We start from the raw sequence: 115,343 nt of genomic DNA, 5'->3' as shown, positions 1-115,343 counted from the left end.
ATTAGGTTTTACGTGAATAAATTATTTTAAATTTATCTGTTTTAGTTATTTGATGAAATATATAAATAAATTACAATTTGTAAAGAAAAAGGAGCAGAAAAACTATTAAAATACGAATAAAACCCTTCTAAAAATTCTAACGCTATGATGTATAGATTAATGCCCCTTAGATATTAATAACAGCTCGCAAAAATATAGCTTATTATCCTAAATTTTAACATTTTTGACACTGCTTTAATACTACAAAATGTTTTTTGAAACTAAAAAAACATTTTTTATTTACTGATATTCCGTTGTTTGTTTTGAAAAAAAAGTTAATTAACCAAATTGATTAATAGTATTTTAAATTCAAATCAATTGTCTTTGTATTTTGTCCGGTACAAAAGTATATTTATTTCATATACCATGAATTTATTTCTAATAATTTAACCTTATACAGGTATAGGTAGTTGTAATTTAAATCTGTTTATTAACTATTAAGATAGCTTATGAGGTTATATTAAAATGATCTTATCTTTCGAATAAGAGAAAAAATGAATTATAATTTTTGATCAAATTAACTGTAATCTGTTCGAATATTCCTTATTTACCTATTAATTGATTACCGATATGCATAAAGTATTATTCTAAATAAATTAAACGGTTTAGATTTACCATTCTAAATAATTATAATTAATGAAAAAAAAACAGCACATTTATATTTTTATAGCATACATAAGTTTTTTATCCATTTTTGTTAGCTGTATAAATAAAAAAGCAAAAATTGAAAGTTCGTTTTCTGATGAGTCTTTTTGGTCTTCTAAGTTATTAAATAGTGAGAGAATAAAATTAAAATTTGGAAATTATCAGATAAAAGCATTTAATAAAAGTAGTACTCTGCGAGTATCTGATTTATATACAATAAACGGAAATAAGAAAATAACAAGAACATTAGCGATTGTTAGCTATCCGGAAGAAATTGATAGTATTCTTGTTAAAGAGCATACAAAAATTATTGAAGGAGGATCAATGGGTAAAGTTTTCAAAGACGCAGGCTGGAATATTAAAAAGGAAAGTTATTTTATAGGAACGATTAATCAATCATTTGAAAATGATGATATTTATAAAATAATGGGAGGGATTGAACCTTGTGATTTAGCCATTTATGTATATGGGTTTAACTTAGAAAAGTATGGTGAAATATATAATTATGCATTAATCTCTGAAATATATCATCCTGACTACCTAAAACGAAAGGATCTTGACAAAATTTATAAAAATACGGACAAACATCCAAATAAAATAAATTATGAAAGTGTGTTAAATCAAGTAAAAAAAGAATTAAATCTTATTGATTATAAGTCTATTAAGTATGATAAAGGACGTTGTTCTAAGGAAAATTATTTAAATGCAGTTCCTTTAAAATAACAAAAAATGAAAGGAGTAAAAGTTCTCCTTTCATTTTAAAATACGAGTAAACCCCTTCTTAAATTTAATCGCTTCCTTAATTAATTCAAATCATTATTAGGTTTCTACAAAAACTGTTCAGTTTCTACCTACTAAAACCAAAAACGATGCCACAAAATTGACTAAATTAAATTTAATGGTAAATAAGTAATTCTACTAAATGTTTATAGGGGTAACCATTAATTTAAAGTAATGAAATATACAATGATTTAGATAACTTGAGATCAATGTTTCATTCGAAGGATAAATGCTAATTAAAAATAGATTGTTAATATTTGTTAAATAAGGTGTGTAAAGTTGGTAAATTGGTACTTTTACTTAATTATATTTAAAACATCTATTATTATAATTTTAAGAGTTGTATTTATAGTCTAGGTGGAGTTGTTTTTAGTTTACAGTATTATTACGATTTAAAAAAGGCAATTTTCCTATCAGAATAACATAAAAAATAAATAGAAAACTTCATTATAAAATGATTTAAAATAAAAAAATTGGATTAAACCTAGAGAACTTAGAAGTTCGTTTAATAGGATTCCTATTTTTAGATAGAAAGCTCTAATTTTCTGATAAAGATTTTAATTTATTTAAACAATAAATTAATAAGTTTTTTTTAATCACTTTTACAAGTAGTTATTCTAATTAGTTAATAGCTTTACTTTAAAATAGAACTTGCGTGCTTAGGTGTTATTTATTTTGTACAAACAATTATGAGTAATTCATAAATATGCAATTATGTCAAACAAATACTCTTATATAGACGTGTTATGTGGTATGACTTCTTATTTGTTAGTTGTTATATGTGTTTCTGGTTATTTTAATTTTGATGCTATCTACCAAAATTTAATAGACCTAAATGGAAGAGGTTTTTTTCGAATTATATTTTGTGATATTAGTTTTTTAGTACCTTTACTGGCCCTATTTTTTTTAATAATTACGTTTAGTTTAGTTAATTTTAATTTAGCTATTGGAAACGATTTGCTTACTAAAAGCGAATTTTTATTCGGGATAACAGTCTTTTTATTTACTTTGGCTTTTTTTGAATATTTTAAGTTTTCGTTTTTAATTTTTGAAAATAATTATCGGATTGATCTTTTACATACAGAAAAAAAAATATTTTGGTGTTTAAAAGAATTTTCTTTTAAACAATATGTAAGTGTTTTAAATTACGTATCTTACTTAATAGGTGTTACGGCATTTACTTTAGCCATAGGGGGAAAAAGTAAAAATATAAGTCCTAGTCTACGGGGTTCAGCAATGTCACTCCTTATACTTTTAATAATTTTAAACACCTATATAATAGGTGTTTAAATTGTTGTTAAACTTTTAAAAAGTAAATAAGTCTTATTTAGTGATTTTTTAATTCTGAGCACCAAAATGTTTTTTAGGTATTACATAATTTTTACTTTGATGAAGCTTAAAAAAGAGTTGATTCATAAGGTTTTACTAATAAAATTTAAGAATGGTTAAATCTAAACTAGGAGAAATAATAGCGGAGAGAAAGTTGGAGTTGTCTTCTGCGATTGGAGAAGAATATTTTGTTATCAGGTTGGGAAAGCCAAGACCTTGTCAAGATTCAGAGAAAAATTGGGAATGTCCAGTTGAGTTAAATGGAAGGGTGGTATTAGCATTTGGTATCGATTCCTATCAAGCATTGTTAATGGCTTTCCAAATCATTTCTATTGAAAAGGATAGTTTAAAGGCCGAAAAAAAGCATATATTCAAATGGTTAGGCATGGACGACTTAGGGCTTGACATATAAAATGTTTAAGAAGAGTTGAAGAGTCACAGCTAAATTTTAAATTCAAAAACGATTTTATTCTAGTGGCTTCGTTGATTACTTATATTGTGTTTGTTTAATTTAGACGGAGCAAGGGCGACATTTAGAATTTTAATTTATTAAAATTCCTGTTCAAAAAAGAAAGGAGCAAAAGCTCCTTTCAATATAACGATAAAACCCTTCTAAAAATTCAATCGCTTTTTTTTAGCATTATTATTTAATATTTATTTCTAATAAGATTATTTTATTAATTGTTGCATATGATATTTTAAAGTTAATATCTATTTAAAAAACAAATAGGGGAAGGGTAATATATATATAAGACTGTTTTTCGAAAAATATACCCTAAATAAATTAAATAAATAAAAAATGTTTTTATTTTAATTGTATAATACTAAAAAATAGCTAGATATAGGTTAATTAAACTAAGTGTAAAATGAATTTAAAACTGCGCATTAACTCCTTTCGTGGAGTGTCGGATATAGATAGTTAGAAAGTTTGGTTAATACGCAGAGTATTTATGGATAACAACTTATAACTTGCCCCTTATAACAAGAAAAAGTTGCTACAGCAAAAATACATAAATAATTGAATTAAAAAAGAAATATTAGTGATGAATTTTATGTTTTGAATAGTTGATTATAACAAGTTGGGAGAAGAGAAAGCTGTAATATTGAAAGTATGAAATAATAAGAAATTAGCTAGAGAGAATAGTTAAGTTCTTTAGTATTTCTGATAATAAACTGCGTATTAATTTACTCAATAGCATAGTTTAAAGTTTGGTTAATACGCAGTAACTACAAGCATACAGGCGCAAGATAATTAATTAACATTATTTAAAACAGGTTTGTTTTATCAAATATCAGGTATTAGTAGGTTTGTATCTGAATTTGAAGAGTATAATTCTAATTTATGGAGTTGATAAAATTAATGAAAGATTAAAGAGTTTAAAGGAGATAACGCTTAAGTTAAGATAGAGCTTTAACTAAAAAATCCCGTTCAAGTTAAGAACGGGAAAAACTCATATGATTAGAAAGAACTGCACACTATATTTTAGTAACGTAATGTTTGATTAGTGCGCAGTTGACAATCTATTAGAAAGCAAAAGTATTGATATTAAAAGCAAATAAAAATAGAGAGTTTCCCTCGAAATATACTAGGGAAAATAAGGTGCTTTAATATGGGGGGATTTAAGAAGTAGGTTCTGTTTCTGAGCTAAAGCTGTTTATTTTTAATAAAAGTCAAGTTCAAGAATTGTTGTGAATAAAAGAAATTCTTATTGTTATAATTTTTCTTATTAAGAAAAATAAATGTCTAGTAAATGAAAAAATTTAGTAAGAAAAAAATAGATTGATATAATTCACTCCTGTTAATATATTAGTACGGTATACTTATAAATAAGTATTATTGTAAATACCCGCGATTAAATTAAAATGAAGATCCCGTTCAAGAGATGAACGGGATCGTTTACATAAAAAAAAATAAAATAAAAAATAAATATCTTAGATCTTATCTAAGCATGGTCAAAGAAATTACTATTTATTATAATCTGAAATAGATACCATAACTGATTTCACACTCGGGAATACCATTATAAAAAATACGAGTATTACTGATAAGAGATTGTTTGTTTAATTTAACAATTGAATTAATAACAACTTAATGAAGTGATTAAGGATATTTTATTTAATAAAATTTTAATTTAAAAATTGTAATTCTAACTGGACCCTTTCTTGTCGTTATTAAATTTACGCCTACTGCGACTTATTAATAAAGTAGAAAAGATATCAAAATTAGAAACAGTAGGGATTTATTATAGAACTTATAGAATATAGTATGATTATTTTTATTGATGATTTAAGTGAAATGAGGAGGTAAATGATATTTTTAGAAAATCGTGATTCAAAAAATTAAAGAATACTAATTGATATCATTCTAACTAAGAAAGAGAATTAAGTTTTTTTAAAAAATAGGTTAAAGGATTATTTTTCAATTTTTAATATATATATATCTTAAAAATAAGATTAATTTATGTAAGTTTTTAACTTAATAGCAAAAACTTATTGAAACAGATCAAATGAAAAAATTGCTTTTAAACAAGGTTTATATTAAGAAAAATACACATTGGGTTTACTTTAAGAAATATAGAGCACAAAAGAATATTTTGTTGATATCACTGAAAAAGGTATTTAGTAACTAATTATTAGTCATTTTATTGAATTAGTAGCTTTTAATATTAAATTCTTTGTATGATAAATTTCTGATGCAATTATTATATTGTGAAGTTTGTTTTTATGATTAAGTGCCAAATACTATTAGTTAAAACTGCGCATTAATTCCTTCTATGAAGTTTGTCGGATATGTAAGTTAGAAAGTTTGGTTAATACGCAGTACCCTTAAATTATTAGTACAAATTTAAAAAGATAAAAATTAATTAGAAATAAGTATTTTTACTAAAATAATACTAGTATTAACCATTATTAGGTTAGGTTATTTTATTTTTAAATAAGTTATATTTGATAGTTTTATGGAGGGTTAAATGTTTTTGGTTCGAAGAGTATTGCAACAAGTAATATGATTATCATCTAAAAGAAATTAGTGTAATTTTGAAAACTCACGCTTTTGTTTCTTTGTATTTCTAAGTAAAAATAAATTATTAAGTTAACTCTTAGTTTATCTAAATTTGAAATGTTGTAATTTTTCTGATGCAAAAGTAAATTTGAATAAGGTATTAATTAATATACTTTGCTATTTATAAATGTCTCAGTACTCTCGTTTCTTAAATTACGTTTTAGTTAAAGTTGAATATATATTTAAGGTATTATATATTTTTATTTGAGTGTGAATGAGGTATTTAAATAATTACAATACAGGAGGTTGCTGAAAATCCCTTGAAAAGAGTAAGTAATAACAAATTAAATTTAAAATATTTTGGGTATTAATATTAAAATTATAGCTGGAGCAGACGTATCTTCATCCTCTGTGCAAGCGAGTGGAACAGTTCAACATATAATTACAGATGAAGAGAGAACATCTTTTAAGCTAGGAGATCAGCACTTAAAAGATGCTATTAATAAATACTTTGGTAAAGCACCAGACGATGCATTTTTACATAGTCCTACTCCTTGGGAAGATCTTTATAAAAGGTATAGTTGGCCTGAAGTTCAAGTGGTTTTAGTTGTAGAAAGTGCTGAAATAATAGGAGTTACATCAGAGCCAGTTGTAGTTAAAACACAAGAATTTAAAAATAGTAGTAATCAAAAAGGTTCTTTTAATGCGTCTATTACAGAGACTGTTAACAACACAACATCATCTAATTGGAATACAGGAGGGAATCTATCTGTGGGGCAAAGTCTCAGTTATGGTGTTGAGTTTGCAGGAACAGGTGCGAAGGGAGAAACTTCTATATCATATAGCCAGTCATGGGGAGTTGGTTCACAGGAATCGAAATCAATTACAGTAGGATCAACATCAGGAGTTAGTGTTGATTTGGCTCCAGGAGAGTCTGTTATTGCGGAGCTTTCTGCAAGCCGTGGAGTAATGAAGGTCAGAGTAAAGTACAAAGCATATTTAACAGGTGTTTCAGCGGTTAACTATGATGAATCTTTTAAAGATCATCATTTTTGGAGTATGGATATAAATGCGATAATGAATTCAGCCGGGTTATTAAATTCAATAAAATCAACAGAGGAAATAGAGATAGGGTATTATTCAAACTCCAAAATAGAATTAAAATAAAATATTAAAAAAGAATAAATAGATTTCACTTCATAAAAAATAACTGACTTAGTTGATTTTTTGATCAACTTTCAGAAAATTCTTCTTTAGATAAAAGGAAGTATTACTGACTAATAAAGGAAATATTTAGCATGGTTCTATGTATTATCCATAATCTTATTTTCAAAATAATACCTAGATGTATTAAAAAGCAATCCTTGAAATGAGATGTAGGAATTCCAATAATCTATAGTCAGGTTTTTAACTTTAAAAGGTTGCTTTGTCTTAAATTAATAAAGGCTGTCAATATTGACAGCCTTTATCCCCTTCTAAATTAAACCCTTAGTTAGTTTAATATCAGACAAATATATATATAAATTGCTATAGGTGTCTGGTTTTCAGTGTTAAAAAAAGTTAATGTTTGTGTAGTGGTAATTTTGTAATATATTATCTGATCGAGTTGAGATTGATTAGATTAAAAAATGTTTTTATTTATTTTTTTTGGTTGATAATATTAAAATAGAATTAAAAACTGCGTATTAAACAAAATTATCTTGTAACCTTATAATTGATTAATACGCAGACCACATAATATACTAAATGCAATTTAAATATTTTGATTTAAAAAATAGGTAAGAGAAAATACTGAAGTTTTATTAGTAATAATACTATATTTTGTAATAAAAAAAGAATGCTCCCGAAGGAGCAATCATCCCAATAAATGGTAACAAGCCAATAGAACATTTCAAAAAGGGGAAATTTTGTAGCGAAAAAAACTGTTCTATTTAACTTTAATGAATGCTAATTATTTAAAGGGGTTGTAAATAAAACTATGGGGAGTTTTATTTATTTTTTAAATCTATGGTTTAGTTGAATGAATTCTGCTACATGTAGTATATTTGGTGTGATTTTAGCTTAAAAAAAGAAAAAATATGTCGAAAATGAGAATAGTATTGCTTATAAAGTAAAGGGTTTAATGGTATTTGGCAGTTAATTATAACGGTCTATAGATTAGAATTTAAGCCGATATAGTTGACAGAAATTGTTATCTTTATGAAAAGGAACTGTGCATTAATCTTATTATGGAAGACTATAACTATTAAATTTAGTTAATTAATGCACAGAAATTTAAACGCAACAACAAATATCAACAAATAATCAGTTTTTCTAAATAGGTAATTATCCTTAAAAGTAGATGAGTGTTAACCATTAGCTTGGTAACTTGGAAGTAAATTTTAATAAAGCAAACTTATGATCACATTTTCTTAAATTAAAGAATTATTATACCATGTATGAGATAAGTGTAAGAATAGCTAAAACATTTAATGAAACAGTTAAGGTTAGATAATAGATGCGCTTTTTTTTAAAATTTTCGAAGTGAGATATACTCGAGAAGTATATGCCACCCCAGTCTTGTTTTTTATAGATAATTACACAGTTAATAATAAATAAATGGCTTGCAGTTAATATTCTTGCATGGAAAAATTCGTTAGAATTGTATGCGATAATGAAAGAAGCTATATGTACAATAGCCACTGTTAATTTGGGTAATAAAGACCTGTGTTCTACAAATAAAATGTTTAATAGCCAAAGTAAGTATATAATTTGTAAAAATTCTGGAGCATTTCCGCCCCAGAATTGTATTTCATTATTGTTAGTTATTCTTACACCACTACCATTTAATCTCCATAGAATAATTGCAATCGATAATGCCAGTGAAATAGGTATGCTAAACCAAGCTTTTTTTTTAATTTGAGAGGTTATAAATCCTGTTATTTGTAAGAAGAAAAAAAAACAAAAACAATAATCGATAGTTTTAGACCAAATTGGGATTTCAATGGGAGATAGCTTTGTAATCAAGCATAAGATATTGAAGTAGGTTTCTAAAACTATTAATCTCATTATTTCTGAAAAGTTCTCTGTCTTTTTAAATAAAGGAATACTAACTATCAATATCAATACTGATATTGATAGCTCAAACCATATACTTCTTTGTGCCAATGAAACAATTCCTTGACAATATATTAAAGCCAAAGAGAAAAATAAAATTGATGTTATTATCTGATAATAAACATTTTTATTCTTATTTACGTTTGTTCTTAAATATGGCATAAACACGATTTTTTGGTCTTTTCTATTTCTGTTAAAATATCATTTACACATAATTCTGCATTTTCCATACTCCTCTCCATGGTTGATGGAACGGTCCATTTTTGTTGGCGGTGATTTAGCCATTCCCCAGTAATAAAAATATTAGAGGCTGAGCACGAGTTTGTGAAAATTTTATTGGAATAGGTTGGGTTTTCTAACTGATTTTGAATTAACCAATGAGCAGGTACTCCTTTTGAATTTATGATTTCAGGTCCTTTGAACCAATTTTTATATTTGTGATTATTTATTTTTTCTTTATTCATTATTAAGGCTCCAGGTCCAGATTTTATTGAAGTTAAGAAAAAGGGTTGTAATTCAGGTGAAGATAATCCCATTTGTGCAAGTATTTCTTTATGAATTTCTTGTTCATTACATTCTAATAACGGTTTATTAAATAAAATACCTTTTGACTTTTCCATTTTGGTAGCAGTTATAGAAACGGTTGCCTTTATATTTTTTGAAAAAATAGTGTTATTGTATTTTCCACTATAATATATTTTATAACTAAGTCCCCATGGAGAGTCAATTATGATTCCGATTGATTTATTTTTAAGTTTTGGTGGGATTTCTTTTAAATGTAGTTGAAAACCGTGACTTTTTATACTTTCAACTTTTACTAAGGGTTTTAATTCAGGGAGAATATCTAATGTTTGATTTGGAGGGGTTGCAATAATAAAAAAGTCGGCATTAATAACATCTTGATTTTCTAGAACTGCATATTTGCATTCGGAATTTTGATAGTCAATATCTTTTAAAGAAGAATTAAAATGAAAGTTAACTCCTTTACTTTTTAGATATCGATACCAAGGATTAATCAAAGATTCGTTTATTGGACCATTGAGAGTTATGCTATATGAATTAGGAGATAAAGGGGTAGGGGTTATTTTTTTATTCATCAATAATTGTATAATATCTCCTGTTCTTGTGTTGTCAGTTGCAGCAATCCAAGAGGAGAGAACCCTTCTCAAGAAAGAAGCAAGTAAGGGGCGATAATCATATTCTAAATAGCGTGATATTGGAGAGTCCAAATCTCTTTTTTTTATTTTCTTTTGAGTCAGTCTATTTCTGAACCAATAGATGTCGCTAACAGGTACACCGTCTATAAACATTGACCAAGCAGATTTTAGATTGTACACTGATTCGGTTAGAAAATTAAAGTGTTTTTGTGAAAAGTTTACTGTTCTGCCGCTTTGTGCCCAAACAAATTGAGCTTTTGGAAGCGGTTCTATTTGATAAATTAAATTACTCCCTTTGTATGTAGAAATTTCTTTTAGGGTGTTAAGGAATATTGGGTTTGAAGAGAACATTTGTCTATGCGTCAATTCGTAAGGAAGGCCAGAGTTCATAAAGCCTATACATTTACCTCCAGGTTGACTCCTTGCTTCAAATAAAGAAACTCTTAATCCCTTTTTAATGCATTCATGAGCTGCCTTTAGTCCAGAAATTCCTGCTCCGAAAATAGCAACATGAGACTTATCATCGTAATCTGTCTTTTGTTTAGTTAGTTTTGATAACATATAGTTGATTTATAATGAATACTATTGAAAGTATTTTAATTGATATTCTAACTGTAACTTATGTGGTAACTTAGTCATAAGAACTTACTTTTTGTATGTTGTTGTGACAATCTATTAAGAGGGCAAAGGGAAATATTTATGTTGAGTTAACATAGAGGTTTTTATACATCACTAATTTAGTTTGGTTTATATTACTAATAAATATATATGTTTTTTGATTTTAATTCAATTTGTTTAAAAGATTAGAGGAACAAAAAATATAATTGAAACTTATTTAAGAAATTTAAAACAACTGCTCATCAACATTTTAACTATTTTTTAACGAGTGATAAACAACTTAAATTTTAACAATAAATTAACAATAAATTAACTTATAGTTATCATTAGCTATAAATTTTTATTGAGTTAATTTAGATGTCGACTAAATTAATTATGATATATCTCTTAATTTAATGTTAAAAGTCTTATTTTGTATTGTGATATTCATCATATAATGTTTGTCACATAAAAAAAGAAACTGCTTAAATAGAGTGGTTTTTATTACTAACCAACTTTCAAAAAACGTATATAAACTATGATAGGTATACTTAATGTCATTTTTAGACATAAAGAAATAAACTACGAAACAGCAGAAATTCTGAAGTGTCAATGGAAAGTATTAAATAGAATTTTATCATTATCAGATAAAACAGAATTTGGAAAAAAATATGATTTGGGATCTATTGATTCAATTAAAGAGTATCAAAAACGTATTCCGATAATGCATTATGAAGACATTGCTCCTTTCTGGAATTTAGAGGCTTCTGGTGAAAAAAAAGTTATTTTTAATAGTTCTCCAGAATATTTTGTTGAGTCGTCTGGAACCACAGGAATCAAAAAGCTTATACCTGTGACTAAATATATGTTGAAGTCTATTCAGGCATGCAAAAATAGAATGTTAAGTGTAGCTATGAAAAAAGATAAAAGCTATAATTTTTTATCAAAAAAACATTTAATTATTTGTTCTCGAATTGAAACGGGAAAAACATCAGGCGGTATTCCTGTAGGGATGATTTCAGGTTTGATAGCTAGAAAAAAAACACCAAAATTTGTTCAATCTCTTTTAATTCCTTCTGAGGAAACAATAAATTGTATTAGCTTGAAAGAAAAGTTTTTAAGATATAAAGAAGAGGTTGTAGGTCACAAGTTTGGTACAATTGCTGGTATACCTGCTTCCGTAGTAGATTTACTAACTTATTTAAAAGACAATCTTTCAGAAGAAGAATATGCTTATTGTTTTGATGAAGTGAAAATTTTATTAACATCAGGTGTTAATTATCGTCCATATAAGAATAAACTGGAGGAATTATTGGGAAAAAACTTTTCTTTTATAGATTCTTATGTCAGTAGTGAAGGGTTCTATGGAGGTGAGGCGCAAGAGAATCCAGATGTATTTCAATTCTTTCCAAAATCAGTCTTTTTTGAATTTATTCCGATTGAGAATTACTGGAGTAGTGATTATAATACAAGACTTCTTTTAAGTGAGATTGAGGTTGATCAAAAGTATGCTATAGCTGTTACGACTGGAAATGGAACCTTTAGTTATATTTTAGGAGATGTTATAAAGGTGTGTTCAAAAAAACCACTTCGATTCACAATTGCAGGACGTACTTTATTGACACTAAATCTTGTTGCCGAAAAAACTTCAATTACACAAGTGGAAAACGCTATTACACAATTCAGTGAGCAGAAAGGAGTGATTATTAAGGAATTTTTCTTGGCAAAAAACTATGAAAGTAATAAGCCTTCATATTGTTGGTATTTTGAAGAAACTGATTTTTTTATGAATCTTGATGAGTCATCTAAAATAGAAATATGCAAAGCTCTTGATAAGTCGCTTTGCGAGGCAAACCCTCTTTATGACTATTTTTTAAATGAAGTTCAAACAATGGAAGCAAGTACAATTCATATTATTTCGAGTAGAGGTATAAATAATTGGTTTAAAAGAAAAAATAGTGATCCAATTCATAAGAAATTACCAAGAATTATTTTAAATAAAGAAGCTGTAAATACAATTGTGAAGAGCGATACAATTTTGGTTTAAATGAAGTTTTAAGAAAATTTGAAAAAGAGGTAAAATATTTTTAAATCATCTTTCTATTGGAATAAAATTACATTTGCATCAAAACTTTTCTCACTTATTGTTTGTAAAAAAAGTGTTGATAATTTGCTTTAAAAATTAAAAAGAGAAGAAATACACCTTCTAAAATATTTCTTCTCTTGAATAACATAAATTAACTAAAGATGAATTATCAACTTTTGATTAAATGTAAAATATATAAGGTGTTTCTTATTGTTTATTTAGTTGAGGTAGTGTTATCTGACGACGAATAATATGCAGCGTATGGGTGACTTGAGATACTATGAAAACTAATTTTTTTGTATGTGTAAAAATAGTTTATGATTTAAGTACTGATAATTAATTGAATTATATTTAATACTTTAAAAGAATTCACTTCTGAATTTTTTATGTTAAAAAGAAAGGAGCTTTAAGCTCCTTTCACTTTAAAATACGAATAAAAACCCTTCTAAAATTTAATCGCTTTTTAATTAATTCAGAATTATTAATTAGCTAATTCTAGCTAATGTCGTAATAAGAGTTTACTGTAGCCTTTTTAAAGAGTGAAAAGTATGAAGTTATAATTTCGGCTAACAAGTAAAACTTCTTTAACGACTTTACAAAGATGATAAAATAAAATAGTTGAGAAAATAGATAAAAGTACCATTTCGATAACAGTACTAACCATTAGGTTAGTGCACAAAAGTACTAGTCTATTTTGAAGCAATTGACCAAAACTAGGTTGTTAGAATAATTGAATTTTCGATTATTTTAAAATTCGAATAGTGTTTAAATACTTGAATATGATTTTTTTATTTAGTGTAGGGATATTTCTAAAGTATTAAAAACTTCCTTTTTTAAAAGTAATTACTAAGCCTAAGCATTATACACTTTTTTTAGGTTAAGCTAGCTGCTTGTCTAATAGTAATGGGATAACATTCCCTTTAAAGAGTCAAAGAACTTGATGTTTTTTTACTTCTCCTCTGGTGTGCATGATTTCAGAAACATGAGATGATGCCATTGAAATATCATATCATGTATCATGGCTGTATATAAATATTTATTGTATACATTTTGGATGACAGTAGAATTTTAACAAAAAGATTGTCCTATATCTTTTTCAATATTGAGATCTTGTGTGGCTAAGTCAAAACCAGAATCGATAATTCAGATAAAAATTTAGTGATTTTCTAAGATGTTTTTTTAGTCTATCTTCTTAGAATAAGGTAGTTTTTGTCGGTAATAAAAAGAGCTAGAAATTTATGTTTTCCATTTAATAATAATAGCCATTTATTTGATGGAAGTAATCTCTAATATCAGGAAAAGTAGATTCTTTGATTTCAAAGCTTGTGTATAGAGTACTAGCAATATTTTTTAAATAAATAAACTAAAAAACCACTTCGAAAAAAGTGAAGTGGTTTTAAAATTATTATCTGCGAATGATTTTTTACCTAACTGCAATAGGGTATCTTTCGCCTCTACTGTACACATAGCCAGAAGTTCTTGGAGCACCGCCTCTGGCATGCATGATACCTGCAACATGAGGAGCAGCCATAGAAGTACCACCTAATGTAGCATATCCGCCATTTAAGTATGTACTGTATACATCACTACCTGTTGCTATAAGGTCAACAGGGTTCATGTTATAGTTTGAGAACCAAGAAAAACTACGATTACAGGTCATTGAAGCAACAGTATATATTCTATTACCGTTTATACAGGCAGGCCCATATTTAGAAGCGTCATCAGAGGAGTTTCCAGCTGCTATAGCTACATAAGCTCCACTGTTTGCTAAGGTTGTCACTGCGCTCTTGTAAGGAGTTCTTGTTGAACAGTTAGATCCAGTATAACCTCCTAGGCTCAAATTAACAACATCTCCTGGTCTGGCATATCTTCCAACATAATTAATTCCTGCTAATATTGAAGAAACGCTTCCTATTCCATTACAGTTTAAAACTTTGATTGGAACAACACGAGCACCAGCAGAAACACCTACTACACCAAATCCATTATTCTTTGCAGCAGCTGTTCCAGCAACATGAGTACCATGACCATTACAATCGTCAGGGCTTCTGTCAATAAAAGATCTACCTAGGTTTACAGCTACGTTTAAATCAGGATGGTCTAGATCAATACCTGTATCAATGATCCATATTAATGATCTTTTTGAAGATCCGTCAGTAGAGCCTCCAGCATTATTAATTCCACAAGGCGTTGTTTGTCTCGCTCTTTGGCTAACATTAGCTTTGGTAATGTTTTCTATATCAACTTTAGGAAGTTCTATCTTTCTATCAAATTCAATATAGTCAACATTTTCATTTTTAGAGAGTTGTTTGTACTCCTTGTCATTAAGTTTAATAGCTACACCAGAGATTTCTGTGGTGTAATAATTTAAAACATTAGATTTATCAACGTTACTTTTATCAAGAATAGCGTTGATTTTTTTAATAACATTTTTTGAAACTTTTTCAATAGCTTCGGCTTTTGCATTTCTGCTTGAAAAATTTGATTTACTTTTTAATTTTAATGCAGGGGTAATTTTCGTTTCTTTAAAAACAACAATATACTGACCGGAAATAATATTGCTGTCGTTAATTACAGCAACAGGTTCAGTTTCTTGGATGTTTTCATTTGAACTTTCATTTTGACAAGAAGTCATAAATAGCGCCATTATTGAAGCGCAAAAAATGGGTCTTAATACATTTTTCATTTTTAGAAGGATTTTTAATTCCTTACAAAGATTATAAATTTTTTGAGACTAAAAACATGAATTGAGATCTTGACTTATTAGTAGTATTTTTGTTTTAATAATTTTCTGTTTGATTTTTTATAAAAATAATTTTAGTTAGTTTTCAGATAACTAGTATTTTATGTTTTATTTGATTTGCTCTTTTTAGCAGTGAAATCTGGTGTTGCAACAAGGTTGCTTTTAACTTTTGTTTATGAATATTTTAGCTTTTTTTTAAGTTAAATTTTAAGGTTTTCTGAGGTTTTTACCCTTTGTGATTGCTCAAATAAAACTAAAATATTAAAAAGATGATATTTTAAATTGTTTATGTACGAGTGTATTCAAAAACTATTGGACTGGTATTAGTCGATTAATTAACTCTATTAATTAATATGTTTTTCTACATTAGAATTGGATAGTGTTATTCACATATACAAAGTAAATATAAGTATACTTATAGTAACTTATAATGTTTTGATAAAATGAGTAGCATTATAAAAAATTAAAACTACCTTTTATAAAGATGGCTTTAATTTTTTGTTTGACGAAGTTTTTATCTGATAGCATTATGATCTCTCTCCTTTAATTAGTAGTAAATACTTTTATTTAAGTGTTTAATTTATGTAGGTGTTTTTTTGTTAGGTGTCAACCAAATGTGTCAATTTTTGTTTTTTCGAGATTTTCAAATTCATTGGGCAAGTTATCAGAAAAAATAAAGGGATAAACTTTTCTTCAATTAATTATGTAGGCTTTTTGATTTAATAAAAGCTTTGGAGTTTAAAATGATCTTGAATATTTTCTTTACCTCTTCATATGTAAATGATATTTATAGAACTTATAAACTGTTAGCCTCTTAGTTATTTTGATAATTCTCATTAATGTTATATTTGTAGCGGAAATATACACAATTGTGTATATCCGCTAGTTGTAGTGCATTGATGAAACCTAAACACATGAGAATAATATATTGCGATAGTGTATTCGATAATAAAATAATCGAGCCTGATTATGAAGAAGAAAAGAAATCTGCTATTAGAGCTGGATTTGACTTTTCTCTAATCAGTTTCGAAGAATTAACGGATGGTAATATTGCAACAGCTCTGAGGTTCGTAAAAGAAACTGAAAGCAAAGAATTTGGAATATATAGAGGATGGATGCTTACTCCAACTCAATATCAAAACTTATACGATGGTCTTCTAAAAAAGAATATCGAATTAATCAATTCTCCAACTGAGTATAAGCATTGTCACTACTTGCCTAACTCATACAACAAAATAGAATCGAAAACACCAAAATCCAATTGGACAAAAGAATTGAATGATGATTCTATATTTAAACTTACAGGAGAATTTGGAGACAGTTCAATAATCGTGAAAGACTTTGTGAAATCTGAAAAACATAATTGGGAAGAAGCTTGTTTCATTCCAAACGCATCCAATTCTGATAAAGTAAAATCTGTTGTTGACAAATTCATAGAATTGAGAGGAAATTCCTTAAATGAAGGATTAGTATTTAGACAATTCGAAGAACTCGAGTATTTAACCGAACATTCAAAAAGTGGAATGCCCTTAACCAAAGAGTTTAGAATCTTCTTTGCAAATAAGAAAATAGTTAAAGTATTTGACTATTGGGATGAAGGTGAATATGGAGAAACAAAACCTGAACTTGATGATTTTATCGAGATAGCACAACATATTGATAGCAATTTTTTCACAATGGACGTGGCTAAAAAGAAAGATGGAGATTGGATTATTATGGAACTTGGAGACGGACAAGTCGCAGGATTGCCTGATAATGCTAATAGAAACGAGTTTTACGAAAACCTAAAAGAAAACGCACTACAACAATTTGTATAGTTCATTTGCTCCCTTTGGGAAGCAAACGCACCATACAATAGACGTTGTACACAAGTAAAAAAACTGAAGTGATAAAAAGAATATTAATTAGAATTGCATATTTTGTTATCGGATTTGGAATCGCGGTTTATGCTGATTCATTTTTCCGTCAACTAATTCAAGGTTTATTTCAATGGACAACAAATAATGGTATTCAATTTGGAGGAAAGGACTTTTATCTTTTTGGGAATCCTATTTATTTCACAAGTTCCGGATTAGTGTTTCTGATATTTAGTATCGCCAATAAGAAAGAGAAAATCCAAAAAGTAGTGTTGAATGGAATAGTACTGATTATAATATTTGGAATACTATTAATTGGAATTAGTGCACTGAACGCAAATCTTAAAATAATTGAATGTACTGCTTGTGATAACGGAATTAGAAGATTAGGATATAACGAAATAAATTATGGAGTAATTTTAGCAACAAGCGCTCTATTATCTATAATTCCGAGTCTGATAATGATATTTAAAAACCGAAAAAAAGCCAGTGTACAACACAGTGTATAAAACATAGCTAATAAGTACCTAACCAAAAAGTTTGTGCTTATTTTCGAAGACCGCCAAATTTTTAAATTTGGCTTTTAAAATAGAAAAATTAAAAACAAAACATAAAAATTCGGCTCTGTATTTATCCGAAAAGTTAGTATCTTTTATACGCTACGTTTCATACACAAGACCGTTACTTGCAAGCCAAAAATGAAAAAATATATTTTAATGGCTTTAACACTTCTATTAATCTTTTGTTCTAAGAATAGTAAAAGACAAAATACTCAGTTAAATGCTAACATTAATATTGAAAAATTGAATTCAAAAAAATGGATTATAATACTTTTTTAAACAAACTAGATTCTATACTTTCAGGAGAATATAATTATACTTCTGAAGAAGAATATTTTAGAAGATTATTGTTTCAAGTTGAGATAAATAGTAACAAAAAAGTCACATCTCTCCTTTTATTGAATATTTTTAAAGAATCTCTTACTTCTTCGAAAGTTATTAATTTTAATAACGATTGGAATAATCTTAACGAGCCTGAACTTTTTCCAGATTTCAAAAGTATGTCTACCAAAGAGAATTTAGAGTTTACAAAAGAAACAATACGGTTTTTTATTGCTGACTTAAGAAGACTTGGAGATAAAGTGTTAAAAGACCCACATAGAGGATTGGGTGTAACATCTTCATCTGGTCGCAGATGGTATAATTACGATATCTCTACAATTTTTAATGGCTGGTATTCTTTTTATTATGATGTCGCAGAAATTGCTACTGAAATTGATAGTGAAACTGTATATTCATGGAGTGATATATCTGATATACTCATGTTTGGAAAGGGATATGAGTAATTTAACAACTTTCTAATATAAATATGTCAACAGATAACACGATATAATAAATAGGGCATTCGATGATTCGTGAAAAGTTGGTACTATTTACCAACACCTCCAAATTGTTAGATTACCCGTAAGAGAAGTAATTAAAAATTTGGCTTTTAAGAATGAATAAATTAAAAACAAAATACAACGTTTTGCCTCAGTGTAAACTTGATACTTTATCTGTATCTTGTTCTCTACTTGCTATATACTAAACGTTGCCTTTAATTTACTCAACCTGATGCGAATTAAATGAATAAAATAAGTTTACCTTACCATTTAATAATACCAAGTCTGATTTCAATTCTAGTTTTAGGAATAACTATTCTGAAAAGAGGAAAGTTATTCGTGAATGGAAAACGGAAATGGCTTTGGATAGGAATAACAGTTTTTTTCGTAATTTATCTTCTAATTGTTGGGGGAGCAACTTATTTTGATATTTCATCAAAGTTTATTTTACAAAAATTTGACTTGAATGAAGACGGATTTTTTAGCGGAAAAGAAATTACACCTGAACAGAAAGAAGCAATACGAAAAGTGATTTCAGATGCTGGAAGAAATTGTTCATTTATAATTGGTATTATATTCTCTAGTGTTATTGCTTTTTTTGTTTTTATTGGAGGAAAATTAATAGAATATAGAAACGTTAAAAGGATAAAAACTTCACACAATATCAATTAACTTTCGTTAAAGCATTGTTAATTAAATCGTTAAAAGTACACGCGCCAAAAAGCACCTTTTAAGGTGTTTTTTTATACCTAAAATTTAGCGAAATTGGTGATCAAAATATTACTAGATGTAAATATTTGTAAACGTTTAGTTTAATAAAAAAGTTCTTCTAAAGCCTATAAAAGCTACAAATAATTCCTTTTTTGGTTTGAGTTTTTATTTGTTTATTAATAGATTTAGAGTAGGGAATATGCGCAATTTTGTACATACGTTGGTTAGCTGTAATTAAAACCCAATCGTATAAATGGTTCACGATAGTTATTATTGGAGAAAGGAATTAATAAAGATTTCAAAAAGTTTAAAAAAGCGAATCCAGTATAAAAAAGAATGGAATGATTCAAAGTATGCGAAATTTTAGAAAGAAATTATGTTTGGATTTTATATAGTCCGAAAACTTTTAGAAGCAAATAAACTGACTAGCGATTTTAGCTCTTTGAAATTAGAATGCAAAGTTTACCCAAGTAAAGGAAAACCAATAACTCTAATGAATAATCATCGATTTAACGAAAACTACGATTTAGAAAACCCAACAATAGAAAAACGTGAATTAAGATTTTTCATTAATCAGTTTGTACATAGTTATATATTTTCCCCAATAATATCAGTTGTGGATAAAGATATCGAGACAAAAATAGACGATGGTAGTTTAATGGAAGATGAGATTATTGAAATTTATGATAATGCAGATAAAGAGTTGTTAGGAGTATTTTTCAACTCGGACAATAATAAATATGATTCCCTTTTTGAAATGCAAATTGGAACAATCCGAAAATTGTTTAAAAAAGTGGGGAAGTGTAACGTTACTCGAATAGAAATGAAATATGACGAACAAAAAGAGGATTATAAATCAGTTCGTTTTTGAGGAAAACAGAAAATATCTGAAGAAACAGAAGAATTGATTAAAAAAATAGAAAAAAAATAACTACCGCTAACAATTGTAACAGTTACAAACGCTTACAATTTTATAAAAATAGATATAAAAAACAAGCCCTTTTTGGGGCTTTTGTTTTTTTTGTGTTTACAATTCTTAAAACTAACAACAAATAAAAATACTTGTACACAAAACCTTTTAACCCTATTTGTCGCATAGGGATAACACTGAAGTCTAATTTGAAGATGTTAAAAGCTATGAAATGTAAAAATAAATCTGTTAAAATTGTTCGTGTGTTCTTATTAAAAAATTGCAACTCAAAGAAATTTGAGTCATTTAACCCATGTTAAAAAATATTAGATTAATAGTTTAAACTCTTTGAAAATTAGTGTGTTTGGGTTTAGTTTTGTTGAAAAATGAATTAACATTTTAAACTTAACGGGAAATGAAATATAGGTTTTGGAGTTTTATTTTTTAACTCATGCACAGATAACATAGAAGAAATAGAGAACAGTAATGAAATATAAACAACAGTTCATCGGCAAAGATGGTCTCGAAATCTCTGGTGATGGGGGGAGTAAAAAATAGTTTGAAATTTACAGTAGGTGCGATTATAATCCTATTTGTTATCGCGTCCTATCTACATATTGTTTGATGGTACTCTTTTAAATGAGTTAAAGCAAAAGAAACGGTGTAATATTAAATATACTGTAGAAGTTTCCGAGAAAGATAAGAAGTATAAATTAAGTTTCTTGAATTTTGATGTAAAGTCAAAAGATAACAGTCTTTTTGTTCTAAATACATTTAATTAATCAAAAAGTGCCAAGGGATTCGGATATTTATATGAATAGTTTAAAATAGATTTACTTTTAGTATTAGAGATTTTTTTGAACTTTGATAGCTCTGATATTTTGAATTCAGGAGGAGTTAGATTTGCATGCTTAGCTGCTTTCGTATAGAAAATTTCTTTAGAAGGATGTTCGTCAGCACAACCATTAATAATTTCACCCCAACATTTTTTTTGAATGATTGCACAGATTAAACCTATACAGTCATCTTGATGAATAATATTAACAGGAGCTTTTCCGTTAGAAACTTCTTTTTTGTTTGCCAAGAATTTCCCTGGAATCCTATCATAACCAACAAGCCCTGATAGCCTTAAGATTGTTAAGTTTTGTTTTAGTTTTGATTTTAAAAGTTCTTCAACAGCTAAAATAGCTTTTCCAGAATCTTTTTCAGGCTTAGTTTCAATAGATTCAGTTACCCAGTCGTTTGTATCTTGGTAAACAGAAGTCGAACTGATAAAAATAACTTTCTGAGAGGGGGTAATGTGCGGTAAGATGTCTTTAATTTGTTCCTGATAGATGCTTTTAATATTGGGAATTCTTTTAGGAGGGAAATTGATAATAATAATTTGACTTCCCGAAAGAAATTTTTGGTATTGCTCTCTTTTATTATCACCAAGTTTAAATAAATAGGGTTTGATACCCGCCTCAATTAAAATAGGTTTTTTAGTTTGTGTGGTGCTTGAGCCCTTTACAATAAATTTTTTTGAAATTAAACGTTTAGCCAAAGGTAGTCCAAGCCATCCACAACCTAAAACACTAATTTGCTGATTTTGCATAAATATCAAAGTTTTATTTAAATAGTAAGATCCATCATGATGTTTACAATTTTGAATAAATTTAGAAAAGTAAACGAATAGTTTATTAAATACTATTACGGCGAATATAACAAATAGATAAATTGTAAATAGTATTCTTTTTTAAAAAACGAAATTTCTATAAAGAGACCTATTTGTTTTTTAAATTGTGATTTCAATAATAAATAATACTTTGAAATTCATTCTTTCGTTTTAAAATAAAAGGGTTGAATAGGTATAATGAATGTTTTAATTTTTTGTTTTTTAGTGTTTTAATTTTATTTATTACCCAATAGACCTTAGTGTATAGGTGTTAATGGGGTGTTGATTTATAGTAGTATTTTTATTTTGCTTATAAGTTTCTTTATTTTAGGTTTTTGTAGTGTTTTTATGTCTAAAAAAATCACTTGATATTACGTTTTTATTGTTTTGTTGTGGGTGTCCGTAAGTATTTTAAAAAAATATTATTTCCTTTGAGTAACAACAAACCAAACAGTTAAAAAAAAAACTAACCAAATGAAAAAAAAATTACTCTTAACTGATTTTAAACCAATCCAATTAGGTACTTTACATGACCAAAATCTTTTAAATCAATATCACAAATCTCTTTTTTATAAAGTAACTAAAAAGCCTGTTGGTACTCTTGTAACTCAGGAAGCTGAAGGGGAAGCAAAAAGTCATTACGATTACGTGAGTAATCAGATAGATAGATACTCCATCGGAAAAGACATGATAAATAAAAGGCAACTTTTGATGCATGAACAAATTAAAAACTTCATTAGTAACGAAATGGAGGTGTCTACTTTAGAAGAGTATCAATTTCCTGAGATGTTTAAAAATATTTCTCATGAAAACAAAGGAGCAAAGTTAGATGACCGTATGGAATGGTTTAAAAATGAAATGCAACATGTTTTTGATATTTTTTATAATAACGAACAAGAAGCTCCCGAAAATCTAATACATGTAACATGTTCAGGATATTCATCACCAAGTGTTGCTCAAATCGCAATGAGTCAAAGAAATTGGCTCAATAGTACAGTAACACATAGTTATCAAATGGGGTGTTATGGAGCTTTCCCCGCAATTCGAACAGCGAATGCTTTGTTAACAACAAGTGAAGACAATGGAAGAATTGATATTATACATACAGAACTTTTGTCAGCACATATAAATTTAACAGAGTTTTCATCCTCAAATAGTTTGATTAGTTCGCTTTTTGCAGATGGTTTTATAGGCTATTCTTTATATGAAGAAAATAAATTTAGAAAAATAAAACCCAATGCTTCCGCTTTAAAAATATTAGCTTTTCATGAAGTCATGATAGAGAGTTCTTTAGAAGATATGTCATGGGATTTGGGAGCACATAATTTCCTTATGACCTTGTCAAGGAAGGTGCCGGTTTTTATAAGAAATAATATAAAGCAGTTTCTCTCAGATTTATGTAGCAAAGTAGGAGTTGATTTAGAAAAAGAGAAGTATAACTTACTTTTTGCAATCCATCCTGGAGGCCCTAAAATAATTGATTATATAATTAAAGAAATGGAGCTTTTTGAAGATCAGGCTAAATGGTCAATAAATGTTCTTAGAAGGCAAGGAAATATGTCTTCAGCTACCATACCTCACGTTTTCAATGATATGCTTAATGATGACAGTATTAAAAAAGGAACAAAGATAGTTTCAATGGCCTTCGGACCAGGTTTAACGGCAACTTCTATGTTGGTAGAGAAAGTTTAAAAGAAGAAAAACTAGAAGTAATAATGAATTTTGATATCGTAATTGCAGGATGTGGCCCTACTGGGGCCACGTTTGCTAACTACTTTGGGAATTTTGGACTCAAGGTTTTAGTTTTTGATAAAGAGAAAGATATAATCGACTATCCCAGAGCTGTTCATATTGATGAAGATGTAATAAGAGTTTTTCAAGAGTTAGGATTGTACGAGGAAATGAAAAAAGATGCGATAAAACCGTTTCAAAATTATGTGCTTGCGGATGAACAAGGAAAGACACTTTTTAAATTTAGTCCTAATAGTAGTATCTCGCATGAAATTCCTAGTTGTAATTGGATACTTCAACCGGAAATCGAAAAATACCTGCGCAAGGGATTTGCAAAATATAAAAACGTTAGTTTTTTTGAAAATACAGAGTTGATAGATGTTTCTCAAACAGCTGATTCCGTTAAGATATTGATAAGAAAGAATTCTGAAGAGAAGATTTGCATTACAAGTAAGTTTCTTATTGGTTGTGATGGAGGAAAAAGCTTTATTCGAAAGAAAATAGGTGTTTCAAATCATGACTTTGGATTTAAGAAAAGTTGGATGGTCTTGGATACAGAGTATCATGGAAATGAAAAATTTTCTGAAGATCATAAACAGTTTTGTAATCCCAAGCAACCTGTAACTTATGTAAATGGAGTCGGAAACCATTTCAGATGGGAATTCATGATAAATCCAAAGCATAATGTATCTGATGAAAGTAAAGTTTTTCAAAATGTTTTACCATATTTAAACAAAGACTATCCTCTAGAAGATTTTAAAATAATTAGGAAGAAAATATATACGTTTCATACGCTGGTAGCAAATAGATGGAGAGTAAAAAACATTTTCTTAGCAGGAGACGCAGCACATCAAATGCCTCCTTTTCTAGGTCAAGGGATGTGCTCAGGAATTAAAGATGCTAAAAATCTTTCCTGGAAATTAGCGTTAGCTTGCCAAAATAGATCACAAGAGACAAATGAATTGTTAGACAGTTATTATAATGAAAGAGTACCTCAGGTGAATATGATTATAAAAATAGCTGCTATAATGGGAGGGGTAATACAGTACGGAAATCCTATTCTTTACCACTTACGAAATATTTTATTAAAAATTATTAATGTTTTACCAAGTAGCCCAATAGATAGATTGATAGAAAAGTACCTTTACTCTTTAGCTAAAACTAAATCGTTTAATCATAAATATCTTACCGGTCGAAGATTTCCCCAGCCTTTAGTTCATACAAATAACAAAACCTGTTTTTTTGATTGTTTGATAGCAAAAAGCTGGGTTGTAGTTTATAGAAATATTGAAATTCCTGAAAATTTTTCTGTCTTTTTGAAAAAAATAGAAATAGTCAGGAGTCGCCCATTTAGCGATCAAATCGTATCTGAAGATCTCGAAATATGGATGGATAAAAATAAAATTGATTTTGTTATTTTGAGACCAGATAAATTTATTTTCCATGCTGGAAAAAAAGGACAAGAATTTCAGATTCTCCCTCATACAGTAGAGTACCTTACAAGGCTATACCAGAATTAGTCTATTTTAGCAGTTTAGAAAAGCCTCATTTACAAATGAGGCTTTTTGGTTTAAATGTGTTAAAAACCTACTTTTAATACATTAAAATGTAGATAGTTAATTTGTAGACTATGGGTAGTATTGTTGATTGATAATAAGGTCATTGTGGAATTTACAGATTAAAAGAATAATATATATTTGTATCTTTGTATTGTTTATGAGATATATATTTACTAAAATAACTTCTGTATCCATGGCGTTGATAGTGCTTTTTTCAACGGTATGGCTTACATATGATCTTCATTTTTGTGGAGATGTTTTGGTAGATGTAGCATTATTTGCAAAGGCAGATTCTTGTGGAATGGATAAAATTTCGGAAGTTAAGAGTTCTGATAACTGTTCTATACAAAAAAAAGGATGTTGTTCGGATAAAAAAGTAATTGTTGAAGGACAAAATGAATTAAAGCAGTCTTTTGATTATTTATCTTTTGAGGAACAAGCTTTTATAGCTTCATATATTTATTCTTATCTAAACTTATTTCAGGATTTACATGATAAAGTAATTCCTTTTAAAAATTATTCTCCTCCGAATGTCATACAAGACATTCAATTACTTGATGAGGTTTTTCTAATATGATTTCTTAAATAATAGTCAATTGGTTTCTAGTATTGTTACTATGAAGTTCTTATACGTGTATTTACACGAATTGTTTATTGTTTAAATCATATAAGTATGCTAAAGAAAAGCATTAAATTTTTAATAGAAAATAAATTGGTAGCTCTATTACTACTCCTTTTATTAATAGGTTGGGGAGTAATAAATGCGCCATTCAAATGGGATACTGGATTTTTACCAACAAATCCAGTGGCAGTTGATGCTATTCCAGACATAGGAGAAAATCAACAGATTGTCTTTACGAAATGGGAAGGACATTCACCTCAAGACATCGAAGATCAAGTTACGTATCCATTAACCACATCCTTACTTGGGATTCCAGGAGTAAAAACGATTCGTAGCTCGTCAATGTTTGGATTTTCTAGTATCTATATCATTTTTGAAGAGAATATTGAATTTTATTGGAGTCGATCTCGAATTTTGGAAAAGCTAAATTCTTTGCCCTCGGGATTGTTACCAGATGGAATGAATCCGACTTTAGGGCCAGATGCCACTGGATTAGGACAGATATTCTGGTATACCTTAGAAGGGAGGGATGAAGAAGGGAATGTAACAGGAGGTTGGGATTTACATGAGTTAAGAAGTATTCAAGATTATTATGTAAAATATGCCTTATCGTCTTCTAGTGGAGTCTCGGAAGTGGCTTCAATTGGAGGATATGTTCAAGAATATCAAATAGACGTTAATCCTGAGTTGATGCGTCAATATAATATCAGTTTACAACAAGTTGTAAAAGCGGTTAAAGAAAGTAACGAAGATATCGGAGCTCAAACTACGGAAATTAACAATGCTGAATATCTAGTAAGAGGATTAGGATATATAAAATCCATAGCTGATATAGAAAGTGCTGTCGTTACTTCAGAAAGTTTTACTTCCATTCGCATTAAAGATATTGCGAAAGTAACTCTGGGAGCAAAGACTCGACGAGGAATTTTAGATAAGGAAGGAGCAGAAGTTGTGGGTGGAGTAGTTGTGGCTAGATATGGAGCGAACCCTCTAGAGGTAATTTCAAAAGTAAAAGATAAAATCAATGAGATTGCTCATGGGTTACCAACTAAGAAACTAAAAGATGGAAGGACTTCTCAATTAACCATTGTCCCTTTCTATGATAGAACTGAATTAATAGAGGAGACCTTGTCTACCTTAAACGAAGCACTAACGTTGGAAGTGTTGATCACTATTTTGGTAATTATTGTTATGGTATTCAATTTGCGTGCTTCCATCTTAATTTCGGGGTTACTACCAGTTTCTGTATTGATGGTTTTTATAGGAATGAAAGCCTTTGGAGTAGAAGCAAATATTGTAGCACTATCGGGAATAGCTATTGCTATTGGTACAATGGTAGACGTTGGTGTTATATTATGTGAAAATATTATTCGTCATTTAGAGCAATATTCCAACAAACTATCAACAAATACGATAGTTTATAATGCAACAACTGAGGTTTCAGGAGCAATTATCACGGCTGTAATGACAACTGTGATTAGTTTTATACCTGTTTTTACAATGATTGGAGCAGAAGGTAAATTGTTTCGTCCGTTGGCCTTTACAAAAACATTTGCGCTAATAGCAGCAATAATTGTTGCTTTGTTTTTAATACCTCCATTTGCAGCATCGATTTTCAAAACGCGTAAAACAACAAATAAAATAAAGTATACCTTAAATGTATTATTAATTTTAGTAGGAATCTTCGGATTGTTTTATGGAAATTGGTTTGCTTTTATATTAATTGGATTCGGAGTAAGCTCGATACTTGTGTCGCAAAATAAAATTGGTTCAGTACTTGGAGAGAGAGTAAATATCGTATTAACGATTTTAGTTATTGTTGGTTTGCTTGCTGAGCATTGGCAACCACTTGGAGTTGAAAGAAGTATGTTTTTAAACGTTCTTTTTGTTGGTGGTATTTGTTTTGGGATATTAGGAGTTTTTAGTTTATTCCAAAAGTATTACGCCACTATTCTAAATTGGGCTTTAGAAAATAAAGTATTGTTTTTATCAATTCCATTAACGGTATTAATATGTGGAATCTTAATTTTTAGAAATACAGGAAAAGAATTTATGCCTTCCTTAAATGAAGGATCCTTTTTACTAATGCCTACATCGATGCCTCATTCAGGTGTTGAGGAAAATAAAAGAGTATTACAGCAATTGGATATGGCGGTTGCGAGCATTCCTGAAATAAAAACGGTGGTAGGAAAAGCAGGAAGAACAGAATCTGCTTTAGATCCTGCTCCAATGTCTATGTATGAGAATGTTATTCTTTATAAGCCTGAATATATTTTAAATGAAGATGGAAAACGTCAACGTTTTAAGATAGATGAGGAAGGGAATTATCTTACGAAAATTGGTAGTGTGGTTGTAAATCCTAATGTTAAGAAAGGAAAAATTCAAGATGTTTTATTCTCTGAAATTAATTCTGGAGACCTAATTAAAGATGAAGGTGGTGAGTTTTATAGAAATTGGCGACCTAACATAAAATCACCTGATGATATTTGGAATGAAATTGTAAAGGTAACCAAGCTTCCAGGAGTAACATCCGCTCCTAAATTACAGCCCATTGAAACACGCTTGGTAATGCTTCAAACTGGTATGAGAGCACCAATGGGAATTAAAGTAAAGGGACAAGATTTAAAGCAAATTGAGTCTTTAGGGATCGCTTTGGAATCTGTATTAAAGGAAGTTGAAGGTGTTAAGAAAGAAGCTGTTTTTGCAGATAGAATTGTTGGAAAGCCCTATTTATTGATTGATATTGACCGCGAGAAAATTGCACGATATGGAATTTCTATTCAGTCGGTTCAAGAAGTTTTAAAAGTAGCAGTTGGAGGAATCCAGTTAACTCAAACTGTAGAAGGAAGAGAGCGTTATGGAATAAGAGTGCGATATCCAAGAGAACTTCGTTCGAGTCCAACGGATCTGCAAAATATTTACATTCCAATTTCTAAAGAGAGTTCGATACCACTTAGCGAAGTTGCAGAGATTCGCTATGAGCAAGGTCCGCAAGTAATAAAAAGTGAGGATACTTTCTTAATCGGATATGTACTTTTCGATAAAAAAGAAAACTATGCGGAAGTTAATGTTGTTGAAGAAGCTCAAAAAGTTATCCAATCCAAGATTAATTCTGGTGAACTAATAGTTCCTAAGGGTGTATCTTATCAGTTTACAGGAACTTATGAAAATCAACTTAGAGCGGAGAAAACATTGTCGTTCGTGGTTCCGTTGGCTTTAATAATCATCTTTTTGATTTTGTATTTTCAGTTTAGGTCGGTAAGTACTTCGTTAATGGTATTTACTGGAATAGCGGTTGCTTTTGCGGGAGGTTTTATCATGATATGGTTATATGGACAAGATTGGTTCTTAAACTTTAGCATCTTTGGAAAGAACTTAAGAGTACTCTTTCAAATGCATCCTATTAATTTGAGTGTCGCTGTTTGGGTTGGATTTATTGCGCTGTTTGGAATAGCCACCGATGATGGAGTTGTAATGGCCACATATTTGAAACAATCTTTTGAGAAAAAGCAACCTCAAAATATTCAAGCAATCAGAAGAGCGGCTTTAGATGCTGGGAACAAGAGAATTCGTGCTTGCCTTATGACAACGGCAACTACGGTTTTGGCCTTATTACCTGTATTAACATCAACTGGTAGGGGAAGTGACATTATGATTCCGATGGCGATTCCTAGTTTTGGTGGAATGATTATAGATATTACTTCTTATTTTATTGTTCCAGTATTATATAGTTGGAAGGAAGAGTGGATTTTTAGAAATAAAGAGAAAAACAAAAGCACAAGATTATGAAGATAGGAATGATTAAATGGATACTGTTTAGTCTGTGTTTAGTGGTAACAGTAAAAATACAAGGGCAGGAGTTGCACGTATTTATAAAAGAAGCCTTAGAAAACAATCCAAAGATAAAACAGTTCGAAAAGCAATATGAGCGTATTATTGAACGAAAAGAAGAGGTAAATACATTACCAAATACTGAAATTGGTGCTGGTGTATTTGTGAGTACTCCTGAAACCAGAACTGGAGCGCAGCTGTTCAAAGTATCTGCAAAACAAATGTTGCCTTGGTTTGGAACAATTACAGCCAGAGAGAATTATATCGAAAGTTTATCAGATACAAATTATCAAGAGTTGGCTGTAGCTAAACGAAAGCTAGTGAATTCGGTTACAAAATTATATTACAAGCTATTTGGCAATCAAGCAAAACAAAGAGTACTTGAGGAGAATAAGAAATTATTCAAAACTTATGAGCAGTTGGCACTAAACTCATTGGAAGTGGATAAGGCTTCTGCAGTAGATGTATTGAAATTACAAATTCGTCAGAATGAAATAGTACAACAGATAGAAATATTACAAGAGGAGTTCAAAGGACAACAAGCTTCTTTCAATAAAATGTTGAATAAAAGTGTAGATATAGCTATAGAGCTACCTGAGAAAATTCAACTATTAGATGAAGCGGAGGTTATTAATATCGAAAATTTAAAGATTCACCCAGAATTAGTCAAATATGATAAGTTGTATCAATCGGTAATTCAATCGGAGTTGCTGAATCAAAAAGAAGAAAAGCCATCCATAGGTTTTGGTATAGATTATATAAATGTAGAAGAGCGTCCCGATATGGATTTTCCCGATAACGGAAAGGATATCATAATGCCAATGGTGTCATTGTCCATTTCTTTGTTTAATAAAAAGAACAAATCAGTAAGTAAGCAGAACAAATTAAAACAAGAAGAAATCAGTTTTCAGAAACAAGAACGATATAATGTTTTGGAAGCTTCACTGAAAAGAGCAGTAGCAAAACAGAAAGTAGCAGTTATTTCATATCGAACCAATACAAGAAATTTAAATCAAGCAAAAAATGCTGAACAAATCTTATTGAAAAGTTATGAAACAGGAACAATAGATTTTAATGATATACTAGATATTCAAGAGTTACAATTAAGGTTTCAAATGGATAGGATAACCTCAGTCGTCAATTATTACGAAGAAAGAAGTTTAATTAATTATTTAATTAAGTAAAAAGGATGAGATCAACATGTTTACATGTGGCGATTGATAATAATAAAAAATAGACAGATGAAAAAATATTTAATATATGTAGGCCTCGTAATGTTAGGATTGGTTCTTGGAAAGTTCTTTTTTTCTGGATCGTTCGATAATACAGATACTCACAATCATAACGAAGAAGTGATGAGTACATCCGAGTTTTGGACTTGCTCGATGCACCCTCAGGTTAGACAGACAGAGCTAGGTGACTGCCCAATTTGTGGTATGGATTTAATTCCTGCTGAAGTTGGAGATGATGGTTTGTCGGCGAATCAGTTTAAAATGACGAAAAATGCATTGGCTTTAGCCAACGTTCAAACAACAGTAGTTGGAACTGATAAAAGTGAAAATACAGGACTAACACTTTCTGGAAAAATAGTAGAGAATGAAGAGTTGAATACTGTTCAGGCGAGTTTTTTCTCTGGAAGAATAGAAAGTCTAAAAGTAAGTTTTACAGGAGAAAGAGTTTCTAAAGGACAGTTGCTGGCAACAATTTATGCCCCTGATTTGATTAAGGCACAACAAGAGTTATTGACTGCGGCTTCATTGAAAGAAACACAACCAGCTTTGTATAAAGCGGTAAGAAATAAATTGAAACTTTGGAAGCTTTCGGAGAATCAAATCAATCAAATTGAAATTTCTAAAAAGGTGAGAGAGAATTTCCCCATTTATGCGACAGTTTCAGGAACAGTGTTGGAAAAAATGGTGAATGTAGGTGATTATGTCAAGCAAGGGCAAGGATTATTAAAAATGGCAAATTTAAATTCTGTTTGGGCCAGTTTTGATGTGTACGAAAATCAGATAAGAATGTTCAAAGTTGGACAAACAATAAAGATAAAGTCCAATGCATATCTAGGAGAAATCTTTAAAGCTAAGGTTATTTTTATAGATCCGATGGTCAATCCAACAACTAGGGTTGTAAAATTGCGAGCAACTATTGCTAATAGAGAACAAAAGTTTAAGCCAGGAATGTTCGTTACTGGAGAAGTTGAAAACTTAAAACCTAATAAAGATACAAACATTTTGATTCCTGCCTCAGCTGTTTTGTGGACTGGAAAAAGATCAGTTATTTATATAAAATTAAAAAATGGCGATCCAGTTTTCGAAATGAAGGAAGTGATTCTTGGAGCTAAGAATGGTGATAAATACATAATTTTAAAAGGGGTTTCTTCGGGAGATGAAATCGTGACAAACGGAGTGTTTACTGTTGATGCATCAGCACAGTTACAAGGAAAGAAATCAATGATGAATCATGAAAAATCAATTAAAGAATCATTTGAAGTGTCCATTGATTTTAAAAAACAATTACAGGAAGTTTATAATTCTTATATAAGAATTAAAGACCATTTAGTTGAAACAGATAAAGTGAAAACAAAGAAAGAATCGACTATGTTTAATTTGAGATTGAATGAAGTAGATATGGAGCTATTGAAAAATGATCGAGCTCTTGAAGAATGGATGACACTGGAGAAGATTTTGGAGTTGAGTAGTTTAAAGATGGAAACATTGGAAACGATAGAAGAACAAAGGAATCAATTTAGAGTATTATCGAATCATTTAATTATGGTAGTTGAACTTTTTGGTATAGAAGAAACAGCTTATAAGCAATATTGTCCTATGGCAAATAGTGATAAAGGAGCGTATTGGTTAAGTAAAGAAGAAAAAATATCGAATCCATATTTTGGCGATAAAATGCTGAAATGTGGAGAAGTAAAACAAGTAATAAATCATCATACAAATTAATAAATAATGCGAAATATAGTAATTAGTATTGCCTTAGTGGCTGTCATAGGATTGGTAAGTTGTAAAAACCAAGGAAAAAAAGAAACAACAGTAGTCGATCAACAAGAAATAGCAATGAGTGAAGCATCATTTGGAGTTAGAGGTAATTGTGATATGTGTAAAAGTACTATTGAAAAAGCAGCTAACGGTGTTGAAGGTGTTTCTAATGCGAATTGGGATAAACATAAAAAGGAGATTCGTGTAACTTTTAATGATAAGAAAACTAATATTGATGAGGTTCACAAAGCAATTGCTGCATCAGGATATGATACGGACAAAGTAGCAGGAAGTACTGATTCTTATCAAGATTTACCTAGTTGTTGCCAATATGATCATGATATGGACATGAGTGTAAAAAAATAAATTATTTATGATTCACTTTTTAAATTGGAGTTTATTTTTTAAATAAATATAAAATAAACAGAAGTATTTCTTTTTATGAAATACTTCTGCTAAAAAACTAACCAAACTTCTAAAAATGAATAAACAATATTTAAAAATCTATTTAAATTTACAATTAATAGAAGTCCAATTTTTAGTTCTTAGTTAAGAAGTGTTATTTTTACGATTAGTGTATTTGTTCTTAACGATTAATGTACAATTTTATATATTTTTTATCTGAATAGGCTTGTAGTTCATTGTTTTACTGATTTATCGATAAGATTAAATCAATATAGGCGTTTTTTAGACGAAGGGACTACTTGTTTTTGTGAAGAGAGAAATAGTATTTCATTCTGAATATTAAAGACATGTACCAAGGAGCATACGTATAGCTTATGTCTTCTTGATTATTTTTTTTGATTATAATTTTAGCTATTTTTTTAGTTACCCACTTATATATATTAGAGTTTGGTTTTCTGATAGATTGTTTTACAAGTACTAAGTTTTGTTTTTTCATACCAAGGGATGTAATAATATTTTTAAATATTAAGAGATAACCTAGCTTGAAATATTACTTTATATTAAAAACCGATCAGCCAGCCTAAATTTATCTTATCAAAAGGCTACTTATAAGTATTTTAGATAGAATGGTCCTAAAAATAGATGAAGAGATAACTTATTGCGTTAGATGCTCAATAAATTAATAAAACAAAACCTCAAAGAAACGTACCTTGAGGTTTTACTTAGAAGGGTTTTTCGAATTACTTGATAGTTTTACAACCAAATAACTCACCAAATATATAGTAGTTCTTATTGTTAGACAATAAGTGTAAACCCTGAATAACAACTAATGGTTAACCCTTATGTTTAGGTGTTTTTTATAGGGGTTAATTACTGAGATATTTACCATTAAACAATGTGTTTTTTTTGTTAAAATATTGACTTATATTGTTTTAGGTTTTTTGTGGGGAGTTAATGAGGTGAAGAATTATTTCATGACGCTATTTTATTTTAGACAAGTAAAGTTAATAACAACAGTAATATTGAGAAATAAGGTAGAATAAAGATACTTAGTTAGTAGCTGAGAATTATTAATAAAAAAAGAATCTATAGATTTATAGATTCTTTTACTAACCAAACTTAGAAACACCATAAATATGATATTCAATAATATAAGCCAAAATAAATTAAATGATACTCTTTATTTTTAAAAAAAATATAAATTACTAAAAATCAAGTCTAAAACGACGTGGAATTTAATCTTACAAAGATCATTCTTTATCTAAAATTAATACTGAAAACGAATGTGATGTATTAAAATAGTTAGATAGTATGTATCAAACGATTAATAGTTATTTTTTTAGGATCGAAAGAAGGGGTATTTAAGATAATTTATACTTCGCTATTACCTAAATGTTAAAATATTAGCTTTAAAAAAAGATACTGTGGTGCAAATAACTTCAAGATTTTTTAAAGATGTTATCTAACTTAAAACTAATGCTTTTAGTCGTTATAAACTCTTACTTGATCTAAAGATTTAAGTAAGAAGATTAGTTGTTCAATACTTTAATATTTTAAAGTTTAATTTTGAAGAGTAACAACATTAAGGAGAGAAGTTTTTAACTTCTTTTCTTTTTTTAGCCAAATAATAAATAATGTATAATAAGTTTTAGAAGCACCACTCAAAAAGGACTTATAATCTACTTATTGGAGTACTTTATCTACAGATTCAAATCGCGTTAAAGTTATGTAGGGTGCATATTACGTTTAAATTGTCTAAATTTAAACACAATATTTTGCCCTAAAATTTTATGAACCAAAGTTTTTTAAAGAAAATTGGAAAGCTAGAGGCGTTTGAAATTAAAAATACTAGCACGGTGCTATGTTTAATAGCTCCTGGATTGTATTTATATTCGCTACTAATATCTTATTTTAATCCTAATGCGATAGAAGTAGAATATGGAAGAGAATTTTTTTCTTTACTTTTCCTCATATTAGGGATACTGCCAAAAATTAAAAATAAGAGAATATTTGAATCATACGGACTATTAGTTTTCATATCAATATTTTCTTTCCAACATTATTTAACTTACACAGTTGCTCTTAATCAGTTTTCTTTAGATTATCTTTTAGGTTCTTACATTGTTATGTTTGGAGGTATTTTAATGTTAAGTAATAGGTGGTTAATTATTTTATTCAGTTCTTTTCAGTTATTTCATATGACTTATCAAGTAATAAGTAATGATATCGATGTTGTTATGGAAGGGGCTGTCTTAGTTTCAATTACAACTATTTTTATCTTTTCATTTATTATTCTTAATGGAGCTATGCATCATAGAAAAAGTCTTGAACAAATGAATTCGCAGTTAGAATATAAAATAAAACAAAGAACTATTGATTTAGAGAAAAGAGCAAAAGAGCTATCTCAACGAAATAAAGATTTGGAAGAGTTTGCGTATGTTGTATCTCATGATTTGAAACGACCTTTACGTAATATTCATACAATGGCAGAATGGGTTACATCCAAGGAATTACTGGAAGAAAATTCTGTAAAAGAAGGTTCTGAAATGTATAAAAATTTATTTATCATTAAAGAACAGGTAGTACAAATGGATATGCTTATTAATGGTATATTAAATTATTCATTACAAATGGAGAGGGAACGAGAGAGAAAAAAAGTAAACCTCGAAGCTCTTGTGAAGAGAATAATAATGGTAAATAGCTCTGATAAATGTACAATTAAAATAAAAAATAAACTTCCTGACGTTTATTTTAACGAGTCTCAATTATTACAAGTTTTCCAAAATCTTATTCAAAATGCAATTAAGCATAATGATAAGAATCATATTTCTATTGTTATTGATGTTAAAGAGAATTATAAAAAATATGTGTTTTCAATATCTGATAATGGACCAGGTATAGATAAAAAGTATCACAAAAAAATTTTTAAGTTATTCCAAAAACTAGAATTAAAACTTCACATGGACTCTGTAGGTATAGGACTGGCTCTAGTAAAAAAAATAATAGAGAGAAATGGAGGGGGAATTTGGTTAGATAGTAAAAAAGGAAAAGGAACAACTTTCTTTTTTGAAATAGAAAAACTAAATCAAATTGCGGTTTGTTAAATAAATAATGATTTTATACATCTATCCCTAATTCCTAAAATAAATAATTAGCTATTGATTTTTATAGTTTAAGTAATTGGTGTTAAGCTGTTTTTTTGTTTGGTTTAAAAAAAGGTTAAAAAAAGTCTTGTTAGAATAAAAAATGGTTGTATGTTTGCAACCGCTAACGTGAAAACGCATAGTAAAAGAGTTAGCAAGTTCATTGATTTAGCGTGTTGTTTTAGAGTTATAAAGAGGGTAGGATAATTAGTAATTATTTACTTTTTTTTAGTTTGTTTGAGGTTTTAATTTGACTTCGGCTGTTCTGAAAAAAAACTAAAAAAAACTTTCAAAAATGTTTGTTATTTTTAAAAAAGTTTTTAGTTTTGCATCCGCTTACGGAGAGCGACACGATCACAGAAATTTTGGAATGATAATTAGTTTATCAGTTAGTTCGATTCTAGCATTTCTACAAGAGTTTAATTTGAGATATTGATTGAGATTATATTGATTATTTTGGGTTAACAAGTTCATTGAAAATATTGAAATTGACAGCGTAATTAGAGTAGAATTACCACGGTAAGCTTTAGGGTTTACCACTTGAAAATTCTTTTGAAGACTTGACATTAAATAATATTAAAGATTATACAATGAAGAGTTTGATCCTGGCTCAGGATGAACGCTAGCGGCAGGCTTAACACATGCAAGTCGAGGGGTAACAGGAGTAGCTTGCTACTTGCTGACGACCGGCGCACGGGTGCGTAACGCGTATAGAATCTGCCTTGTACAGGAGGATAGCCTTTAGAAATGAAGATTAATACTCCATAATATATATGATTGGCATCGGTTGTATATTAAAGATTTATTGGTACAAGATGACTATGCGTCCTATTAGCTAGATGGTGAGGTAACGGCTTACCATGGCAACGATAGGTAGGGGGTCTGAGAGGATTATCCCCCACACTGGTACTGAGACACGGACCAGACTCCTACGGGAGGCAGCAGTGAGGAATATTGGTCAATGGGCGCAAGCCTGAACCAGCCATGCCGCGTGCAGGAAGACTGCCCTATGGGTTGTAAACTGCTTTTATACGGGAAGAAACAGTCGTACGTGTACGACCTTGACGGTACCGTAAGAATAAGCACCGGCTAACTCCGTGCCAGCAGCCGCGGTAATACGGAGGGTGCAAGCGTTATCCGGAATCATTGGGTTTAAAGGGTCCGCAGGCGGTCAATTAAGTCAGAGGTGAAATCCTACAGCTTAACTGTAGAACTGCCTTTGATACTGGTTGACTTGAGTTATACGGAAGTAGATAGAATGTGTAGTGTAGCGGTGAAATGCATAGATATTACACAGAATACCGATTGCGAAGGCAGTCTACTACGTATATACTGACGCTCATGGACGAAAGCGTGGGGAGCGAACAGGATTAGATACCCTGGTAGTCCACGCCGTAAACGATGGACACTAGTTGTTGGATTTAGATTCAGTGACTAAGCGAAAGTGATAAGTGTCCCACCTGGGGAGTACGATCGCAAGATTGAAACTCAAAGGAATTGACGGGGGCCCGCACAAGCGGTGGAGCATGTGGTTTAATTCGATGATACGCGAGGAACCTTACCAGGGCTTAAATGTGGAATGACAGGGCTAGAGATAGCTTTTTCTTCGGACATTTCACAAGGTGCTGCATGGTTGTCGTCAGCTCGTGCCGTGAGGTGTCAGGTTAAGTCCTATAACGAGCGCAACCCCTATCGTTAGTTGCTAGCAGGTAAAGCTGAGGACTCTAGCGAGACTGCCGGTGCAAACCGTGAGGAAGGTGGGGATGACGTCAAATCATCACGGCCCTTACGTCCTGGGCCACACACGTGCTACAATGGTATGGACAATGAGCAGCCACTATGCGAATAGGAGCGAATCTATAAACCATATCACAGTTCGGATCGGAGTCTGCAACTCGACTCCGTGAAGCTGGAATCGCTAGTAATCGGATATCAGCCATGATCCGGTGAATACGTTCCCGGGCCTTGTACACACCGCCCGTCAAGCCATGGAAGCTGGGGGTGCCTGAAGTCGGTTACCGCAAGGAGCTGCCTAGGGTAAAACTAGTAACTAGGGCTAAGTCGTAACAAGGTAGCCGTACCGGAAGGTGCGGCTGGAACACCTCCTTTCTAGAGAAGATGGTGTTAAGTTACAGAAGGAAGTGTAATTTTACTCTGCTGTTAATTTTAAAATAAAAAAGACTAAGATCAGATCTTAAATAGTCTTGTAGCTCAGCTGGTTAGAGCGCTACACTGATAATGTAGAGGTCGGCAGTTCGAGCCTGCCCAAGACTACTTTTTTTTGTTTGGTATTTAGTTAAAGGAAATTCTAGAAGCGGGTTATGTTGAGAATGTTTAACGACTCATAACTCAATAGTTAAGCCTCATACTAGAAGTACATGGGGGATTAGCTCAGCTGGCTAGAGCGCTTGCCTTGCACGCAAGAGGTCATCGGTTCGACTCCGATATTCTCCACTAGATAATACCTATAGATAATTATTATCACAAGGTATTATACCAGGTTGGTAACTGAAATATTTATCAGTTCTGACTCGGCACAAGTTCATTGACATATTGGTAAAATGATATCGTAAAGAATCAAGATAGAGCGTTAGATTTAAGTATCTAACGATATATTTTTATAAAAATATAATTAAGAATTATAAAGAGCTCGTTTCCGATTAATATCGGAAGCAAAAAGTACAATAAGCTAAATAAGGGCGTATGGAGGATGCCTAGGCTTTCAGAGGCGAAGAAGGACGCGATAAGCTGCGATAAGTTACGGGGAGTGGCACATACATTATGATCCGTAAATTTCCGAATGGGGCAACCCGGTATATTGAAGATATATCACACCGCAAGGTGAGCAAACCCGGAGAACTGAAACATCTAAGTACCCGGAGGAGAAGAAAACAAAAGTGATTCCGCTAGTAGTGGCGAGCGAACGCGGAATAGCCCAAACCAATATTGTTACGGCAGTATTGGGGTTGTAGGACTACAATATTCGAATTTAAGAGAACTAGAATAGTTTGGAAAGACTAACCAAAGAGAGTGATAGTCTCGTATAGGTAATCGAAGAAGAGATAGTAGTATCCTGAGTAGTGCGGGACACGTGTAATCCTGTATGAATCTGGCGGGACCATCCGCTAAGGCTAAATACTCCTGAAAGACCGATAGTGAACTAGTACCGTGAGGGAAAGGTGAAAAGAACCCTAAGTAAGGGAGTGAAATAGAACCTGAAACCGTACGCCTACAAGCGGTCGGAGCCATTCGTGGTGACGGCGTGCCTTTTGCATAATGAGCCTACGAGTTACTGTTACTAGCAAGGTTAAGAATTTAAGGTTCGGAGCCGAAGCGAAAGCGAGTCTGAATAGGGCGGTTAAGTTAGTAGTAGTAGACGCGAAACCGAGTGATCTACCCATGGGCAGGTTGAAGCTGTGGTAACACACAGTGGAGGACCGAACCAGTTGACGTTGAAAAGTCTTTGGATGACCTGTGGGTAGGGGTGAAAGGCCAATCAAACTCGGAAATAGCTCGTACTCCCCGAAATGCATTTAGGTGCAGCGTTGATTAAAAGTTTTATAGAGGTAGAGCTACTGATTGGATGCGGGGGCTTCACCGCCTACCAATTCCTGACAAACTCCGAATGCTATAAAATGTTTATCAGCAGTGAGGGCATGGGTGCTAAGGTCCATGTCCGAGAGGGAAAGAACCCAGACCATCAGCTAAGGTCCCCAAATATATGTTAAGTTGAAAAAACGAGGTGAAACTGCTTAGACAGCTAGGATGTTGGCTTGGAAGCAGCCATTCATTTAAAGAGTGCGTAACAGCTCACTAGTCGAGCGGTTTTGCATGGATAATAATCGGGCATAAACATATTACCGAAGCTATGGACTTTTAAAAGTGGTAGGGGAGCATTCTATATGTGTTGAAGGCGAACTGTAAGGTTTTCTGGAACGTATAGAAAAGAAAATGTAGGCATAAGTAACGATAATGCGGGTGAGAAACCCGCACACCGAAAGACTAAGGTTTCCTCAGCGATGCTAATCAGCTGAGGGTTAGTCGGGACCTAAGGCGAATCCGAAAGGAGTAGTCGATGGACAACAGGTTAATATTCCTGTACTTCTTATAAATGCGATGGGGTGACGGAGTAATGAACCCGCCGCGAGCTGACGGAATAGCTCGTTGAAACATGTAGGTATTAGGACTGTAGGCAAATCCGCAGACTTAGCTGAAGTGTGATAGTACCACAACTCTTCGGAAGCGTGGATAGTGCGGTTAAGAACTTCCAAGAAAAACCTCTAAGCTTCAGTTTATAAGAACCCGTACCGTAAACCGACACAGGTAGTTGGGATGAGAATTCTAAGGTGCTCGAGAGATTCATGGCTAAGGAACTAGGCAAAATAGACCTGTAACTTCGGGAGAAAGGTCGCCAGCAGTAATGCTGGCCGCAGTGAAAAGATCCAGGCGACTGTTTATCAAAAACACAGGGCTTTGCTAAATTGAAAGATGATGTATAAGGCCTGACACCTGCCCGGTGCTGGAAGGTTAAGTGGAGGGTTTAGCTTCGGCGAAGATCTCAAATGAAGCCCCAGTAAACGGCGGCCGTAACTATAACGGTCCTAAGGTAGCGAAATTCCTTGTCGGGTAAGTTCCGACCTGCACGAATGGTGCAACGATCTGGATACTGTCTCAGCCATGAGCTCGGTGAAATTGTAGTATCGGTGAAGATGCCGATTACCCGCAGCGGGACGAAAAGACCCCGTGAACCTTTACTATAGCTTCGTATTGACTTTGGATAAGTAATGTGTAGGATAGGTGGGAGACATTGAAGCGGCCTCGCTAGGGGTTGTGGAGTCAACCTTGAAATACCACCCTTTGCTTATCTAGAGCCTAACTCAGTGATGAGAACAGTGCGTGGTGGGTAGTTTGACTGGGGTGGTCGCCTCCAAAAGAGTAACGGAGGCTTCTAAAGGTTCCCTCAGCACGCTTGGTAACCGTGCGTAGAGTGCAATGGCATAAGGGAGCTTGACTGAGAGACATACAGGTCGATCAGGTACGAAAGTAGAGCATAGTGATCCGGTGGTTCCGAATGGAAGGGCCATCGCTCAAAGGATAAAAGGTACTCCGGGGATAACAGGCTGATCTCCCCCAAGAGCTCACATCGACGGGGGGGTTTGGCACCTCGATGTCGGCTCGTCACATCCTGGGGCTGGAGAAGGTCCCAAGGGTTGGGCTGTTCGCCCATTAAAGTGGCACGCGAGCTGGGTTCAGAACGTCGTGAGACAGTTCGGTCTCTATCTGCTGTGGGCGTTAGAAATTTGAGTGGATCTGACTTTAGTACGAGAGGACCGAGTTGGACGAACCTCTAGTGTATCAGTTGTCTCGCCAGGGGCACTGCTGAGTAGCTACGTTCGGAAGGGATAAGCGCTGAAAGCATATAAGCGCGAAACCCACCACAAGATGAGATTTCTTTAAAGGGTCGTGGGAGATGACCACGTTGATAGGCTATAGGTGTAAGTGCAGTAATGTATGTAGCCGAGTAGTACTAATAACCCATAGGCTTATGTACGTTCCTCCCGAACTTTTAGGAGTTCGGGAAGGATACTCTTTATGTTCAAATAGTTTTATAAATATTTGAATAAGCGATATGATTTTAGCAATATGTTAACTTATACAGTTGAAATATACTGAAACAATTTAAGGTGATTATAGCAATGGGGCTCACCTCTTACCATTCCGAACAGAGAAGTTAAGCCCATTAGCGCCGATGGTACTGCCACAGGTGGGAGAGTAGGTCGTTGCCTTTCTTTTAAAACTCCTCATTACATTTTGTAATGAGGAGTTTTTTTATACGTTACTTTTTACTTCACGAAATACAATAGCCTTATTATAGAACTTACCAATATTTACACACTGTCATGTAAAGAAAAATCTAATTATTAAAAAAGCCCAAGTTACCTTGGACTTCATGTAAAGATTTATCAATAGATATTTTATGCAGAATTTCTACTTGCATTGATATTTCCAAATAATGATCGTGTCACTATTTTTTCGAAAATTTCTTGTGTTTTTGAATTTGAATTACCCTCTTCTTCGAGTTTTTGAATCTCTTTTAAAGAATACTGTTATTTTACTATTTATAGATATTTGGATGTTATTTTATCTTGATTTTTTATCTATTAAAAAGCGTAAAGTGATATAATAAATTAAAAGTTACAAGAAGGGTGGGATTATTTAATATTTACTTTAAGGTTATTAATAATCAATTTGTTAAATTTATAGTAAACATTATCCCCCAATATGAAAATACTTCATACAAGTTTCGAATGCCATCCAATAGCTAAGGCCGGAGGCTTAGCTGATGTTGTAAGTGCATTGCCCAAATATCAATTAGCTCTAGATGTAGAATCATTAGTTGTAATGCCATTCTATAAAAATTTATTTACAGATAAGAATAAGTTAAAGAATATGGGAAATGGCACTATTAATTTAAATGGTGTCGAATTTAAATACTTTATTGAAAAAATAAACTCAGAAGAAATACCATATAGCGTTTGTTTGGTTAGAATAGACAATTTAATAGATACTGAACATATATACGGGTATGAAGATGAAAAAGAGAGGTATATAGCTTTTCAAAAAGCTCTATTAGATTGGCTCCTAAAATGTAATTTAACATTTGACGTGATACATTGTCATGATCACCATACTTCTTTAATTCCTTTTTTTATTAATTATTGTAATGAGTATATAAAACTTAAAGATATGGCTACAGTTTTAACAATTCATAATGCGCAATATCAAGGTCAATTTTCACACGATTATATAAATTTATTACCAGATTTTAGTATTGAAAATATAGGGCTCTTAGACTGGGATGGTTTTGTAAACCCATTAGCAGCTGGAATCAAATGTGCTACACGTATTAATACTGTTTCACCTACATACATGGAGGAATTAAAAGAAAATGCATGTGGTTTAGAAGGTCTGCTTCAGTCGGAGAGTAATAAATTTTCTGGTATTTTGAATGGTATTGATACGTGTATTTGGAATCCAGAAACAGATAGATTATTGTTAAGGAACTATAAGATAAGTAATGTAACTTCGGGTAAGAGAGCCAACAAATTAGCTTTATGTAAAAAATATGGTTTTAATAAAGATTTACCACTATTTGGTTTTATTGGAAGGTTAGTATATGAAAAATCAGCAGATTTGTTAACTGATGTTGTAAAGGAAGTTCTTTTAAAAAATAAAAATTGTAATATTTTGATTTTAGGCTCAGGTTACGAGGAAATTGAAAAAGAAATAACAAAGTTAAAAAAAGAATTTAAAGGTAATTTCCATTCATATATTGGTTTTGATGAGGAACTTTCCCACTTGATTTATGCAGGAGTAGACTTTTTATTAATGCCATCTCGTATAGAACCATGTGGTTTAAATCAGATGTATTCTCTAAGATATGGAACAATACCAATTGTAAGAAGAACAGGAGGACTTAAAGATACAGTAATAGATATTGGTGATGGCGGATTTGGAATATGCCATGAAAGAGCTTCTGTTTGGGACATTACTTATTCAATATATAGAGCAATAGATTTATATAAAAATCAAAAAATATTTAGAAAAATACAGAAACAAATTATGAAGATTGATAATTCCTGGTCAAAATCAGCTAAGAAGTACATAGATCTTTATAAATCAATTTAAACTAATCAAATCAATCTAACCAAACTATTATGATTAATAAAAAAGTACTCGCTATTATATTGGGAGGTGGGCAAGGTTCCAGATTATCTCCGTTAACAGATAAACGTTCAAAGCCTTCTGTATCAATGGCAGGGAAGTATCGTCTTGTAGATATTCCTATTTCAAATTGTATTCATTGTGATATTAAAAGAATGTTTGTTTTAACACAGTTCAATTCTGCATCACTTAATAGACATATAAAAAACACCTATTCATTTAGTAATTTTAGTGAGGCTTTTGTTGATATAATGGCAGCAGAACAAACACCAGAAAATAAAACATGGTTTCAAGGTACGGCAGATGCTGTAAGGCAATCAATGCATCATATTTTAAATCACGAGTTTGAATATGTGTTAATACTTTCTGGAGATCAGTTGTATCAGATGGATTTTAATAAAATGTTAGAACAACATATTGATAAAAAAGCTGAAATAAGCGTTGCAACACTTCCCGTTACGTTCAAAGAGGCTACTGAGTTTGGAATTCTAAAAACAGATAAAGAGAGTTTTATTTCTTCTTTTATAGAAAAACCATCAAAAGAAGAGCTTATTGGTTGGGAATCAGAAGTGGATTGTCATATGCAAAGTGAGAGAAGAAATTATTTAGCTTCAATGGGAATTTATATTTTTAATAGGGACTTATTAGTTGATATAATGAACAATACTAAAGCAACTGATTTTGGAAAAGAAATAATTCCAAATTCTATTGAAAAAAATAGAGTCTTAGCCTATCAGTATAAAGGATATTGGACAGATATTGGGACCATAGGCTCTTTTTTTGAAGCGAATATTGGTTTAACAGAAGAAGCTCCTAAGTTTAACTTATTTAACCAAACTAAAAGTATCTTAACTCGTCCAAGAATATTACCTCCCTCAAAAATTTATGGAACAATGCTTAATAAATCTGTAATAGCGGATGGGTGTATTATCAATGCTAAAACGATTGAAACTTCTGTAATAGGAATTCGATCAAGAATAGGAAAAGGATGTAAAATTAAAAATACTTACATGATCGGAGCAAATCAGTATCAAGACAGAGAATCATCGTGTAATTTAGAGATAGAACCTCCTAAAATTGGAGTAGGAGATAATTGTATTGTAGAAAATGTTATTATTGATAAAGATGCAAGAATAGGGAACAATGTAGTGATTAAAGGAGGAAAACATCTTGAAGATAAGGATGAGCAATCCTATGTAGTTAAAGAAGGAATTGTTGTTATTAAGAGGGAGGCAATTATCGAAGATGGTTTTATTTTACAATAGTTTTTACAAGTATTAAATGTTTGAAAAACAAGTAATAAGGGTCTTTTTATGAGTGAAGTTATGCCTTATAGTCTGTTTTCAGATTTAGATGTAGATTTATTTAAACGAGGTAAACATTATCGGTTATATAAAAAGTTCGGTTCTCATATAACGAGTCTTAATGGGATAATAGGGACTTATTTCTCGGTATGGGCCCCCTCAGCTAAAGCTGTTTATGTGGTCGGTGATTTTAATAATTGGACAGATAAAGAGTATCTTTTGAATGTTAGATGGGATAAATCAGGTATATGGGAAGGATTTATACCTAAAGTTCAAAAAGGATGTTTATATAAATATAAAATATATTCAAATCATAATAATATCATTACAGAAAAAGCCGATCCTTATGCAAAGAGATTTGAACACCCACCTAAAACGGCATCTCTGGTGTGGAACGACTCGTATAAATGGAATGATGATAAATGGATGAAGATCCGTAAAAAAAGGAATTCTTATGAAGCTCCTTTTTCAGTTTATGAAGTTCATCTAGGTTCATGGAGAAGAAAAATTGATAGCGCTAACAGGCTTTCGACTTTATCTTACATTGAGCTAGCGGAAGAATTAGTCTCTTACGTGAAATATATGAAATTTACACATGTTGAAATTATGCCAGTTATGGAGTATCCTTTTGATCCTTCATGGGGATATCAGATTACAGGATATTTTGCTCCCACTTCTCGTTATGGATGCCCTGAAGAGTTTAAATATTTAATTGATAAATTTCACCAAAATGATATTGGAGTTATCCTCGATTGGGTTCCTTCTCATTTCCCTAATGATAGTCATGGATTAGGTTTTTTTGATGGCTCACATCTATATGAACATCCAGATAAAAGAAAAGGATATCATCCTGATTGGGAGAGTTTAATATTTAATTATGAGAGGAATGAAGTCAAAGGTTTTTTAATAAGTAATGCTATTTTTTGGTTAGAGCAATATCACATTGATGCACTCAGGGTAGATGCTGTAGCATCAATGATTTTCCTTGATTATTCTAGAGATAATGGAGAATGGGAGCCCAATATTTACGGAGGAAATGAATATTTGGAAGCTATTAATTTTTTAAAAGAATTAAATGAAGAAGTCTATTTATCATTTCCTGATGTTCAAACAATCGCTGAAGAATCAACTGCTTTTCCAAAAGTATCTAAACCAACTTATGATGGAGGTCTTGGGTTTGGTAAGAAATGGATGATGGGTTGGATGCATGATTCTTTACAGTACTTCAGAAAACAACCGATTTACCGAAAAAGTCATCAAAATGATTTGACATTTAGTATGACGTATGCTTTTTCAGAAAACTTTATGTTACCCTTGTCACATGATGAAGTTGTGCATGGGAAGAATAGTATCATAGGAAGAATGCCAGGTGATGAGTGGCAAAAGTTTGCTAACCTTAGATTATTATATGGCTATATGTTTACCCATCCGGGAAGTAAGTTACTTTTTATGGGAGGAGAATTTGGGCAACATGCAGAGTGGAATTATAATTCTAGTTTAGATTGGTATGTTTTGGAGTATGATTTTCATAAAGGGATTCAGAAATTAATAATTGATCTTAATGATTTGTATAGGACTCAAAGCGCTCTTCACGAGAAACAATTCGAAAAAGAAGGTTTTGAGTGGATAGCTTATGATGATTTTGAAAATTCTGTAATAAGCTATATGAGAAAAGGAAAATTAAAAGAAGACATATTAATAATTGTATGCAATATGACTCCAGTTCCAAGAAAGACATATAGAATAGGAGTACCTTATGAAGGGGAATTAATTCAGGTATTAAATAGCAATCAAAAAATATATGGAGGATCAGGAGATTTTATGAATACAAAAGTTAAAACAGAAAAGAAAAAATGGAATAATAGACCTAATTCATGTGAAATAATATTAGCTCCTTTAAGCATAATGGTATTTAAAATAGAAAAGAATTTAGGAGAGATAAAAATAAAATAAAACTCCATTTAATTATTTAAAAAATCAATTAAGAACTGCTAGTATGATTATTAATACACAATTTGAAAATAAAGGAAATATATTTCCTGATAAAATTTGTTCTTTTTATCAAGATGTTGATAAAATTTATTTCACAACTGAAAACGGGGTTATACTTCAAGTTACAATAATTCGTGGAAGTATAATTAGGTTTAGATATACCACTGATAATAATTTTGAGAAAGATTTTTCTTATGCTATTAGCAGCGATAGTGTTAGAGGCTATGGTAAATTAGAAATAGAAGAGGATGATAAAATGTACAGAATAATCACTCTAAAAAACAGAGTAGAAATTAATAAAGTAGATTTAAGAACTTCAATTTATGATATATCCGGAAAGATAATCTGTGAAGATGAATTGGGTTTTCATTGGGAACAGAGTTACGAGTATGGTGGTAATATTGTTAAAATGAGTAAAAATGCCCCTCAAGGAGAGTGTTATTATGGATTAGGAGATAAAGCGATGCACTTAAATTTAAAAGGTAAGCGCGTTGAAAATTGGGCTACTGATCAGTATGCTTTTGGGAAAGATCAAGATCCTTTATATAAGTCCATCCCATTTTATATAGGAATGTATGAAGAGAGAGCTTACGGTATTTTTTTTGATAATACATTTAAAACATTTTTTGATTTTTGTAATGAGAGAAGAAATGTTACTAGTTTTTGGGCTCATGGAGGGGAAATGAATTATTATTTTATTTATGGACCCGATATGCAAGATGTAATAACAAGGTATACTGATTTAACAGGAAAGCCTGAATTACCTCCATTATGGGCTTTAGGTTACCATCAATGTAAATGGAGTTACTACCCAGAGTCAAAAGTAAAGGAAATAGCGACTAAATTTAGACAGTTTAAAATTCCTTGTGATGCAATTTATCTTGATATTGATTATATGGATGGTTTTAGGTGTTTTACATGGAATAAGGAGTATTTTCCTAATCCCAGACGAATGATTTCCGAGCTTGAAGAAGATGGTTTTAAAACTGTAGTCATCATAGACCCTGGAATTAAAATAGATGATGATTACTGGGTGTATAAAGAAGCACTTGATAAAGACTACTTTTGTAAAAGAGCAGATGGACCATATATGAGAGGGAAGGTATGGCCAGGAGAATGTTACTTTCCTGATTTTACGAATCCGAAGGTCAGAAAGTGGTGGGCTGGTCTGTTCAAGGAAATAATAGACGAAATTGGAGTAAAAGGTGTTTGGAATGATATGAATGAACCCGCCGTTATGGAAGTTCCAACGAAAACATTTCCCAATGATGTAAGACATAATTACGATGGTAATTTTTGTAGTCATAGAAAAGCACATAATATTTACGGTACCCAAATGGCTAGAGCTACTTATGAGGGAGTGAAAAAATATGTATATCCTAAAAGACCATTTATTATTACACGATCAGCTTATTCAGGAGCACAACGATATACATCTTCTTGGACGGGTGATAATATTGCTTCATGGGAGCATTTATGGATTGCGAATATCCAAGCTCAAAGAATGAGTATGAGTGGTATGTCATTCACGGGAAGTGATATAGGCGGTTTTGCAGAGCATCCAACAGGAGAACTTTATATAAGATGGATTCAACTAGGTGTTTTTCACCCTTTTTGTAGAACACATTCTTCAGGAGATCATGGTAATCAGGAACCATGGGCTTTTGGAGATGAAGTAATAGCGGTAACTAAAAAATATGTTGAGCTACGCTATCAATTACTACCTTACTTATATACAATGTTTTGGGAGTATGCTGAACATGGCATTCCAATGCTAAAACCATTAGTACTATTTGATCAATATGATTTACAAACACATTACCGTACAGATGAGTTTATTTTTGGAAATCAAATTTTAATTTGTCCTATTCAGGAACCTAATTCAAAAGGTAGAAGAATGTATATTCCAAGGGGTAACTGGTATAATTATTGGACGAAAGAACATATTCAAGGTGGATTGGAGCGGTGGGTCGATGCAGATATAGACATTATACCAATGTTTATTAAAGAAGGTGCTTTAATTCCTAAATATCCAATTCAACAATATGTAGGTGAGAAAAAAATAGGAGTACTCAGACTTGAAGCGTATTTTAAATTAGGAGAAAAAGAGATATCTAAAGTTTATGAGGATGCTTTTGATGGTTACGATTACACGAAAGGTAGATATAGCTTGAGAACTTTTACGGTTACAGGAAAAAGTAATGAATTAATCATTCAACAACATAAAGACGGTACCTATGTTACAGATTACAAAAAGATAGAGTTTGAATTTATTGAGTTACCGTTTGTGATAAAAGAAGTTGAAGTAGATAATGTAATTGTTAATCTAGAGAGTGTTCAAAAGAAGCCTGAAAGCTCTATTTTAATTATCCCAAATGATTTCAAAGAAATTCACGTAATTGGATGATATTTACATTCTAAATTATATACAAACTAAAAAGTCGAAAGAATGTTTCTTTCGACTTTGAGCGGGAGACCGGGTTCGAACCGGCGACATTCAGCTTGGAAGGCTGACGCTCTACCAACTGAGCTACTCCCGCGATAAAGCTTTCAACAAATATATTATTTGTTTTTATTATTATATTTTGAGCGGGAGACCGGGTTCGAACCGGCGACATTCAGCTTGGAAGGCTGACGCTCTACCAACTGAGCTACTCCCGCAGTAAAGCGATTGCAAATATAAAACCTTTTCTAAAATCTACAAGTTTTTTTTATGTTTTTTAAAACACTAAAATTAGTAGTGCTTTAGTTCTAAACATCATCCTTTTTTACAAATGAATTATTTGCGTCATATACTTTAACAAAATGAAATCCAAAAATTTCAAAGCCTTCATTATAGTAGAATTTGTGTGATTTTCTATTTGCCGTATATGTATTCAACTCTATTGCTTCACACCCTTTAGATTTAGTATAGTCATAAATCCAATTGAAAAAGCGTTTTCCAATATTTCTTCCCCTATACGCTGGGTTAATAATGACATGATCGGGTTCAACACTTTCTCCAACATAGTGCCTTACAGAGTACCATAAACCACATATGCCTACTAAAGTATTATTATAGTACGCTCCAATACACTCGTAGTGCTCGAGAGCAAACATTTTGTGAACTCTGTCTTCTAATTCACTTGAAAGTGCTTTTTTATTGAGTATACTAAGTAATGGAATTATAGTTAATTTTTTTTCATTTGGTATTGGTTTGAAAATTAGCTCCATAAAAGTATGTTTTTTATTTTGTGAAGTGTTTAATATTAAAGTTTGTGAAACTACATTTTATTAATATAAGTTTTATAGAAAACGATGTTAAATTTATTGATATAACTTTTAAATAAATTTTGAAAAGGACTTTTTCAATTCTGTTATTTATATAGGTTAATAATAACCTAAAAAAATTAGTGATTATTACTTTTGAAGATAATGTGTTTAGTTTATTGAAATATCAGGTAGCTATTTTAGCAGTATTAAAGACAAGCTGTTTTATTTTAGTAGGATTGGATTTAAAGTAAAATAGTATTTGTTTTACACTTATTAACTTAGATCAAATATGTTCTCCTTTTTATTAAATCTTTGAACTAAATTTTAATTCAATAAATTAGGGTATCCAGCTGGATACCCTATGTCATAATCGAAAATTAATATTTATTTTTACTCTATTGTTTTTGTTATTTAATTACTTAAGATTTGTGAAATCTTCCGCAGATAGTTTTCCAGTATTAATATCATTTAATTCCTCTACCTTAGTTAAAATGAAATCATGGATTTCTTTATTGAAGTCTTTAGGCTTTTGTGGTTGATTTCCTAATCTCCAAGCACCAGGTATAACGTATCTTTGATAGTAATAAAAGAAATAACGGTCGAAATCATTATTCGATAAATTATATTCTGATAATAACCAACCTAGTCTAAGAGCAGATCTTCTTTGAGCAGGGGTTCCGTGCGAAGAACCATTTGAACCACCGATAGATTGTGCCATGTTATATGCACTAGAAACGTTAGACCAGTTCGTCGAATACTTTTTTCTAAGATAATATCCAGCAAAACCATCAGCTTCTAATTCCGTATTGGAAGCTCCGGAAACTGAAGGGAATCTATATCTGAATTGCACTTGATGTGCAATTTCATGGGCAGCTACATAAGCAACAGCAGCTCTACCAAAACCTAAAGCATGCTCTAGTATTTGCTCACCCCATATTACATAACCATTACGGTATGATAATGCATTAAAAGTTCCGTCTCCAGCAGCAAAATATAACGGAACATTGCCTAACCCGAAAAAGTCAGCCGATCCATTATGATGCGTTTTCAAAAAATTCGTCTCGGTTTGATTTACAATTGTATTTGCCCAATATGAATTAGGACCAAATTGACTAACTGTAGCACAATGATGTTCAGAAGCTTTTGCATTTAATTCACTTGGAGATTCAATATTTTTCGGAAAGTTACCGGTCAGATCTGCTGCGTTCTTTAGTTCATTTTTTTCACAGCTTTGCATTACTAGTAATACAGAAAGTATTACTATTCTAAAAATATGTCTCATAATTTTTGAAGGGTTTAAAGTCGATTACGACAATGCAAATATATATATATTAAAATTTTAACCTTTATGTTTTGTATTATTTGCAAAAAATAAACAGTTTCATTAGAGTTTTACTAGTGTTTATCTTTTTAATTTTTCTTTAAAAAATGATGACAAAACGTTTTTCAATGCTAACTTTAAGAAAAAGTATGAAATTATAGGTTTATAAGAAGATTATTTACGTTGAAATAATAATCAGTGGTTTTTTTAGTAATGTTTGGAATCGTATCTGAAAGTTAAAGTTAGTACTTCCATAGTTCTTAGAGGTGTTTTATAGAACAGCTAGTAAAAAAAATACATTCAAAAGTACTAGTTTGCTTTTGAATGTATTGTAATAAGAAAACCGTAAAGGCTTTTTTATCATATGAACTATTTATTTTGAAGGTATCTTTATCGTATATAGCTTCTTCGATTTATTATTAAGTTTTGTTTCTCGTAACCATGGGTTAACCAATTTTAACTTTTTATAAGTAACACCAAAGTGATCTGCAAAGTTTGCAATATTTGTGATTGCTGTATCAACAGGGACTTCATAATATTTAATCGGATTATACAAATCTTCGTCTTTGAAAATAAATCCGTATTTCTTTGGATTTGTAACAATTTCTTTAAGTGCTAAAATCCGAAACACATATCTTGAAGTTTCTTCATTTAAAAATAAATCAAAATAGCTTGAGGCATGTTGCTCTTTCAATCGTCTTGATATTCTACCTCCACCTGCATTATAAGCTGCAGCAGCAAGTGTCCAAGTTCCAAATTTCTTTTTAGAGTTTTTTAAATATTTTGCAGCTACCTCAGTAGCTTTTTCAAGATGATAACGTTCATCTACATTGTTGTTTACCTCAAGACCATATTGCCTAGCGGTACCTTTTAGGAACTGCCAAAATCCTGCGGCGCCTGCATATGACCTCACATTCATAAAGCCACTTTCGGCTAACGCTAAATACTTAAAGTCATCAGGTAAACCATATTTATCTAGTAAAGGTTCAATGATGGGAAAGTATTTATGAGCTCTTTTTATTAACAGAAGACTGTTAGATTGCCAGTATGTATTTACCAAAAGCTCTCTATCCATTCGTTCTCTTATGTCTTGCCTTTCAATAGGAATTCTTTCACCAGCTAAGTTTAAATTAGAAGGGATTTTAACGGCCATAATTTCATAGTTCTCAGCTACATTTTTAATAGTTGGTTCGTTTTGTTTGCTAATTGTATTAACAAGCAGTGTTGCGACACACGAAATCACTAATGCGGGGAATAATCGTAATTTTATCTTCATACTACTTCTTTTTTATATCGTTGTTCTTTAATTTAGTAAAAAACATTCCTTTTGTAAAATATTTGAGATACTTTTTGCTTTATCTAATATCATTATATGGGTACCATTTTTGATAATTTTTGCTTTTTGAATGTTTTTTATAGGAAAAATTTCGTCATGATCACCGTGTATATGCAAAATACCTGGAAGTGTTTCATTTTGTTTCCAATGTAAAAGGTTAAAAATTGCCCATTGTAAATAGATTTTGTCTCTTACGCATAAATACGTTTTGTATAGAGCCATTCGCTTTTTTAAAATATCGCTAAAAAAGTAACGCTCATATTTCTCAATATTTGAAATAATATTTGAAGGAAATAATTTATAGGCCTTTGTTTTTCTGGCAAGTTGTAGTTTTTTAGGTAATTCATTATTATTCTTAATACTGGAAATAATGATTAATTTACCTAAAGATACATGTTTACTTATCTCTTGTGCCATAACGCCACCAAACGACACTCCTACTAAAATAGCATTTTTATGCTTAATTTCTTTGCTCATTCTTTTTGCATAATCCTGAATAGATTCATCTATGCTATGGGGTAAAATCCATTCTATAAAAAACAGTTGAAAATGTTCTTTTGGAAGAGATATGTATTGAAAAATTTTTGAACTCGCTGCAAGTCCTGGTACAAAATAAATAGGGGTTTTGGTCATTATTCAAGAAGCATTTTTTTATATAGGATGTCAACTATAAACTCGTGAATTTCAATGAGTTTTTCAGGTAAGTTTTTCCATAACCGTATTTTTATTTGTTCATTATCATAGGTAATAAACGTGCTACTTAAATCCTGAATTTTGGGATTGTCATATGTTCTTTTAAAGCTATTAAAGTCATTTTTATTAAGGAGATTTTTTAAGTTTTTTAACTGATTAGCTTCTAAGCTAAAAATATGAGTACCTTTTTCTTTGACATACTTTTTTCCATTGAAAATCAGTTTTCCGTCTTTTTCAATACTAACTTCATATACAGGGCAATCACCAAAGCATGCAGTTTTACTAAGTGAAATTAATATATTTTCTTCTTTTTTAATCACTTTATCAACGACACCTGTTCCGTTCTTTATTACTTTTTTAAATACGTTTTGTTTTTCTAGTCGCTTGATCCAAACTTCACGTTGATTATCAGGAAGTGATATAACCCCAATTTTAGTTACTTTGGAATTATAATCTACATCTTTCCATCCAATACTACTATTTTTTAAAAGTTCTAGAGCTTCTTTGTTGTTATGTTCGTGTTTTAAGACAACAACTAATTCTCTAGAGTAATCCTTTTTAATATCTGATTTTTCTTTTATAATCTCTTTATTTTGGTTTGATGTGGAGGAAACTCCCTCTTTTACTTTTTTAGATGTTTTACAAGATAGTAAGAATACAAGCAGAGAAAAAAGAATGTACTTCATAGTCTTTGAATTTTTTAAATATCAAGACTTTAAAAATAGAGCTTTTTTTAAATATTTATGCATAAATATTATTTAAAATGACTAGCAATCAAAACTTAAATTTAGAACAATAAAAAGAAATAAAAAATTATAATAAGATCCTAATATCTTTTTAACAGAATTCAAATCTAACGGCTCCATCTTCACCTATTTTTTTCAAAGTAATATTGTGTAAGGTATTTACCAATTCAGGGTTCCAAGGGGTTTTAACTTTAACATAGTTTTCTGTAAATCCAAAAATATAACCTTCCTTATTTTCACTTTCAAATAAAACAGTAGATGAGTTTCCTAATTGACTTTCGTAAAATGCCCTTCTTTTTTTTACAGATAATCCACGAAGCATTTTACTTCTTTTAGCTCGAATATTTTTTGGCACACTACCTTCCATTTCTGCCGCTTCTGTATTTTGGCGTTCTGAATATGTAAATACATGGAGATATGAAATATCTAATTCACTAAGGTAGTTATATGTTTCAAGAAATAATTCATCTGTTTCTCCAGGAAAGCCAACTATAACATCAACGCCAATACAAGCGTTTGGCATTACTTTTTTAATTCTTGAAACTCGATCGGTATATATTCTTTTTAAATATCGACGTTTCATTTTTTTTAATAAAACATCACTTCCTGATTGGAGAGGAATATGAAAATGAGGAACAAATATTTTTGATTGAGAAATAAAATCGATTGTTTCATCCTTTAAAAGATTCGGTTCAATTGATGAAATTCTCAATCTATTAATCCCTTTAACATTATCTAAAGCTTGTACAAGTTCAAAAAAAGTATGTTCATGCCTTTTATTTCCATGTTCACCCTTGCCATAATCACCTATATTAACTCCAGTTAGTACTATTTCTTTTATACCTTTCTCTGAAATTTCTTTTGCATTTTTCAATACATTTGCTAAAGTATCACTTCTGGAAATACCCCTAGCCAAAGGAATTGTACAATATGTACATTTATAATCACAACCATCTTGTACTTTTAAAAAGGCACGAGTTCGATCTCCAATTGAATAAGAACCAACATAAAAATCTGCTTGCTCTATTTCGCATGAATGTATTTCTCCTAAATCATTTTTTGTAAGATCGTTTATGTAACTTGTTACATTAAATTTTTCAGTAGCGCCTAAAACTAAATCAACACCATCAACAGCAGCCAGCTCTTCTGGTTTCAATTGCGCATAACATCCTACTCCTATTATAAAAGCTTGGTTATTTTGTTTTAGAGCTGATTTAACAATAGTTTTAAATCTTTTATCAGCATTATCTGTAACAGAACAAGTATTGATAACATATACGTCCGCTTTATTATTGAAGTCAACGCGCTCAAACCCTTCATTTACAAAATTTCTTGCAATTGTTGAAGTTTCTGAAAAGTTAAGTTTACATCCTAGCGTATAAAAAGCTACTTTTTTATCTACATTATTCATTTTTATATCCAATGATTAAAACACTAAAGGACTAGTAAATAACTGCCCAATTAGTACAAACATTTAATTGAAAATCAAAAAGAATTGACACATTAAACTTTGAAAATGCAAAAGTAGTCAATTTATGATCATTTTTATAGAGATATCCTAAATGTTGAAGTGCAAAGAATGTTTTTTTATTTTTGTATGCAATAAAGCCTAAAATTTAATTTTAATATAGCTATCGAAAGATATTAAGTCCTACTTATTAAAGAAAATTGTTATCAGTATTTTGTACCTATGTTTTTTTAGGTTCTTAATAAAAAATAACTTTTTCGACATTGAAATGGTTAATGAATTATAATATTGCTCTATTTTGATATAAATGCAGGTTTTATTTCTATTCTAAAAAATAATACATATGTATGCTTGGTTAAATAATGTTTTAAAAAGGTATTTTAAGGAGAGTACAATTTTTAAATATGGATTTAATATTTCTCCCATGTATCGAAGAACAACAGGAAGAATATTATTTGTATCAGATAATTTATTGACTGTGAAAGTTAAAATACCGATTGGTCCGAAAAATAAAAATATTGTGGGATCTATATTTGGTGGGAGTTTATTTTCTGCAACAGATCCTATTTTTATGACACAATTAATCTTTACTTTAGGGAATAAATATGTTGTCTGGGATAAAAAATCTACAATAAAGTTTAAACGACCAGCATTTTCAGATGCTTTTGTTGATTTTGTATTCACTCCAGATGAAATAGAGAAAATTAAAGAAAGGGTGATTAAAGAAAAAGAAATAGATGTAATAAAAGAGATAAAAATAACTAATGAAAAAGCTTCTGAAGTGTTTACCGAAGTTTTAAAAACAATTTATGTTGCAGACAAGGAATATTACAAAAAAAAGAGAGGACAACAATAAAGGTTCTTTAAAAAAGAATATTGGAAATATAAAAAGTCAAGATATTATTTTTAGTAACAAAAGAAATTTTGGTAAGTTAATAATCAATTTATCTTTCTTTTTGATAGTTATTTTCCTATCCTGTAAAGACAGAAAAAAAGAGTCTTTGAGTACTGTTTTTCGGTATAATGAATATGCTAATATAACCTCATTAGATCCTGCTTTTGCAAAAGATCAAAGAAATATTTGGGCCGTTAATCAACTGTTTAACGGTTTGGTTCAATTAAACGATAGCTTGCAAGTTGAACCTGATATAGCTAAGCGTTGGCATATTTCTGATGATGGTAAAGTTTATGAGTTTATTCTAAGGAAAGATGTATTTTTTCATGAGAGTAATGTGTTTGGTTCAAAAAAGACCAGAGTTGTTAATGCTTCAGATTTTGAATATTCATTTAATCGTCTACTGGATAAAAAAGTATCTTCTCCTGGCGGTTGGGTTCTTCAAAATGTAGCTAAATTCGAGGCAAAAAATGATTCTATTTTTACGATACATTTAAAAAAAGTTTTCCCGCCTTTTTTAGGTTTATTAGCAATGAAATATTGTTCCGTTGTACCAAGAGAAGCAGTTAATCACTATGGAAATGAATTTAGATCAAATCCGATAGGAACTGGACCATTTTATTTTAAATTATGGGTTGAGAATACAAAATTAATTTTTAGAAGAAATGACAATTATTTTGAAACAGATTCTTCAGGAGCTAAATTACCTTATTTAGAAGCCGTTGCTATTACATTTTTACCTGATAAACAAAGTGAATTTTTACAATTTATTCAAGGTAATATAGACTTTATGAAAAGTATAGATGCCTCATATAAAGACGATATTTTAAATACAGACGGTAGTTTAAAGGGGAAATATAAGCATAAAATAAAAATGCTTACCGGACCGTATTTGAATACTGAGTATTTAGGGATTTACTTTGATGAGGACAATACATCACCTTTAAATTCAATAGGTATAAGAAAAGCTATAAACTATGGTTTTGATCGTAATAAAATGATACGGTTTTTAAGAAATGGTATTGGTAAGCCTGCTGTCAATGGTTTTATTCCTAATGGTTTACCTTCGTTTAATAATCAGAAAGGTTATTCATACAATCCTGAAAAAGCTAGAGAGTTAGTTGCTCAATATAAAGAGGAAACAGGGGAGAGGGATGTGAAGATAAATATTACAACAAATAGTAATTATTTAGACCTGTGTGAATTTATTCAAAGAGAACTACAAAAAGTGGCTATTAATGTAAAAATTAATGTTGTTCCCCCGTCAACTTTACGTCAAGGGAAAGCTTCAGGAAAATTTCCTATTTTTCGAGCAAGTTGGATAGCAGATTATCCTGATGCAGAGAATTATTTATCTTTATTTTATAGTAAAAATTTTATACCTAATGGTCCTAATTATACACATTTTAAAAATGTAGAGTTTGATAAATTGTATGAATCTGCAATTGAAGAAGTAAATATCAAAAGGAGATACGAATTATATCAAAAAATGGATAGTTTAATTATTGCTCATGCTCCTGTTGTACCTTTGTACTATGATGAGGTTATTCGTTTTATGCAAAATGATATTAGAGGGCTAGAAATGAATCCTATTGATTTATTAAACTTAAAAAAAGTATATAAAAACTAGTGTTTTTGTGAGGAATATCCGTGATGAGCATTTTTATAAAAGAAAAAAGCTGCTATTTAGAGCAGCTTTTGAAATTAATTATGCTAATTAGCAGCAATGACTTTTTGATCCCATAGCTCTCCTTCACCTTGGTAACCTTTTTGAAGGTTGGTACTACCAAAGGCATGAGTCAAGTAATAAAGCGATTCACCTCCTGTAGCTTCAAAGGCAACACCACCTTCCATTTCGCGTAGAATCCACTCTTCACCTTCTCCTTGATAGCCATTTTGAAGAAAAACTTGACCATTACCATGACTTAGGTATTTACCGTTTTCTTTACCTTTACATGCTAACTTAACTCTATTGTTACCGAGTTCTTCTATCATGAACTCTTCACCTTCTCCAAGGAATCCGTCTTGTAGAAACGAACTTCCATGGGCGTGACTTAGGTATTTACCTTTTTCGCCACCTCTTGCTTGTAATGATACTAATTTCATTTTTATAAAGTTTGATTGTTTTTATTAAAGATAAAAAAAAAAGATATTTGAAATCCATTTTCGAAAAAATATTTGTTGGTTAATAAAAAACGAATCAAACTAGAATAATGATAACATAAGTATTCCATGTCTTTATCTATATTTCTTGTACGTTTTGACAAAGGGATTTTCTTCAGGTATATTTAAACGTATTATGGGGAATTTATTTTTTGGAGTTTTTCTTGCTTATTCATGACTTTCATGTAAATGATATCTGAGAATCATGTAAGTTATTGTTTTTTACATCTTTTTGAAGCATTATTATTAATGTTGTATTAAATAGTTGATCTATATTAAATTACCTACATTCGCTAATGTTACTATATTAAAATGAATTTATGGAAATAATTATTAAAATATTTATCGGATTGGTGGCTTTTATTCACTGCTATATTTTATGGTTTGAAATGTTTGCATGGGACACTCGAGGAAAAAAAGTTTTTAAAACCTTTCCGGAAGACCTATTCGGACCAACAAAAAAAATGGCTGCTAACCAGGGAATTTATAATGGTATTTTAGCAGCTGGTTTAATTTGGACTTTTTTCATTAATAATTATGAATGGAGAATAAATGTTTCTGTTTTTTTCTTGATTTGTATTTCCATTGCGGGAACTTTCGGGGCAATAACTACCGAAAAGAGAATATTTTTTGTTCAAGCATTACCCGCTATCGTAGCTTTAGTACTTACTTTAGTGTATAATTAAAACGTGTTATAGCAAGGTATAATAGCCACTAAAATGATCGTTAATGATGCACCTACCAAGAAAGTACTTTTTATGGTTTTTCATATCTAAAGTTTATAGAAATAACAATTTGTTCGATGATTCAAAAAATGAAAAAGCCCTTTTTTATATTATTAAGGTAAAAATAGTTGGTTAGTTTCGAGTATTTTAACTTAAATCAAATGTATGTATAGCTTCAATAATGAAATTATATTTGCAAACATTTATATATCTGCTATTTGGTAAGCATAAAAAATGAAAAGAATAATATTATTTTTAATTTTACTGTTTTTAATAAGGTGCAGCAATGATGATTTGAATAAGTATGAAAATCAAATAGATATTAATTTAGTTTCAGGTCTAAATTTGTTAGATAATTTAGGAGACATGATTGAGGAATTTGGAAATTCAAATGTCTTAAATAATAATAATTTCGTATTCTTTCCTAGTCCATCGCTTCATGTTTTGAGTTTATATTCAATGAAGAACATAACTAAAGTTTGGATTAGACTGGCAAAACCAAACAAAAATTATCTGAAAATTGACTTTAAATCAATATTGAATCCAGAGTTGTATTCTGAAAACGAAATTGAATCAGGCGCAGAATTAAAATTTACGAATACGAATTTATCAAAAATTACAATAGATTTTAGAGATTTAGAATCTGGGTACTATCAAATTTTTTGTTAAAGTAAATAACAAAATATACTGGGGAAATATTTATGTTGGTGAATTACAAGAGCTAATTAATCATTGGAATTAAAAGCATATGTGACAAGCCATATTTGTTATGTAGTATCTTTTAGGATATTTTTTATTCTCAACATTGGAAAATTATTTGTAAATAACTTAGCCATTAATTTTTTAGTAAAAATATTTTTTAAACTCACAACTAGCACAAATCAACGAATTTTTGGTTAGTGCCTTAGTATACCTATTGTAAAATTTATTTTTTTAAGTTGAATAATTGTTCTTACAAACCATTTGTAATTAAATAAAAAAAATAAATGACTATTATATCTGTTTTTTTTAAACTCTTACTCTTAAAATGAGTCGTGTACCGTAATTATTAAATCAAGAATTTCTTATAATAAACACTCTTTATTTTTAGTAACATTTACTTTAAGAGCTTTTATTGTTTTTTGAAGTCTTAAAAATAGAGTTAAACCATCATTTAATATTGAATTTTCTTTTACCCGAATTATTAAATCTACTTAGGATTGGTTTATTAGAACTATCAATTAGTTCAATTTTAATCTCATGCTCTCCTTTTTGTAAACCTTCTATTATATAGGGTTGCCATTTGTGCACTGTGAACTCATGATTATCTAGTGATATCTTTACTTTATTTCCATTTTTAGATAGCTTGGTATTTACCAAATAAAAGTCCAATAATACTTTATTAGTATTCTCTTTGTAAACGCCTTTTGGTCTGCTAAAGAATAATAACGGATCTTTTTTTATATCTATTTTTGGTTGCTCGTTTTCGAAAAGGTATTGCTTCAGGACAAAAGCATTTTTATGTTTTACACTTTCGTGAAATGATCGTGATAAAAAAGCGAGTACAATGTTTGAATTTTTATTTAGTTTAGCTTGAAACGAAGAGTCATATTTAGCTTGATAAGGACCATTATTTACTATAAAATGGATATGTTGACCTTCATGAGAATTTGCTAAGTGGTAGGTAATTGCTGAGTTAGTATTTTGTTTTAAAGAATAAGATTTTATATCAAAAAGGAAAGTATTCTCCCCTTTTTTTATCATATCATCTTTTGTTACAAGGCTAAGCTTAGCTCCGGAATAGGATGTTAAAGTTTGTTTCGGATATACTTTTATATTATCGAACTTATGTATTTCTTTTTTTAAAGAACAGCTTACAGTTATAAACAGTGATAAGAGAAAGATTAAGAATCTCATAATATATTTTTAATCAAAATACTGAGTGTACTCTAGCTTTGGAAGAAGTACACTCGGTATTTCTATTATTATTTGCGTACTACTTTGTAAGGAAGAGATAAATCTCCTGAAGCAACGCTATACACTGCATATACACCTAACATTGGAAGATTTTCTTTCATTGCATTTGTATTAACTTGCATGTATGCGGCAACACCATCAAAAGAAAAATTAGTTACATTGTTAACTCTAAACCTAGGAACTACAACTTTTATGGAATTCCCTTTAGTAATGGTATTATAACCAGGAGAGTCCATGTACATTGGCATGCCTGGATTAGTAGTAGGAAGTTTGACGGTTTTATCGTTTTTGTCAAACATTTTAACACTTAAACCTCCAGCTACACGTTTGTCACTATTTAAAACTACCCAATGTGGATGCCACACTACACCTTCTGATGCATTTGAAGGGTTACCATCTACGTCTTCATCCCATAATGGTGTGTCATCAAAATCAGGATGAGATGTTAGCGCTAAAGCTACAATACCTTCTGTTTTAGAGAATCCAACATCTGTTGATTTTAAATTTGTTGGAAAGACATAACCTAATACAGGTGCTCCATTTAAACTTCCAACAGCTTTAGGAACACTTTTTCCAGCAATGCCTTTCACACGTATATCGAAGATGAAATGTTCCAAATCTGAATCATATGTAACAGAAGTACTCTTAATTTTTAAGTCATCTGATTGTTTAAAATTTGTATCTTCATTAGTTTTAATTTGCGCTGAACAGGAGATAAATGGTATTGTAAGTGTCAGTGCTAAAAAAGTGTTTTTTAAAGAAATCATATTTTTTGAATTTAATTTATTATGAATATTAATAGTATTTATTAAAAATGAGTTAAGATTTTAATTCCTCAATGGAAGCACTTTAATTAGTTTGGAGTACATTTCTATTTGAGTTAAATGATTGATAAACATGTTTTAAAATAGCCTTTTCTCTTTCTTGAATATTATTTTTAATGGTTTCAATATTTAAAACCTCAAGGTTTTCTTTGTCTAGTAATTCTATAAACATCATTCTCTACTGATATACAAAGAGAACAGCCTGAATTATAAAAGATTGATTTACTCATAGGTATTGTTTTTGTTATATTTTATTACAAATATAGTTAGTAATCCTAACTAAAAAAAATAAGATTCATTTTTTTTTCAAATCTAATCATAGATGTAGCTTATAATTACTTTATTTTGTTTTTGTTATGTTTTTTTGTCTGTGCAATTTGATGAGATTATTCTCAATGGTTTTATCAAAAAGGGGAAATTAACTTTTATCTGTTATTCAAAAAAACAGCTTACATCCTCTAATTCTTTTCTTTTTAAGTTGGGGACGTAAACATCTTCATTGGCATAGCCAACAGGAAATAAAATAAAAGCTCTTTCATTTGCGGGTCTATTCAGTATTTCTGTTAAAAAATTCATTGGGTTAGGCGTGTGGGTTAAGGTAACCAAGCCAGCATTGTGAATTGCTGAAATCATCATCCCACAAGCAATCCCTAAAGACTCATTTACATAATAGTTGTTATATCTTTTTCCTTTATCATCTATTTCATAAATTCTCTTAAAAGCAACAATAATCCATGGAGCCTGCTCTATAAAGGGTTTAAACATATCTGTCCCAATAGGTGCTAAATCTTCTTTCCACTGACGACTCATTTTAACCTCGTATGCTAGTTTTTCTTCTAATTCAGCAGCTTTACGTATTTTTGATTTTAATTTAGAATTAGAAATAGCACAGAATGTCCATGGCTGTTTGTGTGCTCCAGAGGGGGCAGTGGAAGCAGATAGAATAATATTTTCAATTATTTTTTTGGAAACAGTTTTTTGAGAAAATTCCCTTACAGTTCTTCTTTTATTTAGCCAATTAAAATAATCCAAGCTTCTTTTTAGCATTTCATTTTCTTTATAAGTCAATGGGGTATAATTTATATGTTCAAACCCTTTAACAATTTTTGTTTTTTGTACCTCCATGGTTATATAATTTTAGTAATTTAAACAGATTCTTAATTAATCCTTAATTTAATAAATAAAAATTAATTATCTGTTTTTTAGTAGTTTATGTTTTTTATTGAAGTTAATTTGATTTTTAACTAAAAAAAGAAGAAGTCCCAAAAAAATAATACATTACTGAGAAAAAGAAATACATATTTTTTCAGTTAATGGGTAGTCCAATTTAGCCTACTCATAATTGGGAAATGATCAGATAGTTTTATGTCATTGTAAGTTTTAAATTGATTTATAGTTGCCTTTTTGTCGGAAAGTATAAAATCAATTCTCATGGGATAGATGTATCTAAAAGTTTTACCTAAACCTATACCAGATTCAATGAAGGAGTCTTTTTTATTTTTCACGAGTTCTTTGTAAACCCATGAATACGCAGAATTATTAAAATCGCCACAAATTATTTTTTTTCCTTTCCAGTTGTATTCGTGCTTAATAATATACTCGGTCTGGATGGCTTGTTTTTCAAAACCACTAGCTAACCTTTTAAATAAGCGTTCTGAGTCTTTTTCTCCAAAATTCTCTTTATTAGGATTTATTTTCAAAGATTCTAAGTGCACGTTATAAATCCGAATAGTGTCATTTTTCCTAACAATATCAACAAAGATTGTATTGTTAGCACTATTTTCAAAGTTTAAAGAACCTGAATTTATGATTGGGAATTTAGAATAAATAGCAAGGCCAAACTTATCTTTTATCGATTTTGTTTTAATGAATTTATAAGGTAGTTTAATATCAATCGTATTAGATTGATAAAATTCTTGAAAGGCAATTAGATCTGGAGACTCATTATTAATAAATTCATATATTTTACTTTCAGTCGTAACGTCATTATTCCATTTGTAGTAGTTAAACATTCTTACATTATAACTCATTACTTTTAAATCGCTGGTCAAGACAACTTCTTTGTTTGTAAATTTAACTAATGGAGGTGTTAGAAACCATCCAAGTAATAATACGAGTATCGGAAGCAATACGTTTTTGTGTAGTTTTACAGTCCAGTAAAGTAAAAAGCACAGATTTGTTAACACTAAAAAAGGAACAAAGAGGCTAAATATAGTAAGTGACGGAAGTTTTATTGGAGAAACATAAGGTAGAAAAAAAGAAAGCAATAATGCTGTAGCTAGTGTTGAATTAATGAAAAATAAAAATATTTTAAAAGGAGATTTTTTTTTCAAACTAAAATTTCTTTTGCTAATTATTATAAAGCTTCCATGTTATTATTCACAGCAATAAATTACTACTATTTTCTTCCTTGTTTGAAAAGAAAATCTTTCTCTTCTTTGGACAGTGTTTCGTATCCAGACTTGCTAATTTTATCAAGTATCAAATCTGTTTTTTTTTGAATTTCTGTTTTTTTAAGAGCGCTAGTAGAGGTTGCATCTTTTTTTCCTGACTTGTATACTGTTTTTAAATTGGATTTTTTTTCTTTCTTTTTAAATATTTCAGAGAAAGGGTTAATTATCACGATTTCTTTATTACTAGCATATTTAACATAAATAAAACCAAAAAGAGCTCCTCCAATATGTGCTAATCTACCTCCGGCGTTACCAGCAGGAATTTGAATAACATCTAAAGCAACCCATATAGCAGCTAGTGTCCATAGTTTTATAAAACCAACTAAAGGTAGTCTTATTTCGTAGTTGGGCATATAGGTTGCAATTCCAATAAAAATAGCAGATATACCTGCTGAAGCACCAATTAATATGCTTCTATCTGCATTGCTTCTTAGAGCTGGAAAAAAATTATAACTAATCATAAAAATGAAACCGCCTAGTGCAGTACCGAATATGTAAAAGTTTAATAACTGTTTTGAAGTAAAATATTGATTAAATAAATTACCAATAAAAAATAATGCTATAAGATTAAACAGAATATGAATAAATCCAGAATGGATAAACCCATAAGTAACAATAGACCAAGGTTTATATAAAAACTCACTAAAATTAGCAGGTAAAGAAAACCACTCTACAAAAAAATTACTTTTAGTTTGAAATAAAAATCCAAAAGTATTTAAGATAAAAACAATAAAGAATACAGTTAAATTTACATATATTAGTTTTTCAACAATTCCTGCATATTTAAACCTTTGTCTTAACGTATTTATTATATCCATTTTAATTAGAGGAGTTAAAATTTAAATTGATTTCTTTTCCAGTACCAAGCAATTATAAAACCTATTAGTGCACCACCAATATGTGCAAAATGAGCAATATTACCAACAGAATATTTAGTTACTCCGAAGAATAAATCTAATAAAATCATACCTGGTATAAAAAATTTAGCAGCAATAGGAACAGGAAAGAATATCATAGCAAGTTTAGCGTTAGGAAAGGCAAGACCAAAAGCCACTAACACTCCATATATGGCACCTGACGCACCAACGGCAGGGGTATGATATAAATTAACTATTTCACTAAATTGTTCTTGTGTTATAGCTCCCGTAAGTCTTGTGTCTGTTGTCCGCCCAGATTCTAAAATAGAGATTATCTCATTTTGATCTAAGCCAGCATTCACAAAAATCTCGTAAATACCATTGAATTGATAGTAATTGACAAATGTATAAATCAAACCAGCTCCAATACCTGCCGAAAAATAAAAAAATAGAAATTTATTTTTACCCCACATCTGCTCTAGAGGACTTCCAAATGCCCACAATCCATACATATTAAATAAAATATGAGTGGCACTTCCGTGCATAAAGATATGGGTTAAATATTGCCAGATACCAAAATGATTATTTTCCGGTAAATGAAGCGCAAATATGTTAGTTAGGTCCATTTTAAGAAATAATGGAGTAAAAAACATAATAGCATTAATGATGATTAAATGTTTTATGGCACCAGTTAGTCTAATCATTTGTTATTGTTTTGAATTCATCAAATAATAGTATTAAAATTACTTAATCTTTTCGATGATTTAAATTATTTATTTGTTAAAAATAGTATCAATTTCTTGTAAAGAAAGTGTCTTAAATGTTGGTTTACCAAATGGAGATGATGATGGCTCTTTGCAAGAAAAAAGAGAATTTACTAAATTTTCTTGCTCTTTTAGCGATAATATTGTTCCTGTTTTTATTGCTAATGATTTAGCAAAAGATTTAGCCATTACATCAAAGTGACTAAAACTCGTATCAGGAACTTCCATTTTTATATCGTCCAAAAGTTGCTCCAAAATCAATGTAATTTGACTTTCCGTAATTGAAGTTGGAATACCTCTGATAATAACACTATCTTTTTTAAATTCTTCGAACATAAAACCAGCACTTTCTAAATCTGTTTTTATGCTGTATATAATTTCAATATCACTTGACGAGAAGGATATTGTTACGGGAAAAAGAAGTTGTTGACTACTTGCTTCTTTTACCGTTATATTTTCTAAGAATTCTTCATAAAGAACTCTTTGATGAGCCAAAGATTGATGAATCAGTACGACACCCGATTTTATAGTGCTCAATAAGTATTTTTTTTGAATTTGAAATGTTTTTCCGGTTTCTGTTTCTTTATTAGATTCAAATAATTCCTCTTGCTCCATAGGATCCGAAGTAATATTATTTAAGTCAATATTAAATTTAGTATCAGTGTAGAGAGCTTCCCAGCTACTATTATCTTTTTTGTAGTCTGTTTTGTATTGAGAACTATAGTTGTTATTTGATCTCGAATTATTAGATAAAGACTCATTGGATGGTATTACAGACTGAGCATTAGAATCTGTTTTAAATGGATTAAAATTAGGATCTACACTAATTGGCGGTATTGAAGGCGTTCCTTTTTTAGTATAATTATAAGGAGTGTCCAAATTGGCATCTCTTTCAAAATCTAATACAGGGGTTACATTATATTGGCCTAGGCTATGCTTTACAGTAGCTCTTAAAATAGCGTAGAGAGCTTTTTCATTATCAAATTTAATTTCAGTTTTTGTTGGATGAATATTAATGTCAATACTATTAGGAGGTACTTCTAAGTATAAAAAATATGAAGGGTGTGATGCTTGATCTAGTAATCCTTCAAAAGCATTAATAACAGCGTGATTTAAATAGGAACTTTTTATAAAACGGTCATTTACAAAAAAGAACTGTTCTCCACGTTTCTTTTTTGCAAATTCGGGTTTAACAACAAATCCTTCTATTTTTAGAATATCTGTTTGCTCATTTATAGGAACTAACCGTTCATTCATTTTATTTCCAAAAATAGCAACAATTCGCTTACGTAAATTACTGTTTTTTAAATTGTATACTTCATTATTGTTGTGGTGTAATAGAAACTCGATACCTGGATGCGTGAGTGCTACTCTTTGAAATTCATCAATAACATGCCTAGTTTCAATTGCGTCAGATTTTAAAAAATTTCTTCTTGCAGGAATATTGAAAAAAAGATTTTTTACGGCAATACTCGTTCCTTTAGCCGTAGAAATGATTTCTTGAGAACTAACTTTACTACCTTCTATTTTAATCTGATTGCCAAGTTCTTCGTCTTTTTCTTTTGTTTTCAATTCAACATGGGCAATAGCAGCAATTGAAGCCAAAGCTTCGCCACGAAAGCCTTTGGTATTAATATTAAAAAGATCTTCAGCTTTTTTAATTTTTGAAGTAGCATGTCTTTCAAAGCAAAGTCGAGCATCGGTAGCGCTCATGCCTTTTCCGTTATCGATTACTTGAATTAATGTTTTTCCAGCGTCTTTTAATAATAGTTTTATGGAGGTTGCTCCGGCATCAATAGCATTTTCAAGTAGTTCTTTTACAACAGATGCGGGACGTTGTACGACTTCTCCTGCAGCAATTTGGTTCGCTACATGATCTGGTAATAGCTGTATTATATCAGACATTGATTAATTATTCTTGGGTATAAAAATAGATAGGTCGAAATCAATTACAAAAAGAAAAATAAAAACTAGAATAATGAATATTATCACAATAGTTTTGTTAATTCCTCCATATTCTGAGGATTTGAACTCGTTAATAGCTGTACTGAATTTTCCTTTTAAGCCTTTTCGTTTTCCTACAGTAGTTCTAAATTCATCGAACTTATGTTTAAACTCATAGGGGTTGCTTTCTCCTTTATAATAACGAGGTTGATAATCAAACTTTTTATTTTCTCTTTTAATAAATCCCATAAAATTTAAGTTTTAAAGGTAAATAACAATAAATATAGCTCCAATATGAGGAAGGGATCAAAGTTACTGAAATAAAAATGGGGCATCAAAAGAATCTGCGTATTTTCACTTTAAGTAAAGAGACTTTATTATTGAAATTGGGAAAATAGGGTTGCTGAATTATATATTTCTTAAGTAGGAGATAGTATCTGCACTTTTAAATTTATAGTAAAATAATAAGTTATAATGCTCGCTAAAAAGAATAAACACTTGTTACAAAAAAAGAGCTTTAAATAAGCTCTTTTTTTGTAACAAGTGTGATATGAAGTCTATTTGAGAGTAAAGTTTAATCTGGCAAATACATAACGACCATTAGTTCCAAATTGCTGAGATCTTCTTGACCAAATAAATCTTCCTGATGACCTAAAAGCCACTGCTGCTTGGTCAGGGTAGATGTCAAACAAATTGTTTGTACCAATGGTAAGTTTTGCAACTTCACTTATATTATAACCAGCGCTTAAATCGGTAACAATTTTAGCTCCAAAGTCAAAATCATTTTCAGTTAATCCAGAATCGCCGACATTCAAGTTAGTAGCCTCTGTAACTTCACCAAAATACGAGTTTCTTAAATAAAAGTTCCATTTATCACCTATTTTTAAATTATGAGATAAATTTCCTTTTGTTCTTGGAACAGCTGACTCAATGTAAGTTCTACTTGTTTTATCAAAATAAGTCTCAGATAAGCCAGCATTTGAAATCGCCGAAGGGATGTTGATCGATTCAATATCAGTTTTTGAAAAAGTAAAAGCTAAAGTATTTGTTAATGAAATATCATCGTTTATATTTATTTTATTATCAACAACAATATCAATACCACTGGTTTTAGTATCTACAGCATTTGCAAAGAAAGCTGCTGATGTAGCATTTGCCTGTGCAAATAAATTGGCTAGCTCGGGATTTCCATTATCCCCAAAAGAACCCGTATATACTACTCGATCATCTATTTTAATCATATATCCATCAATAGTTATTTTAGTATTTAAGTTTGGTATTTTAGCAGTGATACCTACACTACCTCCCAAAGAAGTTTCCTCTTTTAGGGGATCAATACCCAAAATACGTGCAACACGTGAGGTATTTGAGAAAGTTCCTACTTCATTTGGAGTACTGTCAACGAATATTGTAGATGTTGAGTTATAGTGAATTTGATGTAGAGAAGGAGCTCTAAAACCAGATTGGATACCACCTCGCATACTCAAATTCTCATTTATTTTATATCTAGAAGCTAATTTAAAGTTTGTAGTGTTGCCAAAATCAGAATAGTTTTCAAAACGAACGGCAGCACTCGCCATAAAATTTTCAGTAAAGTCTGCCTCAACATCAAAGTAAGCAGCAATAGAATTCCTGTTTTCGTCTACTTCATTTTCAGGTTTAAATCCTGGAAATACCTGAATGCCACCAGGGCGGTTATTACCAAAAAAATCTGCATCAACAATTGAAGTAGGATCGGTAGGGTTGTGAACATTACCGTTAGTATTGAATTGAGCATATGAATCTTCATCACCAGCTTCAATATTATAATTTTCAGTTCTGTATTCAAGACCAAAAGCAATATTTAGCCCAGCCATAGTGTCTTCGTAAAAACGACTCATATCAAAGTTAGTTGTATTTTCAGCATAACTATACCCCCCTGCATTGGCTTCAAAAGGAGTTGATTGTAGCATAGAAGCATTAGAAGAATTTCTAATGTTATACAGAAAGGAGTTTCTTCCCCAGTTATTTGAAAAGTCTATATTCCATTCTCCTACAACACCCCTAATTCCTGTGGCTATTGATATGTCGCTAATTGTTGAGTGTATTTGAGGTAAGAATCCATTAATATAAGCAGGAGTGTAGGTACGCGATTGATTAGGGAGTCTATAAAATCCGCGAGCCTCACCATTTCTATTTCCTAAACCACCAAAGGTATAAATTTCTAAATCGTCTCCTACAGGAATGGCCATATTAGCAAAAAATTGAGCATTACGTAATTCTGATTGCCCAACTCTCATGTTAAAATCACTTCGTTGTAAGCCTCTCGCTGTTAGCTGAGAATCTGTTGCATCAGCACTTAAAATATTTTGTAACTGTTCTAATGTCTCAGTTCCAGTTAAATTTATTCCAGTTTGTCCTGCATAGTTGAAAATGTCGGATAAATCGTCATCTAATAAATTGGAAAGGTTATATCCGTCATTATAAGCAGACCATTCAATTGCGTTATATTGATTAAAAATATTACCTTCCCATTCAAGCATTCTATTAGTAGCCCCTCTAAAGTTAAAAGAACCCGTAAAATTGATATAACCTCCATTATCTCCTAAAGGAAGGCCGTAGTTTAAACCAAGGTTATATTGCTCTCCATCGTTTTTAGTATCACTCAATCCAGTTACATCATCCTTTACATTTGTCATGTTGACACCAGTATCAATTGATACACCAAGTTCGTTTACCTTTTTCTTAAGAACAATGTTTATAACTCCTGCAATAGCATCAGAACCGTACTGAGCTGCAGCACCGTCTCTTAAAATTTCAATTCTTTCAATAGCATCAGACGGAATGGAGTTTAAATCTGTACCCACAGATCCTCTACCAAATGTACCATTTACATTTACCAAAGATGTTTTGTGTCTTCGCTTTCCATTAATTAAAACTAATACTTGGTCTGGCCCTAAACCCCTTAAAGATGCAGGGTCAATATGATCAGTACCATCTGAGATTGTTTGTGTATTAGAACTGAAGGAAGGTGCTGCGTAATTAAGTAGCTGGTTAACTGATACTTGAGGTGCAGAGGTTGTTAGTTCTCCAATGTCTAATACATCTATAGGAACAGGGGTGTCTATAGCGATACGATTTTTATTTCTTGAACCGATCAATAATACTTCATCAAGTACTTCACCTTCTTGAAGTATTACATTGGTTGTACCAGCACTTTTAATGTTAACTTCTTTAGTAACGAAACCTACAGAGGAAAATACAATAGTAGCAGGAAAAGAGGGGATGTTAAGCGTATAGTTTCCATTAAAATCTGTTGATGTACCGTTAGCAGTGTTTTTTAGTATTACGTTAACACCAGGGAGTCCCTCCCCGTATGAATCTTTAACAATACCAGTAATTGTGCCTTGAGCAAATGTTTCCAAACTGAACAAAGTCATCAGAAACAATAATAATTTGGTTGTTTTACCTAACATATTTTCGCGTTTAATATTTGTAAAACAATATATTGCATTTAGTTAGTTTAAAGTGTAACAAATGTTACATAGTAAATTCATAAAACAAAAAAGCTGTAACAACGTTACAGCTTTTTTGTTTTATGAATTATTTTTTTAAAACCCAACACTATTTGATTGAGAATTTTTGGTATTTATGAAAGCCATTTTGACAGCGGCAACAGCACATTCAATGCCTTTATTTCCTAATTTTCCGCCAGATCTATCTATTGATTGCTGCTTAGTATTATCTGTAAGTACACAAAAAATAATAGGCACATCATATTTTATATTTAAATCTACTATTCCTTGTGTAACGCCATCACAAACAAAATCAAAATGTTTTGTTTCTCCTTGAATAACATTACCTATGGCAATTATTGCATCAACTTTTTGTGTTTGAATCATTTTTTTACACCCAAAAATCAATTCAAAACTACCAGGTACATCCCATGAAACAATGTTTTCATTTGAGGCTCCACAATCTATTAAAGTGTTGATTGCACCTTTATGAAGTTTTTTCGTAATTTCTGGATTCCATTCAGAAACAACAATCCCAAATCGAAAAGGCTTCGCATTTGGGATTGTTGCTTTATCATAATAAGATAAATTTGTTGTTGCCATATTTATATTTTAATCAAACGAAGAGATTTTGTTTTACTGAGCATATTTTGCACTATTAATATACTTTTCAATATCTCTTCCTTGATCGGTTTTAGAATATTTTTCTTTGATGGTGTTAAAGAATCCTTCTGCCTTATTAAAATCTTTTAATTCCATGGCTGTTTGCCCAGCTTTGAATAAAAATAAAGGACTTGTAAATTCGTTATTTTTTTTAGTGGCAGCTTTTTCGTAAAATTCCAAAGCTTCTTTTGGTTGATTAATATCGGCAAAAGCATCACCAATAGCACCTAAAGCAGTTGGTCCAAGTATTTCATCATCAGATTCAAAATTACTCAAATACTCAATAGCTTCAGAATATTTCTTCATTTTTAAATAAGAAATACCAGCATAATAGTTTGCTAAATTTCCAGCCTTTGTTCCACTAAAAGATGCTGCAATATCTACGAAACCATATTTTCCATCGCCACCTTCTAAACCTAAAGTATATAGTGAGTCCGCTGCAACACCAGTCGATGTTGATGCTTCATCAAAAAAACTTCTTGGATATGCAAGCTCATTTGAAGCTTCTCTTTCTGTTGGTTCTGATACATACTTGTTATAGGCAAGGAATCCAAGGATTACAGTGGCAACTGCAATTAAACTATAAAAAAGTGGCTTGCTATTATTTTCAATCCACTGTTCTGATTTATTAGCAGCTTCATCCAAATTGTTAAATACTTCAGCCGTTGTACTTTGAGTTTCATCATAAGTTTCTTCAACTTCATTAACAGCCTTCTCTTTCTTGGGTTTATATCCTCTTTTCTTATATGTAGCCATAATCGCTTTATAATTAGTGCCAACAAAAATAGTTTTTTTAATTGGATTTTAAAAACTGATTTTTCGTAAATTTTCAATAATTTGCAACTCTCTAAAAGGTCCTAAATTTTATCATGTATTTGCGCAAAATTTCATTAGTAAATTATAAAAATGTAACTAGCAAAACATTTGATTTTAAGAAGAAAATTAATTGTTTTATAGGGAAGAACGGTGTAGGTAAAACAAACGTATTAGATGCCATTTATTATCTGTCATTTGCAAAGAGTTATTTTAATTCTGTAGCGGTTCAGAATATAAGACATGGGGAAGAGTTTTTTATCATTGAGGGAGATTATATTTTGGCAGAGAGGAATGAAAAAATAGTGTGTTCGTTGAAAAAAGGACAAAAAAAAGTATTGAAAAGAAACGGGAAATTATATGAAAAATTTTCAGATCATATAGGACAAATACCCTTGGTTATTATTTCTCCCGTAGATAGGGATTTAATTGTGGAAGGAAGCGATACTAGAAGGAAGTTTATTGATGGAGTAATTTCACAGCAAGACAAGAATTATTTGAATAATCTTTTAGCTTATGGGAAGATATTGAAACAGAGAAATGCTTTACTAAAGTATTTCGCAGCCAATAAAATCTTTGATGCATTAAATTTAAAAGTATATGACCAACAATTAGTTGAGCATGGAAATATCATTCACAAAAAAAGAGAGGCTTTTTTAAAACAATTTTGCCCTATCTTTTTGGAAAAATATCAGGCAATTTCTAACAACCAAGAAGAAGTTGGTCTGAAGTACAAAAGTCAGCTTTCCTCAGACAGTTTTGAACAGTTATTAGCTAAAAGTTTAGAAAAAGATAAAATACTACAATTTACTTCGTCAGGAATTCATAAAGACGATCTTAGCTTTGAGATAGGAGAGTTTCCAATTAAAAAATTTGGTTCTCAAGGGCAACAAAAGTCGTTCCTAATAGCTTTAAAGCTAGCTCAATTTGAGTTCATAAAGCAACAGATCAATATCACTCCAATTTTGTTATTAGATGATATTTTCGATAAATTAGACGAAAATAGAGTTGCTCAAATTATTCATTTAGTTAATAAGGACGAATTTGGGCAAATATTTATAACAGATACCCATGCTAATAGAACAAAAATGGTTATCGAAAAGAGTAATGAAGAATATCAAATTTTTAACCTATAAACTAAACAATGAAAAGAGAAAATGATAGTTATTCAATTAAAGAGCTTATGGAATCTTATATTCAAAAAGGAAATTTAAAAAAAGGGTTTCAAAAAATTCATATTGAAGAAGCGTGGGATAAGCTAATGGGGATAGGTGTGAAGTCTTATACAGACGAAGTTAAACTACAGAATGGAACGTTATTTGTCAGACTCAGTTCGTCTGTATTGAGAGAAGAACTTAATTATGGTAAAGAAAAAATTATTAAAATGCTGAATGAGGAAATGGAGGATGAAGTTATAAAACGACTTATGCTAGTATAAAAAAACTCGTTAGTAAGTAACGAGTTTGTATATATTTTTGTAATTCACTTCAAATAATCTAGAAATGATAAATAAACAATTGTATTGCTATTTAGGACTAGAATAACTCTCTTCCAGAAAAATGAAAAGCACCTTCAATAGCTGCATTCTCATCTGAGTCAGATCCATGTACTGCGTTTTCACCAATTGAAGTAGCATACAACTTTCGTATAGTTCCTTCTGCCGCTTCTGCTGGATTTGTTGCACCTATTAATGTTCTAAAGTCTTCTACAGCATTTTCTTTTTCTAAAATAGCGGCGATAATTGGTCCACGAGTCATAAATTCTACTAACTCGCCGAAAAAAGGGCGTTCGCTATGAACTCCATAGAAAGTCTCAGCATCACGTTTTGTCATTTGAGTTTTCTTCATTGCCACTATTCTAAAACCTGCAGCATTAATTTTTCCCAAAATAGCACCAGTGTGTCCGTTTTCAACTGCATCTGGTTTAATCATTGTAAAAGTTCTATTTGTTGCCATCTTTAAATGTCTTCTAATTTTTAGTCGGCGCAAAAATACATTTTTATATGTTATCCACAAGTTAAGAATTCAATCACTCAAACAAGCACGAATTAAATAAGTTCGAATTAGAATAAAATGAATTTTTAATTTATTTATTAAAGTTGGTGTTAATAATCTAGCAATACTGTTTTTTGAAGCTGTTAATTCCTAATCAAGTAATTCGAGATTTATGATTTTTTAAATAAAGGGTATATAATTTTGATATATTTCTTATGGTTTTTTGATAATTAATTGTTTATATACTTATTAAGTATGTTTAAAATGATTTATAAACCTGAAATTAAAAGATCTTTTTTGAGTTTTTTTTTAGAACAAAAAACAAAATGACTCAAAGGCAAATAAAAGTTTAATTTGTATATTCGCGACTTATGATTTTGAAACAATTTGACGAATTAAAAAGTTTTTTAATAAAACAACAGCAGATCGTGATTATTGGGCATAAAAATCCTGACGGTGATGCTGTAGGGTCGTCCCTCGCATTAAAACATTACCTAGATAAGAAAGGACATAGAGCACAGGTTTTGATGCCTAATGAATACCCTGATTTTCTGCATTGGATTCCAGGGTCTAGAACTGTATATCGTTTTGATCGTCAAAATAATCAGTGTGTTAAATCTCTCAAAAAGTCGACTTTAGCCTTTTTATTAGATTTTAACACCTTACACAGAGTAGGAAGTGATATGCAGAATACACTTAGTAAATATGAACATGATTTTGTTTTAATTGATCATCATCAACAACCTGATGATTTTAAGTACATGTACTCAGATACGGCAATGTCTTCCACTTGTCAGATGGTTTATAATTTTATTGATATGATGGGAGATTTGGATTTGATAGATAAGAACATAGCTACATGTTTGTATACTGGAATAATGACAGATACAGGGTCATTTCGTTTCAGGTCAACAACTAGTAGAACGCATAGAATTATAGCCGATTTAATTGATAAAGGAGCAGAGAACGATAAAATCCATAGTAACGTGAACGACTCCAATACACACAGTCGATTATTACTCTTAGGGCAATCTCTCAGTAATTTAGAAATATTACCAGATTATAAAACAGCATTTATTACTTTATCAGAGCAAGAAAAGAAAAAATTTTCTCACGAAAAAGGAGATACGGAAGGAATAGTTAATTATGCTCTTTCAATAAAAGGAGTTGTTTTCGGTGTTATTTTTATTGAGGATGAAGAACAGGGTATTATCAAAATTTCATTTAGATCAAAAGGTAAATTTTCTGTTAATCAATTTGCTCGAAATTATTTTGATGGCGGTGGCCATGATAATGCGGCAGGAGGCAGAAGTGAAATGAATATGGAAGATACTCTAAAGTTTTTTAAGACGTTATTGCCTAAATACAAAAATGATTTAATAAATTCTTATGAAATTTAATGTCTTTTTTATAGTTTTTTTTGCGATACTTATTTCTTGCGGCGAACCTTTGGCAAGAAGACCAAAGAAAAAAGGAGTTACTAATTTTTACAAAGAAGTTCTCGAAAGAAATAAAAAATTGAACAGACTTGAAAGAAATAGAATTGAATCATGGATACACAAAGATACTATTCATGATTATAAACAAAGCAATACTGGTTACTGGTATTATTATGTAAATAAAGACAGTTTAAATTCATATGTGCCCAAGCTTAATGATATTGTAAATATAGAATACGATATTCAAGATATAGATGGAGCAATTATTTATAACAAGGTAAGAAAGACATATAAAGTAGATAAAGAGGATTTTATTCCTGCATTACAAGAAGGAATAAAGCAAATGAAAAAAGGAGATATAGTGACCTTTATTATTCCATCATACAGAGCTTTTGGGGTTTCTGGTGACGGGCATAAAATAGGTACCAATCAATCAATAAAAAGTACAATAAAATTAATAGATATAAAAACAAATCAACAATAATGAGAATGACTAAATTTTTAATCGCTACTGCAGTTGGAATCTCAGTAGTATCATGTGATAATGGTCAATTTAAAACTAAAAAATCATTAGAAAACCAAATAGATACCGTAAGTTATGCTGTTGGTTTAAACATGGCAACTCAAATTAAGAGTAACTTTGAAGATGCAAACGCAGACTTACTTTTGCAAGGTTTCAAGAATGGGATTGATTCAACTAATTTGCTTTTAGAGTCAAAAGACGTTCAAGATATTCTTAGAAAGTATTTTCAGAAAAAGAATGAGGAAAGAATGAAAAAAATGCAAGAAGAACAGGTTAAAAAAGCCGAGGCAGAATTTGGAGACTTGAAGAAAGAAAACGAAGAGTTTTTAGAGAAAAATAAAGCAAAAGAAGGAGTTGTAACTACTGAAAGTGGATTGCAATACGTTGTGTTAAAAGAAGGAAAGGGAGAAAGTCCTAAAGCTACTTCTAAGGTTAAAGTACATTATCATGGTACTTTAATTGACGGAACTGTATTCGATAGTTCAGTAGATAGAAAAGAGCCTGCAGAATTTTTATTAAATAGAGTGATAAAAGGATGGACAGAAGGTATACAGTTAATGAAGCCTGGAGCAAAGTATAAGTTTTTTATACCGAGTGATTTAGGTTATGGAGCAACACCACGACCAGGAGGTAAAATAAAGCCTTTTGCCACACTAATTTTTGAAGTAGAGCTTCTAGAAGAATTAAAATAAATATGTAATAAGGTTAGTAGATTTACTAACCTTATTTTTTTAAAGTCAATTAAAATGAAATTATTTAAATTATTTTTTGCTATTATTATTGTTTTTTCAGCTTGTAAGTCTGCAAAGTACCCTAATTTGGATAATGGCTTGTATGCTGATATACAAACAAATAAAGGTGATGTTTTGGTAAAGCTTTATGATAAAGATGTTCCTATGACAGTTGCTAATTTTGTGTCCTTAGCAGAAGGAGATAACCCTAAAATGACAGATTCTTTGAAAGGAAAGCCATATTTTGATGGTACCAAATTTCATAGAGTTATCAATGATTTTATGATTCAAGGAGGGGATATCACTGGGACAGGTAGAGGAAATGCAGGATATCGATTTGCTGATGAATTTCCCTTAAATGACAAAGGAGAGTTGATATACAAGCATGATAAAGCAGGAGTTTTATCTATGGCTAATTCAGGAAAAAATACTAATTCGAGTCAGTTTTTTATTACACATAAAGAAACACCTTGGTTAAATGGCAAGCATACTGTTTTTGGTCAAGTTAAAATAGGTCAAAATATAGTAGATACGATTAAAAAAGACGATTATATAAACCGCATTGAGATTATTAGGGTAGGAAAAGAAGCTAAAAAATTTAGAGCAAATGAAGTTTTCGAATTTGAGCTAAACAATGTAGTTAAAAAAGAAGAAGAGAGAAAGAAAAAACTTGAGGAAGCAAAAGCGAGATTTCAAAAAGAAAAGGGAATCGAGAATGCTACTTTAACGAGCTCAGGATTAAAAATTTTATCCTTAGCTAAAGGAAGTGGTAAAAAAGTAAATCCTGCGATTGCTACAACGGTTCATTACACACTTTATTTAACAGATGGAAAAAAAATAGATTCTAGTATCGATGGGAACAAACCTTTTGTTTTTACTATAAATGAGCAAAGTTTAATAGCAGGATGGAAAGAAGGTGTCAAAACAATGCGAGAAGGTGATAAGTCTAGATTTTTTATTCCTTATTACTTAGGATACGGGGAAAAAGGTATGGGGCCAATTCCTCCTAAATCAGATTTAGTATTTGAAGTTGAAGTTTTAAAAGTAGGGAAGTAGTTTGGTAGATAGAATTATACAAATAGATAAAGAATTACTTATTTTCTTAAATAATTTAGGGAATGAGCTCTTTGATAATTTTTGGTTGACTATAACTAATCAATTCAATTGGACTCCCTTATTTATTTTTATATTATATGTTATTTTTAAAAAGCTAGGATTAAAAAAAGGATTATTTACTTGTTTGTTTATTATTTTCTTGGTGGTTTTTTCAGATCAATTTACGAATATGATTCGTGGGATTTTTGAGCGATTGAGGCCCAATAATGATATCTCTGTCTCTAAGTTTCTAAGACCTAGTTTAATTAATCCGCAAAGTTTTAGTTTTATATCTGGGCATGCTACTACATCAACTTTTCTTACTGTTTTTGTTGTTCTTTTGTTAAAGGATTTATTTAAGCCCATAAAATTACTTTTCTTATTTCCTTTATTTTTTGCCTACAGTAGAATTTATTTAGGAGTACATTTTCCGATAGATATTTTGGTTGGAGGAACAGTTGGAGGTACTTTTGGTTACCTTTTTTTTAAGCTCTATTCAATAATTGAATCTTACTTAGAAAAAAGAGAAATAATGGTTTAGAAATAAAAAAGGAAGTCATTTAACGACTTCTTTTTTATTTAGCTTTTATATTTAGTAAAAAACACTACTTTTTATTATTGAGGTAAAGATATTTAGTAGCATGATAATAACCTAGAGCCAAGCTATCCATAGACTTTGTTATTTCAGGTAGTTCATTTTTATAATCCTCTAGACTCTCTCCGGAAAGCTTATGCAGATGCACTTCATTGGTTATGATTTTCTTTGAATATAGGAAATCGTTTTTTAATAAAGCTAAGCTAGGCTCACCATTTGAAATATTAAAAATAAAGGCAAAATTATTTGTTTTTGTGCTATCTAAAGCATTCGCCCCTAACGTGTAGTTTGTGTAAGGAGTTTTAGCAATACTAGCAGCTGTAGGAAATATATCAACAAGCTTAGTGAACTTTGATATTACTTTGGGTTGGATATATTTAGGAGCATGAATAAAAAAGGGAACATGATTGGCTTGAATACCTAAATCAAATTCTTTTTTAAAGTTAGTAGTTGCGTGCATAGAGGTATTATGATCACCAAAGAAGAGAAATATGGTATTATCATAATAACCCGACTTCTTGGTCCTTTCTAAAAATTTACCAACATTAAAATCCAAATATTTAAGTGCGTTTAATCTTTTTATACCATCGAACCCTGCTTTCTCAAGTTCTTTTTTACTAATATCATTATCAGTAAAAGGTTTAAATGAATCTTTTTGTTTGGGATAAGTGAAGGGCATATGATTACTAGCAGTTTGGATATAGGCAACGAATGGAGTATTTGTTTTGTTGACTTTGGCTAGTTTTAAATCAGCTTCTCTAAATAAATCATAGTCATCTATACCCCAAACATCAACTCTTTCTTCTGAATTATAGCTTCCTTCTTCATAAATTTCTAGATTTTTTATGTTTGATTGAAATATTCCTCGAATATTTGCCCAGTTAGCACTTCCACCCAAGAAGTATAGTTTTCGATAATCTTTAAATTGGTCAAAAATTATTCGTTGGTCTATTACCATAGGGTTTCTTGAAGCAGTACGAACTCCATCAACATCAGGAAGACCAGTAACACTAGAGAATACACTAGCAGCTGTTCCTGCTTTATGAACGTAAAATTTTGAAAATAGCGTACTCTTTTTAATGATACTATCCATTTTCGGTGTTGTCTTAATTGGATTACCAAAATAACTCATTGGTACAACTCCAACTGACTCAAGCATAACAATTACTATATTAGGTTGATTTTTTAACGTGTCTTTAGAAAACGAAAATGTTCTTTTAAAATTTAAAGAGTCTATTGAAAGATTTAATTCTTTTGCAACAGCAGGATAAAAACGCTTTGTTTTTACTATGTCCACTCCCTCATTTCTGAATTTAAAACTATCGAAAAAATAAAGTACGGGATTAAGAGCAAACTGATTGACATTATTATTTTTAGAAAAAAAAGCTTGACTCCATCTTAAGGGATAATGTGTAAAGCTATTGTAAATGCTAAAACTTAGAGTTAGTAATAAAAAGAAAACATAATACACCTTTACCTTTGTCGCGGTTTTATTATTTGCAGAATTAAATCTTTTATAAAATAGACTTACTACTTTACTCGAAATTATTGAAAGTAGAATTAACGCAAATGTAATTTTAAATATCGGGTAACTTTGAATTAGAACTTGTAAAGATATTTTTAAGTTACTTAAAAAACGGAGAGAGGAGGCATTTAATCGAGTATTTAAGTAATCATAGTGTCCAAAATCAAAGAAATAAAATAATGTGATGCATAAGAAAGAAAGTGAGAGATAGATATTAGCAACATATTTGCAGGCCTTCTTAGTGAAAAAGCGATCATTAAATATTAGAACTAGTATTGTTAATGGAACTATTAATATTGCACTAAGTTTTATGTCAAATCTAACACCAAATGACAAAGCTGTTTTAATTTCATTAAAACTTGCTTGTTCTAAATTAGCGTAAGAAATATAAAATATTAAACGAAATAAGCCAGCATAAATAAAAAATGCTAGAAAATTAGTCATTATATACCTCACATAATTTGGAACTTTTTTAAACATGAATAAATATAATTTTTTAAAAAACAAATATACTATAGTTTTAAAAAACCATATTATATCTTAAATGTTAAAATAGTGATATTTTAACGGCTTTATTTTTAATTATTTATATCGATCCTAGTATAAGTTTTTATGCTTTTAATGTGATTAATAGCTTGTTTAGTAGTTGAGTATGTTTTGCATCGAAAAGCTTTGAATTGGAAGGGGATTTCTTTTTTGTTAGTTATTAAAATTTATAGTAACTTGCATTTATTATGCGCGCATAATAAATGTATAAACAAAGCTAATTATGACCAAGTACAAACATATTTTTGAACCACTAGATTTAGGATTTACTACTATTAAAAATAGAATTTTAATGGGGTCAATGCATACTGGACTGGAAGAGGAAAAAAATGGTTTTGATAAAATTGCAGCCTACTACGCAGAAAGAGCAAGAGGAGGAGTAGGACTTATAGTTACTGGAGGAATAGCACCAAACATACAAGGTTGGACAGCTCCGTTTTCCGCGAGAATGAGCACAAAAAAACACGCGAGAAAGCACAGAGTTATTACAAAAGCGGTTCATGATGAAGGAGGGAAAATATGTATGCAAATTTTACATGCTGGTCGTTATGCTTATCACCCGTTAAATGTAGCCCCTTCAGCACTTAAGGCTCCCATAAATCCATTTAAGCCATTTAAGTTACATTCGTCTGGAATCAAAAGAACCATCAGAGATTTTGTTAACTCGGCAAAATTGGCAAAAGAAGCAGGGTATGATGGAGTAGAAATAATGGGCTCAGAAGGATACCTTATCAATCAGTTTATTGTAGAAAGAACAAATAAAAGAAAAGATGGTTGGGGGGGAGATTACGAAAATAGAATAAAACTTCCGATAAGCTTGGTTAAAAAGACAAGAGAAGCTGTAGGAGAAAACTTTATAATTATATATAGACTTTCAATGCTTGATCTTGTAAATAACGGAAGTTCTTGGAAGGAAGTTGTGCATTTAGGTAAAGAAATAGAAAAAGCAGGTGCTACTATTATAAATACAGGTATTGGGTGGCATGAGTCAAGAATTCCCACGATAGCAACTTCGGTGCCAAGAGCAGCGTTTACATGGGTGACTGAAAAAATGAAAAAAGAAGTTTCAATTCCATTAATAACTTCAAACAGAATTAACATGCCAGATACAGCCGAAAAGGTTTTGTCTGAAGGGCATGCAGATATGATTTCTATGGCACGTCCTTTTCTTGCAGACCCTGAATGGGTTAATAAAGCAAGAGAAGAGAGAGAGGATGAAATAAATACCTGCATTGCATGTAATCAAGCTTGCTTAGATCATGTTTTTCAGAAAAAAATAGCAAGTTGCCTAGTAAACCCTAGGGCATGTCATGAAACAGAATTAAATTACAATAAAACTGATAAAAAGAAAAAAATAGCTGTTGTGGGCGCTGGACCAGCAGGTCTTTCTGTTTCTACAATAGCAGCTAAAAGAGGACATGATATAACGTTATTTGATTCTGAAAATGATATTGGAGGCCAGTTTAATATAGCGAAGCAAATACCAGGTAAAGAAGAGTTTTATGAAACAATCCGATATTTTAAAAAGCAAATAGAATTAAACGGGGTGAATTTACGCTTAAACACTAGGGTGAATTCAGAAGATTTAATTAAAGGAGGCTTCGATGAAATAATTTTAGCGACAGGGATCACACCAAGAAAACCCAGAATTGAAGGTATAGAACATCAGAAAGTTCTTAGTTATATAGATGTTTTAAAATATAAAAAAGAAGTAGGTAAAAAAGTAGCTGTTATTGGAGCAGGGGGAATAGGTTTTGATGTTTCAGAATATCTTACTCATGACGGTGAAAGTACTAGCGTTAATATTGACGCATGGCTTCAAGAGTGGGGTATTGATAAAACACTTGAAGCTAGAAGCGGTATTGAAAATACAACTCCAAAAATAGCACCGTCACCAAGAGAAGTTTTTATGTTTAAAAGGAGTGAAGGTAAATTTGGAGGAAACTTGGGTAAAACAACAGGTTGGATTCATAGAACAAACTTAAAAAAGAAAAACGTACAATTTATAAAAGAGGTACAATACACAAAAATTGATGATTTAGGATTGCATTATGTTCAAAATAATGAAAATAAGGTGCTTGAGGTTGATAATATTATTCTTTGCGCAGGGCAATTACCATTTAAAGAGCTTTATGAACCTCTTACGTCAAAAGGAATGACTGTACATGTTATTGGTGGAGCTCATATTGCTGCTGAATTGGATGCTAAAGAAGCTATTAATCAGGGAGCCAGGTTAGCAGCTGTCCTTTAATTTATCTTTGAATTATAGTAGTTTTTTCTTTTTTGCAAAAAAAAAAATTGTATTTATAATTACTGTTCAATCAAAGAACACAGTTTAGTTTTACTTTTTGAATTGACTATTTTTGTGAATTTTGATTTTAATGAATTAGTTATGGGTATGATTTCGTGTTCAAAATAGTGATTTTAGAAGTAGAATCACGATCTTGAGTAAAACGTAATTGATTGAATTTTCGTGTTTTTAACTTTTTTATTTAAAAAATAAATATATCAAATGATATTTCTTGTCTTTTTTGTTACTTTGTTGCATTAATATGAAGTTGTAAATCAAGCTGTATTCAATTTTTAATAAAATAAACTTAAAAATTGATTTATGGTCTTAGGGTAATAATGGGCAAAATAAATTATTTAAAAGTTGTAGTCACTTCCTTTATACTTGTATTTTTAGGTTGTGATTTTGATAAGGATAGTTCTTCAGAAATTAAGTCAGTATCTGTTTTAACAAAGAAAGAATATGATTCATTAAGGAAAATAGTTTTCTTTAGTCTGGAACCAGAAATAGCGGCTAAAGCTATGTTTAAGTTATCTAAAGAGGTTCAGTACATTCAAGATGATCATGAATTGGCTAAAAGATATCGTTTGATGGTTTGGTACTATTTGATGGGAGCTGATTATGAAAAGAGCGATATAATTCTTGATAAATTACAAAAATATTATAGGGATTTTAGTAGATGGTCAGATTATGTGAGTATAAGTAAAATTAGAGCAATTTCTTACAGAGGAAGAAAAAAATATAATGAGATAGAAAAAGTACTGAAAGAAGCACTAGAAATTTCAAAAAGTAAAAGTGTATATCCTTATGATTTACTTCCAATTCATGAATTATCAGTTTTTTATAGTTATGACGTGTCGAAACACCAAGAGGCTGTTAAATATGGAGATTTGTTTTTTGAAAAACTTAAAGGATATGATACGATTGTATCATATGACAAGTTGAAAGTTTTAGACTCTATAAAAAAACAGAATTTAGATGTAATTAATTTAACCCTTTCAAAATCATATATAAATGTTAATCAGTTGGATAAAGCGTATGATTGTTTGCAACAAGCAGAAAAAGGATTTGTGGCCATTGATGATGTTGAAAAAATAGGAAGAGTTTATAATAATTTTATTGATTTTTATTTAAAAAAGAAAGACCTAAATAAGGTCAAACTATATAAAAAAAAATATATAGAGTTCACTGAAAGATATAAAGACTCCTTAGTTTCTGATCTAAAAGATATGGCGGAAACGAATTTAAATTTAACTACAAAGGAAAAAGAAGCTTTGGTGGTGAATGAAGGGAATAAAAGAAAACAATTAATCATAGCTTTTTTAGGAGTAGGACTTTTGTTGATTGTTATTTTTCAGAGATATTTCTTTAAGATTCATTTTGACAGAAAAAAAATAAAATTAGAGTTAGAAAATGAACAAGATTTTAAAAAGTTTAGAGCGTCATTATTTATTAACATAGCTCATGAAATTAGAACTCCAATTTCTTTAATTTTGGGATATATCGATTTGTCTACAGACAAAAGTATCAGCGAAGATCAATTAAGAAAATATCTCGGGGAGATTAGAAGGAAGAGTAATAAAGTTATTAGTAATATTTCTGATATAATAAACCTTTTAAAGGAAGATAAAAAACAAGAGGAATTACGATTAGAAAATGTTATAATAGAGCCTTTTTTACAACAACTATTTTTTTCTTTTGATAGTATTGCTAAAATTAAAAATATAGAACTTGACTACAGCTCCAATTTACCAGAGAATTTTAATTTATTAACAAACTTAAATAAAGTTGAGAGTTTAGTTAATAATTTGGTAAGCAATGCTATTAAGTTTTCTAATAAAAATACCATTGTCTTTTTTAACGTTTTTCTTGAAAAAGATTTGTTTAATATTGAAGTAATAGATCAGGGAAGTGGAATAAGTGAAGAAAATCAATTAAATATTTATAAGAAATTTTATCAAGAAGAGAAAAAAGGGAAATCAGAGGGATTTGGAATTGGTTTAGCAATTGTTAAAGATATTGTAGATACCTTAAAAGGTGTTATTTCTGTAGAGAGCCAGCCCAATAAAGGTACAACTTTTAGAGTTCAGTTACCAGTTTCGAACTCGAAACAAATAATTGGAAACACTGAGGTTGTCTCAAAAAAAGTTATAAATCAGCCTAAGCCTAGTAATGCATCTTCAATATTTATAAATAACATTGGAAGGGAATTTAGTACAATACTTGTTGTTGAGGATAACCCGTATATGGTAGATTATTATGAAAAAATTTTATCTAAACTATATGAATGTGATTTTGCTTTTAATGGTGAAGAGGGGTTAGAAAAATTAAATAAGAAGTCATATGATCTTGTTATTTCCGATGTGATGATGCCCAAAATGAATGGACTAGAATTTAGAAAGCATATGAAAAAGAGTACTCTAAATGATGATGTTCCTTTTATTTTAGTTACAGCGTTGGGTTATGAAGAAAATAAAGTTGAAGCGTTTAATATTGGTATTGATGATTACATTGTAAAGCCTTTTGGTAAAAATGAACTAATAGCAAGAATAAATTGTTTACTTGATAATAAAAATAAAAGAGATAATATTAAACAACAAATTACAGAAAAAGATAAAGATGTAGAATCGTTTCAAGAAAAGAACCTTAAGAGACTTCAAAAAATTGTTATTGATAACCTTGATAAAGATGGTTTTTCTGTTGCTTTTTTAGCTGAAGAGGTAAATTTAAGCCAGAGGCAACTCGAAAGAATTATGAAAAAACTAACGGGGCTAACTCCTGTTAAATTTATTTTGGAAATAAGACTTCAAGAAGCCTATAAAAAAATCAAAAATAAAGAAGAAGCAGATATAAATAACGTAAGATACTCTGTAGGAATAAAAAGTGCTTCCTATTTTTCAGTAAAATTTAAACAAAGATTTGGGGTAAGTCCAAGTGAATTATTTAATTCGGACTAGGAGGTTTAATTTTTTTATAAATAAATGTAAAAACTCTAAATGTCTTTGTTGTTTTCTTGGCTAAATATTTGCGATATTTGTTACTTACTTTGGTTTAGAGAAATAGCATAAAGTTTCTTTATTCAATATAAAATTTTAATTATGGCAATGAATAAAAACACTGTTCTTGGTTGGGCAACACTAATTATGATTTTCATGGGAGTTCTGCTTATTGTACTGGCAATATTTAAGTATGATGAGATAGCTGGTTATGGTTTTGGTGCTGTGGGATTAGGTTTTTTTGCAAATGCTTGGGTATTTAATGCACTAAAGGGTAGGGTGTAAAATCATTCTTAAATTAACTCTAAAAATATTATAAAATAATGAGTGACGATAAAAAGATTATCTTCTCAATGAATAAGGTTTCTAAAACCTATCAGAGCACGGGAAAACAAGTATTAAAGGATATCTATTTAAGCTTTTTTTATGGAGCCAAAATCGGTATTCTTGGTCTTAATGGTTCGGGTAAATCTACTTTATTAAGAATTATTGCAGGGCAAGAAAAAAACTATCAAGGTGATGTAGTATTCTCGCAAGGATATAAAGTAGGGTATCTTGAACAAGAACCTATCTTAGATGAGAATAAAACAGTTTTAGAAATAGTTAAAGAGGGGGTAGCGGATGTAGTTGCTGTTTTAGATGAATATAATAAGATAAATGATATGTTTGGATTAGAAGAAGTGTATTCTAATCCAGATAAAATGGAAAAATTAATGGCTAAACAGGCAGAGCTTCAAGATAAAATAGACGCTTCAAATGCCTGGGAATTAGATACTAAGCTTGAGATAGCAATGGATGCATTGCGAACCCCAGAGGGAGATAAAAAGATTGGCTTATTATCAGGTGGAGAACGAAGAAGGGTAGCTCTGTGTCGTTTGTTACTACAAGAGCCTGAGATCCTATTATTAGACGAGCCTACTAACCATTTAGATGCTGAATCAGTACATTGGTTAGAGCATCATTTAGCGCAATATAAAGGAACTGTTATTGCGGTTACACATGATCGTTATTTTTTAGATAATGTTGCAGGATGGATATTGGAATTAGATAGAGGTGAAGGAATTCCGTGGAAAGGAAACTATTCTTCTTGGTTAGATCAAAAGTCAAATAGGTTAGCACAAGAGAGCAAAGCAGCTTCTAAAAGGCAAAAAACACTTGAAAGAGAATTAGAATGGGTTAGACAGGGAGCAAAAGGACGTCAGGCAAAGTCAAAGGCTCGTCTTAAGAACTACGATAAACTCCTCAATCAAGATCAAAAACAAGTTGAGGAAAAGTTAGAAATTTATATACCTAACGGACCACGACTAGGAACCAATGTTATTGATGCAAAAAGTGTATCAAAAGCTTACGGAGATAAATTATTGTATGAAAACTTGGAGTTTAATCTTCCTCAAGCTGGTATTGTTGGAATTATAGGCCCTAATGGTGCTGGTAAAACAACAATCTTTAGAATGATAATGGGCGAAGATACTCCCGATGCAGGTACCTTCAATGTTGGTGAAACAGCTAAAATTGCCTATGTTGATCAAAATCATTCTAATATTGATCCTAGTAAAACTATATGGGAGAATTTCTCTGATGGTCAAGATCTAGTAATGATGGGAGGTAAGCAGGTGAATTCTCGAGCTTACTTAAGTCGCTTTAATTTTTCAGGAAATGAACAAAATAAGAAAGTAGAAACTTTATCAGGAGGTGAAAGGAATAGATTGCATCTTGCAATGACTCTGAAGGAGGAAGGAAATGTTTTATTGCTGGATGAGCCAACAAATGATTTAGATGTAAATACTTTAAGAGCTCTAGAGGAAGGCTTAGAAAATTTTGCAGGGTGTGCGGTTGTTATTTCTCATGATAGATGGTTTTTAGATAGAATATGTACACATATTTTAGCTTTTGAGGGGGATAGCCAGGTTTATTTTTTTGAAGGGTCTTTCTCTGATTATGAAGAAAACAAGAAAAAACGCTTGGGAGGAGATGTCATGCCGAAACGTATTAAATATAAAAAACTAATAAGATAAGCGATTAAAGAGAGGGGGTCCCTCTCTTTTTTATTAAAAATAAATTTATAAATAATATTTCTTTTTAAAGTATTGGGCTAACTAATGATTAGCTGCAAATTTAAAACCCCACAATAGGAAAGTATTCCCTGTTTTTGTCTATTTTAATTATGCTCGTAGTTTTTTTAGGTTGATTTTTCTTTTTTGTAAAGAAAATATTTATTTATATAATTAATTGTTTAAGAGTTCTCTATATGTTAGTACTTAAGGTAGTATACTTTTAAATTATTTTATAGCTTTTTCTTTACTGACCAGTTTCTAAATGATGTTCTGTAGGAAGATTTTGTAAGAGGTTTATGTTCCATTTTTGTAAATCGAGTTTTTTGATTAGCTACATTAATTTGAAAAAAAGGATTCTTTTTAGGAAATGATATTACGCTAGCTAGATATATAAATTGATTTATTGGGATTAATAAGTTTTGTAATTTGATGTTTTATAAATATACTTTGTAGCTTATATAATTTTGATTTTTTAAATTATAGTCGAAGTACTTCTCATTTTATCTTTTATTATTGAAAGTATTATCAGTCATAAGAATTCTTTTATCTTTTGTAGTATTTCATCTCTTGGATGCATTTGTTAGATTATTTGGTTTGATTTAGTGCTTGAGGACGAAATCGGATCGATAACAAAAGTTGTGGGCGAATTGAAATAGAATATCGATTTTATAAAAAAAGGGACTACTTGGATTTTTATATCGACTTACTAAAAGTTTTACCACCAGAATTACTGATTACATATTTTGATATTATAAAGTATTAAACCATTAAAGAAACTCTTCATTTGTATTTTGAGAAAAAGAAGCCTATTAATGATGAGTTTACTATGGATATAGTTGTTTCTCATGATTTTTATAAAGAAATTATAGTATAAGATTTTCCTTTAAGATGAAAAATAGTATTATACTCCATATCAAAAGTAGGAGATGGTTGAATAAAGCAACTCAAAAAGTAGTTTAAAGAAATTGGGATTTAGTAGCATAGGGAAGGGAACTATCGTGACTGTTGAGTTTGCTGTTTTTTTAAAAGTGCTTAATCGGTACTAAAGCCTGTTTGTTATACCATAGCTAGTTTTTATGGTTTAAATGGTTAAAAGCTACAACGTCAATCTAAAGGCTATTTAAGTGATTTTAAACAATGGAAAGAAAAATCACATACGATTACTTACTGTTTCCTGAAAATATAGGGAGGTAACTTTCTATTGATGAGGTTTCTATATCTTAATGGGAGTTATATACCATTGTTACTAATAAAAAAGCTAAAGGAAAAGTAGAGGGTATTTTAGCTATCATTGCAGGGACTAAAGCTGAATATACGATAGATAGACTACTTAAAATTCTAAGTTCAAAACGAAACAAAGTAAAAGAAATAACTTTAGATATGGCTAACTCAATGAAGTTAATAACTAAAAAGTGTTTTTTACAAGCTAAAAGAGTAACAAATAGGTTTCATTTGCAAAAACTAGCTTTTGACGCTTTACAAGATATTCGAATAAAACATCATTGGGGTGCTAATGATATAAAAAATAATCAAATCAAATAAGCTAAGAATAATAACAAAATATATTATTATTAACTTTTGAAAACATAGATACTGTAAAAAAAATATTGATCAGAAGTAGATATTTACATTATAAAACAAAAGTAGGCTGGGCACAAAAATAACAACAAAGAGAAGAAATATTATTTGAATAATATCTAGATATTAAAAAGCATATGGAATATGTCAAAAACTTAGAAGTTTTTTAATAACAAAACCATAACTAAAGGAATTGCTTGCACAAAATTGGCGAAGTGGTTTAAAGAAATATAGTACTCAGACTTTAAAGCGTTTAATATTGTAGCAAACTCTATAAGTTGTAAATTACAAATCAAAACTCAATTATTTTAATAATCGAAGTACAAATGCTTTCGCGGAATCTTTTAATACAAAAATAAAAGCTTTTGGAGCACAATTTAGAGGAGTGAAAAACACAGAATTCTTCCTTTTTAGATTAACGCAAATTTTTGCCTAACCACAACTTTTGAGAATGATCCTAATTTTTATTTAAAGTCCTTAGTATATAAATCTATTATATTAATATAGTATTAACTGCATGATATTGACTTTTTAAAAAGAGTATATACGGAAAAAGCTTGTCGTCTTAGAACAAGCTTTTTCTCTTTAATCCCCTAAAAAAAATCCGAAGTTTTCACTTCGGATTTGCGGAGAAAGAGGGATTCGAACCCCCGGACCTGTTACAGTCAACGGTTTTCAAGACCGCCGCATTCGACCACTCTGCCATTTCTCCTTGAGTCTAATCAGGTGTTTCCTGATTGCGGATGCAAATATAGAACCTTTTTTTAATTATAAAAAAAGTTTTTATAAGTTTTTTTTAATGAATTTATTGTTTGTTTTTAAGTACTTGTAAATCAGTGTATTTTTAATTTTTTTTAACAAAAATTAATACTGGTATGCTGGTTATTCGAAGTAAACTATTGTTTTAAGAAGTAAAGGTTATTCGATGTATATAACTAGGGAGTAATATTAAGCGTAATTATAGTAATTTAGTTGTTATATCTTAAGAAATAATTCTACATTCGCTTTTAAATTATGATAACATGTTTAATTCATTCGGAAACATTCTTAAACTAACAACTTTTGGAGAATCTCATGGAACAGCTATAGGCGGTATCATTGATGGATTTCCCTCAGGAATTGAGGTTAATTTTGAGGAAATACAAAATGAGCTTAACAGAAGGAAACCAGGCCAATCTAATATTGTTACCCAAAGAAAAGAGCCAGATCAAGTAGAATTTTTATCAGGTATATTTGAAGGCGTCACAACAGGAACATCTATTGGTTTTATAATAAAGAATACCAATCAGAAAAGTAAAGATTACAGTCATAATACGAATGTTTATCGTCCTTCACATGCTGATTATACCTATGATAAGAAATATGGTACGCGTGACTACAGAGGAGGAGGGAGAACTTCTGCGCGAGAAACAGCTAATTGGGTTGTTGCAGGTGCATTAGCAAAGCAACTAATTAGTCATATTAGTATAAACGCATATACTTCGTCTGTAGGTAAAATATATACAAAAAAATCTTATGCAAAGTTGGATTTATCACGAATAGAATCTAATGATGTAAGATGTCCAGACGAAGAAGTTGCGAAAAAAATGATTTCAAAAATAAAAGAAATTAGAAAAGAGGGGAATACCATTGGTGGAACAGTTACTTGTGTTGCAAAAAATATTCCTGTTGGCTTTGGTGAGCCTATATTTAATAAACTCCATGCTCAGTTAGGTAAGGCAATGTTGTCGATAAATGCAGTAAAAGGTTTTGAGTTTGGAAGTGGTTTTGCTGGAGCAGAAATGAAAGGATCAGATCATAATGATCTTTTTAACTCTGATGGCTCTACTAAAAGTAACTTGTCAGGAGGAGTACAAGGTGGTATATCTAATGGTATGGATGTTTATTTTAGGGTCGCTTTCAAACCTGTGGCCACAATTATGCAAAATCAACAGACTATAAATTCGACGGGAGAGTTAACCGAAATTCAAGGAAAAGGAAGGCACGATCCATGTGTAGTTCCAAGAGCTGTACCTATTGTGGAGGCTTTAACCGCTTTAGTATTAGCAGATTTTTATCTACTAGATAAATCACGAAAAGAATAAAAGTTTAAAAAGATCACAAAAAACACTTAATATTCCATAAAATAAGCGGATCTGTTTTTTTCAAATCATATTTTTTATTTGGTTAAAATAGAAAAAAGGTAGTTGTTTTTTAGAGATGTTGATTTGAAAAAGAGAATCGTTTTGCATGAAACATATGTTACTAATAAAAAAATGAAAATCTATAAACGATTATGTTTTTTAATAAATTGAAAATGACCTAAGTAATTATTTCATTCCATATGAGTTGCATTCCATAGAGAATTTTATGCTTTTTATCTAAAAAGTTTGCTAGCAGTAAGGGGACATCTAATTTTGTATGCTGATTAGTTTCTTTAGTGTTTATATATCAGTAAGTTAAATAAGAGGCTAATAAACAAAAACCCTTTAAAATCTCAAAAATGAAACGAACAATTTATGTGCAGTTCGTCATGGTTTTGTTGTTTTCAACTTTTACCATGAACGCTAAATCAAACAATTTCAAAGAAAGGAATTTGTTTCTAAACTACGCAAAGGAAAAAACTAAACAGTTAAACAAAAGAGCAACCAAAACAGATCATCCTCTTGTTTCTAAAGAGCAATGGAATATTTTATTTCCATATAGATTTGGATCAAAAGATACAGGGGGTGGAGTATGGGTTCTAGATCCAAAGAAGGATTTCTACACTTATGAGTCATTTATTGAAGCCATTAACAGAATGGATAAAATTAAAGTGATTTTTGAAAGAAGATGTGGAACTAACGCATACAAAATTACAAGAATTGATAAAGTAACCGGAGAGTCAAATACTTTTCGAACAGATGTAGATTTCGATGCTCCTAGAAACTCTGACAAAGAAATCATTACTGAAGAGGTAGACTATGGATCTTTTTTAAACGAAGGAGATTTAGAGACTAGAAAAAGAGAACTAGTAGCTTTTTTTGCAAATATTTCTCATGAAACAACAGGGGGGTGGGATGCTGCTCCAGGCGGAAAATATTCTTGGGGACTTCATTTTAGAGAAGAACCAACCAATGCATCGTATGCATATCCAGATACTAATTATCCACCTACTCCTGGTAAATCATATAAAGGAAGAGGTCCCATCCAACTTTCTTATAATTATAATTATGGGCCAGCTAGTGAATTTATTTTTGGAGATAAGAAAGTTTTATTAGATAATCCAGATTTGGTAATTCAAGATGCAGCTTTAGCTTTCCAGACAGCTATATGGTTTTGGATGACACCTCAATATCCTAAACCATCAGCACATAATGTGATGGTTAAAAAATGGGTGCCAAATGATTTGGATAAAACTAAAAATAGAGTGCCAGGTTTAGGAATGACTGTAAACATAATAAATGGAGGAGTTGAGTGTGGACAAGGAAAAGAAAAGCCACAGGTTTTAAGTAGAATTGGATATTATAAAAGATATACTAGTATTTACAAAATAGGAACTGATATGGATGGTGTTGATGATCTATCTGACTGTGGCTGTAAAGACATGTCAAAGTATGGTGGAGATTCAGCAGACTTTACTGCAGAGCCATGTGCTCAAAAGCCAGCTATAACTTTTGTAAAGCCAATAAATGATCAATTAATAAAGCAAGAAAAATTCTCTTCAATAGAGGTTAATATTAATGTTGATCAAAAAAAATCTGTTTTAAAAACAATTACTACGACTATCGGGGATAAAACATTTTCAGGAAAATCTTTCTCTTGGACTCCAAGTTCTTATGGAGCTGTAGATTTAATAGCAAATGCAACCTTTGAAAATGGACTTTCAGCAACCAATACAATTAAAGTAATCATTTGGGATGGCGTTAATTTAGATTGTTCTGATATACCGGTATGGAAGTCTACTAAAATTTACGATAAGCCGAATAACTATGTAACTTTTAATGATGTTGTGTATAGAAATAAATGGTATGCAGGAATAGGTAATACACCAGGTGTTAATGGAGTTTGGGAAAAGATTAAAGATTGTGGAACCATAGAAAAAACACCACCAGTAGTAAATTGGCAAGCACCACTAAATGGAAAAATTTTTGAAACAAAGGAGTTATCGCCAATATCATTGAAAGCTAAAGCCACTGATTCTGATGGTGAGGTTGTCTCATTTTATTTTGTTCATAATGGAGCAAATATTGCTGCTACTAAATCTGAGGACACTTACACAGCAAAATTCATTCCTTCTAATTTTGGATCTTTTACTTTAGAAGCAATAGCCACGGATGATGATGGAAAAGTCACTAGTAAAGAAGTTAATTTTACAGTGAAAAAGTATTCGTCAAATGCATCACCAATTATTTCAAAAATAAGCCCCTCTAATGGATTAGTTATAGAGCAAGATAAATTAATGAAAATAGAATTAAAAGCTTTAATTACAGATGATTCAGAGGTTGTAGACGTATTGTTTTCAATTGATGATGAAAAGTTAGCAGTTACCAAAAGTCTTCTAGATTTATATGTTATTAATTGGGAACCAAAAAGTTTTAAAGAATACACATTAACAATAAAAGCAGAAGATGATGAGGGAGTAATATCAAGTAAAACAGTTTCTTTTACAATAAAAGAGAAGGTTAATAGTAATTCTTGTAATGGAACTCCTGTTTGGGAGTCAAAAGTTTATTCAAAACCAGGAATGAGAGTTAGCTATAATGGAGTAATATATAAGAATAAATGGTATGCTTCAAGTAGTGAAATTCCAGGAAAAAGTAGTGTTTGGAAGTATGTACAACCATGTGGAGGAACTATATTACATTGTAATTCCCCAAAATGGTTAGCGAACGAAATTTATTTTGCAGGTGACGAAGTGTATTTTGATAAGAAAATATACAAAGCGAAATGGTGGACCAAAAGTAATCCAAAAAGAAGTAATGAATGGAAGTACGTGTCAGAATGTACTGATGCAAACGAGTCTGTTAAAATTAATATTTATCCATCAATCGTTTCTGATGAAATTCATTTAACAATAACTCCTCAATTAGATAAAAAAGTCAAGGTAGAGGTAAAAGATACTGCTGGTAATTTGTATAAAACCTTATTAAATTCAGTTGTTAAAAAAGGAAGAAATGTATTTACAAAAAATCTTTCGAGTTTAAAGAAAGGTGTTTACATATATAGTGTTGAAATTGACGGAAATATTCAAACTAAGAAAATTATAAAAAAATAAATTTTATTATTCTTGATTATAATTCACGGTGTTAATGTTTTTAATATAAGTGAGTATTACTACCTCATATTTCCTTGTGAGGTAGTATAATTAATTTAAATAAAATCGATAGACTACTCTTGGGCAATAATTTCTTGTTGTTTAACTTAAAGAAAATTAATTTGTATTAAACAAAATATACATTATTACCTGAGCAACTTATCAATAAACAAATAATTCAATTCTTGATCAAGAATTAAATAACCCTTCAAATCTTAATTTTATGAAAAAAACAATATTCATACTATGTTTATTTTTGAGCACTCTTATCAATGCTCAATATCAATTCCCTGATTGTTATCCTCAATATAAGGATGGGGAAACATATCGTCAGGGAGATAAAGCCTCATTAAAAGGTATTAATTATACGGCAAAATGGTATACAACAGCAAAGCCTGGTGATGCTTCATGGAAAAATGATGGAGCTTGCGGTGATGGAGGTTTAGGTTCTGACTACTCTGGAAAGCAACGTATAATTGGGTATTTACCAACATGGATTCCAGATTATGATATTAAAAACAAATTTAATCCAGAAGTTGTTACTAATGTTAATGTATCATTTTTAATGTTTAAGCAGAATAATAAAGATTATAAAAGTAATGACTTTGCTTCTATAGCTTTTGATAACTTTCAGTTAAAAAAAGTAGATTCAGTTTTAACAGATTGTAAAGTTTTAGCAAAAGCAAAAGCAAAGAATGTAAAGGTTTCTGTTGCTCTAGGAGGTGCTACAGATTATGCTTTTTTATGGCTCATGACAAAGTATCATAACAATGATCAAAAATTAGAAGAAATAGCTGATTTATTAGCTAATTTTATTAATTCTAGAAAATTAGATGGTATTGATTTAGATTTAGAATGTTGGTGGGCTGATCCTTCTATTTCAGGAACAACAGATCAAGGAGGTAGAGTAAGAGGAAGTAAGTGGGGAGACCGTGATGAAGGCCCTCATAAAGCAGCGATAGGTATGACAAATTTAAGTAAAAAGCTTAGAAAAAAAATGCCTAATAAGTTAATTACAGCTGCAGTTTTTGGTACTTCTTGGTATGGTAATAATTATGATGGTGATGTAGCAGAGTATTTAGATTGGATAGGCTTAATGACTTATGATTTTACAGGGTCTTGGGATAAATCACCTATTGGTCCACATGCTTCGTTACATAAAACACCATTGAATACTTACCAAAATCAAAGTGCTGACAATCCAATTTATTCAGCTCAAGATGCCTTAGAATATTGGTTAGGAATTGCTCCTGCTACATGGAATCATTCTGGGGGATTCGGTGTACAAAAGGGAAAATTAGTAATTGGTGTACCAATGTATGGATATGATTTTTCTCAAAAAAAGCCTAGCGGAGGAAATGGAGCTAAGTTTGTACCTTATAGAGAAATTGTTTCTGAGTTTCCAAATGCGGCAACAAGTTACGATCAAAAAGATCCAAAAAAGTTGAATGGTCATATTTCTCAAAAAGGAAAAAATATATACTTTGATACACCGAAACAAGCCGCAGAAAAAATAAAGTACACGAAAAATTTTGGTCATCAAGGGGTCATTATTTGGGAGCTAACTCAGGATGTTGATTATAATTCTTCTTCAAGTATTTTAAAAGCTATCAATGAGGCAGCAGGAAATACAACTCCTATTAATCAAGTACCTGTAATTACTTGGCAAACACCTACAGATAATCTGACAATAGAGCAGGATATACTTGGTGCGATTTCATTAAAGGTAGAGGCTACAGATCTTGATGGAAAAATTAGGATACTGAATTTTAAAGAAGGAAACAATACGATTAAGTCAATTAAAAAGGGAAACACATATACAGCAAGTTTTTTACCCGATGATTTTGGTGAATACACTTTAATTGCCGAAGCAACTGATGATAAAGGTGGTATTGCTGAAAAATCGATTAAAATTATTATTAGAAAGAAGGAAGAGCCAAATTCAGCACCAATAATTACTTGGCAGACACCAACAGATAATTTAATAATAGAGCAGGATGTAATTGAAGAAATCACCTTGAAAGCAGAGGCTTCGGATCTTGATGGAGAAATAAGTTTATTTAAATTTAAGGTAGAAGGTAGTACGATCAAAGCAACTAAAAACGGTAATGAATATACAGCAATTTTTATACCTGATAATTTTGGTGAATATACTTTAATAGCTGAAGCTACTGATAATAAAGGAAATACTTCTATAAAATCAATTAAAATTATTCTCAAAAAGAAAGGGACGTCAAATTCAGCACCGAGTATATCTGATATAAAACCAAAAAACGGTAGTATTATTGAACAAGAAACTTTATCTGAAATAAATTTACAAGCTCTTATTACAGATGATAAATCAGTGAGCTCAGTTGAGTTTTTTATAAATAATTTGTCATTAGGGCTTATAGCAGTTAAAGAAAAAGATCAGTATATTTTTAATTGGATACCAAAAGCTTTTGGTAATTTTGACTTTAAAATTGAAGCTACTGATAATAATGGAATGGTGTCAGTAAAGATGATATCATTTAAAGTAGAAGAAAAAAATACAGATGGGGGATGTGATAATATTCCTCTTTGGAAAGCTATTACATATGCGAAGTCAGGCACAGAGGTGTCATATAATGGTGAAGTTTATAAAAATAAATGGTATGCATCAGCAGGAGAAAAGCCAGGCAAAAGTAATGTTTGGGAATATTTAAGACCATGTGGTGGCATTGTAACTTATTGCGGTAGTCAGGCATGGAGATCTGATTTAGTTTATTTAGGAGGAAGTAAAATTTATTATAAAGGTAAAATATATTTAGCAAAATGGTGGACAAAGGGAAGCACACCTAATACTTCAAATGATTGGAAATTTGATTCCGATTGCTCTAAAGTAAAAGAGAATAATATCTTATCTGAGATACAATGTCAAACCTTAGTTAAAGATTATACTAATATTGAAATTTTTACATCTCATAAATCAACAGGAAAAATTCAATTATACGATTTATCTGAAAGACCTGTTAAAACAATTATGCCTTCTAGGATTCTTAATGGAAGAGAGCGTATCACAAAAAATATTTCAGATCTAAAGAATGGAGTATACATATATAAAATCTTTTTAAATAATAAGGTGATTACCAAAAAAATGATTTTGAATAAATAAAGTTTCAGACAAGATAATTTGAAAATTAAATGATTTAATTAAAAAGGTGATGAATATTTGTTTATCACCTTTTTAATTAAAATTAATAACTAGTCAAGATAATAGTTATTTGGCTTGTTTGTTTAAATTTATAATAACTATTTTTGATATATTATAAATTTTTGCTTGTTAATTTAAATAATGCGGTGTTGATTCATAATAATATAATACAGGTTCTAAGAAACGAATGGGAACGAGAAATTATTTTAAAACGAAATGAATTTTTGATAAGGAAAAATGATATAAATACAAAGTTCTATTTTGTTAAAAGTGGAAGTATTCGAATATATATTGAAGACGGAAAAGAAGAACATACAATAAGATTTGGCTATCAGAATTCATTTATTACTGCAATAGATAGTTTTTTAAGTAATGAACCAACTACTTTTTATGTACAGGCATTAAAAGAAACTAATTTATACGTTATTTCAAAAAATAAGTTACTCAAGTGTATAAGTAACGATAAAAAAAATAAGGTATTATGGAGCGATTTACTAGAACATGTTATATTACAACAGGTAGAACGAGAAATTGATTTAATAACTTTTTCCCCTATTAAGCGATTAGAACGATTAAAAAATCGAAGTCCTCAAGTTTTCCAAGAAATTCCTCAAAAATATATTGCTTCTTATCTACGAATGACTCCTGAAACTTTATCTAGAATTTTCAAAGACGATTTAAATAGATAATCAAATTTATGAATTTGTTTTGTAAACTAGCGATTAAGTTATACGTAAGTTGTTATTTCAATAGATTTAAAGTATTTTTTAACCTTAATTTATAAAATTATTACCATCTTGCAACAGATATGCATTAGTTAGCATCTTTATTATTCTATATCTAACCTATGGTAAAAACAAAAAACTTATCGTTTTCATACGATAATTTGGCAAATTTTAGTTTTCCCGATATTAAAATTGACGAAGGTGAACATTTACTCATCTTAGGGGCTTCGGGAGTAGGTAAAACAACGCTTTTATATTTAATGTCAGGACTCTTAAAACCTTTAAATGGTAATGTCTTTATCGACGCAATAGATATAAATTCGTTATCAAGACAAAAGCTTAATGAGTTTCGAGGTGAAAAACTAGGTTTTATCTTTCAGCAATATCATTTTATTAAATCTTTAAGTTTATTAGAGAATTTACAATTGAGGCAAAACTACCCCAAAACGTCTGATGATAAAGAAAGAAGATTAGACTTGATGAGAAGGCTTGGTTTAGATCAATTTTCACATAGAAAAGTAGTTGATTTAAGCCAAGGACAACAACAAAGATTAGCTATTGCATTGGGAATAGTACATAAACCAAAAATTGTTTTTGCAGATGAGCCAACTTCTAATTTAGACGATTATAATTGTTTAAAGGTAATAGAGCTATTAAAAGAAGAAGCAAAAATAAGTAAGAGTAGTTTGATTATTATTACACATGATTTTAGAATAAAATCTCACTTTAAAAATCATATAGTATTATGAAATTATGGTATTTGTCCTACAGGAATTTAATATCAAAACCATTTAACTTAGTTTTAAGCTTGGTACTTCTGGTGTTAAGTGTATCTTTAGTTACTTTTGTTTTACAATTAAGTAATCAAGTAAAAGGGCAGTTAAATAAGAACATAAGTCCTTTTGACATGGTAATAGGGGCAAAGGGAAGCCCTTTGCAAATAATTTTATCATCTGTACTTCATATAGATGCTCCAACAGGTAATATTAAGATTAAAGAAGTTAAGCAATTACAAAAAAATCCTTTAGTTAAACAGGTAATTCCTTTGTCATATGGAGATAATTATAAAGGGATTAGAATTTTAGGAACGACCACAGATTATTTGGATAGTTATGGTGTTACTTTAGAAAAAGGGAGACTGTTTGACGAGCCCTTCGAGGTAGTTTTAGGAAGTAAGATTTCGAAAAAACTACAGCTAAAAATTGGAGATAAATTTGCGGGTTCTCATGGTTTGTTAAAATCTTCAATAGAAATTCACGAGAATGATAAATATGAGGTGAAGGGTGTTTTGAAATCTACAGGGACTGTAGTAGATAACCTGATTATTAGTGATATTGAAAGTGTATGGAAAGCTCATAATTATGATTCTTATCACCATAAGAAGGATTATAAAGATAAAAAAAGTAGTAGTTTTCATGGTGTGGATGAAGAGGTTAATGAAAAGGACCATGCGCATGAACAACATGCTGATGATCATATGCATAAAGAAAAAGAGAAGAGTGCTTATTATCATAATATTTCAGAAGGAAAAAGGAGAAAAGTTGATTTAAGTAGTTATAAGGATGATCTGGAGATTACATCTTTATTGGTAAAATTTAGAAGCCCCATAGGTTTGATTCAGATGCCTAGGTACATTAATGAAAGCACAAACCTGCAATCAGCTATACCAGGCTATGAAGTACAGAGATTGACAAGTATTTTTGGCTCAGGAATAACTATTATAAATGGAATAGCTTTTGCAATTTTGATAGTCTCTGGATTAAGTATTTTTGTAAGCCTATTAAAAACAATAAATGAAAGAAAAAATGAGTTAGCTCTTTTGCGAATTTATGGGTTTCGGAGAGTACAGTTACTTTATGTAGCACTTCTTGAAGGCATGTTTTTAAGTGTACTTGGCTACATTACAGGCTGGCTACTTGGAAGAATGGGGGTTTGGATTACATCTAAATGTATAGAAAGATCTTATGATTATGGCTTACAGCTCAATCCACCCGAAGCATATGAATTTTTTTTATTTGGTATTGTAATTTTAATAGCTTTAATAGCTTGTTTGTTAGCCTCTCTTTCTATTTTTAAACTAAATTTGGTAAAAACATTATCTAATGAATAGGAAAAACATAATTATCTTTTTAATATTCATGTGTAATTACATTCTTGCGCAAGAAAAATTAACATGGAAAGAATTTTCTGATGTAACTTTTAAATCGGAGTATAATACACTTTATAAAGCAAGCTATTTGGTACCTACTTTTGGTAAAGTAATAAAGTCGTACGAAGGAAAAAAGATTAAAATTAAAGGATATTTTATAGATATTTCTGGAGATGGAGAAATGCTTATACTCTCTAAAAACCCAATGGCTGCATGTTATTTTTGTGGGGGATCAGGCCCTGAAAGTATTATTGAAATTGCGTTTCAAAAGCCACCAAGTTTTAAAACAGATGAAGTTATAGAGGTTGAAGGAATACTTAAGCTAAATAATGAAGATGTGGAACATTGCAATTATATTCTTGAAAAGGCATCTGGAATTTTAATAGATTAATAATTTCTAGAAAAAGGTAAATTTTCGATATTAATTTTTGTCATATGTATTATATTTTGTCAATTCAAAGTAATTTATTTGAAAAGTATTGATCCTAATCAATATTTATTAAAATAAATATATTCAATTTTGAGAAAAAATAAAAACAGATGACTTTTAACAAAAACGAATTGCTTCATGTGCTTTCGGAGCTTACTTACTCTCATATAGATTATGTGAAGTTTTTGCTACAAGAAAATAGTGAAAGAATCCAATATAAGGTAAATGAAAAATCTTGGTCAGTCATAGAATGTATTGAGCATTTAAATTTATATGCACGATTTTATAATAAAGAAATTAGAAAGGGAATAGAAACATCTAATTTTCCAAGTTCAGATATTTTCAAATCTGGTATTATCGGAGGTAAATTTGCTATGGATATGTTACCCAATGATAAAATGAAGAAAATGAATACCTTTAAAAGTAAAAATCCAATATATTCAAAACTGAATAATGAAAAAGTTCTTTTAGAGTTTTTAGACCTTCAAGATGAGTTAAAAGTACTAATAGAAAAAGCAAGAACAAAAAATTTAACAAAAATTAAAACATCTATTACATTACCATTGCTAAAGTTTCGCTTGGGAGATACCCTTCGTTTTGTGATTTACCACAACGAAAGGCATATTGTCCAAGCTAAAAAAATATATGGAATTAACAACTAGATTGTTTTTATTTTAGATCATAAAAAATTCCAAAAGAATAGGAAGGGTTTGCTGCTATAATTTTTCCTGAAAAGGCAGAGTCAAAAGAAATAGAAGCTCCAATATTTTTTGTGAAATAGTAGGCTGCCTCAAATCCATAACTACTAAACTCTACATTATTTGCAAAAATACTACCATTACTATTGGCTGCATTGAGTGTTCCGTTTTGTAATGATTGTAAAATATTGATTCTTGAGCTTAACCATAATTTTTTTTCTAGTACGTTTACACCAACTTCAAAACCAGCTCTTAGTTCATCAGAGAAACCTTCGGATCTATTATTATAACCTAAATAGGACTTTAAATAAGTTGGTTTTTTGAATAAATTGGTACTATATCCAACAGAAGTAGATAAATATTGATTAAATTCTCCATCTCCAGTTTGATAACTCCCGTCAGATCCGCCTACCGAACTTCCTGAAGGCAACCCTAGAATCAATTTTGCATCTAAGGCCCAGTATCCTTTTTTTAGAAACGCATATCGAATTCCTAAATCTATATCCCCGAAAGAATTAAAAGATTCACCAGATAGGATAGTACTACTATTGGTTCCAGAAATTTGATTGTTTTGTGCTACTCTAGCAAAGAAAGGAATATAGGTAATTATATCTAGTTTATCAGAAAGCCCGTATTCTGCATATAAGTTAGTATTAAATTGAGTTCTGGTAACGTTAGGGTCTAATTTTCCAGTACTTGTAAAGTGTTGATCAGATTGTAGGTACCAAGCTGATAATTTGAAATATCCTTTACCTTTTCCTTTTGACCATTGCGCAAAGCTTTGCATTCCAAGAAAAAGAAAAGTGACTATAATTAATTGTTTTTTGATCATAATAAATGTTATTCTATAATTTCTCCATCTCCAACTTTTACACTGAATGGCTTACACCAGTATAATAAGTGACTAAATTCGTTTATGCTTGTGTTTTCAATAATATAACTGTGTGCTCCATTGAAAACAGCTACTTTTTGTATTTTTTTTGCATTAGCAATTGTATTAGGGTTATTTGTTAAGTATAAATACAATCCAGGAAGTGAGGTAGAGGCTTTATAGTTATTTTCGATTTTTAATTCTAAATTATTCGTTCCAGGTATTTCACTTAACATAAAAGTACCAGTTAATTCATAACTACTGGTAGAACGAATTGTTCCTGATTTTGTATTTACTGCTTTTCCTTGAATATTGAAAGTGTTTGTATCTAAGACTTCTTCTCCGTTAGCGTTTGTGTAAGAAGCTTTAATGGTAACCTTACCTATATTTGTAGCTGTTAAAAAACCTTCTTGATTAATAGACGCAATAGCCTCATTAGAACTGCTCCAACTGACAGATACATCCTTATTTTGTCCTGTATTATCGGTATAAGTAGTAGTGTATTGATGTGTTTCGCCGACCATTAATTTATTTAGTGGGTTGTTAATACTCATCATTTCACCAATTGTGTTTACTGTAAATTCATCTGAAGAGCTTATTTCCTCTCCATTGCTAATTGTTTTCGCAGTTATTGTAACTTTACCTAATCGATTAGCCTTCATCAGTCCTGTTGAAGATATACTTGCAATATTTGAATTTGAACTGGACCATATAATATTTGTATCTTCTTCAACACCAAGGGTATTTATAAAAGTAGTTTGATATTGATGTTCAGTATTTACAATAATATCTTCAATAATATTATTGATGGTTAATGTTTTTTTAAAAGGGATAACAACAATGGTTAAAGAAGTACTTACGTTCTTTCCTTCTGAGTTTATAACTTTTGCTGTTATAATTGCTTTACCAAGACTAACCGCAGTGATTAAACCATTTTCGGAAACATTCAAAATAGAATTATCAGAGCTTGTCCATGTTATTTTTGGTGTTGAAACCACTCCTACGTTATTGGTATATTTAGTTGTTAGTTGATATGTTTTTGTGATGGCTAAATTTTCAATAGGAAAGTTATAGCTTAGTTGTTCATCCACACGATCATCAATAATATCATTTGATATACAGCCAAATAATATTAATACAGTCAATAGGTAATTGATATATCTCATACAAATAGAATATTATTTAGGGTTTAGTCGTGGGTATTTAAAAACATTACAGAAATAAAAAACTCGAAGATGAATTCTTCGAGTTTTAATATAATGATAAATTTATTTTAGAGTTAAGCTAGCATTGTAACTGGGTTCTCTAAATAAGTTTTTAATGTTTGTAAAAATTGAGCCCCGATAGCACCATCTACAGTTCTGTGATCACAAGCTAAAGTTAATTTCATTGTATTACCCACAACGATCTGCCCATTCTTAACAACGGGCTTTTCAATAATAGCTCCCACTGATAGAATAGCTGAATTCGGTTGATTTATAATAGAGGTGAAACTTTCAATTCCAAACATACCTAGGTTGGATACAGTGAAAGTACTTCCTTGCATTTCCTCTAGTTTTATTTTCTTATTTCTTGCTTTTCCTGCTAAATCTTTAACAGAGCTTCCTATTTGAGTTAAACTTAACGCATCTGTATGCTTTACAACAGGAACTACCAAACCTTCATCAACAGCTACGGCAACACCTATATGAATATGACTATGGAATTGAGTAGCATTCTCCGTCCACGAAGTATTTACTTGTGGGTGTTTTTTTAAAGCCATGGCACAAGCTTTTACAATCATATCGTTAAAAGATACTTTGGTATCGGGAATGCTATTTATCTCTTTACGAGAAGCGATAGCGTTAGCCATGTCTATTTCGATGTTTAGATAGAAGTGAGGGGCACTAAATTTAGATGCTGCCAAAGATTTAGCAATGGCTTTACGCATTTGAGAATTTTTCATGTCCTTTGTACCTTCTTGACCCGCAATAGCAAAGTTAGTTACAGAAGGAGCAGAAGTAACTGATTTTTGAGGTGTAACTATTCGAGATACTGGGGTGTAGTTTTCAATATCTTTTTTGATAATACGACCATTTTCACCAGATCCTTGAACATCTGCTAAACTGATTCCTTTATCTTTAGCGATTTTCTTCGCTAAAGGAGATGCAAAAATGCGACCGTTAGAAGAATTGCTTACAGAAGCTTCAACAATAGTTGTCTCTTGATTAGTAGCAATAGTACTTTCTGTCTTTAGTGTTTCTTTTTTAGAAGTTTCAGTTGTAGCTGATAAGTTACCGTCTTTGTGAGCGGTTACTAAGGTGGAAACATCAGTTCCTTTAGCACCAATGATCGCTAATAAACTATCCACAGGGGCACTATCTCCTTCATTAACTCCGATATGCAATAATGTTCCTTCATAAAAAGATTCGAATTCCATTGTTGCCTTATCAGTTTCGATTTCAGCTAGAATATCACCTTCTTCCACTTTATCCCCAACATTTTTTAACCAAGAAGCAACGGTTCCCTCTGTCATGGTATCACTTAAGCGTGGCATCATAACAACTTGAACATCTTGTGGTATCTCAATTGTCGAAGTAGGATTTGTATTTACTTCTTTTTTTGAAGAAGTTTTTTCTTGTTTTTGTTCGTTAGTAGAAATTTGATCTTCTGAAAGCAGGGCAGAAAAGTCCTCTCCTTGCTCTCCGATGATTGCTAAAAGAGTATCTACAGGAGCCGTCTCACCTTCTTTTACACCAATATGAAGTAAAGTACCTTCGTGAAAGGATTCAAATTCCATTGTTGCCTTATCGGTTTCAATTTCAGCTAAAATATCACCTTCTTCCACCTTATCTCCAACATTTTTTAACCATTGTGCCACAACACCTTCTTCCATGGTGTCGCTCAATCGAGGCATATTAATTACTGTAGCCATAATCTAAGAGTTTGTTGGATTTATTATTTTATAAATGGATAATCTTTTTGTTCGTAAACAGCTTCATGTAAGAGGCTTACATCAGGAAAAGGTGATTCTTCTGCGAATTTTTCACAGTCTTTTACCATGTCTTTTACTTCCTTGTCAATTGCTTTAATTTCATCTTCATTGGCATATTTTTTTTCTTTTATTATATCGAGTACTTGGGTAATAGGATCTATTTTTTTATATTCTTCTACTTCGTCTTTTGTACGATAATGTTGTGCATCAGACATTGAATGACCTCTATATCGATAAGTTTTCATTTCAAGAAAAGTAGGTCCATCACCCCTTCGAGCTCTTTGAATAGCTTCATCAACAGCTTCTGCTACTTTTATGGGATTCATGCCATCTACAGGTCCACAAGGCATTTCGTAACCCAGACCAAGCTTCCATATATCGGTATGATTTGCGGTTCTTTCTACAGAAGTACCCATAGCATATCCATTATTTTCTACAATAAAAATAACAGGTAATTTCCAATTCATAGCCATGTTAAAGGTTTCGTGCAAGGATCCTTGACGAGCAGCACCATCACCAAAATAACATAATGTAACAGCATCACTACCTTTATATTTATCTCCAAAAGCAATTCCAGCACCTAAAGGAATTTGTCCTCCGACGATTCCGTGACCACCATAAAAACGATGCTCTTTTGAAAAAATATGCATAGAACCACCTAATCCTTGTGATGTTCCAGTAGCTTTACCGTAAAGTTCAGCCATTACTCTTTTAGGATCTTCTCCCATTCCTATAGGTTGGACATGGTTACGATATGCAGTAATCATTTTATCTTTGGTTAAATCCATTGCATGTAATGATCCTGCTAAGACTGCTTCTTGACCATTATATAAGTGTAAAAAACCTCTTACTTTTTGTTGAATGTAAACAGCTGCTAGCTTATCTTCAAACTTTCTCCAAAATAACATGTTTCTATACCAATTGATATAGGTTTCTTTGGTGATTTCTTTCATTATATATTAGTTGTTTATTAGTTTGTTTGTTTCGCTTAAAAAAACGCAACAACAAAAGTAGTAGTTTTTAATAATTTAAAAAAACATCTAACTAAAAGAAATTCGTGAATATTATTAAAATTTAAAGCACAGGAATATTATTTTTTTTCATCTCGAATAATTACTGCTATAACCTTTGCTCCTTTCGCTAAATTCCACATATTTGAGAGTGCAATTTCATTACTATCGTCAAATAAAGTAAAAGCACCAGTATTAGGTACTAAACGACCTTCGTTTATAGCAACAATTTCAATTCTGTTGATTCCTATTACAAGTGGGACTTTAAGGGTGTGAGTATATTGTTGAAGCGTATAACTTTTTATGATGAGTTCTCCATTTCGATAAACAGAAACCTTGTCTCCATCAATAGCGCCAAAATCTAAAGCATTTATATTTATTTTACTCGAAGTAGTATGGAAACTACCTAAATCTAGATCTGATTGAGGTATTTTAATGTTGTATTGTTCCATTTTCTTTTGAGTTACAATTTTTCTCCTTATTTCAGGGGTTAATATTCCTTTTTTAAGAGATTTTTCTTCTTCATTTTTTTTTCTAAATTGTTCTTGCTGTTTTTTGTGTGCTGTTTTAAAACCAATATCGTCTTTAAAGTCTAAAGATTTTGGTTTCTCTATTTTTTCATTTGAAAGATTAAAGCTGGCACCAGATATCTCTTTTTTTCTGCTACCATTGGAACCGTCCACTTGCCCATAGGTAATTGAAGAAAAAAATAAAGCTACATTAAATATTAAATATTTTAAAAGTATATTCATAATAGTATGTTACAACATAGTGTATTACAACAAATATAGTACCGAATTTTATTTATTGGAAAAATAAAAAATGAAATTAAATGATAAACTATTTATTATTTAATTGGAAAATTAAAATATGTTTTAGGAAAAGGTTCGTTTCTCAAAGTAAAATGCCACCATTCATTTTTGTAGGGTCTAAAGTTGTATTTAGCCATTACTTTTTGTAGTAAAGCTCTGTTTTTTTTCTGTTTTTTGGTTAGTTTTTGATGACTGATGTGAGAAGAAGTACCAAAAAAATCATAGGTACTTCCCATATCCAATTCTTTTTCAGTTTTTATTTCGATTATTGTTAGATCTACAGAGCTACCTCTTGAATGGCCAGATTTTGAGGCAATATATCCTAATTTAAAAAGGCTTGTTTTTTTTATTTCTGGATAAAACTTTGACTTCATTAGTGTGTCATTTATTGAACGAGCCCAACGAACAAAATGATCTACGGCTCTTTGAGGGCGATAAGCATCAAATATTTTGAGTGAGTATCCTTTTTGGATTAACTCTTTTTGAACTTTTTTAAGAGCTTTTGCCGTAGCTGTAGAAGTTATTAAAACATCAAATTCGTACCCCTCAATTGGAATACCTACAAAGTTATTATGATGACAATAGCGAAGTTCTTTTTGTATGCTTGGGGCAATATCTTTTATGTAGGAAAAACCTTTTGGTAATTGTGACCACAGTTTAAATAAAGAAGTTAAAAGTAATATTATTGTTAGAATTCTGATCTTCATCTTAAATTTATATTAGGGGCGGTATGTTTTGCGTATATGAATTAAATTTATTTTTTTCTTTATAAAACTTAAACTTATGTGTTTTTCATGCAGAATATTTAATCAAAATTATAAAAAATATGATTTATTTATGGTTAAATACAGATTTATAATTATTAAACTTTTGTAATCAAAAATAATTGTATTTCAATAAACATGCTGTTAATATTTATAAGAATGAAAATTCTTATTTTACATAGGAGCTTTTATCTGTAATTATAGTATAATCACTACCTTTTGTAAGGCTAGCTTATTTTTTTCGTTTACATGGGTTGTAAAAGATTAAAATAAGATGTACAATCTTTGTTACTATAAATAATCTTAGTGTTATTTAAATTAAAAAGAGGCTTTATTTCTACTTCACTTTTTGAAATAGACATGTGTATTTAAGGTTTATAAAACCTACATTTTTTTTCTTTGAACTTCAATTTAATCTAACTGATAACTTTTTTTATTTACCTAATCGTTTGAAATTAGTTTGGTAAAAAGGGAAATTTAATATTTTGTTCATATTAATTTATTTTTAAAGAATTAATTTGCTAATAGTTAGTTTTTTTAAAAGTTAGATAACCATGAAAAAAACAGTTTATAAAGCAATTTAATTAAATTCATTAGAAATTCACCTTTGAAAAAGAAGTCGAAAAATGCGTCCATAATTTGAAATATTTATTTGTTTTTTAGAGTTGATATTTTATTCTTTGAATAAGAATTTAATTTTTATTAATTAATATTCAAACTTCATTAGAGTGCTATATTTTATAAGTGTTTGATATCTGATTTTTAAAATGTAGCGATAGTAAGTAGTTTACTTAAGTATGTTTGTTAGATTAATTTTGTGTGTTATTAGTATTTTTCTAAATCATTACAATCATTGCATTGAAGACCGTTTGGTGTCATGATAAAAAGATGATTAATCATATCATCAGGCCACATATTCTTTATTTCTTTAAGAAAGGCTTCAGATGATTTTTCAAAATATATAGTTGATCTAAGAGGAAGATAAATTGTTATTTTAACCTTTTCATCCTTATACATATTCTTATATTCATTTAAGAAAAATGAATTAAAAGTGATTATGTTGTTGTTAGAATTAAAACTGTATTTTATACTCGACGCGTTTTTATTGGCATGTTCTCGTTTTCGCCCCTTTGATATTTTTTTAACTTTGATGTAAGCCTTATTAATTTCACTTTTTTTTACATCAATAATTACGTTATTAGAATATTTAGAATCAACATTATTAAAGTTTATATAAATAGCTTTGTTTTTATGGCACAGATTTTCGTTATAGTAGATGTCGTCATTGTTTTTAACTCTGATTATTAATGGGTTTTCAGCATTATAGCTAATATTATGTTTTTTGATATTTATTCCATTATATGCTTTTGAAGCTTGAAATTCAATGGCTGAAAATCCAATACAAAATAATGCGATTAGCCAAATTCCCAATAAGGTCAATCTTAATGAGGTACTAAACTTTTTAATATTAGGAGATAAAATTCGTAAACCCAGCATGAATAGAGCAATAAAAGGCACACCGACTAAAATGAATAAGAATATAGTTAATAACCATTCAGGTATTAATGAATCATAAAAAAAAGGGGGATAGTGAACATAGTCACTGTCTAAGTTTAAAATTTCTAAACTGCCAATGGAGAAAATAGCAAATAGAAAAGCTATCAGCATAGCACCTGAAAAAAGTATTAGGAAGAATCCTATTAACTTTCCAAATACATTAAACAAAGACTGAAGTATTTTACCTAACGTATCTAAAAAATCCTGAATTCCTGATTTAGTTTTATATTTTAATTTCTCATAATCTGCGCTTGAAATTTTATCAGAAAATTCATTAGCTCCATCCTTGAGTTTACTGGAAATATTTTCAAATTCGTTACGAATTTTTTTTTCAATATTATCAATATTGACAGGTTCGCCTTCCATTTGTAATTTTTCAGAAGTTGTCTTGGCCTCTGGGAGTAAAACCCATAAAAGTATATAAACAAGAGGAGAAAAACCACTCGCGATTAAAATGATAAAGGCCAATCGAATCCATATAGTGTCAATACCTATGTAATGACCTAATCCAGAGCAAACACCTCCTAGAAATTTGTCATTACCATCTCTAAAAAGCTTTTTAGAGGTTCGTCTATTACTGTTTTTAGAAGATGAATTATTATCATATTCTTGCTCAAAGTCTGAATAATCTTCTGGCTGTCCCATGATGGTAATGATGACCTCTATATCGTTGTCATTTACTACTTGACGAATATCTGTTATTCTGTCAGATAACAATTCACTTATTCTGGCCTCAATATCCGTAATAATTTCGTCTTTCCCTTGTGGGTCATCACTAAGAGAACTAGCAATGGCGTCTAAATAGTATTTTAATTTTTTATAAGCGGATTCATCTATGTGAAAGAAAAGCCCCCCTAGATTTATGTTAATAGTTTTATTCATTTTCAGTTGATTTTGTACTTGTTATTTGGCTTACAGCATTCTCTAGATTATTCCATGTTTTGTCTAACTCTCTTAGAAAGAGTAGTCCATTTTCTGTTAAAACATAATACTTTCTTGGAGGTCCAGAAGTTGATTCTTCCCATCGATAACTTAATAATCCAGCATTTTTTAGTCTTGTCAATAGAGGATAAATAGTTCCTTCAACGACAATCATTTGAGCATTTTTTAGCGTAGAAAGAATTTCCGAAGTATAGGCATCTCCATTTTTTAAAATAGATAAGATGCAATACTCTAAAACCCCTTTTCGCATTTGTGCTTTTGTGTTTTCTATTTTCATTACGACTAGTTTAAAAATAATTACTTAATAAACTTAATGGTAAGTGGGTATTTATAAAATTCACCGTTATTGGCTTTTATGGCTCCTAAAATGATTAAAGCTACTTTAGAAAATGTTATAATACTGATTAATGAGGCTATTCCTAAAACATTAAAAAAATTATTAAAAAAATAAAAATCATTAAACCCAATACTAATATTCTCTAAAGTAGTCCATATATTTTTAATAATAAAAGAAAAAATAGAGGTTCCAAGGATAAGCATATACAAACTAAAGCTGATATTAAAATTAAGAACTTCTTTACCATGTTCATTCAAGTTGGAACTTTTATCCTTCATAGTTTGCCATATAATCAGTGGTGTAATAACACTACCCAATGGAAATAAATATCCAGTAAATGATGAGATATGTATTAAAAAAGCATTTGTGTTTTCCTTATTATTTTGCATTGTAAGATATTTTATATACTACTTTACAATGCAAATATATGTATAATAAATGGTATTATGCAATACATAGTACTGTTTTTTTTGTTAAATGATTCTTTAGGTGTTTTTTTTATAGTGTGTTTCTCAAACAAGAAGTATAGACTTATTTCCTTTTTCAAGCTTCTTTATTCGTTATGATTAGTAATTAAATTACTTATTTATAGTTTTTTTGTTTTTTATGTATGCAGTTTGTTTTTTGATCTATTAGGTTAATATTTGGTGCCCAAAAAATAAATTAAAATTTAAAAATTATTGAATATATGTCTGTCTTTTATAGTGTTATGAGAATTCAGCTATTCTTAGCTAAATTCTCATAACATCTCGGATAGTTTCTTTATTTAGAATAATAATTATGATTTATTAGATGTATTAGGCTTGAAATTTTCTTTTAGTTCTGAACTTTTCATTTATAATGCCTATATTGAAAACTCCTTCTTACGAGTTTATTCATTTTTAATTATTGCTTTAGAAGTAATATTGCCTTCTTACATTCGATATGTCCCGATTAATATGAATAATTTTTGATCGGTATCTAACAATATAAATTTAACCAAATATGAATAAAAAAAAACTAACCATAATTTTATTAATTACGATAATAAGTACTGGCTTTACCCAAGATAAAGAGGTAGTTGAAATTTATGACCCTAATTTTAAAAACATATTATTGCAATCGTCAGTAAACAGAAATAAAGATCAGGAAATTGATGTGTCGGAGGCAATGAATTTTGTTAATTTGGATATTAGTAACCAAAATATTTCATCCCTTCTTGGTATTGAAGCGTTCTCAAACTTAAAGCATTTAGATTTTTCAGGTAATAACGTAAAAGTATTAGATTTAAGCCGTAATCAGAATCTAGAGTTATTGGTGGGGGACAATAATTTACTTGTATATTTAGAAATAAGGCACAACAGTAAATTAAGACATATATCTTGTAGAGGAAATAAGTTAACTTTTATAAACTTGCCTGACTCTGATGATTTGGAATATTTGAAATTGAGTGATAATGACCTTTTTCAGCTTGATATTTCAGCTTTGGTAGGTTTAACTAAGTTGCATATATCTCACAACAATTTAGTTCATTTAAATATCAATAACAATACAAATCTAAATGAAGTTTTGTGTGATAATAATCAGCTGGATAATTTAGATATTCGTAATAATTTAAATTTAAAGAAACTCGATTGTAGTTACAATAGTATTTTAAACTTAGATATCAGAGCTCACAAAGCTCTTAAAGTTTTAAGTTGTAATAATAATAACTTAGAGTCTCTAAAAATTAACTATCTAGGAAGTATTGGTATGGATTTGCAAACAATGGACGCTTCCTCTAATAGAGCACTTTATTTTATATATACTAATATACCTGAACAAGCTAAGATAGCTGAAAGTCGACGATTCTTTTTAATAGACCCTCAAGTAAGATTTATAAAGCATGGTAATGATGAAACAATCTATGAAGTAGATTCATTTAATAGGACTCCGTATAAAATAGTTTGCTCTATCACTAATTATCGAATATGTTTTAATTCGGTTAGAGATATTAATAGTATTCATATTGAGATATATGGTTTAAATGGTACGGTTATTTTAGGAAAGACTTTATTGAATAAACAACAGGTTAGGATTTGTAATGCATTAGATCCTGGTATTTATATTGCTGTTTTCTATATTGAAGGTGTTAGTGTAAGAAAATTGTTTAAAATAGATTATCAAAATAATGGGGGTATTATTAAAGTCGATTAGGAATACTTGTTTCTATAAATTATACGATGACTTCTAAAATTGACTTTATTTTGTTTTATATATTTGAGTGTTTGTTTTAGAATAAAGTCTTTCAATATTAAAAAATAAAAAAGTCTTCGAATTATTAAAAATACACTTTAAATGAGCTTTACATCAAAAAAAATAAATATTTTTTTACTTTTTAAGTTGCCTGCTGCTTATTTTACCGGTATCAGAGTAAAGAGCATAACTGCTAAATGTTCGGTTGTAGTAGTGCGGCATCGATGGATTAATCAGAATCCTTTTAAATCGATCTTTTGGGCTGTTCAGGGGATGGCTTCTGAACTTACAACAGGGATTTTAGTAATGAAGGCTATTAAAGATTCAGGAAAAAATATATCCATGTTGGTGACTAAAATGAATGCAATCTTTACAAAAAAAGCAACCGGTAAA

At 30.4% G+C, this 115,343-nt stretch carries 83 protein-coding genes, 5 tRNA genes, 3 rRNA genes and 1 pseudogene (1 of these 92 only partly in view); 54 read left to right on the top strand and 38 right to left on the bottom strand.

Annotation, left to right across the window (positions count from 1 at the left end; genetic code table 11):
* Positions 1-675 precede the first annotated feature (675 nt).
* From AC2GW8_RS05070 to AC2GW8_RS05055, 4 genes are all read left to right on the top strand, one after another.
* Entirely contained in the window at positions 676-1,407 is a 732-nt protein-coding gene (locus tag AC2GW8_RS05070; RefSeq protein ID WP_440881698.1) for a hypothetical protein, read from the top strand.
* Positions 1,408-2,178: 771 nt separating this feature from the next.
* A complete protein-coding gene (locus tag AC2GW8_RS05065; protein WP_440881697.1) occupies positions 2,179-2,754 on the top strand; it encodes a hypothetical protein in 576 nt (191 codons plus the stop codon).
* Positions 2,755-2,905: 151 nt separating this feature from the next.
* Positions 2,906-3,205: a DUF6968 family protein gene (locus AC2GW8_RS05060; RefSeq protein WP_440881696.1), complete on the top strand. Its 300-nt coding sequence runs from the start codon at positions 2,906-2,908 to the stop codon at positions 3,203-3,205.
* Between the two features lie 2,949 nt (positions 3,206-6,154).
* Positions 6,155-6,961 (top strand): hypothetical protein, encoded by an 807-nt coding sequence (locus AC2GW8_RS05055; RefSeq protein WP_440881695.1) that lies wholly within the window; start codon positions 6,155-6,157, stop codon positions 6,959-6,961.
* 1,260 nt (positions 6,962-8,221) lie between these two features.
* On the opposite strand, the gene AC2GW8_RS05050 is transcribed toward AC2GW8_RS05055, so the two are convergent.
* Together AC2GW8_RS05050 and AC2GW8_RS05045 are read right to left on the bottom strand one after the other, a co-directional pair.
* Positions 8,222-9,052, bottom strand: a complete 831-nt coding sequence (locus AC2GW8_RS05050; RefSeq protein WP_440881694.1) for a hypothetical protein — start codon at positions 9,050-9,052, stop codon at positions 8,222-8,224.
* Positions 9,040-10,608, bottom strand: a complete 1,569-nt coding sequence (locus tag AC2GW8_RS05045; RefSeq protein ID WP_440881693.1) for an FAD-dependent oxidoreductase — start codon at positions 10,606-10,608, stop codon at positions 9,040-9,042. The genes AC2GW8_RS05050 and AC2GW8_RS05045 overlap by 13 nt, the downstream gene beginning before the upstream one ends.
* Positions 10,609-11,182: 574 nt before the next feature.
* Here AC2GW8_RS05045 and AC2GW8_RS05040 point away from each other — a divergent pair.
* Complete coding sequence (locus AC2GW8_RS05040) at positions 11,183-12,691, top strand: GH3 family acyl-acid amido synthetase (protein ID WP_440881692.1); 1,509 nt, start codon at positions 11,183-11,185, stop codon at positions 12,689-12,691.
* Between the two features lie 1,462 nt (positions 12,692-14,153).
* Here AC2GW8_RS05040 and AC2GW8_RS05035 read toward each other — a convergent pair.
* Positions 14,154-15,416, bottom strand: a complete 1,263-nt coding sequence (locus tag AC2GW8_RS05035; protein WP_440881691.1) for a S8 family serine peptidase — start codon at positions 15,414-15,416, stop codon at positions 14,154-14,156.
* 971 nt (positions 15,417-16,387) lie between these two features.
* Here AC2GW8_RS05035 and AC2GW8_RS05030 point away from each other — a divergent pair.
* The 5 genes from AC2GW8_RS05030 to AC2GW8_RS05010 all read left to right on the top strand — a co-directional run bounded on the left by AC2GW8_RS05030 (position 16,388) and on the right by AC2GW8_RS05010 (position 20,292).
* Positions 16,388-17,290, top strand: a complete 903-nt coding sequence (locus tag AC2GW8_RS05030; RefSeq protein ID WP_440881690.1) for an ATP-grasp domain-containing protein — start codon at positions 16,388-16,390, stop codon at positions 17,288-17,290.
* A 68-nt stretch (positions 17,291-17,358) separates the two neighbouring features.
* Positions 17,359-17,838 (top strand): hypothetical protein, encoded by a 480-nt coding sequence (locus AC2GW8_RS05025; protein ID WP_440881689.1) that lies wholly within the window; start codon positions 17,359-17,361, stop codon positions 17,836-17,838.
* 308 nt (positions 17,839-18,146) lie between these two features.
* Positions 18,147-18,674 (top strand): hypothetical protein, encoded by a 528-nt coding sequence (locus AC2GW8_RS05020; protein ID WP_440881688.1) that lies wholly within the window; start codon positions 18,147-18,149, stop codon positions 18,672-18,674.
* Between the two features lie 279 nt (positions 18,675-18,953).
* Entirely contained in the window at positions 18,954-19,382 is a 429-nt protein-coding gene (locus AC2GW8_RS05015) for a hypothetical protein (RefSeq protein WP_440881687.1), read from the top strand.
* Positions 19,383-19,797: 415 nt separating this feature from the next.
* Positions 19,798-20,292 carry a hypothetical protein gene (locus AC2GW8_RS05010; RefSeq protein ID WP_440881686.1) on the top strand — a complete coding sequence of 165 codons (495 nt, stop codon included), beginning with the start codon at positions 19,798-19,800 and terminating at the stop codon, positions 20,290-20,292.
* 817 nt (positions 20,293-21,109) lie between these two features.
* On the opposite strand, the gene AC2GW8_RS05005 is transcribed toward AC2GW8_RS05010, so the two are convergent.
* Positions 21,110-21,925, bottom strand: a complete 816-nt coding sequence (locus tag AC2GW8_RS05005; protein ID WP_440881685.1) for an NAD(P)-binding domain-containing protein — start codon at positions 21,923-21,925, stop codon at positions 21,110-21,112.
* Between the two features lie 534 nt (positions 21,926-22,459).
* Between AC2GW8_RS05005 and AC2GW8_RS05000 the strand changes: the two genes are divergently transcribed.
* The 7 genes from AC2GW8_RS05000 to AC2GW8_RS04970 all read left to right on the top strand — a co-directional run bounded on the left by AC2GW8_RS05000 (position 22,460) and on the right by AC2GW8_RS04970 (position 33,084).
* Positions 22,460-23,677, top strand: coding sequence for a 3-oxoacyl-[acyl-carrier-protein] synthase III C-terminal domain-containing protein (locus AC2GW8_RS05000; protein WP_440881684.1), 1,218 nt, complete (start codon positions 22,460-22,462; stop codon positions 23,675-23,677).
* 23 nt (positions 23,678-23,700) lie between these two features.
* The gene (locus AC2GW8_RS04995; RefSeq protein WP_440881683.1) at positions 23,701-25,236 is read left to right on the top strand and encodes a bifunctional 3-(3-hydroxy-phenyl)propionate/3-hydroxycinnamic acid hydroxylase; all 1,536 of its coding nucleotides are present in this window, start codon (positions 23,701-23,703) and stop codon (positions 25,234-25,236) included.
* 196 nt (positions 25,237-25,432) lie between these two features.
* Positions 25,433-25,852: an HYC_CC_PP family protein gene (locus AC2GW8_RS04990; RefSeq protein ID WP_440881682.1), complete on the top strand. Its 420-nt coding sequence runs from the start codon at positions 25,433-25,435 to the stop codon at positions 25,850-25,852.
* A 96-nt stretch (positions 25,853-25,948) separates the two neighbouring features.
* The gene (locus tag AC2GW8_RS04985; protein WP_440881681.1) at positions 25,949-29,686 is read left to right on the top strand and encodes an efflux RND transporter permease subunit; all 3,738 of its coding nucleotides are present in this window, start codon (positions 25,949-25,951) and stop codon (positions 29,684-29,686) included.
* The gene (locus tag AC2GW8_RS04980; protein ID WP_440881680.1) at positions 29,683-30,912 is read left to right on the top strand and encodes a TolC family protein; all 1,230 of its coding nucleotides are present in this window, start codon (positions 29,683-29,685) and stop codon (positions 30,910-30,912) included. Before AC2GW8_RS04985 ends, AC2GW8_RS04980 begins: the two co-directional genes overlap by 4 nt.
* A 57-nt stretch (positions 30,913-30,969) precedes the next feature.
* Complete coding sequence (locus tag AC2GW8_RS04975) at positions 30,970-32,682, top strand: efflux RND transporter periplasmic adaptor subunit (protein WP_440881679.1); 1,713 nt, start codon at positions 30,970-30,972, stop codon at positions 32,680-32,682.
* A gap of 6 nt (positions 32,683-32,688) precedes the next feature.
* The gene (locus tag AC2GW8_RS04970) at positions 32,689-33,084 is read left to right on the top strand and encodes a heavy-metal-associated domain-containing protein (protein ID WP_440881678.1); all 396 of its coding nucleotides are present in this window, start codon (positions 32,689-32,691) and stop codon (positions 33,082-33,084) included.
* 334 nt (positions 33,085-33,418) lie between these two features.
* Here AC2GW8_RS04970 and AC2GW8_RS04965 read toward each other — a convergent pair whose 3' ends face one another.
* On the bottom strand, positions 33,419-33,619 hold the full coding sequence (locus tag AC2GW8_RS04965; RefSeq protein WP_440881677.1) for a hypothetical protein: 201 nt from the start codon (positions 33,617-33,619) through the stop codon (positions 33,419-33,421).
* 1,294 nt (positions 33,620-34,913) lie between these two features.
* On the opposite strand from AC2GW8_RS04965, the gene AC2GW8_RS04960 reads away from it, so the two are divergent.
* The 10 genes from AC2GW8_RS04960 to AC2GW8_RS04915 all read left to right on the top strand — a co-directional run bounded on the left by AC2GW8_RS04960 (position 34,914) and on the right by AC2GW8_RS04915 (position 49,694).
* On the top strand, positions 34,914-36,227 hold the full coding sequence (locus AC2GW8_RS04960) for a sensor histidine kinase (RefSeq protein WP_440881676.1): 1,314 nt from the start codon (positions 34,914-34,916) through the stop codon (positions 36,225-36,227).
* 626 nt (positions 36,228-36,853) lie between these two features.
* Positions 36,854-38,375, top strand: a 16S ribosomal RNA gene (locus AC2GW8_RS04955).
* Positions 38,376-38,466: 91 nt separating this feature from the next.
* Positions 38,467-38,540, top strand: a tRNA-Ile gene (locus AC2GW8_RS04950).
* Between the two features lie 106 nt (positions 38,541-38,646).
* Positions 38,647-38,720 (top strand) — tRNA-Ala (locus tag AC2GW8_RS04945).
* Positions 38,721-38,948: 228 nt separating this feature from the next.
* A 23S ribosomal RNA gene (locus AC2GW8_RS04940) occupies positions 38,949-41,817 on the top strand.
* Between the two features lie 129 nt (positions 41,818-41,946).
* A 5S ribosomal RNA gene (rrf, locus tag AC2GW8_RS04935) occupies positions 41,947-42,055 on the top strand.
* The 16S, 23S and 5S rRNA genes sit together here with 2 tRNA genes alongside, the layout of an rRNA operon.
* Before the next feature lie 493 nt (positions 42,056-42,548).
* Entirely contained in the window at positions 42,549-43,955 is a 1,407-nt protein-coding gene (locus tag AC2GW8_RS04930; protein WP_440881675.1) for a glycogen synthase, read from the top strand.
* Positions 43,956-43,984: 29 nt separating this feature from the next.
* Positions 43,985-45,256 carry a glucose-1-phosphate adenylyltransferase gene (locus tag AC2GW8_RS04925; protein ID WP_440881674.1) on the top strand — a complete coding sequence of 424 codons (1,272 nt, stop codon included), beginning with the start codon at positions 43,985-43,987 and terminating at the stop codon, positions 45,254-45,256.
* A 48-nt stretch (positions 45,257-45,304) separates the two neighbouring features.
* On the top strand, positions 45,305-47,248 hold the full coding sequence (gene glgB, locus AC2GW8_RS04920) for a 1,4-alpha-glucan branching protein GlgB (RefSeq protein WP_440881673.1): 1,944 nt from the start codon (positions 45,305-45,307) through the stop codon (positions 47,246-47,248).
* A 43-nt stretch (positions 47,249-47,291) separates the two neighbouring features.
* On the top strand, positions 47,292-49,694 hold the full coding sequence (locus AC2GW8_RS04915; RefSeq protein WP_440881672.1) for a glycoside hydrolase family 31 protein: 2,403 nt from the start codon (positions 47,292-47,294) through the stop codon (positions 49,692-49,694).
* A gap of 60 nt (positions 49,695-49,754) precedes the next feature.
* Here AC2GW8_RS04915 and AC2GW8_RS04910 read toward each other — a convergent pair.
* From AC2GW8_RS04910 to mtaB, 8 genes are all read right to left on the bottom strand, one after another.
* Positions 49,755-49,827, bottom strand: a tRNA-Gly gene (locus tag AC2GW8_RS04910).
* Between the two features lie 48 nt (positions 49,828-49,875).
* Positions 49,876-49,948, bottom strand: a tRNA-Gly gene (locus tag AC2GW8_RS04905).
* A 90-nt stretch (positions 49,949-50,038) separates the two neighbouring features.
* A complete protein-coding gene (locus AC2GW8_RS04900) occupies positions 50,039-50,500 on the bottom strand; it encodes a GNAT family N-acetyltransferase (RefSeq protein ID WP_440881671.1) in 462 nt (153 codons plus the stop codon).
* A 454-nt stretch (positions 50,501-50,954) separates the two neighbouring features.
* Positions 50,955-51,821 carry a neutral zinc metallopeptidase gene (locus tag AC2GW8_RS04895; RefSeq protein WP_440881670.1) on the bottom strand — a complete coding sequence of 289 codons (867 nt, stop codon included), beginning with the start codon at positions 51,819-51,821 and terminating at the stop codon, positions 50,955-50,957.
* A 412-nt stretch (positions 51,822-52,233) separates the two neighbouring features.
* Positions 52,234-53,136, bottom strand: coding sequence for a lytic transglycosylase domain-containing protein (locus AC2GW8_RS04890; protein ID WP_440881669.1), 903 nt, complete (start codon positions 53,134-53,136; stop codon positions 52,234-52,236).
* A 27-nt stretch (positions 53,137-53,163) separates the two neighbouring features.
* Complete coding sequence (locus tag AC2GW8_RS04885; RefSeq protein ID WP_440881668.1) at positions 53,164-53,829, bottom strand: alpha/beta hydrolase family protein; 666 nt, start codon at positions 53,827-53,829, stop codon at positions 53,164-53,166.
* A complete protein-coding gene (locus AC2GW8_RS04880; protein WP_440881667.1) occupies positions 53,829-54,575 on the bottom strand; it encodes a DUF6438 domain-containing protein in 747 nt (248 codons plus the stop codon). The genes AC2GW8_RS04885 and AC2GW8_RS04880 overlap by 1 nt, the downstream gene beginning before the upstream one ends.
* Before the next feature lie 151 nt (positions 54,576-54,726).
* A complete protein-coding gene (gene mtaB, locus AC2GW8_RS04875) occupies positions 54,727-56,046 on the bottom strand; it encodes a tRNA (N(6)-L-threonylcarbamoyladenosine(37)-C(2))-methylthiotransferase MtaB (RefSeq protein ID WP_440881666.1) in 1,320 nt (439 codons plus the stop codon).
* Between the two features lie 400 nt (positions 56,047-56,446).
* Here mtaB and AC2GW8_RS04870 point away from each other — a divergent pair, with 400 nt between their 5' ends.
* Positions 56,447-56,959 carry a PaaI family thioesterase gene (locus AC2GW8_RS04870; protein WP_440881665.1) on the top strand — a complete coding sequence of 171 codons (513 nt, stop codon included), beginning with the start codon at positions 56,447-56,449 and terminating at the stop codon, positions 56,957-56,959.
* An 82-nt stretch (positions 56,960-57,041) separates the two neighbouring features.
* A complete protein-coding gene (locus AC2GW8_RS04865) occupies positions 57,042-58,628 on the top strand; it encodes an ABC transporter substrate-binding protein (protein WP_440882185.1) in 1,587 nt (528 codons plus the stop codon).
* 83 nt (positions 58,629-58,711) lie between these two features.
* Here the strand turns inward: AC2GW8_RS04865 and AC2GW8_RS04860 are convergent, their stop codons facing one another.
* Complete coding sequence (locus tag AC2GW8_RS04860) at positions 58,712-59,104, bottom strand: hypothetical protein (protein WP_440881664.1); 393 nt, start codon at positions 59,102-59,104, stop codon at positions 58,712-58,714.
* Between the two features lie 377 nt (positions 59,105-59,481).
* Here AC2GW8_RS04860 and AC2GW8_RS04855 point away from each other — a divergent pair, with 377 nt between their 5' ends.
* Complete coding sequence (locus tag AC2GW8_RS04855; RefSeq protein ID WP_440881663.1) at positions 59,482-59,847, top strand: DUF1304 domain-containing protein; 366 nt, start codon at positions 59,482-59,484, stop codon at positions 59,845-59,847.
* A gap of 273 nt (positions 59,848-60,120) precedes the next feature.
* Positions 60,121-60,555 carry a hypothetical protein gene (locus tag AC2GW8_RS04850; RefSeq protein ID WP_440881662.1) on the top strand — a complete coding sequence of 145 codons (435 nt, stop codon included), beginning with the start codon at positions 60,121-60,123 and terminating at the stop codon, positions 60,553-60,555.
* 480 nt (positions 60,556-61,035) lie between these two features.
* Here AC2GW8_RS04850 and AC2GW8_RS04845 read toward each other — a convergent pair whose 3' ends face one another.
* From AC2GW8_RS04845 to AC2GW8_RS04790, 12 genes are all read right to left on the bottom strand, one after another.
* A complete protein-coding gene (locus AC2GW8_RS04845; protein ID WP_440881661.1) occupies positions 61,036-61,782 on the bottom strand; it encodes a hypothetical protein in 747 nt (248 codons plus the stop codon).
* Positions 61,783-61,850: 68 nt separating this feature from the next.
* Complete coding sequence (locus tag AC2GW8_RS04840) at positions 61,851-62,609, bottom strand: hypothetical protein (protein WP_440881660.1); 759 nt, start codon at positions 62,607-62,609, stop codon at positions 61,851-61,853.
* An 82-nt stretch (positions 62,610-62,691) separates the two neighbouring features.
* Positions 62,692-62,841 (bottom strand): hypothetical protein, encoded by a 150-nt coding sequence (locus AC2GW8_RS04835; RefSeq protein WP_440881659.1) that lies wholly within the window; start codon positions 62,839-62,841, stop codon positions 62,692-62,694.
* A gap of 257 nt (positions 62,842-63,098) precedes the next feature.
* A complete protein-coding gene (locus AC2GW8_RS04830; RefSeq protein ID WP_440881658.1) occupies positions 63,099-63,791 on the bottom strand; it encodes a nitroreductase family protein in 693 nt (230 codons plus the stop codon).
* A 185-nt stretch (positions 63,792-63,976) separates the two neighbouring features.
* Entirely contained in the window at positions 63,977-64,999 is a 1,023-nt protein-coding gene (locus tag AC2GW8_RS04825) for an endonuclease/exonuclease/phosphatase family protein (RefSeq protein ID WP_440881657.1), read from the bottom strand.
* A gap of 65 nt (positions 65,000-65,064) precedes the next feature.
* Positions 65,065-65,937: a rhomboid family intramembrane serine protease gene (locus tag AC2GW8_RS04820; protein WP_440881656.1), complete on the bottom strand. Its 873-nt coding sequence runs from the start codon at positions 65,935-65,937 to the stop codon at positions 65,065-65,067.
* 14 nt (positions 65,938-65,951) lie between these two features.
* On the bottom strand, positions 65,952-66,680 hold the full coding sequence (locus AC2GW8_RS04815) for a rhomboid family intramembrane serine protease (protein WP_440881655.1): 729 nt from the start codon (positions 66,678-66,680) through the stop codon (positions 65,952-65,954).
* Between the two features lie 69 nt (positions 66,681-66,749).
* The gene (gene mutL / locus AC2GW8_RS04810; RefSeq protein WP_440881654.1) at positions 66,750-68,645 is read right to left on the bottom strand and encodes a DNA mismatch repair endonuclease MutL; all 1,896 of its coding nucleotides are present in this window, start codon (positions 68,643-68,645) and stop codon (positions 66,750-66,752) included.
* A gap of 3 nt (positions 68,646-68,648) precedes the next feature.
* Positions 68,649-68,933 carry a riboflavin synthase subunit beta gene (locus AC2GW8_RS04805; protein WP_440881653.1) on the bottom strand — a complete coding sequence of 95 codons (285 nt, stop codon included), beginning with the start codon at positions 68,931-68,933 and terminating at the stop codon, positions 68,649-68,651.
* A gap of 308 nt (positions 68,934-69,241) precedes the next feature.
* On the bottom strand, positions 69,242-72,103 hold the full coding sequence (locus AC2GW8_RS04800) for a TonB-dependent receptor (protein WP_440881652.1): 2,862 nt from the start codon (positions 72,101-72,103) through the stop codon (positions 69,242-69,244).
* A 171-nt stretch (positions 72,104-72,274) separates the two neighbouring features.
* A complete protein-coding gene (gene ribH, locus AC2GW8_RS04795) occupies positions 72,275-72,781 on the bottom strand; it encodes a 6,7-dimethyl-8-ribityllumazine synthase (protein WP_440881651.1) in 507 nt (168 codons plus the stop codon).
* Positions 72,782-72,814: 33 nt separating this feature from the next.
* Complete coding sequence (locus tag AC2GW8_RS04790) at positions 72,815-73,597, bottom strand: tetratricopeptide repeat protein (RefSeq protein ID WP_440881650.1); 783 nt, start codon at positions 73,595-73,597, stop codon at positions 72,815-72,817.
* Between the two features lie 113 nt (positions 73,598-73,710).
* Between AC2GW8_RS04790 and recF the strand changes: the two genes are divergently transcribed.
* A complete protein-coding gene (gene recF, locus AC2GW8_RS04785) occupies positions 73,711-74,790 on the top strand; it encodes a DNA replication/repair protein RecF (protein WP_440881649.1) in 1,080 nt (359 codons plus the stop codon).
* Positions 74,791-74,798: 8 nt separating this feature from the next.
* A complete protein-coding gene (locus tag AC2GW8_RS04780) occupies positions 74,799-75,092 on the top strand; it encodes a DciA family protein (protein WP_440881648.1) in 294 nt (97 codons plus the stop codon).
* 97 nt (positions 75,093-75,189) lie between these two features.
* Here the strand turns inward: AC2GW8_RS04780 and AC2GW8_RS04775 are convergent, their stop codons facing one another.
* On the bottom strand, positions 75,190-75,609 hold the full coding sequence (locus AC2GW8_RS04775; RefSeq protein WP_440881647.1) for a nucleoside-diphosphate kinase: 420 nt from the start codon (positions 75,607-75,609) through the stop codon (positions 75,190-75,192).
* Positions 75,610-76,019: 410 nt separating this feature from the next.
* On the opposite strand from AC2GW8_RS04775, the gene AC2GW8_RS04770 reads away from it, so the two are divergent.
* The 5 genes from AC2GW8_RS04770 to AC2GW8_RS04750 are packed head-to-tail and all read left to right on the top strand — an operon-like array spanning position 76,020 to position 79,977.
* Entirely contained in the window at positions 76,020-77,048 is a 1,029-nt protein-coding gene (locus AC2GW8_RS04770) for a DHH family phosphoesterase (protein WP_440881646.1), read from the top strand.
* On the top strand, positions 77,038-77,571 hold the full coding sequence (gene gldI, locus AC2GW8_RS04765) for a gliding motility-associated peptidyl-prolyl isomerase GldI (RefSeq protein ID WP_440881645.1): 534 nt from the start codon (positions 77,038-77,040) through the stop codon (positions 77,569-77,571). Before AC2GW8_RS04770 ends, gldI begins: the two co-directional genes overlap by 11 nt.
* Positions 77,572-77,576: 5 nt before the next feature.
* Complete coding sequence (locus AC2GW8_RS04760) at positions 77,577-78,302, top strand: FKBP-type peptidyl-prolyl cis-trans isomerase (protein WP_440881644.1); 726 nt, start codon at positions 77,577-77,579, stop codon at positions 78,300-78,302.
* A gap of 54 nt (positions 78,303-78,356) precedes the next feature.
* The gene (locus AC2GW8_RS04755; RefSeq protein ID WP_440881643.1) at positions 78,357-79,397 is read left to right on the top strand and encodes a peptidylprolyl isomerase; all 1,041 of its coding nucleotides are present in this window, start codon (positions 78,357-78,359) and stop codon (positions 79,395-79,397) included.
* A 1-nt stretch (position 79,398) separates the two neighbouring features.
* The gene (locus tag AC2GW8_RS04750; RefSeq protein ID WP_440881642.1) at positions 79,399-79,977 is read left to right on the top strand and encodes a phosphatase PAP2 family protein; all 579 of its coding nucleotides are present in this window, start codon (positions 79,399-79,401) and stop codon (positions 79,975-79,977) included.
* Between the two features lie 64 nt (positions 79,978-80,041).
* On the opposite strand, the gene AC2GW8_RS04745 is transcribed toward AC2GW8_RS04750, so the two are convergent.
* On the bottom strand, positions 80,042-82,036 hold the full coding sequence (locus AC2GW8_RS04745) for an LTA synthase family protein (protein ID WP_440881641.1): 1,995 nt from the start codon (positions 82,034-82,036) through the stop codon (positions 80,042-80,044).
* A 289-nt stretch (positions 82,037-82,325) separates the two neighbouring features.
* On the opposite strand from AC2GW8_RS04745, the gene AC2GW8_RS04740 reads away from it, so the two are divergent.
* The 6 genes and pseudogenes from AC2GW8_RS04740 to AC2GW8_RS04715 all read left to right on the top strand — a co-directional run.
* Positions 82,326-84,353, top strand: coding sequence for an oxidoreductase (locus tag AC2GW8_RS04740; RefSeq protein ID WP_440881640.1), 2,028 nt, complete (start codon positions 82,326-82,328; stop codon positions 84,351-84,353).
* A gap of 377 nt (positions 84,354-84,730) precedes the next feature.
* On the top strand, positions 84,731-87,349 hold the full coding sequence (locus AC2GW8_RS04735) for a response regulator (RefSeq protein ID WP_440881639.1): 2,619 nt from the start codon (positions 84,731-84,733) through the stop codon (positions 87,347-87,349).
* Positions 87,350-87,490: 141 nt separating this feature from the next.
* Entirely contained in the window at positions 87,491-87,673 is a 183-nt protein-coding gene (locus AC2GW8_RS04730) for a CAL67264 family membrane protein (RefSeq protein WP_440881638.1), read from the top strand.
* A 38-nt stretch (positions 87,674-87,711) separates the two neighbouring features.
* Positions 87,712-89,403, top strand: a complete 1,692-nt coding sequence (ettA, locus tag AC2GW8_RS04725; protein WP_440881637.1) for an energy-dependent translational throttle protein EttA — start codon at positions 87,712-87,714, stop codon at positions 89,401-89,403.
* Between the two features lie 1,278 nt (positions 89,404-90,681).
* The gene (locus AC2GW8_RS04720) at positions 90,682-90,984 is read left to right on the top strand and encodes a transposase (RefSeq protein ID WP_440882184.1); all 303 of its coding nucleotides are present in this window, start codon (positions 90,682-90,684) and stop codon (positions 90,982-90,984) included.
* A gap of 388 nt (positions 90,985-91,372) precedes the next feature.
* Positions 91,373-91,456, top strand: a pseudogene (locus AC2GW8_RS04715) (transposase); the annotation flags it as partial.
* A gap of 191 nt (positions 91,457-91,647) precedes the next feature.
* Here the strand turns inward: AC2GW8_RS04715 and AC2GW8_RS04710 are convergent.
* A tRNA-Ser gene (locus AC2GW8_RS04710) sits at positions 91,648-91,732 on the bottom strand.
* A 310-nt stretch (positions 91,733-92,042) separates the two neighbouring features.
* Between AC2GW8_RS04710 and aroC the strand changes: the two genes are divergently transcribed.
* The 8 genes from aroC (at position 92,043) to AC2GW8_RS04670 (ending at position 103,433) form a co-directional block, all read left to right on the top strand.
* Entirely contained in the window at positions 92,043-93,104 is a 1,062-nt protein-coding gene (aroC, locus tag AC2GW8_RS04705; protein WP_440881636.1) for a chorismate synthase, read from the top strand.
* A 398-nt stretch (positions 93,105-93,502) separates the two neighbouring features.
* Positions 93,503-96,256, top strand: a complete 2,754-nt coding sequence (locus tag AC2GW8_RS04700) for a glycoside hydrolase family 19 protein (protein ID WP_440881635.1) — start codon at positions 93,503-93,505, stop codon at positions 96,254-96,256.
* Positions 96,257-96,518: 262 nt separating this feature from the next.
* Positions 96,519-99,428, top strand: a complete 2,910-nt coding sequence (locus tag AC2GW8_RS04695) for a glycosyl hydrolase family 18 protein (protein ID WP_440881634.1) — start codon at positions 96,519-96,521, stop codon at positions 99,426-99,428.
* A gap of 188 nt (positions 99,429-99,616) precedes the next feature.
* A complete protein-coding gene (locus AC2GW8_RS04690) occupies positions 99,617-100,156 on the top strand; it encodes a Crp/Fnr family transcriptional regulator (protein ID WP_440881633.1) in 540 nt (179 codons plus the stop codon).
* 158 nt (positions 100,157-100,314) lie between these two features.
* The gene (locus tag AC2GW8_RS04685) at positions 100,315-100,941 is read left to right on the top strand and encodes an ABC transporter ATP-binding protein (RefSeq protein WP_440881632.1); all 627 of its coding nucleotides are present in this window, start codon (positions 100,315-100,317) and stop codon (positions 100,939-100,941) included.
* Positions 100,938-102,302: an ABC transporter permease gene (locus AC2GW8_RS04680; protein ID WP_440881631.1), complete on the top strand. Its 1,365-nt coding sequence runs from the start codon at positions 100,938-100,940 to the stop codon at positions 102,300-102,302. The genes AC2GW8_RS04685 and AC2GW8_RS04680 overlap by 4 nt, the downstream gene beginning before the upstream one ends.
* Positions 102,295-102,732, top strand: a complete 438-nt coding sequence (locus AC2GW8_RS04675) for a hypothetical protein (RefSeq protein WP_440881630.1) — start codon at positions 102,295-102,297, stop codon at positions 102,730-102,732. Before AC2GW8_RS04680 ends, AC2GW8_RS04675 begins: the two co-directional genes overlap by 8 nt.
* A gap of 149 nt (positions 102,733-102,881) precedes the next feature.
* Positions 102,882-103,433, top strand: coding sequence for a DinB family protein (locus AC2GW8_RS04670; protein WP_440881629.1), 552 nt, complete (start codon positions 102,882-102,884; stop codon positions 103,431-103,433).
* Between the two features lie 7 nt (positions 103,434-103,440).
* Here the strand turns inward: AC2GW8_RS04670 and AC2GW8_RS04665 are convergent, their stop codons facing one another.
* The 9 genes from AC2GW8_RS04665 to AC2GW8_RS04625 all read right to left on the bottom strand — a co-directional run bounded on the left by AC2GW8_RS04665 (position 103,441) and on the right by AC2GW8_RS04625 (position 113,125).
* On the bottom strand, positions 103,441-104,301 hold the full coding sequence (locus tag AC2GW8_RS04665) for a hypothetical protein (protein ID WP_440881628.1): 861 nt from the start codon (positions 104,299-104,301) through the stop codon (positions 103,441-103,443).
* Positions 104,302-104,309: 8 nt separating this feature from the next.
* A complete protein-coding gene (locus AC2GW8_RS04660) occupies positions 104,310-105,506 on the bottom strand; it encodes an Ig-like domain-containing protein (RefSeq protein WP_440881627.1) in 1,197 nt (398 codons plus the stop codon).
* Positions 105,507-105,619: 113 nt separating this feature from the next.
* Positions 105,620-107,254 carry a dihydrolipoyl dehydrogenase family protein gene (locus AC2GW8_RS04655; protein WP_440881626.1) on the bottom strand — a complete coding sequence of 545 codons (1,635 nt, stop codon included), beginning with the start codon at positions 107,252-107,254 and terminating at the stop codon, positions 105,620-105,622.
* A gap of 23 nt (positions 107,255-107,277) precedes the next feature.
* The gene (gene pdhA, locus AC2GW8_RS04650) at positions 107,278-108,267 is read right to left on the bottom strand and encodes a pyruvate dehydrogenase (acetyl-transferring) E1 component subunit alpha (RefSeq protein ID WP_440881625.1); all 990 of its coding nucleotides are present in this window, start codon (positions 108,265-108,267) and stop codon (positions 107,278-107,280) included.
* Positions 108,268-108,404: 137 nt separating this feature from the next.
* Complete coding sequence (locus AC2GW8_RS04645; protein WP_440881624.1) at positions 108,405-109,076, bottom strand: hypothetical protein; 672 nt, start codon at positions 109,074-109,076, stop codon at positions 108,405-108,407.
* A 95-nt stretch (positions 109,077-109,171) separates the two neighbouring features.
* Positions 109,172-109,843 carry a M15 family metallopeptidase gene (locus AC2GW8_RS04640; RefSeq protein ID WP_440881623.1) on the bottom strand — a complete coding sequence of 224 codons (672 nt, stop codon included), beginning with the start codon at positions 109,841-109,843 and terminating at the stop codon, positions 109,172-109,174.
* An 882-nt stretch (positions 109,844-110,725) separates the two neighbouring features.
* Positions 110,726-112,339, bottom strand: a complete 1,614-nt coding sequence (locus tag AC2GW8_RS04635) for a PspC domain-containing protein (RefSeq protein WP_440881622.1) — start codon at positions 112,337-112,339, stop codon at positions 110,726-110,728.
* The gene (locus tag AC2GW8_RS04630; protein ID WP_440881621.1) at positions 112,332-112,676 is read right to left on the bottom strand and encodes a PadR family transcriptional regulator; all 345 of its coding nucleotides are present in this window, start codon (positions 112,674-112,676) and stop codon (positions 112,332-112,334) included. Before AC2GW8_RS04630 ends, AC2GW8_RS04635 begins: the two co-directional genes overlap by 8 nt.
* 20 nt (positions 112,677-112,696) lie before the next feature.
* Positions 112,697-113,125 carry a DUF4870 domain-containing protein gene (locus AC2GW8_RS04625; protein ID WP_440881620.1) on the bottom strand — a complete coding sequence of 143 codons (429 nt, stop codon included), beginning with the start codon at positions 113,123-113,125 and terminating at the stop codon, positions 112,697-112,699.
* Between the two features lie 595 nt (positions 113,126-113,720).
* On the opposite strand from AC2GW8_RS04625, the gene AC2GW8_RS04620 reads away from it, so the two are divergent.
* A complete protein-coding gene (locus AC2GW8_RS04620) occupies positions 113,721-114,911 on the top strand; it encodes a leucine-rich repeat domain-containing protein (RefSeq protein ID WP_440881619.1) in 1,191 nt (396 codons plus the stop codon).
* Between the two features lie 141 nt (positions 114,912-115,052).
* Positions 115,053-115,343 carry the 5' portion of a DUF4442 domain-containing protein gene (locus tag AC2GW8_RS04615; protein ID WP_440881618.1) on the top strand. 165 nt of this gene lie beyond the right edge of the window, so only the first 291 of its 456 coding nucleotides appear in the window; it begins with the start codon at positions 115,053-115,055; the stop codon falls past the right edge of the window.

The organism is Tenacibaculum profundi (assembly GCF_057162725.1).
Note: the sequence above shows the minus strand (reverse complement) of the source record. Positions and strands in the feature narration are given on the sequence as shown.

Bases quoted from the DNA above. Each gene is read 5' to 3' on its own strand.
- AC2GW8_RS04740 (WP_440881640.1), top strand. From the start codon at position 82,326: ATGACCAAGTACAAACATATTTTTGAACCACTAGATTTAGGATTTACT.
- AC2GW8_RS05020 (WP_440881688.1), top strand. From the start codon at position 18,147: ATGGATTATAATACTTTTTTAAACAAACTAGATTCTATACTTTCAGGA.
- AC2GW8_RS04665 (WP_440881628.1), bottom strand. From the start codon at position 104,301: ATGATCAAAAAACAATTAATTATAGTCACTTTTCTTTTTCTTGGAATG.
- AC2GW8_RS04900 (WP_440881671.1), bottom strand. From the start codon at position 50,500: ATGGAGCTAATTTTCAAACCAATACCAAATGAAAAAAAATTAACTATA.
- recF (WP_440881649.1), top strand. From the start codon at position 73,711: ATGTATTTGCGCAAAATTTCATTAGTAAATTATAAAAATGTAACTAGC.
- AC2GW8_RS05060 (WP_440881696.1), top strand. From the start codon at position 2,906: ATGGTTAAATCTAAACTAGGAGAAATAATAGCGGAGAGAAAGTTGGAG.
- AC2GW8_RS04660 (WP_440881627.1), bottom strand. From the start codon at position 105,506: ATGAGATATATCAATTACCTATTGACTGTATTAATATTATTTGGCTGT.
- AC2GW8_RS04760 (WP_440881644.1), top strand. From the start codon at position 77,577: ATGACTAAATTTTTAATCGCTACTGCAGTTGGAATCTCAGTAGTATCA.
- AC2GW8_RS04880 (WP_440881667.1), bottom strand. From the start codon at position 54,575: ATGAAGTACATTCTTTTTTCTCTGCTTGTATTCTTACTATCTTGTAAA.
- AC2GW8_RS04840 (WP_440881660.1), bottom strand. From the start codon at position 62,609: ATGATTTCTTTAAAAAACACTTTTTTAGCACTGACACTTACAATACCA.
- AC2GW8_RS04970 (WP_440881678.1), top strand. From the start codon at position 32,689: ATGCGAAATATAGTAATTAGTATTGCCTTAGTGGCTGTCATAGGATTG.
- AC2GW8_RS04670 (WP_440881629.1), top strand. From the start codon at position 102,882: ATGACTTTTAACAAAAACGAATTGCTTCATGTGCTTTCGGAGCTTACT.
- AC2GW8_RS04870 (WP_440881665.1), top strand. From the start codon at position 56,447: ATGTATGCTTGGTTAAATAATGTTTTAAAAAGGTATTTTAAGGAGAGT.
- AC2GW8_RS04735 (WP_440881639.1), top strand. From the start codon at position 84,731: ATGGGCAAAATAAATTATTTAAAAGTTGTAGTCACTTCCTTTATACTT.
- AC2GW8_RS05070 (WP_440881698.1), top strand. From the start codon at position 676: ATGAAAAAAAAACAGCACATTTATATTTTTATAGCATACATAAGTTTT.
- glgB (WP_440881673.1), top strand. From the start codon at position 45,305: ATGAGTGAAGTTATGCCTTATAGTCTGTTTTCAGATTTAGATGTAGAT.
- AC2GW8_RS04695 (WP_440881634.1), top strand. From the start codon at position 96,519: ATGAAAAAAACAATATTCATACTATGTTTATTTTTGAGCACTCTTATC.
- AC2GW8_RS05010 (WP_440881686.1), top strand. From the start codon at position 19,798: ATGTTTGGATTTTATATAGTCCGAAAACTTTTAGAAGCAAATAAACTG.
- AC2GW8_RS04845 (WP_440881661.1), bottom strand. From the start codon at position 61,782: ATGAGATTCTTAATCTTTCTCTTATCACTGTTTATAACTGTAAGCTGT.
- AC2GW8_RS04625 (WP_440881620.1), bottom strand. From the start codon at position 113,125: ATGCAAAATAATAAGGAAAACACAAATGCTTTTTTAATACATATCTCA.
- AC2GW8_RS04860 (WP_440881664.1), bottom strand. From the start codon at position 59,104: ATGAAATTAGTATCATTACAAGCAAGAGGTGGCGAAAAAGGTAAATAC.
- AC2GW8_RS04755 (WP_440881643.1), top strand. From the start codon at position 78,357: ATGAAATTATTTAAATTATTTTTTGCTATTATTATTGTTTTTTCAGCT.
- AC2GW8_RS04790 (WP_440881650.1), bottom strand. From the start codon at position 73,597: ATGGCTACATATAAGAAAAGAGGATATAAACCCAAGAAAGAGAAGGCT.
- AC2GW8_RS04830 (WP_440881658.1), bottom strand. From the start codon at position 63,791: ATGGAGGTACAAAAAACAAAAATTGTTAAAGGGTTTGAACATATAAAT.
- AC2GW8_RS04980 (WP_440881680.1), top strand. From the start codon at position 29,683: ATGAAGATAGGAATGATTAAATGGATACTGTTTAGTCTGTGTTTAGTG.
- AC2GW8_RS04700 (WP_440881635.1), top strand. From the start codon at position 93,503: ATGAAACGAACAATTTATGTGCAGTTCGTCATGGTTTTGTTGTTTTCA.
- AC2GW8_RS04925 (WP_440881674.1), top strand. From the start codon at position 43,985: ATGATTAATAAAAAAGTACTCGCTATTATATTGGGAGGTGGGCAAGGT.
- AC2GW8_RS04990 (WP_440881682.1), top strand. From the start codon at position 25,433: ATGAGATATATATTTACTAAAATAACTTCTGTATCCATGGCGTTGATA.
- AC2GW8_RS04835 (WP_440881659.1), bottom strand. From the start codon at position 62,841: ATGATGTTTATAGAATTACTAGACAAAGAAAACCTTGAGGTTTTAAAT.
- AC2GW8_RS04630 (WP_440881621.1), bottom strand. From the start codon at position 112,676: ATGAAAATAGAAAACACAAAAGCACAAATGCGAAAAGGGGTTTTAGAG.
- AC2GW8_RS04805 (WP_440881653.1), bottom strand. From the start codon at position 68,933: ATGGGATTTATTAAAAGAGAAAATAAAAAGTTTGATTATCAACCTCGT.
- pdhA (WP_440881625.1), bottom strand. From the start codon at position 108,267: ATGAAAGAAATCACCAAAGAAACCTATATCAATTGGTATAGAAACATG.
- AC2GW8_RS04930 (WP_440881675.1), top strand. From the start codon at position 42,549: ATGAAAATACTTCATACAAGTTTCGAATGCCATCCAATAGCTAAGGCC.
- AC2GW8_RS05000 (WP_440881684.1), top strand. From the start codon at position 22,460: ATGAAAAAAAAATTACTCTTAACTGATTTTAAACCAATCCAATTAGGT.
- AC2GW8_RS04770 (WP_440881646.1), top strand. From the start codon at position 76,020: ATGATTTTGAAACAATTTGACGAATTAAAAAGTTTTTTAATAAAACAA.
- AC2GW8_RS04775 (WP_440881647.1), bottom strand. From the start codon at position 75,609: ATGGCAACAAATAGAACTTTTACAATGATTAAACCAGATGCAGTTGAA.
- AC2GW8_RS04780 (WP_440881648.1), top strand. From the start codon at position 74,799: ATGAAAAGAGAAAATGATAGTTATTCAATTAAAGAGCTTATGGAATCT.
- AC2GW8_RS05045 (WP_440881693.1), bottom strand. From the start codon at position 10,608: ATGTTATCAAAACTAACTAAACAAAAGACAGATTACGATGATAAGTCT.
- mtaB (WP_440881666.1), bottom strand. From the start codon at position 56,046: ATGAATAATGTAGATAAAAAAGTAGCTTTTTATACGCTAGGATGTAAA.
- gldI (WP_440881645.1), top strand. From the start codon at position 77,038: ATGAAATTTAATGTCTTTTTTATAGTTTTTTTTGCGATACTTATTTCT.
- AC2GW8_RS04915 (WP_440881672.1), top strand. From the start codon at position 47,292: ATGATTATTAATACACAATTTGAAAATAAAGGAAATATATTTCCTGAT.
- AC2GW8_RS04995 (WP_440881683.1), top strand. From the start codon at position 23,701: ATGAATTTTGATATCGTAATTGCAGGATGTGGCCCTACTGGGGCCACG.
- AC2GW8_RS05035 (WP_440881691.1), bottom strand. From the start codon at position 15,416: ATGAAAAATGTATTAAGACCCATTTTTTGCGCTTCAATAATGGCGCTA.
- AC2GW8_RS04655 (WP_440881626.1), bottom strand. From the start codon at position 107,254: ATGGCTACAGTAATTAATATGCCTCGATTGAGCGACACCATGGAAGAA.
- AC2GW8_RS04985 (WP_440881681.1), top strand. From the start codon at position 25,949: ATGCTAAAGAAAAGCATTAAATTTTTAATAGAAAATAAATTGGTAGCT.
- AC2GW8_RS04685 (WP_440881632.1), top strand. From the start codon at position 100,315: ATGGTAAAAACAAAAAACTTATCGTTTTCATACGATAATTTGGCAAAT.
- AC2GW8_RS04965 (WP_440881677.1), bottom strand. From the start codon at position 33,619: ATGAAAAAACAAAACTTAGTACTTGTAAAACAATCTATCAGAAAACCA.
- AC2GW8_RS05030 (WP_440881690.1), top strand. From the start codon at position 16,388: ATGAGAATAATATATTGCGATAGTGTATTCGATAATAAAATAATCGAG.
- ribH (WP_440881651.1), bottom strand. From the start codon at position 72,781: ATGGCAACAACAAATTTATCTTATTATGATAAAGCAACAATCCCAAAT.
- ettA (WP_440881637.1), top strand. From the start codon at position 87,712: ATGAGTGACGATAAAAAGATTATCTTCTCAATGAATAAGGTTTCTAAA.
- mutL (WP_440881654.1), bottom strand. From the start codon at position 68,645: ATGTCTGATATAATACAGCTATTACCAGATCATGTAGCGAACCAAATT.
- AC2GW8_RS04730 (WP_440881638.1), top strand. From the start codon at position 87,491: ATGGCAATGAATAAAAACACTGTTCTTGGTTGGGCAACACTAATTATG.
- AC2GW8_RS05040 (WP_440881692.1), top strand. From the start codon at position 11,183: ATGATAGGTATACTTAATGTCATTTTTAGACATAAAGAAATAAACTAC.
- AC2GW8_RS04855 (WP_440881663.1), top strand. From the start codon at position 59,482: ATGGAAATAATTATTAAAATATTTATCGGATTGGTGGCTTTTATTCAC.
- AC2GW8_RS04890 (WP_440881669.1), bottom strand. From the start codon at position 53,136: ATGAAGATAAAATTACGATTATTCCCCGCATTAGTGATTTCGTGTGTC.
- AC2GW8_RS04745 (WP_440881641.1), bottom strand. From the start codon at position 82,036: ATGTTTAAAAAAGTTCCAAATTATGTGAGGTATATAATGACTAATTTT.
- AC2GW8_RS04850 (WP_440881662.1), top strand. From the start codon at position 60,121: ATGAAAAGAATAATATTATTTTTAATTTTACTGTTTTTAATAAGGTGC.
- aroC (WP_440881636.1), top strand. From the start codon at position 92,043: ATGTTTAATTCATTCGGAAACATTCTTAAACTAACAACTTTTGGAGAA.
- AC2GW8_RS04620 (WP_440881619.1), top strand. From the start codon at position 113,721: ATGAATAAAAAAAAACTAACCATAATTTTATTAATTACGATAATAAGT.
- AC2GW8_RS04675 (WP_440881630.1), top strand. From the start codon at position 102,295: ATGAATAGGAAAAACATAATTATCTTTTTAATATTCATGTGTAATTAC.
- AC2GW8_RS05015 (WP_440881687.1), top strand. From the start codon at position 18,954: ATGAATAAAATAAGTTTACCTTACCATTTAATAATACCAAGTCTGATT.
- AC2GW8_RS04640 (WP_440881623.1), bottom strand. From the start codon at position 109,843: ATGAAGATCAGAATTCTAACAATAATATTACTTTTAACTTCTTTATTT.
- AC2GW8_RS04820 (WP_440881656.1), bottom strand. From the start codon at position 65,937: ATGGATATAATAAATACGTTAAGACAAAGGTTTAAATATGCAGGAATT.
- AC2GW8_RS05065 (WP_440881697.1), top strand. From the start codon at position 2,179: ATGTCAAACAAATACTCTTATATAGACGTGTTATGTGGTATGACTTCT.
- AC2GW8_RS04885 (WP_440881668.1), bottom strand. From the start codon at position 53,829: ATGACCAAAACCCCTATTTATTTTGTACCAGGACTTGCAGCGAGTTCA.
- AC2GW8_RS05050 (WP_440881694.1), bottom strand. From the start codon at position 9,052: ATGCCATATTTAAGAACAAACGTAAATAAGAATAAAAATGTTTATTAT.
- AC2GW8_RS05005 (WP_440881685.1), bottom strand. From the start codon at position 21,925: ATGCAAAATCAGCAAATTAGTGTTTTAGGTTGTGGATGGCTTGGACTA.
- AC2GW8_RS04960 (WP_440881676.1), top strand. From the start codon at position 34,914: ATGAACCAAAGTTTTTTAAAGAAAATTGGAAAGCTAGAGGCGTTTGAA.
- AC2GW8_RS04975 (WP_440881679.1), top strand. From the start codon at position 30,970: ATGAAAAAATATTTAATATATGTAGGCCTCGTAATGTTAGGATTGGTT.
- AC2GW8_RS04895 (WP_440881670.1), bottom strand. From the start codon at position 51,821: ATGAGACATATTTTTAGAATAGTAATACTTTCTGTATTACTAGTAATG.
- AC2GW8_RS04635 (WP_440881622.1), bottom strand. From the start codon at position 112,339: ATGAATAAAACTATTAACATAAATCTAGGGGGGCTTTTCTTTCACATA.
- AC2GW8_RS04680 (WP_440881631.1), top strand. From the start codon at position 100,938: ATGAAATTATGGTATTTGTCCTACAGGAATTTAATATCAAAACCATTT.
- AC2GW8_RS04815 (WP_440881655.1), bottom strand. From the start codon at position 66,680: ATGATTAGACTAACTGGTGCCATAAAACATTTAATCATCATTAATGCT.
- AC2GW8_RS04800 (WP_440881652.1), bottom strand. From the start codon at position 72,103: ATGACTTTGTTCAGTTTGGAAACATTTGCTCAAGGCACAATTACTGGT.
- AC2GW8_RS04645 (WP_440881624.1), bottom strand. From the start codon at position 109,076: ATGAATATACTTTTAAAATATTTAATATTTAATGTAGCTTTATTTTTT.